Source organism: Blastococcus sp. TBT05-19 (assembly GCF_003319095.1).
Taxonomy (GTDB): domain Bacteria; phylum Actinomycetota; class Actinomycetes; order Mycobacteriales; family Geodermatophilaceae; genus Blastococcus.
On sequence record NZ_QOHI01000001.1, the window covers coordinates 622,399 to 737,167 of the forward strand.

Genomic DNA, 114,769 nt, shown 5'->3' on the forward strand with positions numbered 1-114,769 from the left:
GCTCCGGCGGGCGCGCCACGGACGGCCACCACAACACCCATGGAGGGGTACACGTGCTCACACTCACCCGCAGCGTCGGCGAGACCATCCGCATCGGTGACGACATCGAGGTCCACGTCGTCGAGGTCCGCGGCGGCACCGTGCGTCTGGGCTTCAAGGCCCCGCGCGAGATCGCGATCCACCGCGAGGAGGTCTACAAGCAGATCGCCGAGGCGAACCTGCTCGCGGCCCAGGTCACCGCCGACACCCTCGGCGCGCTGGCGGCGTTCGCGCCCACGGCTGCCGAGGCGACCGGCGCGGCCCCTGGCGAGCCGGCGGAGGCCGCCGTCGACACCGCGGGTCGCGCGGCACCCGCCGTGGACTGACAGAAGTGCACGGCGGCGAGGGGTGGACTCTCGTCAAGCCGTGCCAAGTTGACGGCGCCGGTCGCCGAAGTGCCTGCGACACGGGCAACTATTGCCGAAGCTTCGGCCTGACAACTGCGTTGGACACAGCGAGTTGTGTGCCGTGTTCGGACAGCGCATGCGGCAGATTCCTCCCTACGCAAGTGACAGGGGGCGAACAACATGGCACGCAACGCATTCACTACTCCGATGACCGGTGACCAGGCCGGTGAGCAGGAGTCCGTGGTGGTCCACGTGCAGCTGCGACCGCGGCGCGGCGCGACCCGCAAGTGCCTCGCGGCGCTCGCGGCTCTGGCTGCCGAGCACGAGGACGTCGTCGTCACCGTCACCGGCCTGAGCAAGGACGACCGCGTCGCCCGGGTGACCGTCGGCATCGACCTCGGCCCGCGCACCGCCATCGCGAAGTTCTCGCCCCAGGCGCAGGCGGCCTACGCCTTCGTCTCGGCCATGTTCACCTCGCTGTACGACCACATGCCGGTCTACACCGCCGAGCCCAGCGTCGCCGAGCGCGCCGCAGCCACCGCGCTGTTCGACCGCATCGCCGACGGCTCCGCCCGTGTCGACGACCTCGTCGCCGACCTCGGTGACTCCCGGCCCGCCACCTCGGCGCCCGCGTCGCCGATCCCCACGCCCCGGCTCCCCGGTCCCGGCGAGCGCATCTCGGCCTGACGGCCTCCTCCGCAGTACGGGTCCCCGGCCCACCGGTGACCCCTTCTTCCCCGTAGTGCCCAGGAGATCCCCATGCCCGACCGCATGTCGAACCCGACGACCGCCGACAACCGCGCCGCCCGCCAGCCCCTGGTGTTCGGCGGCATCCCCGAGGCCGAGGGCTGGGCGCTGGCGCCCATCACCCCGCGCGACCGGGTGCACTTCCGCGCCGACCAGGAGCTCCCGCTCGACGAGTTCCGCAGCGAGCTCCCCGACGGCGTCAGCGTCAGCTACGACCAGGGCGACGGCCTCTACCGGGTCGACGGCGCCTGCGGCACGGCCGCCGTGCTGGCCGACTGGGTCAAGGCCTGGTGCGCCGGGGCCGGTGTGACCACGATCGGCCTGCGCGCCGAGACCGACGTCCGCCGGCGCGCGCCGCGGGACCTGCCGCCGGCGTTCCTCGCCGACCTGTGCCGGCACTACGGGCCGGTCAGCCTCAAGCGGCTGCAGCGGAACATGAGCACCATCCGGCTGCACCTGCCCGACCCGGACGACCTGGGCCAGCAGGTGTACGAGTGGGTGCTCAAGGCCGTCGCGCAGTACGACGAGACGAAGTCGGTCCCGTTCGGCGCGTTCCTGGCCACCCAGCTCTCCAAGTGGGTGCACGACCTGGGCCGCAACGCCCACGGCCGCACCGCCGCCGACACCGAGCACAAGCAGCAGAAGGCGATCGCCGCCTTCATGGCCGAGCACCAGCGCCGGCCGTCGGAGAAGGAGCTGGCCGCGTACATGGGCCAGAGCGTCGCCACCCTGCGCCGCAACTCCCAGACCGTCGCGACCTTGAACGGCCTGCGCAACCTGCAGTCCCTGGACGGCGCGCCGGACGCGACCGAGATCCTGCTGCCGGACTCCTGCGAGGCGCCCGACGAGATCATGGGAGAGGCCGAGCAGACCCTGCTGTCGCACGCCCTCACCGCCGCCTGCGCCCCCGACCCGGGTGCGCGGCGCGACCAGCGCGCTGGTCAGCCCAACGTCCTGGGCTGGGCGACCTGGTACCTGACGACGTGGGGCGGCCAGACCAAGACCCAGCTCTCGGCGGACCTCAACACCTCGGTGCGGAACATGAACGTCTACGCCGACCGGGTGGAGAAGGCCCTCAAGGACCGCCTCGCCGAACTCGCCGACTGACCTCCCTGGGCCAAAATGGCCATTTTGGCCCTAGGGGGTGCGGGCGAGCTCCGAACGGATCCGCTGCACCACGCCGGCCACATCCCGCAGATCCGCCGCGCTGAGCCGGATGACGCGCCAGCCGGCGGCGACCAGGCGAGCAATGCGTTCGTCGTCCCGGACGATCTGCGTCTCCGCGAAGTGGTAGGCGCCCTCGTACTCGATGGCCAGCCGTGCTCCAGGGAAGGCGAGGTCGACGCGGCCGAGCAGCGCGCCGTCCGCGAGCACCTCGAACTGCGGGACCGGGGACAAGCCGGCGAGCACGCAAGCGACCCGCACGCGGGACTCCGGTGCCGACTCCGCTCGTGGATCGATCAGCGGGACGGCGCGGCGGACCCTGGTGACCCCCCAGCGGCCGAAGCCGGCCTCCGTCAGCCGCCGGAGTGCCCCCAGGTCGAGACTTCCCGCTCGCGCCATCGCATCGAGCGCAGCCACCGCGGTGCCCACCGGTTCCAGCGCGGCGACGTCCCACGCCGTCCGCAGGGCCGACGTCACAGGGACGCCGTCTCGGTCCTCGACCTCCGCGGGGCTCAGCGGTGTCCGGTGCACCTTCGTCCCCCGTGGCCCCTTCCACTCCACGTCGGGCGGTCGCAGCACCGTGACCGGGTCGTTGGGTGCGGCGAAGGCTGCGCCGTGCCATGCGGCTGCCGAGTGACCGCCGATCGCCGTCCCCTCGGGAAGCAGGAGGGCGACCCCACGACACCGCAGCCGGTGGTCGAACGGCGATCCCGGATCGGCGTAGACGCCTTGGACGACGCGGCGGAACCCGCGTTCCCGCAGCTGCTTGCGCGTGATCACGCCTTCGGAGATGGCGTGGCTACCGATGAAGACGCCGGTCAGATCGCGGATGGGCACCGGGCGAGGGTGCCTGGCCGCAACGCTCGCGAGTCCCGTTGTCCACAGGACTCAGGGGCCCAAATGGCCATTTTGGCCCGGGTCAGCGCCAGGTCGTGAGGACGTTCTCGGCGACGACGCCCTCGCGCACGCGCTGCGGGTGGTCGCCCACCGGGATGCGGGCGATCTCCTGCGCGGAGTCGTAGTCGATGACGACGACCTCGTCCTGCCCGCTCACCGACACCCAGCACTCGGAGCCGTTCACGCCGTTGGTCGACCAGTACGGCTTGTCGCCGACCTCCACGAGCGAGAACTCCTCGCTCTCCCGGTCGATCACCGCCGCGTAGCCGTCCATGGTCCCGGCGGCGCACAACGTCGTCCCCTCGGGGTTGATGGCCAGGCCGTGGTGGGCGGAGTCGAGGACGTACTGCTCGCGCTGCTCCGTCGTGCGCTTGGGCAGGTCGACGACGCGGGTGACGGCGCCGACCGCCGGCTCGCCCTCGTAGGTGACGTCGGGGTCCGGCGCCTGGGTGTCGAACTCGATCCAACCGTGGAAGAACGACACCTGCAGGTAGACGAACCGCTCGTCCGGGGCGACGGCCATCGGTCGGACCGCGGAGGCCATCCCCGGGTGGCCGGCCTCCTCGAGCTCCTTGCCCATGTCCCACCGCGACTCGATCGTCATGTCGTCGGTGCGCACGATCTGGAACACCCGCTCGCCCTTGAGTGTGTCGTAGGGCTGGCGCAGCACGGGCCGGTCGGTCGGGGTGTAGACGCGGCCGATGCTGGCGTGGAACACGCGCTCGCCGTCGGCGGTGTAGTTGTTCTCGTGCGGGGTGTCCCCGCTGGCGAACTCCCCGGTCTTCTCGCCGGTGCGGATGTCCAGCTCGTGCACCTTGTTCGCGGTGGAGTCGCTGACCAGCAGCCGCTCGCCGTCGGGGGAGACCCCCATGTGGTCGGAGCGGTAGCCCTCCATCGCGAACCGCCACCGGATCTGGCCGGTGCGCAGGTCGATGCCGACGACGTCGGCGAAGCTCGGGCGGCTGACCGCGAGCAGGCGGCCGTCGTGGGTGGTGAACATGTCGTCGGTGTACTGCGCGCGCCCCTCGCCGATCGCGGCCTGGATGGCGAGGTAGAAGACCAGCTTGTCCGGCCGCGCCACGATCTCGGCCATCCGCGCCGCGCGGTCCGGGATGGTGTCGATGGTCCGGATCGGCTCGTGGGTGCGGGCGTCGACGACCGTCGCCGTCCCGTCCCAGTTGTTGCCCACGAACATGACGTCGCGCAGCCCGCCGCCGTGCGACGAGCCCGGCGCGGCAGCCGAGGTGCCCCCGGTGACCAGCGCCGCGGTGAGGGCGAGGGCGACGGCGAGCGGAGCGGCGGTTCGGCGCACGGAGACCTCCGGGTCGTGGGGGTGTCGTGATGAGAACGCGCCGGTCCGCGGCGGGTTACGCCGACGGTGCGATCGGGGTCACGCCGCGGGGCCGGCGCGCCCGGCAGGGACCTCGTCCCGGAAAAGGACCGGCGAAGGGGTCCACAGGCGCCTGCGCCTGCCGATATCCACCTCGTGACACCGCGTCCCAGCACTCGCCACCTCGCCGCAGCGGCGGGGACGGCGACCGGACCGTGGTACCGGAGGGGTGGCCGATGAGCGCGCTCCCCACCGGCGATCCCGGCTCGCAGACGCTGGTGCCGCACTGGCTCGACGCGGTCGCCCGCCGCGAGCTGGCCGACACGGTGCAGGCCGCCCTGGCCGACCCCGAGGTGCACCCGGTCACCGCGATCCACCTGCAGGACGTGCTCACCGAGCTGCACGTCGCCGCCGCCCGCGAGGCGGTCTGGCCGACGTCCGCCGCACGGGTGCGGCTCGCGACCGGGTGGGACGACGACGTCCTGCCGGTGCGGCTCAGCCCCGTCGAGCTCGCCGGCGTGCTGGAGCTCGACGGGCTCCCCGAGGCGCTGCGCGACGTCCTCCGGTCCCGGGCGGGCCGCCCGTGACGGCATCCAGCATCTTCGGCACCTCGTCGAGCCTCCTGCAGCGCTTCCGGGCCGCCCCGGTCGACGTCCCCGACCTCCTCGACGTGGCGACCGAGCTGCTGCCCCGTCTCGCCACTCCCGGACTGCGCCTGACGCTGGTCCGCGGCTCCGGCACCGGCACGGTGCTGCGGGTGGAGGAGGACGAGCGGCGCGAGCAGATCCCCCTGGTCGAGCTGGCCGACGACATGAGCCGGGCCGGCGTCCCGGGGACGCCCGCCGGGATCGCCGCCGCGCTGCGCACCTACGTGGCCCGCCGCCCGGTCACCGACGCCGCGGCGGCCCGCACCGGGATCGCCGTCCTCGACTGGGCCGACGGCTCGGAGACGGCGGTCGGCTGGACGGTCGTCGTCGTGCGCGGTGATCTCGCCCTGCCCTGGGCGCCGTCACCGGCCGCCCGGTCCGTGGAGCTGCACCGCACACGGTCGGCAGCGACCGGCCGCGCCCACGACGTCGCGCTGGACGTCCGGGTCGAGGGCCCGCTGGCGCTGTGGTCCCACCGGACGGTGCCGGTGCTCGCCACGTCGGCGCTGGTCGCCCCGGAGCTGATGCTGCACCGGATCCTCACCGCCGGGCTGTCCGCGGCGGACATGCACGTCGTCGTGACCCCGCACCGGCCGGTCGTCTGCGCGGCGCCGGGAGTGGCGCGGCGCCTCGCCGGCCAGACCAGCGAGGCCAGCGTGACCTTGCCGTGGCGGCACGTCGTCGACCTGCCCTGGCTGTAGGCCTCAGCTGATCCGGCCGTACTCCCAGTGCCAGGGCTCGGGCTTCTCGCCGCCCGGGCGCGCCCAGTCCGGCTGCACGAACCCGAACCGCGCCGCGTGGGCCGTCATCCAGCTCCACTGGGGGGTCCCGGCCACGTTGATGCCGTCGCACAGGTCGACCGCCAGCGCCCACCCGTGGTTGGACGTGCCGGGGACCGCGGCCAGCGTCGGCTTGCGGTAGTACGCCCCGACCTGCGCGCCGAAGGACCGGTAGGAGTCGGTGATGCACATCGGCGTGCCGAACTCCGCCGTGTAGGCCTCGGCCAGCCGGCCGTAGGAGGCCGCGGCGTCGCAGCGCAGCGCGTGCCCGTCGACGCCGAGCCGGCACAGCGCCTCGACCGGGATCCGGCCGTTGGACCAGCCACCCCAGGCGGGGCTCACCGGACCCGCGACCGGCAGCGGTGCGCCGCAGTCACCGGTGCGGTCGGCGAGGACCGGCAGCGGCGCGTTCGGCTGCGCGGGGGCGGGCGCGGTCACCCGGACCGCCGACGCGCCGGGTTCCAGCGTCCGCACGCCGACCTGGTAGGTCGCGGCCGAGGCCCCGACGACGTCGCCGTCGCCCAGGTACATGCCGACGTCCGTGCCGCCGGGGGAGAAGACCAGGTCACCGACCTGCAGGTCGCGGACGGGGACGGCGGAACCGCCGGCCCACTGGTCCTGCGGGCTGCGCCCCAGCGCGTAGCCGCCCATCAGCCAGGAGGCGGCCGTGAAGCCACCGCAGTCGTAGGTCTCCGGACCGGTGCTGCCGGGCACGAAGGGCTTGCCGAGCTGGGAGAGGGCATTGCTGACGGCGGCCACGGTCTCGGCGGGCAGCACGGTCACCGGCTGGTTGCCGATGACCGCCCACGCCACGCCCGGCACCGGCCGGCCGTCGGCGTCGAGCGCGGGGGAGAAGCCGGTCGGGAGCGCCGCCGGGTCGGTGAGGGACGCCGCGGGCGGGGGCGCGATGCCGGCCGTGGCCAGCCGGGTCAGGTAGTCCTGCCAGCGGCGCATCACGGCGTCGTTGCGCGCCTGCTGCGGGCCGGCGACCGGGATGGAGCCGATGCCGGCGAGCACGCCGGACACCTCGGGCGGGAGGTCGTCGACCTCGGACCGCACGGTGACCAGCACCTCGGCCGCCCGCTCCTCGGCCAGGGCCAGGTCGGCACGGGCGGCGTCGACCCGGGCGCCGGCGGCGACCAGGTCGGCGGCCGCGCGCTCGGCGCGGACGACGGCGGTCTCGATGCCCGAGCCGATCCGGTCGGCCACGGCCTGCTGCCGGAGGACGGTCGGGGCGGCGTCGGCGTCGCGCACGTCCAGCGAGAAGACGGGCAGCCGGTCGGCCGGGCCCGAGCGGTACAGGACGGCCGCACCGCTGCCGACGGCCGACCGCTGCTCGTCGACCCGTTCCCGGGCCGCCTGCTCGGCGGTCTCCGCCTGCTGGAGCCGAGCCCGCCGCTGGTCGGCGGTCTGCTCCAGACGACGGTAGAGGTCGGCCTGCTCCAGCAGCGAGCTGCGGGCGGTGAGGGCCAGGGTGACGGTGTCGTCGCTCCCGGCGGGCAGGTCGGAGACCGGGAGGCCGAGGGCCAGGACGGCGGGGAGCAGCAGGGCGCTGGTGGCGACGACGCCGATCCGGGTGGACCAGCGCGAGCCGGTGCGCTCCGCGGGCGGTGCCGTGCGCTTCGTCCGGCCGCGCGCCGGGGCCCGGCGCGCGGGAGCCGGTCGACGGCCGGTGCCGCGGCCGCCGGTCGGCCGGCTCCCGGAGCGGCGGGCGGCGACGGCGGCGCGGGCCGCGGCGAGCTGCTCGGGCGTCACACCGGCACGGAGAGCCGCGGCCTGGCCGCGGGCCAGGGTCTCGCGGCGGGTGTGCGCATCCCGCGCTGCCAGCGCATCGCGCAGAGCGGCGGCCTCCGCCGGGGTCAGGGGCGGTCGGGCGTCGCGGCGAGGGGCGCCGGCAGCGCGGGTGCGGGTCTGGGAGGGGGTGCGGGCCGGAGTGGTGCGGGCGGTGGTGCGGCTCCGGGCCGGAGGGGCCGTACGGGGGGTGGATGCGCGCGCGGGCGTACGCGGAGCAGGCACTGCGGCGTCTCCCGGGCGTCGTCGGAGGGGCGGATGGGGCTCCTGGGGTCAGGAGCTCCCGCACATCCATCGACACGCCGGGCGAGGTGCTTGAAGAACCGGCCGGAGAGGGGGTCACCCGATCGGGGGAGGGTGATCTCCGGGGGAGGCCGGGCAGGGGCGCCGGGACGACCGGCTCAGGGCGCCCACCAGGCGCCGTGCCGGTGCACCAGGGGGACCCGGAGCTCCCCGCCGTCCTCCGTGGCGATCACGAGCTCCAGCGTGGTGATGCGGACCGGAGGCCCGTCGTCCTCGGGTTCGAGCAGCCGGCCGGTGGCCAGGGGCATGGGCGGCAGGACGAGGAAGTCCTCGTCGGCGAGCTCGGCCATGCGCGGTCCTCTCGAGTGCGGGCGGCGCATCCACCGTAGGGACACCCTGCGGGAACGCAACGGGCCGGGTGACCCCGAGGGTCACCCGGCCCGTTGCGCGGGTCGGGAGGTCAGCGTCCGCTGAGCGGCACGTAGTCCCGTTCGGTCTCGCCGGTGTAGATCTGGCGCGGGCGGCCGATCTTGGTGGTCGGGTCGGCGATCATCTCGCGCCACTGGGCGATCCAGCCCGGGAGCCGGCCGAGGGCGAAGAGCACGGTGAACATCCGCGTCGGGAAGCCCATCGCCTGGTAGATCAGCCCGGTGTAGAAGTCGACGTTCGGGTAGAGCTTCCGCTCGACGAAGTAGTCGTCCTCGAGCGCGATCTCCTCGAGCTGGCGGGCGAGGTCGAGCAGCTCGTTGCTGCCGCCGAGCTTGTCGAGCACGGTGTCGGCGGTCTTCTTCACGATCGCCGCGCGCGGGTCGTAGTTCTTGTAGACGCGGTGGCCGAAGCCCATGAGCTTGACCCCGGGCTCCTTGTTCTTGACCCGGTTCACGAACGACGGGATGTCGCCGCCCTCGCGCTTGATCGACTCCAGCATCTCCAGCACCGACTGGTTGGCGCCCCCGTGCAGCGGGCCGAAGAGCGCGTTGATGCCGGCGGAGACCGAGGCGAACATGTTGGCGTGCGACGAGCCGACCAGGCGCACCGTCGACGTCGAGCAGTTCTGCTCGTGGTCGGCGTGCAGGACGAAGAGCATGTCCAGGGCCTTCACCAGGTCCGGGTCCATGTCGTAGGGCTCGGCCGGGAAGCCGAAGGTCATCCGCAGGAAGTTCTCGACCAGGCCGTAGGAGTTGTCCGGGTACAGGAAGGGCTGCCCCACCGACTTCTTGTACGCGTAGGCCGCGATCGTCGGCACCTTCGCCAGCAGGCGCAGCGTGGAGATCTCCACCTGCTCCTCGTCGAAGGGGTCCAGCGAGTCCTGGTAGAAGGTCGACAGCGCGCTGACCGCCGAGGAGAGGACCGGCATCGGGTGCGCGTCGCGGGGGAAGCCGTTGAAGAACTGCTTCAGGTCCTCGTGCAGCAGCGTGTGCCGGCGGATCTTGCCGTCGAACTCCGCCAGCTGGTCGGCCGTCGGCAGCTCGCCGTGGATGAGGAGGTAGGTGACCTCCAGGAAGCTCGACTTCTCCGCCAGCTGGTCGATCGGGTAGCCGCGGTAGCGGAGGATGCCGGCGTCGCCGTCGATGTAGGTGATCGCCGACGTGCACGACGCCGTGTTGACGAAGCCGATGTCGAGGGCGACCTTGCCCGTGGTCGACAGCAGCTTGCTGGTGTCGAGCCCGTCCGCTCCCTCGGTCCCTGGCTTGATCGGCAGCGGGAGCACGCCGTCGGGGTGGTGCAGCGATACGTCGATGTCAGTCATCACGACGAACGCTAGCGCCTCGTCCGGCGGTTCGCGGCGCGAACGCGCGCCGCGTCCCCGCGTCGGCGCCGGGGGGCAGGACGGGGCTCCCCGGCGCCGGTTGCTACACCGGACGGGCGAACACGTTCACCTGGCCGGCGTAGCCGGCGGGCAGCGGGAAGGGCAGGACCTCGCCGTCGCTCTCGGCGAGCGCGGTGAACTCGAAGTCCCCGGCCTTGCTGAGCAGGGCGATCGAGTCCTCCTGCGTCCAGCCGTGGTCGGCGGCGGCCACGGGGGTGTACTCGTACACGACCGTCGGCCGGGTCGCGGCGATGAACTCCAGGGCGCCGCGCAGCACGCTCAGCTCGTGCCCCTCGACGTCGATCTTCACCAGCGAGACGCCGTCCAGCTCGCCGTCCCCGTGCAGGGTGTCCAGCCGCAGGGCGGGCACGGTGACCTCCTCCCACTCGTTCAGCAGGCCGAAGGCGTGGCGCCGGGCCGACGCGATGGCGCTGTTCCCCGGGGTCGCGTTGAAGACGAGGCTCCCGTCGGCGTCGCTCACCGCGGCGTTGTAGAGGGTCACGTTGCCGGCATCGTTGAGGGCGATGGTCGAGGCGGCCAGCCGCACCGTGTCCGGTGACGGTTCGAAGGCGACGACGCGCCCGGTCGGCCCGACGTGCGCGGCCAGGCTGGCCGCGACGACGCCGATGTTCGTGCCCACGTCCACGACGTTGCCCGGTCGCCGCGACAGCTCCTCCTCCAGCGCGGCGATGAGGACCCCGTTGCACTCCGGATCGACCGCGTGGAGGGCGGAGGGCCAGTCCCGGGCGTCCCCCATGTACCGGACGCCGTTGGCGAGCGCGCCGGTGAAGTACGGGCGGTCGGGCGGGATGGTGGCCCGGCGGCGGTCGAAGTCGCCGATGAACGTGCTGTCCACCCGGGACAGCAGGCCCGTCCGGCGCCCGGACCGCTGGAAGTCGGCCTCCGTGAGCGCGGCCCACATCTCGCTGAAGTCCCCGGTCCGCTGCTGCACGTCGGCGAGGATCTCGCGGCACTCGGGGAGCTCGAGCCGGTCGGGCCCGGCTCCGCCGCGGTCGACGTCGTCCCCGCCCGGGTCGATCGACCAGATGGCCAGTGCCCGCCCGTCGGGCCAGGTGCCGCCGCGGGGGACCACCGCCAGCCACGGTCCGGGGAAGAGCATCGACGGCTCGTCGGTGGGCACGAGCTCCAGGTCGATGTCGGGACCCTGCGCCAGCGCTTCCTCCAGCAGGGGCACCGCCTGCTCGAGCCGGTCGGCGGGGACGGCGACGACGGCGCGCTCGGCCACCTCCTGGGCGAGCACGTCCCGGAAGGCCTGCACCGTGGCGCCGATCTCGGCGGCGTCGATCGCCGGCGCCGCCAGCGCCACCGGGTAGGAACGGGTCCACACGTCGAGCTCCTGGGCGAGCCGCTCCCGGACGACGGCGCTGCGTGCCCGCTCGACCAGCCCCTCCGACCGCGTCGCCGGCGTGGGCCGGGTCAGCTCGACCAGCGCTGCCGTCGACAGCAGGGCCGCCTCCAGCGCTGCGCCGTAGTCCGGTGTGGAGGCCAGCTCCACGACCCGGGCGGCGGCCAGGAACAGGGCTCGGGCGTGCGCCCGCCGCTCCTGGTGCTCACCGGCCAGGAAGCCGTTGCGAGCGCCCCAGTCGACCAGCCTCGACCAGTCCCGCTCCGCCCGGCCGATGTACCGCGGGTTGACCGAGTTCTGGCCGCCGTGGCTCCGGAACCGGCTCAGCGTCCGGGGGGTGTAGTAGGCCGGGCCCCGGGCGAGCAGGAACAGCCAGAGCTGGACGTCGTTGAGGACGTCGACGGTGCGGTCGTCGACCATCCAGAGGTCGGCGGGGGAGACGTCGTCGCGGCGGAACAGCACCGTGGTGGGCTCGCCGATCACGTTGGTGCAGTTGACCAGCACCACGTCACCCAGCTCCCGGCCGCCGATCAGGCCCGGCTTGTCGCGCAGCTTGGGGTACTCGTGGCCGGGGACCGGCTTCCCGTCCTCGTTGACCAGCACCCGGTGCGAGAAGGCCATCGACGCCTCGGGGTGCCGCTGCATGCCGCGCACCAGCTCGCGCACGCAGTCGGTGCCGAGCACGTCGTCGTGCATGAGGTACTTGACGTACTCGCCGCGGGCCTCGGCCAGCAGCCGGCGGGGGTTCTCCAGCCCGCCGACGTTGCGGTCGAACCGGATGACCCGGACGCGGTCGTCGGCCGCCGCTGCCGCGGCCAGGATCTCGGGCGTGCGGTCGGTGGATCCGTCGTCACCGACGATCACCTCGATGTTGCGGTGGCTCTGCCCGAGCGCGGACTGCAGGGCCGCCTTGAGGAACCGCTCGCCGTTGTAGGCCGGGACCAGGATGCTGACGAGCGGATCGCCCGGGGGTGTCGCCTGCCGGGCGCGGGCGTCGGCCAGGGCCGCCTCGAGCACGCGTCGGCGGCTCGAGAGCTGGGCGTCCACGCCGTAGGTGCGCCGGGTCGTCCGCAGACCGGCCTGTGCCACGCGGCGCACGCCGTCGGGCTCGGCCACCATGGCGAGGATCCGCGCGACGACGTCGTCGGCGTCCGCGCGCGGCATGAGGATGTCGGTGCCGTCGGTGTAGAGACGGTTCTGGCCGAGCGGGTCGGTCGCGACCATCGCGACCCCGCTCAGCGACGCCTCGACGCAGGCCCCGGTGGGGAACCCGTCGAAGGCTCCGGGCGTGATCCGTCCCGCTGCCACCGGCGAGACGATGACGTCCATGCCCAGGTAGAACTCGTGCAGCTCGGGGGTGCTGAGCACCCCGGAGAAGCTCAGGTCCAGCTCCGCGTGCTCCGGGCCGACGTCGGCCGGACCGAAGCCGCCGACGACGTGGCCGCGGACCGGCAGGCCGGCGTCGGCGAGCGAGCGCAGGGACTCGAGGAAGACGGGCCACCCCTTGTCCGAGCCGTCGGGGGTGTACCGCGCCGCCACGAAGCAGACGTCGAGGAACTCCTTGCCGCTGCCGAAGTAGTCCGTGCGCAGCCCGGCGCCGGGGGCCAGGCAGCTGCGGCCGACGGGTCCTCCGATCACCTCGGTGACCGGCACCGACCCGCCGCCGACCTCCCTCACGAGGGCGGTGACCACCGGCTGGGTGGTGATCACGTGCCGGAGCAGGGGCGAGGCGAGGACCCGCCGCAGCTTCCGCTCCGACACCGGGTCGCCGAGGTAGAGGCCGCCCCCGGGGTACAGCTGCAGCACGAACGGGAGCGCGTGGCGCTCGAGGTCGGCGAGGAACATCGCGGCGTTGTTGAGGAACATGATCGACGCGCAGTCGAACTCCGCCAGCCGCCGGGCGTCGTACCGGGAGATCTGCCGCTGCGTCCCCGGGTAGAGGGCCGCGTGCTCGGCGGCGACGGGTGCGAACGGCTCGACGGTCGTCAGCACCTCCGCGACCACCCCGTGGCGCAGCAGCCAGTCGAACTCGGCGATCCGGAACCCCGTGCCCTTGGCCGGGAAGTAGTCGTCCAGGACGACCATCCCGCCGCGCCGCGGTGCGCCGGTACCCGCGGCCGGGTCCGACGGCTGCGGGAGACCCGGCGCGACGGGCTCCGGCAGGAGCGTGTGCGGGTCGTGGGGCGACGCGCCGGAGCCGGGACGGTCGCCGCCGGGGCGGGCCGCGTGGCGGGTCATCTCCTCCGTCAGCACGCCGACCGAGCCGTACCGGGCCATCGCGAGGTCGACCAGCCGCTCGTGGTCCGGGCTCTCGAAGATCCCCGGATCGAGCCGTTCGAGCAGCTCGGCCCGGTACACGGCGCAGCTCGGCGTCGGGAACCCGACGACGTCGCTCACCTCGACGTGGGACTCAGCGCCCGGTGCGTCGATCGCGGGAAGGGTCTCCGCCGAGCCCGTCGCGTCGTCGACGACCGACGTGCGGGTGGCGGCCATCGACAGGTGCGGGTGCTCGTCGAGGAGCTCCACCTGCCGCCGGAGCTTGTCGGCGGCGGTCCACTCGTCCCGGGCGTCGAGGACGGCGACGTACCGGCCGGAGCACGCGACGACGCCGCGGTGGAACTCCTGCGCCGCGGGTCGCGATCCGCCGGTCACGACGCGGGCCGCGACCTGCGTGCGCTCCGACCACGCGGTGACGAGCTGCCGCACCCGCTCGCCCGAGGCGTCGTCGGCGACGACGACCACCTCCAGGGCCTCGACGAGGTCCTGGCGCTCGATCGACGCGAGCGCGCGCTCGACGAGGTCCTCGCCGTCGCGGGTCGTCAGGAGCACGCTCAGTCGGGGAGCTGTCATGGGATCGCCTTTCGGGAAGTGCTGCGAGAAGTCAGGGTCGGACCAGCGGCCGGGCCGGCACCCCGACCGCGACGACGTCGGCGGGCAGGTCGCGGACGACGGCGGCACCGGCGCCGACCGTGGTGCGGGCGCCGATGCGCCTGCCCTCGATGACCGTCGCCCCGGTGCCCATGGTGACCTCGTCCTCGAGCACGGCGTTGCCCGAGACGGAGACGTTGGGGTTGGCCGTCACGTAGTCGCCGAGCACGGCGTCGTGGCCGACGGTGACCCCGAGGTTGAGGTGCACGTGGCGGCCCAGGCGCACGTTCGTCGTGACGACCGCGGACGCGCACACGATCGACCCGGGGCCGAGGACCACGCGGTGCCGGCCGAGCACGGCGCTCGGGTGGACGAGGGGGATCGCCTCGCGCCCCAGTTCCGTGGCCCAGCCGTCGATGCGCCGGCGGGCCGCGCCGTTGCCGATGGCGATCACGTACCGGACGTCGGCCGGCATGTCCGCCAGGCCGGCGACCGGGCCGAGGAAGGGGACGCCGCGGTCCTCGACCAGCTCGACGTCGGCACGGCCGTCGGCCAGGAAGCCGACGCACTCCAGCCGCGGCGCGGTGTCGTTGATCGCCTCGATCACGTCGTGCACCTCGCGCCCGAAGCCGCCCGCGCCGATGACGACCAGCGGGGTGGCGGTCACGGCACCGCGGGCAACTGTGCGGCGGTGGGGGCGAGGACGAGGCCGTCGGCCGTCCTGCGCCGTGGATGGGGGACCAGCTCGGGGGCCCGCGACACCGGCGCGGTCGTGGCTCGGTGCGGCGCGCGCCGTGGCGTCGTCGCGACGGCGCGGACGACCAGGTCCCGGATCCGCTGGAGCGAGTCCGCGCTGATGTCGTTGGCCATCGGCAGGCCGACGATCCGCCGCGACAGCGACTCCGTGACGCGCAGGTCGAACGCGCGTCGGGCGGAGGAGAGCGCCGGCAGCTGGTGCATCGGCGGGTCGAAGTACACGCGGACCTCGATGCGGGCGTCGTGGGCCTTCCGCAGCAGGAGGTCGCGCGCGGCGGCGCTCGGCAGCGCCACGGGGACGAACTGGAACGTCGAGCCGGCGGAGCCGGCCTGGAACGACACGCCGGCGGACTCCAGCTCGTCGCGGAGCCAGCCGGCCGCCGCGCGGCGGTGGGCCAGCGCGTCGTCGAAACGGTCCAGCACGGCGAGGCCCACGGCGGCGGTCAGCTCGGGCATCTTCGCGTTGATGCCCAGCGGCCCGGTGACCGAGCGGGTGTGGTCGAAGCCGAAGTTGATCAGCTCGGCGAGCGAGGCGAGGACCGTGGCCGAGCGGGACGTGACCAGCCCGCCCTCCCCGATGGCGAAGGGCTTGGTCGCGTGGAAGCTGAACACCTCGGCGTCGCCCTGGTCGCCGAGCTCGCGGCCGTCCTCGTCCACGGCGCCGAACCCCGCTGCGGAGTCGACCACGAGGGGAACCCCGAGGTCCCGGGCCAGGGCCGCGATCGAGTCCCGGCGCGCGCGGCTGGGGGCGGTGCCGAAGGTGGAGCAGTGCAGCACCCCGGCCAGTTCGTCGCGCAGGTCCCAGAGCTGGGCGAGCGAGGCCTCCGAGGGCTGCCAGTCGTGCGGGTCCACGTCGATGAACACCGGCTGGAAGCCGGCCCAGGCCACGGCGTTGACGCTCGCGACGAAGGTGAACGAGGGAACGGCGACCAGTCGCCGCTCGCCCCGGGGGACGCCGAGGCAGGCGCGCAGCGCCACCATCAGCCCGGAGGTCGCGTTGTTCACCGCCACACCGGGGTGCTCGAGCCCCAGCCGGTCGGCGCAGGCGCGCTCCAGCCGGGTCACGCACGGGCCGCCGTTGGAGAACCAGCGCAGCCGCTCGGCCTCGGCGAAGAAGGGCTCGACCTCGCGCAGGCTCGGCAGCGACGGCGCCTGGAAGCGGATCAGCTCGCGTGCGACCACCGGGTGCGCTCCTCTCGGGACGGTGTCCGCCCGGGCGGACACCTGTGGCGTCCCGCTGGGGTCCCGACACCGTTCCCGGCCGGGGTGCCGGGGGCGCGCACCGACCGCACGGGACGGCCGGGGGAGGAGAGGAGCCTTCCGGCCCGACTCCGGACGGAGGAATGGTCACCCGCCCGCCGAGGGCCGCGTCCCGCGACTCGCCGGGGCCCGGAGGAGGCCCAGGCTCCTGGGAACCAGTGCTCCCACCTGGCCCCAGACGTCCCAGCCGTCCCGGCCCGTGGTCACACCGGCCGGGACGACGAGGGGGTCAGGGGTGGGTCATCGAGAGGACGTCGAGGGCCTCGTCGAGCTGCTGCTCGGTGAGCTTGCCCTGCTCCACGTAGCCCCGCTCCACGACGACCTGGCGGATCGTCTTCTGCTCCTTGAGCGACTGCTTGGCCACGATCGCGGCCTCCTCGTAGCCGATGTACTTGTTCAGCGGCGTCACGATCGAGGGGGAGGACTCCGCGTACTCCCGGCACTGCTCGACGTTGGCCACGATGCCGTCGACGCAGCGGTCGGCCAGCAGCCGGCTGACGTTGGCCAGCAGCCGGATGGACTCCAGCACGTTGCGGGCCATCAGCGGCAGGGTCACGTTGAGCTCGAAGACGCCGGTGGTGCCGGCGTAGGTGACGGCGGCGTCGTTGCCGATGACCTGGGCGCCCACCTGGATGACCGCCTCGGGGATCACCGGGTTCACCTTGCCGGGCATGATCGAGCTGCCGGGCTGGAGGTCGGGGAGCTGGATCTCGCCGAGGCCCGTGCGCGGCCCCGAGCCCATCCAGCGCAGGTCGTTGGCGATCTTGATCAGCCCGACGGCGATGGTCTTCAGCTGGCCCGACCCCTCGACGAGCGCGTCCCGCGAGCTCTGCGCCTCGAAGTGGTCGCGGGCCTCGGTCAGGGGCAGGTCCAGGTCGCCCGCGAGCTTCTCGATGATCGCGGCGGCGAAGCCGGGCGGGGTGTTGATGCCGGTGCCGACGGCGGTGCCGCCCAGCGGCAGCTCGCCGATGCGGGGGAGGGAGGCCTCGAGCCGCTCCACGCCGTAGCGGACGGCGGCGGCGTACCCGCCGAACTCCTGGCCGAGGGTGACCGGGGTGGCGTCCATGAGGTGGGTGCGGCCGCTCTTCACGACCTCCGCGTACTCGGTGGCCTTGCGCTGCAGCGAGGCCTCCAGGTGGCGCAGCGCCGGGACCAGGTCGCGCACGATCGCCCGGGTGGCCGCCACGTGGATCGCCGAGGGGAAGACGTCGTTCGACGACTGCGAGGCGTTGACGTGGTCGTTCGGGTGCACCGGCGAGCCGAGGGCCTCGGTGGCCAGGGTCGCGATGACCTCGTTGGTGTTCATGTTGCTCGACGTCCCGGACCCGGTCTGGAAGACGTCGATGGGGAAGTGCTCGTCCCACTTCCCGTCGGTGACCTGCGCGGCGGCGGCGACGATCGCCTCGGCGATCTCCTGCGGCAGGACGCCGAGCGAGGCGTTCACGGTGGCGGCGGCGCCCTTGATGGAGGCCAGGGCGGCGATGAGCTCGCGCTCGATCGGCGTGCCGGAGATGGGGAAGTTCTCGACGGCGCGCTGGGTCTGCGCCCGCCACTTGGCCCAGCTGGGGACGCGGACCTCTCCCATGGAGTCGTGCTCGACGCGGTAGTCCGTCTCGGTGGCCACGGTGCGCTCCCGGTGGTGTGGATGGTGACAGTGCTCCGCACGGGACCCTAGACACCCGTGGGGACGGGGGCCGTTCCGCCCCGGTCGCGCCCCGCCGATCAGGGCGTCGAGCGGCGTTCGGCCGACGAGTCGGTGCCCGCACGGGCACGAGCCCCGAGGAGGGCACATGTCCCAGCCGCCGCAGTCCCCGGACCAGGACCCCGCACCCGAGGCCCCGACGGCGCCGGAGGGCCGGACGTCGCCGGGCTGGCCCGCGCCCGGTGCCTCCTGGCCCGCTCCGTCCGACTGGACCGTGACCACGCCGGCGAGCCACCCCGAGTGGACCGCCGCGCCGCAGTGGCAGCAGCCCGCCCCGGCCGTCGCGCCGCCGCCGGCCGCCGCCCCCTCGCCGCACGGACGCCGGGCGCTGGCCGGCGCCGCGCTGGCCGGCCTCGCCGCCGGCGCCGTCGGTGCCACCTTCCTGGTGACCGCGGTCTTCGCCGGCACCGCCGAGGACATCGGCCGCGGCATGGCGCAGGAGTTCGGCCCGGCCATCTCCGAGGGCGTCCGCGACGGCATGGTCGAGGCCGCCGAGGAGGAGATGTCGCTCTACGAGGACGAGTTCATGTCGGAGGACTACGGCTGGTACGCCGGCGGACCCGGCGGGGACGTCGAGCAGTTCCCGCCCGTGGAGCCCGAGGACCTCGGCCCGGACGAGGTGCTCGACGAGTACGCCCAGAGCTGCTTCGCCGGCGAGTACCAGGCCTGCGACGACCTGCTGTACGAGTCACCGCCGCTGTCGGCCTACGAGGAGTACGCCAGCACCTGCGGCGGCCGGGTCAAGGAGTACGCGGTCCCCGCCTGCACCGAGCTGGAGTGACCGTTCCCGGGGCGCCGGCGCACCCCACGCCGGCGCCCGGGATCGGTAGCGTCCGGAGCGTGACCGACGACGCCGCCGTCCCCGCCGTCCCGTCCGTCCGCGCCTCCGACGCCGATCGGGACGCCCTGGTGGCCCGGCTGCAGACGGCGGTCGGCGAGGGGCGCCTGGACCTCGACGAGTTCGCCGAGCGCGCCGAGGCCGCCTACGCCGCGGTCACCCTCGCCGAGCTGGACGTGCTCGTCGCCGACCTGCCGGCCGACCGCGCGATCGGCGCGGCCACGACCGGCGAGATCGTCGGCCGGCGGGCGCCGCAGGAGGTCACCACCGTCTTCGGCGACGTGCTGCTGTCCGCCGGGCAGGGCCTGCCCCGCCGGGCGAGCACCGTGTTCGGCGACGTCCGGATCGACCTGCGCGGGCTGCGCACCAGCGACGACCGGATCGACCTGCACCTGGGCACGATCTTCGGGGACGTCGACGTGGTCGTGCCCGAGGGCGTCGACGCCGAGCTGCTCGGCCGCACGGTCTTCGGTGACCGGAAGGTCGAGCTGGCACCCGTGCCCCGGCTGGCCGGCACGCCGCTGGTCGTCGTCCACGCCCGCACGGTGTTCGGCGACCTGCGGCTGCGCAGCCTCGCGCCGGGGGTGTCGGCGAGCCGCTGGCGCGCGCTGATGGACCGGCTCACGGCCCGCCAGCTGCCCTGAGCCCGAGCGCCGGGCGGGCGCCGCGGCGCGGAGCCGCGGCGCCGGCCGGTCAGTGGTCGAACGGCACGGCCGAGAAGGCGCGCAGCTTCTCCAGCGAGTGCAGGCTGTCGATCGACCGGATGGTGCCCGACCGCGAGCGCATGACCAGCGACTGCGTCGTGCAGCCGCCGGCGCTGTAGCGGACCCCGCGCAGCAGCTCGCCGTCGGTGATGCCGGTGGCCACGAAGAACACGTCGCCGCGGACCAGGTCGTCGATGTGCAGCACCCGGTCGAGGTCGTGGCCGGCGTCGATCGCCTTCTGCCGCTCCTCGTCGTCCTTCGGCCAGAGCTTGCCCTGGAGCGCACCGCCCATGCACTTGAGCGCGCAGGCGGCGATGATGCCCTCCGGGGTGCCGCCGATGCCGAGCAGCAGGTCGACGCCGGTGCCCTCCCGGGCGGCCGCGATGGCACCGGCGACGTCGCCGTCGGTGATGAACTTGATGCGGGCGCCGGCCTCCCGGACCTCCTGCACGAGCTGCTCGTGGCGGGGGCGGTCGAGGATGCAGACCGTGACGTCGCCGACCGAGCCCTTCTTGGCCTTGGCGATCCGCTTGATGTTCTCGGCGACCGGGGCGGTGATGTCCACGACGTCCGCGGCGGCCGGGCCGGTTGCCAGCTTCTCCATGTAGAAGACCGCCGACGGGTCGTACATGGCGCCCCGCTCGGCCACGGCCATGACCGCGATGGCGTTCGGCATGCCCTTGGCCATCAGCGTGGTGCCGTCGATCGGGTCGACCGCGACGTCGCAGTCGATGCCGTGGCCGTCACCGACCTGCTCGCCGTTGTAGAGCATGGGCGCCTCGTCCTTCTCGCCCTCCCCGATGACGACGACGCCGTTCATGCGCACCGTGCCGATGAGCGCGCGCATCGCGTCCACGGCCGCGCCGTCGCCACCGTTCTTGTCGCCCCGGCCCACCCAGCGGCCGGCCGCCATGGCTGCGGCCTCGGTGACCCGCACCAGCTCCAGGGCCAGGTTGCGGTCGGGGGCGGGGCGGTCGGCGCTGAAGCTGCCACCGGCGGTCGTCGTGGGGAGGGGGCCTTCGGGGACGGGCAGCGACACGGGACCTCCTGTAGGAGGACCCCGTCCCGGCGAACCCTCGCGAACTCGGGGGCGGGCCAGGACGGGGCCAGGGGCGGCAGAGCGCACGAGCGTTGCTGCGATCCTAGGGGCATGACCGGAATCGGCCCGACGAGCCAGCGTCCCCAGGGTCCCGACGGTGCGGACGGCGGAGAGCTGCCCCCGCCGCCGTCGTCCCCGGCGGAGCGGGCCAACCGGTTGAGTGCCGCGAACATGCTGCGCTCGCTGCTGCCGCTGGTGGTGATCTGCCTGCTGATCGTCGGGTGGGCGGCGTTCCGGCAGAACGACGTCGACCCGGTGCGGGAGGTCGACCCGACCAGCACGATCCAGCTGGCCGACGCCCGTGCCGGGTACGAGCTCCTGGTGCCGACCGGGCTGCCCGAGGAGTACCGGCCGACCAGCGCCCGGACCGACGCGGGGAACGTGTCCGAGGGCGACCCGGTGACCCTGGAGATCGGGTACGTGACGCCGGACGGGGCCTTCGCCGGTTTCGTGATCAGCGACGCCGCGCGGGCCGCGCCCGTCGACGAGGTGCTGGACGGGGCCACCGAGGACGGCAGCGTCGACATCGGCGGCGCCCCGTGGACCCGGTCGACGACCGAGCGCGGCGAGACCGCGCTGTCCCGCACGGACGGCGACGTCACTGTCGTGGTCAGCGGATCGGCCGCCGACGACGAGCTGCGCGAGGTCGCCGCAGCGGTCGCGCCCTACACCGCCGCTTGACTACTCGGGCTCAGGAAGGACCCTCCTGCCCCCCGCCGCTCGCAGGCTCGCGACGGGCCCCTGCAGGAGGGCCGAGGTCATCGGTCCGACGGGCTCTCCTCCGGGGCGGCGGCGGCCAGCCGCTCGCGGGCGCGGTCCAGCCAGTGCTGGCACAGCTTCGCCAGCTCCTCGCCCCGCTCCCACAGGCCGAGCGACTCCTCCAGCGTGAGGCCCCCGGCCTCCAGCCGGCGGACGACGTCGGCGAGCTCCTCCCGCGCCTGCTCGTAGGTGGTCGTCGGCTCGTCGGTGCTGCTCATGCGGTGTCCTCCTGGTCGGTGGTGGGGTCGCCGGCCCGGTCGACCCGGACGGGGAGCCGGCCCCCGGCGACGCGGACCCGCAGCGGCTCGTCGTCGCCCACCTCCGCGGGATCGCGGACCAGCGAGCCGTCGGTCCGCTGCACGACGGCGTAGCCGCGCTCCAGCGTCGCGGCGGGGGAGAGGGCGGCCACGCGGGCGCGGGCGTGCTCGAGGTCGCGCTCGGCGGACTCGAGCCGGTGGGTGAGCGTCCGCAGCGCGCGGGTGCGCAGACCGTGGACGTCGTCCTCGCGGCCGTGCAGCAACCGGTCGGGCGCCGCCAGCGAGGGCCGGCTGCGCACCGACTCCAGCCAGCGCTCCTGCTGCTCCAGCCGGGTGGTGACCAGGTGCCGGGCGCGGGCGCGCAGCCCGTCGACCAGCCGCCGCTGCTCGCCGATCTCCGGCACGATCCGGTGCGCGGCGTCGGTGGGGGTGGCCGCCCGGACGTCGGCGACGTGGTCGACCAGCGTGGTGTCGGTCTCGTGCCCGACCGCGGTGACCACCGGGGTGCGGCAGGCCGCGATGGCGCGCACCAGGCCCTCGTCGGAGAAGGGCAGCAGGTCCTCGACCGAGCCACCGCCACGGGCGATGACGATGACCTCGACGTCGGGGTCGGTGTCCAGGCGGCGGAGGCCCTCCATGACGTTGGCCGCGGCGTTGGGGCCCTGGACCACGCAGTGGTGGGTCGCGAACCGGACGGCGGGCCAGCGGCGGCGGGCCGTGACCAGCACGTCCCGCTCGGCGGCGCTGTCCCGTCCGGTGATCAGCCCGACGACGCCGGGCGCGAAGGGCAGCGGGCGCTTGCGGGAGGCGTCGAACAGCCCCTCCGCGGTGAGGAGCCGGCGGATCCGCTCGATGCGGGCCAACAGCTCGCCGAGACCGACGGCGCGGATCTCGGTCGCGCGCAGGGAGAACGAGCCGCGGGCGACGTAGTAGTCGGGGCGGGCCCGGACGACGACGCGGGCGCCCTCGGTGAGCTCCAGCCCCGGGCGCTCGGCGACGTCGCGGTGGCAGGTGACCGGCACGGAGAGGTCGGCCGCCGGGTCGCGCAGGGTGAGGAAGACGGTGGCCGCGCCGCTGCGGCGGGACAGCTGGGCCACCTGCCCCTCGACCCAGACCTCACCCAGCCGGCCGATCCAGTCGGCCACCTTGCGGGCCACGGTCCGCACCGGCCACGGCGACTCGGGGGACGACGGAGCTGTCACTCCGGAAGCGTGTCAGACAGCGCCGTCGTCCCCCCGGGACGGGGTCCGTCCTCAGAGGCCGCGCGGGGCGAGCGGGCTGCTCTCGACGGCCTGCTCCTCGAGCTTCTCCAGCCGGTTGCGCAGCATCCGCAGGTACGGCTCGCGGGCCCGGTTCGCCTCCTCGTAGGCGAGGAGATCGGCCACCGTGGTGAGGGCGTAGCCGCGCAGGCGGCCCCGCAGCTGGGCGATGGAGAAGTCGTCGTACCCGTCGATCGGCGCGGTGGCCGGTGCCTGGGTGGTCCCGCTGCCCTGCGCGTCGTCGGTGGCCTCGGCGACCGGGCTGCCGCTCTCGTCCACGGCGACCGCGGCGTCGGTGGCCGCGACGGTCTCGTCGGTGCCCGCCTCGTCCTGCGGCGCCTCGACGGCGGCGACGCCCTCGTCGGTGACGGTGGCCTCGACGGTGTCCACGTCGCCCTCGGGCGTGAGCACGTCCACGGTGGTGGCGACGTCGGGGGTCTCGACCTCGGCCGGCGCGCTCGCGTCGGTGGTGGTGTCGGACTCCAGCAGGGCCTGCTCGAGGGCGTCGGCGTCCTCGGTGACCGGTGCGTCCTCGCCGCCCGCGGCGAGCGGGTCGGTGTCGGCGACCTCGGGGACCGCCTCGTCGATGGCCAGCTCGTCGAGCACCTCCTCGGTGCTCGGGGCCTCCTCGGTGACCTCGATGGCGCGCTCCGCCGTCGCCACGCCCTCGGCGGAGTCGACGACCGCGTCGTCGACGGCCACGCCGGCGTCGTCGGCGTCGGCCAGGACCGGCTCGACGGCGTCGTCGGTCACCCGGTCGAAGGCGGAGTCCCGGAAGCCGTTGGACGGCTGGGTGGGGGTGACCGGCGCGAGGTCCTCGTCGAAGGTGGCCAGGCCGGGCTCGTCCGCGCCCCGCAGGCCGGTGAGCAGCTCGTCACCGCGGGCGATCAGGCCGGCATAGGTCTGCTGCACCTTCATGGCGTGCTGCATGGCCACGCCGATCACGCGCACGGGCAGCCCCGGCAGCGTCTCGGGCAGCTTGCGCGCCTCGTCGAGCACGGTGGCCGCCAGACCAGCGGCGGCGCGGACAACCTCGGGGATCTCTCGGGACATGCAGCACAGCGTGCCCCAGAAGTCCGCGAGCGACACACCGACCAGCAGCGATACCCCGGGTCGGACGACGTCCTGAGCGTGCGGCGTGGCCCGTACCACTCCACGACGGGCGGTTTCCGGACCTGGCCGCCTTACCATGGGGTCATGGCTGAACAGCGCGGACGCGTCCTGCTGGCCGATCCCCGGGGCTACTGCGCCGGCGTGGACCGGGCGGTGGTGGCGGTGGAGCGTGCCCTGGAGATCCACGGCGCCCCCGTCTACGTCCGCAAGCAGATCGTCCACAACAAGCACGTCGTCGCCACCCTGGAGCGGCGGGGCGCGATCTTCGTGGACGAGACCGACGAGGTGCCCGAGGGCTCGGTCGTCGTGTTCAGCGCGCACGGGGTCTCCCCGGCGGTGCACGAGCAGGCCGCGGCCCGTCAGCTGCGCACCATCGACGCGACCTGCCCCCTGGTCACCAAGGTGCACCAGGAGGCCAAGCGGTTCGCCCGCGACGACTACGACATCCTGCTGATCGGCCACCGCGGTCACGAGGAGGTCGAGGGCACCTTCGGCGAGGCGCCGGAGCACATGCAGCTGGTCGACGGCCCCGAGGACGTCGCCAACGTGCAGGTGCGCGACCCCGACAAGGTGGTCTGGCTGTCCCAGACGACGCTGTCGGTCGACGAGACGCTGGCGACGGTGGACCAGCTGAAGAACCGGTTCCCCGGTCTGCAATCACCGCCCAGCGACGACATCTGCTACGCCACCCAGAACCGCCAGCTGGCCGTGAAGCAGATGGCCGCCGAGTGCGACCTGGTGCTGGTGGTGGGCTCGACCAACTCGTCGAACTCGGTGCGGCTGGTCGAGGTCGCGCTCGAGGCCGGCGCCCGGGCGTCCTACCTGGTCGACTACGCGGCGGAGATCGACGAGGCCTGGCTCGAGGGCGTCTCCACGGTCGGCGTCACCAGCGGCGCCTCGGTGCCGGAGATCCTCGTCAGCGAGGTGCTCGACTGGCTGGCCGAGCGCGGCTACCCCGACGTCGGCACCGTGAAGGCCGCCGAGGAGCGCCTGGTCTTCGCCCTGCCGCACGAGCTGCGCCGGGCCGAGAAGGCGAAGCAGGCCAGCACCGACTGACCCCGCGCCCCAGAACGACAGAAGCCCCGGTCCGCGAGCTCGCGGACCGGCGCTTCGTCGTCGGGGGAGGTCAGCGGCGGCTGACCAGCCGGAACAGGGCCAGCAGGAGGGCGACGCCGGTGGCGGCGGCCATCGTCGGGAAGCCGCGCACCAGGAGCGTGGCCAGCGTGGCGGCGTTCAGAGTGGCCGACGGCGCGAGGGCGGCGTTGACGACGGCGACGAGCACGAAGACCAGGGGCGGCGCGACGACGACCGTGAGCAGGTCGCGACGGCGGACCAGCAGCGCGGCCATCGAGGTGCTGGCGGCCAGGGCGACCAGCGTGATGAGGCCGAGGCCGGTGCCGACGAAGGAGTCGATGCCGCACCCGGCGAGGGTCAGCAGGAAGATGCCGACGACGGCGAGGACGCCGCGCAGCCTGCTCTCCCGGCCTGCGGGGGCCGCGGTGCGGGGACGGGCGCCGGGGCGCTCGGCCACCCGCTCGCTCGCACGCGGGCGGTCGTCGTTCCGGCGCGGCGGGGGAGCGGACTCGAAGCGGTCGTGGGCGTACTCGCGCTCGGCGGCCCGGAGGCGGTCGCCGGAGCGCCCAGGCACCGGGGCGCTCGGGCGGGAGGGGCGCGACGGGCGACCGGATCGCTCGGCGCCGGCAGCGGGGCGGGGGGCGCGCGCCGGGTACGGCCGGTCCGGCCGTGCACCGCTCTGCCATGCGCCTGCAGTGCTGGTGGCCAAGGCGCACCTCCGTCCCGTCCGATGACCGACCCGACTGGTCGACCGTCGGAGCAACGGTAACGACAGAAGTCGCCAGTCCGCCGGAGGACGGCACCGCGTCGCCCGCAACCCGTGGTGTCGGAGCAACGCAGGGGGATGGCTGTGGCACGCGGTGCGAACGAGTTGCCAGCACCCGCGGCCGGCGGGCCCGGGCCCGTCAGCCAGATGTGCCGTCGCGCTCCCGTCCGGCGGCGTCGAACGGCGTCACCGCGCCGTACGTCCCGGGGCTGCCGGGGGCCTCCGCGGGCCGCAGCGTGCGCACCGTCGCCTCGATCTCCTGCGGCTCCGGGACCGGGGCCTCGGCCACGCCGAGGTCGTCGAACCTGCGGGCGGCGGTCAGCACCGAGCGCTCGTAGGAGCCGACGGTCTCGTTGTAGCGGGTGAGCGTGGTCGACAGCGCCGAGCCCAGGCGGGTGAGGTGCCCGGACAGCGTGCTCAGCCGGGCGTGCAGCTTGCGGCCCACCTCCAGCACCTGGTCGGCGTCGCGGGCCAGGCGCTCCTGCCGCCAGGAGTAGGCGACGGTGCGCAGCAGGGCGAGCAGGGTGCTCGGGGTCGCGAGCACCACGTCGCGGGCGAAGCCGTACTCGAGCAGCCCCGGCTCGGCCTCGAGCGCGGTGGTGAGGAAGCCGTCGGAGGGCACGAAGAGGACGGTGAACGGCGCCGCCGGGCGGAAGGCCGTCGGGTAGCGGCGGGCGGACAGCTGGTCGACGTGGGTGCGCAGCTGGCGGGCGTGCATCGCGATCCGCTGGGCCCGGACGTCGCGGTCGTCGGCCTGCACCGCCTCGATGTAGCCGGTGAACGGGACCTTGGCGTCGACCACCACCTGGCGGCCGTCGGCGAGGGTGACCACGAGGTCGGGGCGGACGCCGGCGCCCTCGTCGTTGGTGCCCGACGGCTGCTCCACGAAGTCGCAGTGCTCCAGCAGGCCGGCGACCTCGACCACGCGGCGCAGCTGCACCTCGCCCCAGCGCCCGCGCACGTGCGGCGTGCGCAGCGCGGTGACCAGCGCCGCGGTCTCGTTCTTGAGCTGCGCCGACGTGGAGCCCACCGTGCCCATCTGCTCCCGGAGCTCGCCGTGGGCGGTGGCGCGGGCGCGCTCCATCCCGGCGAGCAGCCGGTGCAGGTGGTCGAGGGACTCGTGCACCGGCTCCAGCCCGTCGTCGGCGGGGCGGCGGCGGCCGAGCAGCGCGACCACGCCGAGGGTGACGGCGGTGGCCAGCAGCGCACCGAGGAGGAGCCCGAGGAGCAGGGAAGCGGCGTCCATGCCCCGGAGGGTGCCGGAGGGGTCGGACAGTTCCGGGGACCTCAGGCGGTGTGGGCGGCCTCGTGGTCCAGCAGCCACCGCTTGACCGGGGTGCCCCAGCGGAAGCCGCCGAGGCCGCCGTCGGAGCCGAGCACCCGGTGGCAGGGGACGAACAGGGCGGCGGCGTTGCGGGCGCAGGCGTTGGCCGCGGCCCGCACCGCGGAGGGGCGACCGCACCGGGCGGCGAAGGCGGCGTAGGTGTCGGGGGTACCGGCCGGGACGCGGCGCAGGATCTGCCAGGCCTCCTCGAGGAACGGTCCGGAGCGCTGGGCCACGGGCACGTCGTCGATCGCCGCGACGTCGCCGTCGACGAACGCCTGGACGGCTCCCAGTACGGGGAGGTGCGGGTCCTCGTCGGCGCCGCTGGGCCGCAGGGTGCGGTGGATGACCGGCCAGAGGTCGCCGAGCTCCGCCGTCCAGCCGCTGGCGAGCACGACGTCGCGACCGTCGTCGTCGGAGCCGACCACGACGGTGAACGGGCCGGGGGGTGTCGGGACGGTGGCGTAGCGGACGCGTGCGGCGCTGGGGTCCAGCAGATCGGTCATCAGGCGCTCCGGGTCAGGTCGGGTGCACGGGTGAAGAGGGCCGGGACGGCGAGCGCCCACAGGTGGAGGACGGCGTAGGAGCTCCACGGCCGCCAGCGCGCGGCGGCGTCGGCGTCGCTGCTGCCCAGGGCGGCGAGCGACTTCCGCAGCGCCAGGTCGCCGGGCAGCCAGACGTCGGGGTCGGCGAGACCGCGCAGCCCCACGAGGGCCGCCGTCCACGGGCCGATGCCGGGGACGGCGAGCAGCGCGCGCTCCGCCTCGTCCCGCTCGGCACCCGGGCCCAGCGCGACCGTTCCGTCGGCGAGGGCGCCGGCGAGCGCGTGCACCGTCCGGCGGCGGGCGCCGGTGAGGCCCACGGCGGTCAGGTCGGCGTCGACCAGCGCGCCCGGCCGGGGGAAGGCGTGCGTCAGGGTGCCCACCGGCTCGGGCAGGGGCGTGCCGGCCGCCGTCACCAGCCGGGCGGTCAGCGTGCGCGCCCCGGCGACCGACACCTGCTGCCCGAGGACGGCGCGGACGGCGAGCTCGTCGGCGTCGGGGGAGGCCGGCACCCGGCGTCCGGGAGCGGCGGTCACCACCGGGGCGAGCGCCGGGTCGGCGCGGAGGACGTCGTCGACGGCGACGGGGTCGGCATCCAGGTCCAGCATCCGGCGGCAGCGGGTGACCGCCGCACCGAGGTCGCGGAGCTCGGTGAGCCGGAGGCGGGCGATGACCGCGGACGAGCCGTCCGGCGCGGGGGAGAGCCGGACGACAGCGGGTCCGTGCGGCAGGTCGAGGACGCGGGAGAACGTCGTCCCGTCCCACTCCTCGAGGCCGGGCACGGCGTGCGCCCCGAGGAAGAGGAGCACCTCGTCGCCGGCGTACGGGGGCCGGGCGGCCAGGCGCAGGGTCAGCCAGCCCGGGGTGCTCTCCCCGGTGCCCCGGCGGGTGCGGCGCAGCTCGGTGGGGGTGCTCGCGAAGACCTCGCGGACGGTGTCGTTGAACTGCCGGATGCTGGCGAACCCGGTCGCGAAGGCGACGTCGGCCATCGGCAGGTCGGTGGTCTCGATCAGGATCCGGGCGGTCTGCGCGCGCTGGGCCCGGGCGAGGGCCAGCGGGCCCACGCCCAGCTCACCGACGACCAGCCGGTGCAGCTGGCGCTCCGAGTACCCGAGGCGGGCGGCCAGACCGGGGACTCCGGAGCGCTCCACCTCGCCGTCGGCGATGAGCCGCATGGCGCGGGCGACGACGTCGGCCCGCACGTCCCACTCCGGCGAGCCGGGTGCGGCGTCCGGCCGGCAGCGGCGGCAGGCGCGGAACCCGGCGCCCTGGGCGGCGGCCGCGGTGGAGAAGAAGTCGACGTTGCGGGCCAGCGGGGTGCGCGCCGGGCAGGACGGCCGGCAGTAGATGCCGGTGGTGCGGACGGCGGTCACGAACCAGCCGTCGAACCGCGCGTCCCGGCCGGCGACGGCGCGGTAGCAGCGCTCGTGGTCCAGGGACTCGGTCACGACGCCGAGCATGCCAGCCCCGGACGACGTCCTCTGGCGGTTTTCGGACGCCGCCGTGACGGCTCAGCGAGCGGAGGACACCGACAGCGGGGGCTCGCCCAGCGGCGTCCCCCCGTGCACGACGCTGCCGTTTTCGCCCTGGTAGGTCAGCCAGGTCTGCGCCGCCTGGAAGCCCTTGCCCGGGTCGGCGTAGTCGCAGACGCCCGTGGGGAAGGCCCCCTTCAGGGCCGCCTGCTGGTCGGCGGTGAAGACCTCGGCGAACGGCTTGCCCGCGTACACGAACTCCTCGATCGGCATCAGCGCGCAGTCCAGACGGTCGTCGGTGAACCCGACGCTCGCCGGGCCGACCCCGTTGACGGGCGCCTGGTCCCCGCCGCCGGCCTCGATGCGGGGCGAGGAGAAGATCGTCGGGTCGACGGTGGCGTCGCACAGGGTCAGCGGCGCGTCGATCCCGTCCGCCGCCACGCAGCGCTCCTGGACCCCGGCCGTGGTGCGGGCTGCGATGACCTTGTCGGCGAGGGAGACCTGGCGGTGGTCGGCCTCGACCGCGGCGAGCCACTCGTCCATCGCGCGGATCGAGTCGTCGACGAAGCTGACGTCGCCCAGCAGCGGGGTCTGGCCCTCCCAGAACACCTGGTTGTCCGCCGTGCCGTGCTCGCGGATCAGCCGCTCCCGCATGGAGTGCTTGCGGTAGACGTCGTGGAAGGCGCCCGGCTCGGGTCCGCCCAGGTCGATGATGGCCACCTGGTCGAGGTGCGCGCCGGTGTTGACCGCGCCGCTGCGGTAGGCGCGCTCGTTGGCGACCGGGTCCGACGGCGTCCGCTCCGCCGTGCGGTTGAAGTCGAGGTCGTAGCCGCCCACGTTGACGTTCAGCGCGACGAACTGCTCCGGCGTCAGCGGCGGGCGGGTCGGGTCCGCTCCGGCCGGGTCCAGGAACGAGCGCAGACCCGACAACCCGTACTGGATCCCGACACCGCTGATCGGCCGGCGGGCGAAGCCCTGCTCGTCGACGCCGAACACGTTGCGCATGTAGTCCTGCAGCGTGCAGCGGACGCCGTCGGGGTTGGTGTTCTCGTCGTAGACGTCCTCCGGTGCGACGCCGGGGCACTCCCGGCTCGGGTCGCCGCTGTTGGGGATCGCCTCGGTGAAGGTGATCTGGTTCGCCGGGTTCGCGTGGCCGAAGATGCTCGGCCACTGCGCGGGGGTGATCCCGTGCTCCGCGGCGGTGGCGGGGTCCTCGAGGTAGTCGCGCAGCAGCACGTAGTCGACGTACTGCTGGGCGCTGCTCCACCCGTCGGTGAAGCTGCACTGCGGGGTGATGCCCTGGTAGACGCCGGGGTAGGCGTTGGCGACCTGCTGCTGCACGAGCGAGCCGCCCGAGCACCCGCTGCCGATCGTGAAGCGGAGCGGGCCGAAGCGCTCGACCACCATCTCCTTGGTCATCAGGAGCGACTCGGCCTGGGTGACGAGGTTGCAGTTGTGCCCGGCGTTGTCCAGCGCGTGCGACGCGACGGCGAACCCCTGCGACAGCGCGTCCTCGAAGAGGACGTCGGGCGCGCTGCCCGACTCGTAGCCGGTGTCGCAGCTCTGGCCGTGCGTGAGCACGAGCTTGTTCGCGAAGCCGGGGTTGGCGGCGGCCGGGTCAGGGGCTCCACCCTGCGCCGGGTCCCACAGCGCGGCGATCTTGTACTGGTCCCGCAGGCTGTAGCCGGTCTCCTCGCGGACGATGAAGGGCACGGTCTCGCCCTCGTCGGTGGTCGTGGTGGCGACGTCGGCGGGCGGGTTCGCCGGGTCGTAGGGCTGCAGACCCGAGGGGACGGCGCCGTTGAACAGCTGGATGCTCACGCCACCCTGGGTCGGGTCCGTGGACTTGTAGAAGTAGGCGACCGTCGGCGGCTGGCCGCAGTCCGGCTCCGCGGAGCCGTTGGTGCACGTCCACGGCTGGATCTGCGGCCCGGAGAACACCGGCCCGCTCTGCGGCGCGTTCGTCACGACCAGCTGGGCGCTCAGGTGCTTCGGTGCACGGGCCGTGATGGTGCTCTCGCCCAGCGGCAGGTCCGTGACCAGCCCGCGCAGGCCCGGGCCGCCCGGGCGGAAGGCCTTCGAGACGTCCCGGTCGCCGGCGGTCACCTTCACCTTGCGGGGGTCGGTACCGGCCGGCAGCGCGATCTCGACGAAGGTCTCGCCCCCGCTGACCAGGTCGGCGCGCGACGACAGCGTGCGGACCTGGATCGGCTCCCCGTTGTCCATCGGGTCGAACGACGAGTAGGCGGGCACCGCGAGCGGGCCGGCGGGCGCGGACGACCCGGTCGGGCCGGTGGCCTGCGCGGGTGCGGTCAGAGCACCGGCGGCCACGAGCAGTGGGACGGAGAGGAGCAGCGCCAGACGCCGGTGGTCGGAGGCGGGCTGAGCGGCGGTGCGTCGCATCGGTCATCTCCTGCGTCGGGGGCTCTGGGCCGTACAACGACGAGCTGTGCCGCAGGTCACGCCACGTTCCAGGCGGGTGTGCAACGGCGACGTCGAGCCTGCGCCGCTGCAGCCGGTGGGTGTCAACACCCGGCAGACGGTTGTGGACAGGGCGCTGACCTGGGGATTCGTGCTGCGGATGCCAGTTCGATCCGCTAATATTCGTACATGCGTTCGACTGGTTCAGCGGCTCTGGAGGCGGCTCTCGACGAGTTGTCGTCCGAGCGGCTGGACGGCATGTTCGGCCCGCAGCTGCTCGAACGGCTCGGCGACCTTCTGACGGCGCAGAACCGGCTGGCCGCCGAGGTGGCGCGCATGGTGCGGCAGTGCGAGCTGGCCGGAGCCGCGGAGGTCGACGGCAAGGCGTCGATGCCCGCCTGGCTGCGCGGGCACCGTCGGATGTCGCAGGCGGCGGCCTCGGCCGTGGTGCGGAACGGGCGAGCGCTGGAGCAGATGCCTGCACTCGCCGCGGCGTTCGCGTCCGGTGCGGTGTCTGCTGAAGCGGTCGGCGTGATCGCGCCGGTGGCGGCGCCGCAGAACGTGGCTGCCGCCGAGGCCTCGGGTGTGGACCTGGCCCAGATCGACGAGCTGCTCACCGAGGTCGCCGCCGGGGCCTTCCACGCCGACCTGCGCAAGGCGGTCGCGCACTACCTGGAGCGCCTCGACCCCGACGGTGAGGAGCCCGACCCCACCGAGCAGCGTTCCTTCACCCTGGTCAAGCATGCCGACGGCTCGGTCAGCGGCCGCTTCGAGCTCGACGCCGTCGGCGGCGAGAAGGCACAAGCCGCGATCGAGTCGATCGTGCAGGCCGACCGCCCCGCCGGTGACACCCGCACGAGAGCCCAGCAGCAGGGCGACGCCTTCGTGCAGCTGTGCGACAACCAGCTCGCCGCCGGTGGTCTCCCGACCCTGCGCACCGTCAAGCCGCACGTCGTGGTGACCATCCCCCTCGAGGACCTGGTCGGCTCCGACACCGGCCTCGCCACGGCCGACCTCGGCTTCGGAGCCACCATCTCCGCCGCCCGCGCCCGCTGGCTGGCCTGCGACGGCAACGTCACCCGCATCGTCATCGGCCCCGAAGGCCAGCCGCTGGACCTCGGACGCACCCACCGCGTCGTCCCGCACCCGCTGCGCCGCGTGATCGAGCACCGCGACCGGCACTGCGTCTTCGCCGGCTGCGACGCACCGACCCACTGGTGCGACGTCCACCACCTCATCCATTGGGCCCACGGCGGAGAGACCGAACCCGGCAACCTCGCACTGCTTTGCGAGCGCCACCACACCAAGGTCCACCACGGCTTCCGGATCGAACGACAACCCGACGGCCGATGGCGCACCTACCGGCCCGACGACACCGAGATCCTGGTCCTTCCCCGCATCGCGACCGAGCCGGCCAGCACCCGGGCGGGGTGACCCCGTCAGGTCGCACGGCGGGGCGGGTGAGTTCCGGCCCGTACTCTGAACTCCCGTGAGCCTCACCATCGGGATCGTCGGCCTGCCCAATGTCGGCAAGTCGACGCTGTTCAACGCCCTGACCAAGAACGACGTCCTCGCGGCGAACTACCCGTTCGCGACGATCGAGCCGAACGTCGGTGTGGTGGGCGTGCCCGACCCGCGGCTGGCCACGCTCGCCGAGCTCTTCGGCAGCCAGAAGATCATCCCGGCGACCGTGTCGTTCGTGGACATCGCCGGCATCGTTCGCGGCGCCAGCGAGGGCCAGGGCCTGGGCAACAAGTTCCTGGCCAACATCCGCGAGAGCGACGCCATCTGCCAGGTGATCCGGGCGTTCACCGACCCCGATGTCGTGCACGTCGACGGCAAGGTGAGCCCGGCCGACGACATCGAGACGATCAACACCGAGCTCCTCCTGGCCGACCTCCAGACCCTGGAGAAGGCGATCCCGCGGCTGGAGAAGGAGATGCGCAAGGACAAGGAGCGCGCCGAGCTGCACAAGGCCGCCGTCGAGGCGCAGACGATCCTGAACGAGGGCAAGACCCTGTTCGCCGCCGGCATCGACCCCGCGCCGCTGCGCGAGCTCGGGCTGATGACGACCAAGCCGTTCCTCTACGTCTTCAACGTCGACGCCGACGAGCTGGCCAACACCGAGGCGCTCGACGAGCTGCGCGCGCTCGTCGCCCCGGCCGAGGCCATCTTCCTGGACGCGCAGACCGAGTCCGAGCTCATCGAGCTGCCCGCCGACGAGGCCGCCGAGCTCCTCGAGTCGATCGGGCAGAGCGAGCCGGGCCTGGACCAGCTGGCGTCCGTCGGCTTCCGCACCCTGGGTCTGCAGACCTACCTGACCGCCGGGCCCAAGGAGGCCCGCGCCTGGACCATCCCGGTCGGCGCGACCGCTCCCCAGGCGGCCGGTGTCATCCACACCGACTTCCAGCGCGGCTTCATCAAGGCCGAGATCGTGAGCTTCGACCAGCTGGTCGAGGCCGGCTCCATGACCGAGGCCAAGTCCAAGGGCTGGGTGCGCATGGAGGGCAAGGAGTACGTCATGGCCGACGGCGACGTCGTGGAGTTCCGCTTCAACGTCTAGGGCGGCTGCCTTTTGTCTGGCGGATGGCCCTTTAGGCCCCGCCAGGGGGGAGCATTTGGACGATCTGCCCCCAAGATTCGATGGCCTCGGCGATCACCGGGCTTGACGTGAACGTGATCCATACGGCGCCGCCAACCGCAGCCACACGTTTCCACGCTTCCGTCTTCTTGGCGGGCTCAGGCGCGAAGACAATTGTGATGCGCAGCCTGTCCAGTGCTGCTTTGACAGCGTCCGGACCGCCCATCTGGAAGCTCGCCAGAGCGTTGGCGATTCGATGCAGGTGGTCTACCACCTCCCGTTTCAACTCTGTCGGCAACTCCGTGTCCTCGGAGATGTCGCGAATAAGGCCTCGAACATCGTCATGGAGCGAGATGATTGTGGCCTCGGCTGGTACAGGCCCTTCGCTCGCCGCGATTGACAGGAAGCCTGATATGGCGGCGAGGGTGCTCAGGACCCGCCTGTCTGGCAAGTAGTTGGAAGCGGCCATAGACCTGAAGTCGTTGCGCGGAAAGATCACCGCGCTGACCCAGTCGCCGGCAAGTTCGTAAAAGAGACTGAGCTGGTCAGAGTCGCCCACGCGGATCAGTGACTGTTCGATCTCGGGCACGAGTCCAGCAACCCTGCTGACACCAATCAGCGTTTGTTCGGCGTCATGCGTCTTGAGCGTCTGCTGCCATGTCTCGAGGATGTTCTTGTTCGCCGAGGCTTCCGTCATAAACGCCGTCAAGACGGTATGCAGCCGTCCGGCTGGGTTGTCCAGCTTGGCCACGCAGGGCTCCCTCACCTCGCCGCTGGTTTCGCAGCGGATGCCTTCGTCGGCTTTACCCTAGCCGTCTGTAACGGTCAGTTTCGGAGGCTCAGGCGGCGCGTTCGGCCGCCGCGACCAGACCAACGTCCGCAGGCCCGCCGCCAGAGGGCCACCGCCTGAGGTCTGGCGTCGACTGCTCGACCAGCTGAGCTCCCTCACACCTTTCCGCGGAGGATGCGGCGCCAGTAGACCTGCGGCAGGCCGTGGCGGTCGAACAGCCACTGCCAGCGCCGGGCCTTGAACGGGTCGATCAGCGGCACCGACGGGCTCGGCCGGCCCTCGCGGTCCACCTCGTTGAGCATCAGCTTCCGGCGGGTCACGGTGATCGGCATGACCGTGTAGCCGTCGTACCGCGTCAGCCGCTTCCCCTTCCGCACGGCCGCCAGGTTCTTCGCCAGCACGTCCACCTGCTTCCGCAGCGCGCCTCCTGACGGACGGGTGGCGAGGTCGGCGGCGTCACCGATCGCCCAGATCGACCCGTGCCGCCGCGACCGCAGCGTCTCCGGGTCGACGTCGACCAAGCCGGGAGCGGGGTCGGCTGCGAGGCCGGCGTCGGCGATCCACCGCGGTGCCCGGTAGTGGGGGACGGCGTGCGCGAAAGCGACGTCCTCCAGCACCCGGGTGCCTGCCGGCGTGCGGACGTGGAGCGCGTGGACGTCCCAGTCGACGTGCTCGATGCGGGCCTCGCGGAGCACCCGCACCCCGTAGCGGGTGAAGGTCTGCTCCAGGTGCTCGTCCGCCTCCGGCAGCCTCGTCGCGGTCGCCTCGGGGAGCACGAGCACCACATCGAGGTCGGCCAGCACCCCGGCCCGCCGCCAGGAGTCGCAGGCCATGAGCAGCGGCTTGAGCGCCGTCGGTGCGCACGAGGCCGGCTCCGGCGGCACGGTGAACACCACGGTGCCGCTGCGCAGGGCCGACAGCCGCGGCCAGACCTGCGGCGTGCTGCCGGGGACGTAGGTGGACGCCGCCCAGCCGTCGGCGTACGCCTGCTGCAACCCCGGGGTCGCCTCCCAGTCCTCCACCAGCCCGGGGCACAGGACGAGCGTCGAGGCGTGCAGCGTGCGGCCGCCCCGGGTGCGCACGGTCATCGCCGCCGGGTCGACGGCCACGACGGCGTCGCGGATCCACCGGCAGCCGTCCGGGACGACGTCGGCCATCGGCCGCTCCAGCTCCGACATCGAGGCCTCCCCGGCGCCGACGTAGTTCAGCAGCGGCTTGTACCGGTGCACCGGCTGCGGAGCGACGAGGGTGACCTCGTCGAACCCGTCGCGGAGCAGTCGCGCCGCCAGGGAGATGCCGGCGTTCCCGCCACCGACGACCAGGACCTCGGAACGCTCGACAGCCACGGTGCGGAGCCTGCCCAGTTCACCCGGCTCCCACACGGCGGTCGTCCGGCGGGCAGTTAGCCGGCGAGGCGGGCGCACTCGGCGCAGTGCGGGCCGCCGCCGGACGCCGGCCAGTCCGCCGCCGCACGAGCGACGACGAGCGCACCGCACACCGATGCCTCGAGCCCGTCGACCACGGGCTGGGCGACCGCGTGCGCGACGTCCCCGGCGCGCCCGATGGCGTGGCCCTGCGCTCGGAGGTCGCGGCCGGTGCTCCCGGCGCCGGAACCGCTCACGAAGAGGCTTCCCGTCATGACGTCAGGGTGGGGGCACCAGGTGTCCGGGGGGTGACGCCGTCCCGAACACCTGGTGCGTCCTTCTCTCAGCCCTCGCGGACGGGCCGGTAGACCAGGTGCAGGACGCCGGTCGGCAGCGCCTCCGATGACACCAGGTCCAGCGGCGTCCGGCCCAGCTCGTCGGTCCACCGGCGCTCGCCGGAGACCACGATCGGGTCGACGAGCAGCACGAGCTCGTCCAGCAGCCCGGCCTCGAGCAGGGCGCGCACGGTGCTCAGGCTGCCGGACATGCCGATCCAGCCGTCGGTGCTGTCCTTGAGCGCACGGACGTCGTCGAGGCTGCTCAGGACCGAGGTGTTCTCCCAGTCCGACTTCTCCAGCGTGGTGGAGAGGACGTACTTGCGGATCGGGTTGATGAAGTCGCCGAACTCGTCGGTGGTGTTGCCCGGCCAGTACTGCGACCACATGTCGTGCAGCACCCTGCCCATGAGGTAGGCCTCGCAGCGGTCGTTGTGCTGGTCGACCGCCTTGCCCATGGCGTCGTCGAAGTACGGGAAGTGCCAGTTCTGCGGATTCTCGGCCGAGCCGTCGACGGTGGTGAACAGGGCGGCGGCGATCTTTCCCACGGGCGTTCTCCTTGCGGTGTACGGGTGTCGAGAAGGTAGACGGAGGGCCGGCGCGGAAATCATCGGGCAGGGTGGTGCCGGGTGGCCGAAGGGCGGTCGCCGCGTCCGAGGAGGTCCCGTGTCCCGTCCGCCGTTCCCGCCGTTCACCCTGGAGACCGCCCGGCAGAAGGTCCGGGCGGCCGAGGACGCGTGGAACACCTGCGACCCGCACAGGGTGGCGCAGGCCTACACCGAGGACACCGTCTGGCGGAACCGCAGCGAGTTCCTGACCGGCCGCGACGAGGTCCGTGCGTTCCTGGCGCGGAAGTGGGACCGGGAGCGCGACTACGCGCTGCGCAAGGAGCTGTGGGCGTTCACCGACGACCGGATCGCGGTCCGCTTCCAGTACGAGTGGCAGGACGCCGACGGGCGGACCTGGCGCTCGTACGGCAACGAGAACTGGGAGTTCGCGTCCGACGGGCTCATGCGCCGGCGCGAGGCGAGCATCAACGACGTTCCCATCGCCCCGGAGGAGCGCTGGATCCTCGGCCCCCGGGACGACGACGACGCGACGCCGCTCCCGCTGCGCTGAGGGTCGCAACCAGGGGAAGACCAGGGTCGGATCCGGGCGTTCCCCGATTCCCGGCGCGGCTGCCGGCGGCCAGGCTCGGGGACATGACCACAGCAGAGACCCCCACCCAGCAGCAGCCCCCCGTCCGGCCCTTCCTGCGCAGCGGCACCGACCGGATGGCCGGCGGCGTGTGCGGAGGGATGGCCGAGTACACCGGCATCGACGCGACGCTCTGGCGGATCGCCGCCGTCCTGTTCACGCTGACCGGCGGCGCCGGCGTCCTCGTGTACCTGCTCCTCTGGGTCGCCGTGCCCTCGGCGCCGCTCCCGGAGGGCACCCGCCCCAGCCTGCTGGAGGAGTGGGCCCGGCGACTGCGCGCCGCCGTGGTCGACCGCCGGCGGTGAACCCGCAGGCCGACACGGCGCCGCGCTGCTGCGGGACGGCCCGCAGCCGGGTCGGTGCGGCAGGATGACCGCATGACCAGCCCCGCCGGACACCAGCAGCCGGCTCCCATGGTGGTGCCGCGGTTCTTCGTCAAGCAGCGGATCACGGTGATGGTGAACCGCTACGAGATCCGCACGGCGAACCTCGACGGAGAGCCAGGGCAGCTGATCGCCTTCGCCGAGCAGAAGCGGATGAAGCTCAGGGAGGAGGTCGTCTTCTTCTCCGACGAGTCGAAGAGCCGGCGGGTGTTCTCCTTCAAGGCCCGTCAGCGGCTCGACGTCAGCGCCGAGCACGACGTCTACGACGAGTACGGCACGGTCATCGGCTACTTCAGCAAGCAGTTCGGCGCGAGCCTGCTGCGCTCCACCTGGAACCTGTCGGCCCCCGGTGTCGACGCCGTCGGGCAGGAGCGCAACGTGGCCATCGCGATCCTGCGGCGCGTCTGGGGCTTCATCCCGTACCTCGGCAACGTCTGGGTGCCGTTCCTCTTCCACTTCGACTTCACGCGGCCGAGCACCGGCGAGATCGTGATGTCCAGCCACAAGAAGATCGGCTTCCGGGACGCCTACGACGTGACCGTGCCGGATCCGCGGCTGGACTTCCGGGTGGCGGCGTCGATGGCCGTCGCGCTGGACGCGCTGCAGAGCCGCTGACGGCGGGAAGCCTCCCGGGGTCGCGTCGGTTGTCCCTGGCAACCGACGCGAAAGGCCCCCGCACATGAGCATCACGCTGTCCGTCCTCGACCTCGCCCCGATCCCGCGGGGGGAGACCGCGAGCAGCGCCATCGCGGCCAGCGTGGCCCTGGCCCGGCGCGCGGAGGAGCACGGGTTCGCGCGGGTCTGGTACGCCGAGCACCACAACATGCCCTCGATCGCCTCGTCGGCCACCAGCGTGCTGATCTCCCACGTCGGCGCGCACACCGAGCGCATCCGGCTCGGGGCCGGCGGCGTGATGCTGCCCAACCACTCGCCGCTGACCATCGCCGAGCAGTTCGGCACCCTCGAGGCGATGTACCCGGGCCGCATCGACCTGGGTCTGGGGCGCGCGCCCGGCAGCGACCAGAACACGATGTACGCGCTGCGCCGCGACCCGCACTCGGCCGACACCTTCCCGCAGGACGTCGTCGAGCTGCAGGGCTACCTGACCGGTGAGACGCGGGTGCGCGGCGTCGACGCCATCCCGGGCAAGGGCTCGAACGTGCCTCTCTACGTGCTCGGCTCGTCGATGTTCGGCGCGCAGCTCGCCGCGGCCCTCGGCCTGCCCTACGCCTTCGCCTCGCACTTCGCGCCGGCCATGCTCGAGCCCGCCGTCGCCGCCTACCGCGACCAGTTCACGCCGTCGGCGCAGCTCGACCGGCCGCACGTGATCGCCGGGCTCAACGTCGTGGCCGCCGACACCGAGGACGACGCGCGGCAGCAGTTCGCGGCGGTCAAGCGGAACCTCGCGATCGGGCTCTTCGGCCGCGGCCAGGCGCTCACCGACGAGCAGGCCGACCAGCTGCTCGCCCAGGGCGCCGGGCACCACGTGGACACCATGCTGACCCACACCGCGCTGGGCACCCCCGGCCAGGTGGGCGACTTCCTCGAGGGCTTCGCCAAGACCGCCGACGCCGACGAGCTGATCGTCGCCTTCCAGTCACCCTCGCTCGAGGGCCGGCTGCGCGCGGTCGAGCTCACCGCCTCGGCGCTGCGCTGATTCAGTCGTCGTCGTCGCAGATCTGGATCTCCAGCCGCCCGTCGTCCCGCAGGTCGGCCTCGACGTCGACGTCCTCGTCCCCTCGCCGGAACTCGACGTCGACCTCGTCGTCGTCGCTGCTCGAGTTGATGCTCCACCCGTCGTCCGACCGCGCCTCGATCGAGAGTCCGCCGCCCTCGGCGTCCAGCCTGAGCGTCCCGATGCCGGGGAGGGAGTAGCGGCCGTCGGGTGACTCCGGCACCGCCGCGCAGGTCCCCGGAGCCGGGCGCTCGACCTGCCCGGGAGCGGACGCCGACGGCCCGGGAGAGGGCTCGTCGGACGGCTCGGGCGAGGGCTCCGCGGACGAGGAGCCCGTCGACCGGCTCGCCTCCGCCGGTGCGGGCGGGTCGTCGGTGCACCCTGCCAGGAGCGGCACGGCGAGCAGAACCAGGACGACGGCGGGCGAGCGACGCATGACCGCTGTCCTACTCCTTTCCGCTCCTCCGTGGGGGTGACGACGTGACCGACGACCGGGTTTGCCGCCCCGGGGAGGTGCGGGTACGCCCGCGAGGTGACCTACTCGATCGTGGCCCGTGATCCCGAGACGGGGGAGATGGGCGTCGCCACCCAGTCCCAGGCGTTCGCCGTCGGCAACAGCGTCCCGTTCGCCCTCCCCGGGCACGGGGTGATCGCGACCCAGTCGATGGCCGAGCCGATGTACGGCTCGGTCGGCCTGGACCTGCTGCAGGGCGGCTTCACCGCCCAGGAGGTGCTGACGGCGCTGAGCAGCGTCGACCCCCAGCCGGAGCGGCGGCAGCTGGCCATCCTCGGCGTGAACGGCGACCTGGCCGCCTACACCGGTGCCAGCTGCGTCGACGACGCCGGGCACCTGATGGGCGAGAACTGCGTGGCGTTGGCGAACATGGCCAGCTCACCGGCGGTGTGGGAGGCCATGGTCGAGCGGTTCGAGGGGTCCTCCGGGCCGCTCGCCCAGCGCCTGCTCTCCTCGCTGGTGGCGGGGGAGGAGGCGGGTGGCGACTTCCGGGGCCGGCGCTCGGCGGCCATCATGGTCATCCGCTCCACCACGACCGGTCGCCCGTGGCACGACATGGTCGTCGACCTCCGCGTGGACGACTCGGCCGATCCGCTCGGCGTGCTGGCCGACCTCACCGTCACCCGGGCGCGCTACCAGGACGTCGTCCGCGCGTTCCAGCAGGCCATCGACGGCGACCCGGTCACCGCCGACCGCGAGCTGGAGCTGCTGCGCCCGATGGACCCGGTCACCGAGCCCGACCAGCTCATGTGGCGCGCGGTGATCGCCGCCCTGGCCGGCCGCGAGGACGCGGCCCGCGAGATGCTCCAGGAGCTGGCCGCCCTCGCGCCGCAGTTCCTCGAGGCGGCCAGCCGCTTCGGCAAGGCCGGGCTCATGCCGGCCGACGTGGTCGAGCGGATCATCCCGCCGGTGCCGGCGACCTGAGCCGCCGGCTCAGCCCGGGTGCCGGCGCGCTCGCGGGCGCAGGGGCCGCTCACGCAGGAGGGTGCGGTCGCGCACGCGCCACTGGCGGTCCGCGCCGGTGAGCATCCCGGTGCGGCTGCGGTGCTCACCCGCACGAGGGGCCCACCGGGTGACGCACGTTTCAGTTCCGCCTGATTTCGGCCGATCGGGTTCTCATGAGGTTCCGACGTCGCGACACGACCGGCGAGGCCCGCCGGGGTGCCGATCCGTCGATGCGTGCCGTCCGCGTGCTCGGCGCCGTCTTCGGTGGCGGCTGGGTCGTGGCCTCGATCGCCAGCGCCGCGGGTGTCGGCACGGCCGCCTCGTTCCTGGCCGAGAAGGGCAAGCTGCTCTTCCTCGCCTCGCTCGTCGTCATGTTCGTGGTGCGCGGGCTGGCCGGCCCGGGCCGGGCCGCCTGGTGGTGCTTCGCCGGCGCCATGGCCTCCTACCTGGCCGGCGCCACCGCGTACGAGTTCCACGACCGGTACCTCCCCGACGCCGCGGCCCTGGCGTGGTCCGACGTCGCGTTCTTCGGCTTCTACCCCCTGGCCTTCGCCGGCCTCTGCCTGCTGATCCGGGTGCGGACGCGGACGATCACGCTCAGCACCTGGCTCGACTGCGCCGTCACCGGCCTGACCGCGGCCGCGGTGGCCGCTGCCCTGGCACTGGGCGCCCTGATGCGGCAGACCGACGGGGACCTGGCCCTCATCGCCAGCGTCGGCTACCCGGTCGCAGACCTCTTCCTCTTCGGCCTGATCGCCGGCGGGCTCGTGGTCACCGGCCGCGACGCCGGAGCCGGCTGGTGGTGGCTGATCGGCGGTTTCGCGGTCTTCCTGGTCGCCGACACCCTCTACGCCTTCCAGGTCGTGCACGGCACCTACGTCGCCGGCGGCCCGCTCGACACCCTTTGGGGCCTGGCCTTCATCGCGTTCGGCCTGGCCGCCTGCGTGGCGCCGCGCCCGGTGCGGCTGGACGGCGCCGGGGTGCCGCAGCGCCCGCTGGTCGTGCCGGCGGTCTGCGCGCTCATCGCCCTGGGCATCCTCTTCCGCGGGTACCTGGCCGGTGGCGACCCGGTCGCCGGCTGCCTCGCGCTCGGCGCGGTGCTGGCCGCGCTCGCCCGCACCGGTCTCACCTTCCGCGACGTGCGGGCGCTCGGCGTCAGCCTCCGGCAGGCCCGCACCGACGAGCTGACCGGCCTGCCCAACCGGCGCTCGGTCTTCGAGTCCCTCGACGCGGCCGACGAGCGGCTGGCCGACGGGGCCACGATCGCCGTGCTGGTCCTCGACCTGGACCGGTTCAAGGAGATCAACGACTCGCTCGGCCACTCCGTCGGGGACGCGCTCCTCCGCGAGGTCGGCGGCCGGCTGCGCGGCGAGCTGCGCGAGGCGGACATCCTGGCGCGGCTGGGCGGCGACGAGTTCGTGGTCCTCGCCGAGGACCTGGACCCCGGCTCCGCCCTCCTGCTGGCCCAGCGGCTGCGCGCGCAGTTCCAGCGCCCGTTCCTGCTCGCCGGTCTCGAGCTGACCGTCGACGCCAGCATCGGCGTCGCCGTGGGACCGGACCACTCGGCGAACTCCGCCGAGCTGCTGCAGCTGGCCGACCTGGCCATGTACTCCACCAAGGCCGGCCGCCTCGGCACCGGCCTCTACGACGAGGCCCGCGACGGTCACGGCCGGCACCGGCTCGAGGACGTCTCCCAGCTGCGGCACGCGCTCGACCGCGGCGAGCTGGTCCTGCACTACCAGCCGAAGCTGGCGCTGAGCACCGGTGTGATCGACGGCGTCGAGGCGCTGGTGCGCTGGCAGCACCCCACCCGCGGCCTGCTGTACCCCGACGCCTTCATCGACCTCGCCGAGTCCGCCGGCCTGATGAGCCGGCTGACCACCCAGGTCATCGACATGGCGCTGGCGCAGTGCCACGTGTGGGCCGGGCAGGGCCGGGCGCTCACGATGGCGGTCAACGTCAGCCCGTCGAACCTGGTCGACGAGCAGTTCCCCGACGTCGTCGCCGAGCTGCTCGCCGCGCACGAGCTGCCCGCCGGGTCCCTCGTGCTCGAGGTGACCGAGAGCCTGCTCATGGAGGACCGCGAGCGCGCCGTGCGCGTGCTCGGCCGGCTCCGCGACGACGGCGTCGGCGTGGCCATCGACGACTACGGCACCGGGCACTCCAGCCTCGCCTACCTGGCCGCGCTGCCGGTGACCGAGCTGAAGCTGGACCGCACGTTCGTCTCCGCCATGACGGGCAGCGCCCGCGCGGAGTCCATCGTCACCTCGACGCTCCAGCTGGCCCACGCCCTGGGCCTGGTGCTGGTCGCCGAGGGGGCGGAGGACCAGGCCACCGTCGACGCGCTCACCAACCTGGGCTGCGACGTCGTCCAGGGCTACCACCTCAGCCGCCCGCTGCCGCCGGACCAGCTCTGGACCTGGCTGCAGGACCGCTCGCCGGTCGCCGTCGCCCGCTGACCGCTCCGCGTCACCAGCCCGGCGTGGGCCCCTCGTCCAACCAGGTCGCGTACTCGTCGTCGGTCATCGGCCGGGCCGCGGCCAGCGCCTCCTCGAGGACGGTCAGCGGGACGCCGGGCGGGCCCATGACCCCGACCCGGACGTCGGCGTCGGAGCGGGCGAGCTCCTGCCAGCCCTCCGTCCTGCGCAGGTAGCGGTCGTCGCGCACGAGGGTGCACGAGAGGACCGGCTGGTCACCTCCGGGCGTCCAGGCGGAGGACGGCGCGCACGGGTCGGCCACGGCGGGATCCACCGCCTGGTCGCGGAACGGCCACAGCACGTCCTCCGGGCGGCCCGAGTCCGCCTCGAGCGCCGTCCAGACGAGCGGGCTGCCCGTGAGCTGCGGCAGCGATGCCCGGTAGCCGTCGAGCTCGGTGACCCACGGGTGCTCGGGGGTGCCGCCCGCGGTGGTGATCCGCTCGGTGAGGTCATCCTCCTGCGCCCGCTGCCCCGCGTGGGCTCAGGCGACCGGGACCGGGAAGACCAGCAGCGAGCTCGACGCCGTCGCCACCGTCTTCCCCGAGGCGTTCCAGGACCTCGCCCTCGGCGAAGGCCACCCGGCTGCCGGGCTTGACGACGCGGCCGATCGCGATGAGCGGCCCGCTGGTCGCGTGCACCGCCCGGAGGTAGCTCACCTTGAGCTCGATCGAGGTGTAGGCGACCCCGGCCGGGAGGGTGGTGTGGACGGCGCACCCGGCGACGGTGTCCAGCAGCGTGCAGACCAGACCGCCGTGGACGACGCCGATCGGGTTGTAGACCGACTCGTCCAGCTCGCAGGTGAACTCCACCCGGCCCTGCTCGAGCGCGGTGATGCCCATCTGCACCAGCCGGGCGATCGGGGGAGGGGGCAGCACGCCGTCGCGGATCGCCTGCATCGTCTCCAGCCCCGAGCGCTCGAGCGCACCGGCAGCGGTGATCATCGGGTCGTGCCACTCGACGGTGCGGGAGCGGGGGGCGCCCCAGGAGGCAGGAGCGGACGAGGACGTCGGTTCGGCGGTCACGACCTCAGGTTCACACATCGAACCCAGGTGTGACCAGGGGTGCCCGGAGAAGGTGCTCCCCGACCCGGGTCAGACCACCCGCAGGGAGCCGTGCCGACGGAGCCCGGCCAGCCAGGGCAGCAGGTCGTCGGTGGGCATCGCCCGGGCGAGGTGCCAGCCCTGCACCAGGTCGCAGCCCATCGCGGTGAGCACGTCGGCCGTTCCCTGGTCCTCGACGCCCTCGGCGACCACCTCGAGGCCCAGGTGCCGGCCGAGGTCGACGATCGCCCGCACGATGGCGGCGTTCTCGCCCTCCGTGCCCAGCCCCGTGACGAAGCTCCGGTCGATCTTCACCTCCTGCACGGGCAGGCGCTGGAGGTAGGACAGCGAGGAGTACCCGGTCCCGAAGTCGTCGAGGGACAACCGGACGCCCAGAGCCCGGACCTGGTGGAGGAGGGCCACCGCTCGTGCCGGATCGGCCATGACCGAGCTCTCGGTCACCTCCAGGGTCAGCCGGTCGGCCGGGACCCCGTGCCGGCGCAGCAGCCGCTCGACGTCGTCGAGCAGGTCGCTGTCCTGCAGGCTGCGGGTGGAGAGGTTCACCGCGACGCCGATGTCCTGCCCGGCCGCCCGCCAACGGGCGCAGGCGGCCAGCGACGCGTCGAGCACCCGGGTCGTGAGCGGGCGGATCAGGCCGCTGCGCTCGGCGACGGGCACGAACTCGTCCGGGGAGACCCAGCCCAGCTCGGGGTGCTCCCAGCGCACCAGCGCCTCCACCCGGACGACGTCCCCGGTCGCCAGCACCGCCTGCGGCTGCACGTGGACGACGACGTCGCCGTTGGCGAGCGCCGCGCGCAGCTCCGAGACCAGCGTCAGCCGGCGGGGGCTGTCGGCGTCCAGCTCCGGCTCGTACACCCGCAGCCCCCGAGTCGAGGTCTTGGCGTCGTACATCGCGAGATCGGCCTGCTTGAGCAGGACGGCGGGGTCGCAGGACTGCGGACCGGCGAGCGCGATCCCGATCGAGCCGCCCACCTCCACCTCGTGCCCCTCGAGGGCGATCGGCTCCTCGAGCGCGTGCAGCGCGCGCCGGGCCAGGCGCAGCGCGCGGCCCTCGTCCGACGAGCCGGGGACCAGGATCGCGAACTCGTCGCCCCCCAGCCGCGCGACGGTGCCGGCGTTCCCCACGGCAGTCGTGAGGCGGGCGGCCACCTCGACCAGCAGCCGGTCGCCCTCGTGGTGGCCGAGCGTGTCGTTGACCGCCTTGAACTCGTCCAGGTCCAGGATCATGACGGCCGCACCGGCCGCGCGGCCGGCCGTGATCTCCGCCAGCGCCTCGGTGAGCCGGCGCTGCAGGTCGGCCCGGTTGGGCAGGCCGGTCAGCGAGTCGTGCAGCGCATCGTGCCGCAGGCGGCCGATCAGCTCGCCGTTGCTCAGCGCGACGCTGCAGTGGTTGGCCATGGTCTCCAGCAGCAGGACGTCGTCCTGCGTGAAGGTCCGCAGCGCCCCCAGCCGGTTCCCGACGCTGAGGCTCCCCGCGATTCCGGTACCCCTGCTCAACGGCACGACGACGGCGTCCAGCAGGCCTCGGGAGGCCAGCCACTCGCGGGCATCCGCATCGCTGGAGTTGTACGGCAGCAGGACCGCCCGGCGCTGGTCGTAGACCTGCGTGGCGAGCCACCCGTCGGCGGGGTCGAACGGGTCGACCGACGTCGTCATCCGGCCGTCGGCGTCGATGCGGAAGCGCGTGACCGTGGAACCGTCCGGCGTCCGGAAGGCGGCGACCGCCCGTTCCGCGTGCAGGATGTCCCTCGCCTGGGCGAGGACCGTGTGCAGGACGTCGTGGGTCTCGGGCTCGCTCCCCACCGCCTGGCTGAAGCGGTAGAGCCGTTCGAGGTGGAGATGCCGCTCCGAGAGGGTGGCGTAGGCGCGGAAGCCGAGCAGCAGCATGGCCGCGAACACCACGAGCAGCGGTGCGCTGGCGGCGGACGCCGACAGGCAGGTCACCGTGATGAGGGCGGTGGTCGTCGCCAGCGCCGGCATGGGGTTCAGCACGGCCTCGCGGAGGGTCGCGGCCAGGTCGACGCGCCCTTCGTGGATGCCGATCGCGGTGCACACCGCGAGGGCGCCCAGCCAGTCGGCGGCGAGCGCGCCGGCGTAGGCGGCGACCCAGCTCACCGGGCCGACCTCGGAGCCGGAGGCGATGAGGTGGAAGAGGGCGAGGGAGACCCCGACCTCCATCGCCCCGAGGCAGAGGTTGAACGCGGCCTTGAGCGGCCGGGACCGCCGGGTCAGCGCCGACGAGACGATCGAGGAGACCAGTCGCGCCGCGAGGAGGGCCGCGGGTGCGGCGAAGAACAGCCCGAGGACAAGGGGCAGCTCCGACAGGGTGAGCGTGTGGGTCTCCCGGCGGACCCGGATGTTCAGGACGAACGCATCGGTCACCGCGAAGCCGAGGGCGAGCAGCCACCACGGCAGCGAGACGGTGGTGAGCAGGGGGGAGTCGCCGAGGACGGGCAGCCCGGTCGCGCCGGCGATCCCCACGACGACGACGAGCAGTGCCAGGATCCGGAGCGTCTGCGCATCCGGTCGACGCCATCCGGTCGGCCGGCGGACGGCGAGGGTCATCCGAGACCTCGTGACATGTCCTGCACGTCGGCAGGTCGGCGGTCCGGCTGTAACCGGTCTCCCTCTCCCAGGTGACATCCCCCCGGACGACGACGGCCCCGCCCCCGTGTCGGATGGGGGCGGGGCCGTCGGCGGACGCGGTCAGCTCTTGGGGCGCGCTCCGGCCCGGAGCGCACCGAGCAGGTCGTGGTTCAGCCGGGAGATGGTCTCCATCGAGATGCCCTTGGGGCAGGCGGCCGAGCACTCACCGATGTTCGTGCAGCCACCGAAGCCCTCGCGGTCCTGCTGCGCGACCATGTTGACCACGCGGTCGTCCCGCTCCGGCTGCCCCTGGGGGAGCAGGCCGAGGTGGGTGACCTTGGCGGCGGTGAACAGCATCGACGAGGCGTTCGGGCAGGCCGCCACGCAGGCGCCGCAGCCGATGCAGGTGGCGGCGTCGAACGCGGCGTCCGAGTCGGCCTTGGGCACCGGCGTCGCGTGCGCCTCGGGAGCCGTGCCGGTGGGCACCGAGATGTAGCCGCCGGCCTGGATGATCCGGTCGAACGCCCGCCGGTCGACGGCGAGGTCCTTGATCACCGGGAACGCGGTGGCGCGCCACGGCTCGATGTCGATCGAGTCGCCGTCCTTGAACGAGCGCATGTGCAGCTGGCAGGTGGTGGTCTGCTGCGGACCGTGCGCCTGCCCGTTGATCATCAGACCGCACATGCCGCAGATGCCCTCGCGGCAGTCGTGGTCGAAGGCGACCGGGTCGTCGCCCTGCATGATCAGCTGCTCGTTGAGCACGTCGAGCATCTCGAGGAAGGACATGTCGGGGGAGATGTCGGTGACCTTGTAGGTCACCATCTTGCCCTTGACCGACGGGTCCTTCTGGCGCCAGATGCGCAGGGTCAGGTTCATCCCGCGCTTCTCGGCCGCCGGGTTGCCGACGCTCGACTGCATGCTGGCTGTCACTTGTAGCTCCGCTGGGCGAGGTGGACGTACTCGTACACGAGGTCTTCCTTGTGGAGGACCGGGGGCTGACCCTCCGGCGTCCACTCCCAGGCGGCGACGTAGGCGAAGTTCTCGTCGTCGCGCAGCGCCTCGCCCTCCGGGGTCTGGCTCTCCGCGCGGAAGTGGCCGCCGCAGCTCTCGCGGCGGTGCAGGGCGTCGATGCACATGAGCTCGGCGAGCTCGATGAAGTCGGCGACCCGGCCGGCGTGCTCCAGCGTCTGGTTGAAGGAGTGCCAGTCGCCGGTGACCTTCAGGTTGGTCCAGAACTCCTTGCGGATCTCCTGGATCCGGTCGATGGCCTTGCGCAGGCCCTCGTCCGTGCGCTCCATGCCGCAGTAGTCCCACATCAGCTGGCCCACCTCGCGGTGGAAGGACGCCGGGGTGCGGGTGCCGTTGATGCTGAGGAGCTTCTGCACCTCCTCCTGCACGCCCTGCATGGCCTCGACCGCGGCCGGGTGCGACTCGTCGACCTTCTCGAACGGGCCGTCGGCCAGGTAGGAGCTGATCGTCGAGGGGAGGACGAAGTACCCGTCGGCCAGACCCTGCATCAGCGCCGAGGCGCCGAGGCGGTTCGCACCGTGGTCGGAGAAGTTGGCCTCACCGATCACGAACATGCCGGGGATCGTCGACTGCAGGTCGTAGTCGACCCACAGGCCGCCCATCGTGTAGTGCACGGCGGGGAAGATCCGCATCGGCGTCACGTAGGGGTCCTCGCCCGTGATCTGGGCGTACATGTCGAAGAGGTTCCCGTACTTGGCCTCGACCGCCGGGCGGCCCAGCCGCTGGATCGCCTCGGCGAAGTCCAGGTAGACACCCAGCCCGCCGGGGCCGACGCCGCGGCCCTCGTCGCAGACGTTCTTCGCCTGGCGCGAGGCGATGTCGCGGGGCACCAGGTTGCCGAACGAGGGGTAGAGCCGCTCGAGGTAGTAGTCGCGCTCGTCCTCGGGGATGTCGTTGGCGGGGCGGTCGTCGCCGCGCTCCTTGGGCACCCACACGCGGCCGTCGTTGCGCAGCGACTCCGACATCAGGGTCAGCTTCGACTGGTAGTCGCCCTTGACCGGGATGCAGGTCGGGTGGATCTGCGTGTAGCAGGGGTTGGCGAAGTACGCGCCCCGCTTGTGCGCCCGCCAGATCGCCGTGGTGTTGGAGCCCTTGGCGTTCGTGGAGAGGTAGAAGACGTTGCTGTAGCCACCGCTGGCGATGACGACGGCGTCGGCGAAGTGGGTGCTGATCTCGCCGCTGACGAGGTCGCGGGCGACGATGCCCCGGGCCCGGCCGTCGACGATGATCAGGTCCAGCATCTCGGTGCGGGCGTTCTGCTCGACGCTGCCGGCCGCGATCTGCCGCTCGAGCGCCTGGTAGGCGCCGTAGAGCAGCTGCTGGCCCGTCTGGCCGCGGGCGTAGAACGTGCGCGACACCTGGGTGCCGCCGAAGGAGCGGTTGTCGAGCAGGCCGCCGTACTCGCGGGCGAAGGGGACGCCCTGCGCGACGCACTGGTCGATGATGTTGACGCTGACCTCGGCGAGCCGGTGAACGTTGTTCTCCCGCGCCCGGAAGTCGCCGCCCTTGACCGTGTCGTAGAACAACCGGTGCACGCTGTCGCCGTCGTTGCGGTAGTTCTTCGCCGCGTTGATACCGCCCTGCGCCGCGACGCTGTGCGCGCGGCGGGGGCTGTCCTGGTACCAGAACGACTTGACCTTGTAGCCGGCCTCGCCGAGCGTGGCCGCGGCCGCGCCGCCGGCCAGACCGGTGCCGACGACGATGACGGTCAGCTTGCGGCGGTTGGCCGGGTTGACCAGACGACCGCGGAACCGGCGCTCGCTCCAGCGCTCGCCGATCGGGACGTCCATGGGGGCCTTGGTGTCGGCGATCGGGTCGCCGACGCTGAACAGGTCGAGAGGCATCGCGGGTGGAGCTCCTTAGTCGACGAGCCCGAAGAGGACGCTGAAGGGCACGATGAGGAAGCCGGCGGTCAGGACCACCGAGAAGACGAGCGCGAAGGCGTTGACCGTCCGCTCCCGCCGCCGGTTGCTCTGGCCCAGGGTCTGCGTGGCGCTCCAGATGCCGTGGCGGAGGTGCATGCCGAGCAGGAGGAGGGAGATCACGTAGAAGGCGGTGATGAAGGGGTTCGAGAAGCTCGCGACCAGGCGGTCGTAGGGCGAGCTGTCGCCGTCGGGGTTCACCGTGCCGGTCGTCAGGTCGAGGATGTGGTAGACGATGAAGAGCAGCACGATCACGCCGCCCCAGCGCATCGTCCGGGAGGCGTAGCTCTGGGCCACCGCCTTCTTCGTCACGTACCCCTGCGGCCGGGCCCGCTTCGCCTGGCGCCACAGCGAGACCGCGGCCCAGAAGTGGGCGACCACGGCGACGATCAGCGCGATGCGGATGATCGTCAGGGCGGTCTGCGGGGGCAGCGCGGGCGCACCGATGGTGCGGATCCACTCCGAGTAGCTGTTGAACGACTCCCGGCCGGTGAAGACCTTCAGGTTCCCGACCATGTGCGCGATCAGGTACAGCACCATCACGATGCCGCTGACGGCCATGACGGCCTTCTTCACGACCGAATTGGTCTTCGCGACCTTCGGCGTCCTACGACCAGCGTGCGTCACCGTCACCACAAGTCCCCACGCTAGGACTACACGGGGCTTGCCACCAACCAAACACGGGGTGACACACCTCTCGTAAGGGTGCCCTCACCGCAGGTCAGGGCCGTCTCCCGGCATCCGTGCAGGTGGCGATGACGGTCACGATTGGGCCACGGGCGCGCGTGGGGGAGGATCGCGCCGTGCCTCCACCCACCCGCGGTTTCCTCGGCCGGCGCCAGCGCGACCCCCGTCTGCCGCCCGGGCAGTACGACGTCGGCACCGACTGGCCGGTGCTCACCGCCGAGCCCACCCCGCGGATCGCGCCGGAGACGTGGAGCGTCACGGTCGACGGGCGGGTCGAGGCGCCGACCACGTGGACGTGGGACGAGGCGCACCGGCTGCCCCGCTCGGAGTACCGCGGCGACATCCACTGCGTGACGACGTGGTCGAAGTTCGGCACCTGGTTCGCCGGCGTCAGCGTCGACACCCTGCTCGAGGCGGCCCGGCCCACCGCCGAGGCGCAGTTCGTCATGGCGACGTCGAAGACCGGCTACACGACCAACCTGCCCCTGGCCGACGTCACCGGCGGCAAGGCGTGGCTGGTCTGGGAGTTCGACGGGAAGCCGCTGCCGATCGAGCACGGCGGTCCGGTGCGGCTGCTCGTCCCGCACCTGTACTTCTGGAAGAGCGCCAAGTGGATCAGCAAGCTCACGCTGATGGCCCGCGACCAGCCGGGCTTCTGGGAGCAGAACGGCTACCACGACCGCGGCGACCCGTGGCGGCAGCAGCGGTACCAGGGTGATTAAGGACCTCGCTGCCTCCCACGACTCGCAAGCTCGCCGTGGGGCCCTGCACCGAGGCCGGACGGTGTGGTGACGGCCGCGAACCGTGGATGGCGCACCGCGACCGTCTCCGGCGTGCGCCGGCCGATCGCGCGCGCGGTCCAGCTGCGGCTCGACGTGCACGACCGCGTCGACCACCTCCCCGGCCAGCACTACGTCGTCCGGCTGACCGCGCCCGACGGGTACACCGCCCAGCGGTCGTACTCGGTCGCCTCGGCTCCCGGCGACCCGCTGGTGGAGCTGTTCGTCGAGCGGCTCGACGACGGCGAGGTCTCCACCCACCTGGCCGACGTCGTCGAGCGCGGTGACGAGCTGGAGGTGCGCGGGCCGATCGGTGGCTGGTTCGTGTGGGACCAGGTCTCGCCGGCGCTGCTGGTGGCCGGTGGGTCGGGGGTCGTCCCGTTCGTGTCCATGCTGCGCACCGCGCGGGCGCTGGGCCGCACCGACCTGCTGCGGATCGCCGTCTCGGCACGCACCAGGGAGGAGCTTCCCTACGCCGACGAGCTGGAGGAGGCCGGGGCGCTGGTCGTCCTGACCCGGGAGGCGAACGGCATCCGCCCGGCCGGGCGGCTCACCGCCGCGGACCTGGTGCCGCTGTGGGAACCGGGGCAGACCGCGTACGTGTGCGGGTCGAGCGGCTTCGCCGAGGCGGCCGGCCAGTTCCTCGTCGAGCTCGGGGTCGACCCCGCCGCCATCCGGGTGGAGCGCTTCGGTCCCAGCGGCGGACCCGCCTGACCTGCGGCAAGGTGTCGTCATGACGACGACGACCGCACCGCATCCGTCCCCGGCGCTGGACCCGGCGCTGGTGTCCCGCCTGGCAGCCCTCGTCACCGCCGCCCCCGACCGGCCCCGGCAGGCGTCGCACGCGCCGTTCACCGGCGACGTGATCGGCGAGGTGCCCACCTGCACCGCCGAGGACGTGCGGGAGGCGCAGCGCCGGGCGCGCGCCGCCCAGGTGGAGTGGGCGCGCCGCCCCATCGCCGAGCGCTGCGCGGTGATGCTCCGGTACCACGACCTGGTCCTGGAGCGGCAGGAGCAGATCCTCGACGTCGCCCAGGCCGAGACCGGCAAGGCGCGGGTGAGCGCCTTCGAGGAGCTCGCCGACGTCGCCATGACCGCGCGGTACTACGCGAACACCGCGGCGAAGCACCTGCGGCCCACCCGCCGCCAGGGCGCGCTGCCGCTGCTCACGAAGACCACCGAGCACCACCACCCCAAGGGCCTGATCGGCGTCATCAGCCCGTGGAACTACCCGCTCACCCTGGCCGTCTCCGACGCGATCCCGGCGCTGCTGGCCGGCAACGGCGTGGTGCTCAAGCCCGACGCGCAGACGCCGTTCACCGCGCTGATCGCCGTCGAGCTGCTCTACGAGGCCGGCCTGCCGCGCGACCTGCTCCAGGTGGTCACCGGCGCCGGCCGGGTGCTGGGGACGCCGCTGATCGAGGGCGTCGAGTACCTGATGTTCACCGGCTCCACCGCCACCGGGCGCACCGTGGCCGAGCAGTGCGCCCGCCGGCTGATCGGCTTCTCCGCCGAGCTGGGCGGCAAGAACCCGATGGTCGTGCTGGCCGACGCCGACCTGGAGAAGACGGTCGAGGGCGCGGTGCGGGCCTGCTTCTCGAACTCCGGCCAGCTGTGCATCTCGGTGGAGCGCATGTACGTGGAGGACGCGGTCTACGACCGGTTCGTGCCGGCGTTCGTCGAGCGCGTGCAGCGGATGCGGCTGGCCGCCGGGCTCACCTGGGAGGCCGAGATGGGGTCGCTGGTGAGCCAGGACCAGCTCGACGTCGTCTCCCGGCACGTGGACGACGCCGTCGCCAAGGGGGCCCGCGTGCTCGCCGGCGGCAGGGCGCGGCCGGACCTCGGCCCGCTGTTCTACGAGCCGACCGTGCTCGAGGGCGTCACCGACGGCATGGAGCTGGCCCGCGACGAGACCTTCGGGCCGGTCGTGGCGATCAGCCGGGTGCGCGACGCCGAGGAGGCGGTCGAGCGGGCCAACGACACCGAGTACGGCCTGAACGCCAGCATCTGGACGACGCCGGCCCGCGGTGCCGAGCTCGCCACCCGCATCCGGTCGGGCACGGTGAACGTGAACGAGGCCTACGCCGCGGCCTGGGCGTCGCACGACGCGCCCATGGGCGGGATGAAGGACTCCGGCGTGGGCCGCCGGCACGGGGCCGAGGGGATCCTCAAGTACACCGAGTCGCAGACGGTCGCGGTGCAGCGCGGGCTGCCGGTCGGACCGCTGCCGGGCCTCCCGCTCGACCGCTACGCGAAGGTGATGACCGCCGGGCTCAAGGCGCTCAGGCGCGCCCCGTTCCTCCGCTGAGACGCACGAGAGCGCCGGTCCCGCACGCGGCGGGACCGGCGCTCTCGCGCGTGGTGGATCAGGCGGTGACGGTCGGCGGCACCATCGACGAGCGCACCAGCGGGGTGCGGTCCCAGGCCCGGTGCATGCCCAGGGCGGCGACCGTCTCGGCGGCCATCGCGGCGTTCGCCTTCTTGCCGGTGATCACGCCCGGGGCCTTTGGGTCGATGCCGGCCGCGCGCAGCACCTCGACGCCGTCGCCCCACGCCCCGATGCCCTTCAGGTGCCGGAACGCCTCCTGCAGCATCACCAGGGCGCGGAAGTCGCCGTCCTTGGGGGCGCCGTCGGCCACGACGATCGCGTCGAACTCGATCGACCGGCCGGTGGCGAAGGTCCGCTCGACGATCTCCACGTCCTTGCCGCTCACCAGCTGCCCGCCGTGCGGCGCGATGACCTTCACCTGCGCCCCCTCCGCCTCCAGCGCGGCGCGCAGCTTCGCGATGCCCTTGAGGTCGGCCTTCGGGCCGGCGACGACGCCGACGATCCGGCCGTCGATCGGGAACGGGGTGGGCAGGACCTGGCGCAGGGCGGGGGACTCCCGCCGCACCTTCTCCGCCTTGATCTTCTTCGGCACGGGCAGGCCGAGCCCGGCGGCCACCTGGGCGCACAGCTTCGCGTCGATGCGGGCCAGGACCGTGAGCGCCCGCTCCTTGATCGACTGCTCGAAGCACTTGCCGAGCTCGAAGGTGTAGGCGTCGATCACGTGCTGCTGCTCGATGGCGGTCAGGCTCTTGTAGAACAGCGCCGGCTGCGAGAAGTGGTCGTCGAAGGACGCCGGCGCGCTCCGCCCGACCGTGCCGCTGACCGGGCGCGGAACGTGCACGTAGCCGCCCTCGGACCAGTCGGCCGGGAACGGGCTGCCGCCGTCGACGGAGTTGGGCGTGTACGGCGCCTGCCCCTGGTGGACGGCGTGCTGGTGGAACCCGTCGCGGGTGTTGTCGTTCACCGGGGCGTGCGGGCGGTTGATCGGGATCTGGGTGAAGTTCGGCCCGCCGAGCCGGCTGAGCTGGGTGTCCAGGTAGGAGAAGTTGCGCCCCTGCAGCAGCGGGTCGTTGGTGACCTCGATGCCCGGCACCAGGTGGCCGGTGTGGAAGGCCACCTGCTCGGTCTCGGCGAAGAAGTTCGTCGGGTTGGCGTTCAGCACCAGCTTCCCGATGGGCTGCACCGGGGCGAGCTCCTCCGGCACGATCTTCGTCGGGTCGAGCAGGTCGATGCCCTCGAAGGTCTCCTCGGGGGTGTCGGGGAAGACCTGCACGCCCAGCTCCCACTCGGGGAAGGCGCCGGCCTCGATGGACTCGTACAGGTCGCGGCGGTGGAAGTCGGGGTCGACGCCGCCGGCGATCTGCGCCTCCTCCCAGGTGAGGGAGTGCACGCCGAGTTTCGGCTTCCAGTGGAACTTCACCAGCACGGTCTCGCGGTCGGCGTTCACCAGCCGGAAGGTGTGGACGCCGAAGCCCTCCATCGTCCGGTAGCTGCGCGGGATGCCCCGGTCGCTCATGTTCCAGAGCGTGTGGTGGGTGGCTTCGGTGTGCAGCGTGACGAAGTCCCAGAAGGTGTCGTGCGCCGACTGCGCCTGGGGGATCTCGTGGTCGGGGTGCGGCTTGGCCGCGTGCACGATGTCGGGGAACTTGATCGCGTCCTGGATGAAGAAGACCGGCATGTTGTTGCCGACCAGGTCCCAGGTGCCTTCCTTCGTGTAGAACTTCGTCGCGAACCCGCGGGTGTCGCGCACCGTGTCGGCCGAGCCGCGCGACCCCAGGACGGTCGAGAACCGGACGAAGACCGGCGTCTCCAGCCCCTTCTCGGCCAGGACGGCGGCCCGGGTCACCTTCGAGGCCGTGCCGTATGCGGTGAAGACGCCGTGGGCGCCGGCGCCGCGGGCGTGCACCACGCGCTCCGGGATGCGCTCGTGGTCGAAGTGCATGATCTTCTCGCGCAGGTGGAAGTCCTCCAGGAGGACCGGGCCGCGCGGGCCCGCCTTCAGCGAGTGGTCGGTGTCGGCGATGCGGACGCCGTTCGGGGTGGTCAGCGTGTCGCCGGCCTGCGCCCGTGGGTCGCGGCCGTCCTTCGGTCCTTCGTAGCCCACACCGGTCGGGCTCACGGTGCGGGGCGCGGACGTGTTCGGCTTGCGCGTGGGGGGCACGGGTCTCCTCGGGGGGATTCGACTGCTGCGATCCCCGGCGCGCTACCCGACCGGTTGCGTCGTGCAAACGGTCGCTTCCACGCAGCGGAACGCCTCAGGCGAACGCCCGGCGGGCCTCGGCGAGGACGGCCGGGCTGAGCACCGGCGCCCAGTCCTCGGTGAGCTGCCGGAAGTACGGGCCGTGCTGGCCCAGGAAGCCCGGGGCGTGCTCGGCGACGTCGATCTCGTTCACCAGGCTGAGGTCGGCGAACGCGCGGAGCCGGTCGCCGTCGAGGTCCTCGACGGCGCCGGTGTGCCGGTCGTGCACCCGGCGGGCGGTCGCCAGCTCCGCCCAGGTGGCGCCGCGATCGCACGCGCCGTACCGGTGCACCAGCTCCTCGGCGTCCGGGCCCACGATCCCGGCCAGCAGGGGCCGCTCGTCGTCGGCCAGGAGGCGGACGTCGAAGCCCTGCGTGCCGTAGACCGCGTGCGCCCGGCCGGCCAGCTGCACGTGCAGAGGGAGCCCCAGGCCGGCGAGCCGCTGCTGCACCCGCTCCAGGTGGCCGCCCAGGGTGCCGCCCGGGTGCTCGATGCCGTCGGCGCCGCGCTCGCGGAGCAGGGCCGCGAGCCGCTCGGTCGTCTCCACGGCGGGGACCCTACTGCGGTGTGCCCGCCCCGGTCGGGGGTAGGTCGGCACCCGTGGCCGAGGCGCGCGAGGAGCTGGGCAGCACGGACGCCCCGGAAGAGGACGAGCTGGTGCAGGCCTTCGACCGCATCGTCGGGCAGGGGGCGCAGCGGCTGCACCGCACCTGGCGCGAGGTGCTGACCACCGGCCTGGCCGGCGGTCTCGAGGTCGGGGTGGGGGTCGCGGCGCTGTTCGCCGTCTACGCCGAGACCGGGAGCCACCTGCTCGCGGGGCTGGCGTTCAGCATCGGCTTCATCGCCCTGCTGCTGGCGCGCAGCGAGCTGTTCACCGAGGGCTTCCTCGTGCCGGTGACGGCGGTCGTCGCCGGGCGGGCGGGCGTCGGGCAGCTGGCCAAGCTCTGGTCCGGGACGCTGGTGGCCAACCTGGTGGGCGGCTGGCTGGTCATGTGGGTGGTCGTGCACGCGCTGCCGGAGCTGGCGGCCACGGCCGTCGAGCAGGCGACCACCTTCGTCGACGCGCCGCTGGACCTGCGGGCGGTGTGCCTGTCCCTGCTCGCCGGCAGCGCGATCACGCTCATGACCCGGATGCAGCAGGGCGCGGAGAGCGAGGGCGGGAAGATCGTCGCCGCCGTCGCCGGGGCGTTCGTGCTGGCCGGGCTCGTGCTGTTCCACTCGGTCCTCGACTCGCTGATCATCTTCGCCGGCATCCACGCGGGCGGCCCGTTCGGCTACGGCGACTGGCTCGCCTGGTTCTGGTACGCCGCGTTGCTCAACATGGCCGGCGGGCTGCTGGTCGTCACGGCACTGCGGCTGGTGCGCAGCAAGGACCTCGTCGAGCGGGAGCGGGAGGCCGTCGCCGACGGCCGGTAGGCGCGCGCCTCCGGTGCCCGCAGGTCCGGGTTCGCCATGCTGGCGCCCGTGATCGAGCTGCGCGGGCTGACGAAGCGGTACCGGTCCCGCACCGCCGTCGACGCGCTCACCGTCACCGTCGAGCCGGGCCGGGTCACCGGCTTCCTGGGACCCAACGGCTCGGGCAAGACGACGACGATGCGCTGCGTCCTCGGCCTCACCCGCCCGACCGAGGGGACGGCGACGGTGCTCGGCCGGCCCTACCGCGAGCTGCCCCGGCCGATGCGCTCCGTCGGCGCGCTGATCGACCCCCGGGCCCGGCACCCCGGCCGCACGGCGTACGCGCACCTGCTCGCGCTGGCGCAGAGCAACGCGCTGCCGCGTTCCCGGGTCGACGAGGTCATCGAGCTGGTGGGCCTGGACGCCGTCGCGCACGACCGGGTGCGCGGCTTCTCCCTCGGTATGGGCCAGCGGCTCGGCATCGCCGGGGCCCTGCTCGGCGATCCCGACGTGCTGCTGCTCGACGAGCCGGTCAACGGGCTGGACCCCGAGGGCATCCGGTGGGTGCGCGAGCTGCTGCGGGCGCTGGCCGACGAGGGCCGCACGGTGCTGGTGTCCAGCCACCTGATGAGCGAGATGGAGGACACCGCCGACCACCTGGTCGTCCTCGGTTGCGGCCGGCTGCTCGCCGACGTGCCGATGGCCGACCTCCTGGGCGCGCACTCGGCGGTCCGGGTGCGCAGCCCGCAGGCTCCCGTGCTCGCCTCGGCGCTGCAGCGCGCGGGCGGGCGCGTGGAGCTCGAGATCGACGGCGCGCTGCGGGTCGAGGGCCTGGACTGCGACCAGGTGGGCGACGTCGCCTTCCTGGCCGGCGTGCGCGTGCACGAGCTGGGCCGGGTCACCGCGTCGCTGGAGGCCGCCTACCTGGAGCTGACCGGCGACGACGTCGAGTACCGGGCGGCCCCGCTGTGAGCCGCCGGGCGCCGTTCTCCGCCGTCGTGGCGAGCGAGTGGACCAAGCTGCGGTCGGTGCGGTCCACCTGGTGGTGCACCGCCCTCTACCTGGCCGTCGTCGGGACCGGGGGCTGGTTCGGGGCCGCGATCACCCAGTCCGCGCCGCGGGCCGACATCGCGGTCAGCTCGGCGCTCACCGGCTTCGGGTTCGGTCAGGTGCTCGTGGTGGTGCTGGGCGTCCTCGCCGTCACCGCCGAGTTCCGCACGGGCATGGTGCTGGCCTCGCTCACCGCGGTGCCGGGTCGGGGGCGGCTGCTGCTGGCGAAGACCGTCGTCGTCGCCACGTGGACCGTGGTGCTCACCGCCGTCCTCGCCGTCTTCTGCTGGTTCGCCGCCTCCCGGCTCACCGCGGTGGAGGGCGGCGTGCCCCTGACCGACCCGGGCGTGCTCCGCCAGCTCGGGCTGCAGGTGGCGGCGGCGACGCTGACCGCGGTGCTGGCGGTCGGGCTGGGTGCGCTGCTGCGCTCCTCGGCCGGGGCACTGGGCACCGCGCTCGGCGCCGTGCTCGTGCTGCCACCGGTGCTGGCCATCGTGGGCTCGGAGCTGAGCGTGCGGATCGCCCGCGCCCTGCCCGTGTTCCGGGTGGGCGACGAGGCGTTCTTCTCGGTGCAGACCTCGTGGCAGTCCGGGCTGGTCGTGCTCGGCGGCTGGGCGGCGGTCGCCTGGGTGCTCGGGGCCGTGCTGCTGTCGCGCCGCGACGTCTAGCCCGCGGTCGCCCGCTGGATCGCCGACACGTACCGGGCGGTCGACGCCCGCTGCAGCAGCAGGCTGGCGGGCCCGGCGAGCCGGGCGGCGGGGGAGGCCAGCCGGAAGAAGACCCGGATCCGGTAGACGACGTCGCCGTCCTCGGTGAGCCGCACGGTGAACCGCTCCTCGCCGCTCTCCGGGTGACCGGGCAGCGTCCCGTAGGAGAAGCCCCGCACGTCGCCCTCGGTGCTGGCCCAGACCACCCGGCACGGGATGTCGTAGCCGAACCGGGGGAGTCCCGCGGTGAGCACGACGACGGTGCCCGGGGTGCTCGCCGGTCCGGTCGCCCGGACGCGCAGCCCCACCCCGCGCTGCGCACGCCAGCCGAAGACCGCGGCAGCGGCCCGCTCGAGGGCAGCCGGACCGGAGCCGACGACGGCGGAGTGCTCGGCCAGGTGGTAGCCGGGCGGGAGCAGGTCCTCGCCGGTGCCGCCGACCTCGGGGTAGGTGAACGGGGCGTCGGCGAGCGCGGCGGGGTCCAGGGCGCGGAGGAGTCCCATCTACAGCTGCTGCGCGATGACCTCGTCCGCCGGCGCCGGGCCCGGGGGAGTGCCGTCGCCGAACGGGCGCCCGCCGAGGGCCTCGCGGCCGTGCGGGGTCGTCAGCCCGGACAGGTCGGGGCCGGACGGCACGATCTGGGTCGGGTTGATGTTGGCGTGCACCTCGTAGTAGTGCCGCTTGATGTGGTCGAGGTCCACGGTGTCGCCGAAGCCCGGCGTCTGGAACAGGTCGCGCAGGTAGGCCCACACCACCGGCATCTCGGTGATCTTGTTCCGGTTGCACTTGAAGTGGCCGTGGTAGACGGCGTCGAACCGGATCAGCGTGGTGAACAGCCGGATGTCGGCCTCCGTGATCGTGTCGCCGACCACGAACCGCTGGCCGGCCAGCCGCTCCTCCAGCCAGTCCAGGCAGGCGAACACGCGGGCGTAGGCGTCCTCGTACGCCTCCTGGGTCGTGGCGAACCCGGCCTCGTAGACGGCGGCGTTGAGATCGGCGTAGACCCGCGCGTTCACCTCGTCGATCTCGCCGCGCAGCGCCTCGGGGTAGAGGTCGGGCGCGCCCTCGCGGGCGAAGGCCCGCCACTCGGTCGCGAGGTCCAAGGTCACCTGGAAGACGTCGTTGGTGACGACGGCGCCGCTCGGCACGTCGACGATCGCCGGCACGCTGATCCCGCCGTCGTAGGTGGGGTCGGCCTTGTGGTACGCGTCGGCCAGGAACGCGATGCCCAGGACCGGGTCGACGTCGCCGGGGTCGAGCGTGAACCGCCAGCTGCGGTCGTCCTGGATCGGATCGGCGACCGCCACGCTGATGACGTCCTCCAGGCCCATCAGCCGGCGGGTGACCAGCGTGCGGCTGGCCCACGGGCAGGCGCGGCTCACGACGATCCGGTAGCGACCGGGCTCGGCCGGCCGGCCGTCGCGGCCGTCGGCGGTGATCCGCTCGGTGAAGTGGAAGGGCTGCCGCTCGTAGCGGCCGTCGTCGGTCGTCGGAGGTGCACTGTTCGCCACGCTCACAGTCTCCCCTCGCGGAGCCCGGACCGCCTGCTCGTCCGCCGGCCGTCAGCTCGTGCGCGAGACGGCCGGCCGCTCCCGGAGGGCCGCGACGCAGGGGGCGACGTCCTCGAACGGCTGCGGACGGGCCAGCCAGTAACCCTGCGCGTCGTCGCAGCCGAGACGACCCAGCTCGTCCCACGCCGCACGGGTCTCGACCCCCTCGGCGACGACGCGGAGCCCGAGGCCGTGGGCCAGGTCGATCGTGCTGCGCACGATCGTCCGGTCGCTGGCGTCCAGCTCCATCGTCTGCACGAACGACCGGTCGATCTTCAGCGTGCTGACGGGCAGCCGCGTGAGGTACGCCAGCGAGGCGTGGCCGGTGCCGTAGTCGTCGACCGACAGGGCGATGCCGGCGTCGCGCAGCCGGTGCAGCACCTCCAGGGCCCGGCCCGGGTCACGCATGGCGGCGCTCTCGGTGATCTCGAGCTCCAGGCAGGAGGCCGGGAGGTCCAGGTAGTGCAGCAGGGCGGCGATCCGGTCGGCGAGGCCGGCGTCGAACAGGCCGCGGACGGAGAGGTTGACCGCGACGGTCAGGTCCAGCCCCTCGTCCCGCCACCGGCGGCAGGCCGCGAGCGCCTGCCCGAGGACCGCGTCGGTGAGCGCACCGATCAGCCCGGTCTGCTCGGCCAGCGGGACGAACTCCGACGGCGGGACCAGCCCGCGCACCGGGTGCTGCCACCGGACCAGGGCCTCGACCCCGAGCACGCGGCCGTCGGACAACCGCACCCGGGGCTGGTAGTGGACCACCAGCTCGTCGTCGCGGACGGCGCGCCGCAGGTCGGCCACGAGGGTGAGCTGCGTGCCGCTGTCGGCGTCCATCGAGGGCCGGTAGACGGCCACGCCCGCGTGCTCCTCCTTGGCCGCGTGCACGGCCACGTCGGCGTGCCGGAGCAGGTCGGCGGCCGTGCCGGCCTCGGTCGCGATCCCGCAGCTGCCCTCGAGCTCCAGCACCGTGCCCTCGACGGTCACGGGCCGGCCGACGGCGGCCAGGGCGCTCTCCGCCACGCGCACGGCCTCGGCCTCCCCGCGCCCGGGCAGCAGGACCGCGAACTCGTCGCCGCCGAGGCGGCCGAGCACGGCGCCCGACGGGAGCTCGTCGCGCAACCGGTCGGCGATCTGGACGAGCATGGCGTCGCCGACCGCGTGCCCGAGGACGTCGTTCACGTCCTTGAAGCGGTCGAGGTCGATCAGCAGCACCGGGACGGGCCCGGCCTCCCGGCTGCGGGTCAGCTCCTCCAGGAGCGCGGAGCGGCTGAGCAGCCCGGTCAGGTCGTCGTGGCGGGCGCGGTGCAGCAGGTCCTGCTCGGCGGCGGCACGGGAGAGGTGCTCCGCCTTGAGGTCGTCGGACCGCCGCTTGCCGAACACCATCATCAGCAGGTGCGAGAAGGCGAGGAGGAGCACGACGTGCGCGACGGGACCGGTCAACCGCCCCGGCAGGTCCCAGACGACGGACGCGACACCGAAGAGCAGGGTCAGGGCCACGACGGCGAGCGCCTCGCGCAGGACGCGGCGGCGCAGCGGTGCCAGGCGGGACGGACCCACGGCCATGCGACCCCTTCCTCGTCGTCGGACTGGTATCGGCGTCCGTGCCGCCGGGGTTGAGCGGACCGGCGGAGCGGTCCCCCGGTCGGGTGGCGCCGCGCAGGTAGGTTGACCAGCACTGTGCTGCCCGCCGTCACCGCCACCCGCTACGTCACCCCGCTGCGCGAGGGTGGCTCGCTGCCTGGGCTCATGGAGGCCGACGACCTCGGCACCTACGTGGTGAAGTGGCGGGCCGCCGGCCAGGGCGTGCGGGTGCTCGTGGCCGAGGTGGTCTGCGGGGAGCTGGCCCGGGCGCTCGGTCTGCCGGTGCCGGCCCTGGTGACGGTGGACGTCGCGCCGGAGCTCGCGCTGGGCGAACCCGACCAGGAGGTGCAGGAGCTGCTGCAGCGCTCGGCCGGGCGCAACCTCGGGCTGGACTACCTGCCCGGCGCGCTGGACTTCGAGGCGGGGGCCGACGGCGTGGACCCCGAGCTGGCCGGTCGCGTGCTGTGGTTCGACGCCCTGGTCGGCAACGTGGACCGCTCCTGGCGCAACCCGAACATGCTCTTCTGGCACGGCGGGCTGCAGCTGATCGACCACGGCGCCGCCCTCACGTTCCACCACCACTGGCCCGGCGCCGAGGCCGCGATCACCCGGCCCTACGACGCCTCCGCGCACGCTCTCGTCGAGTGTGCGCCCGACGTCCCCGCCGCGGACGCGGCCCTGGCCCCCCGGGTCACCCGGCCCGTGCTCGAGGGAGTGCTGGCGCAGGTGCCCGACGAGTGGCTGGAGGGGGCGACCCCCGACGAGCCGCCGCACGCCGTCCGCAACCGCTACGTGGGGCAGCTGCTGGCCCGGCTGGCCGCCCGCGACGCCTGGCTGGCCGGCCTGGTGTCCGCCGCCGCGGCGGGCGGGTCCGGACGCCGCCGCACCCGGGTCGGGGAGAACCGTCCCGGCTGGCTGGGACCCCCGCCGCCCGAGGGGATGAGCCAGCGATGACGCGGGACACCTTCGAGTACGCGGTGCTGCGCGTCGTGCCCCGCATCGAGCGGGGCGAGTCGCTCAACGCCGGCGTCCTCGTCTACTGCCGCCAGCGCGACTACCTGGGCTCGCGGCTGCACCTGGACCCCGGACGGCTGCGGGCGCTGGACCCGACCGCGGACGCGACGGCGATCGGCCGCGCGCTGCAGGCCGCCGCCGACGTGTGCGCCGCCGACCCCGGCGCCGGCGCGGCCGGGCGGGAGGCGCTCGGTTCCCGGTTCCGCTGGCTGACCGCTCCGCGCAGCACCGTCATCCAGCCGGGTCCGGTGCACACCGGGCTCACCGACGACCCGGACGCCGAGGCCGACCGCCTGCTCCGGCTGCTGGTCCTGCCCGTCTCCGGCTGACCGCCGGTACCCGCCGCCCGTGAACAGCGGATGGCGTCCGGCTTCACCCGCTGTGCGCTCCGGAGCCACGCTCCGGTCACGGTTCCTCCCTAGCGTTCGGTCCGGCCCTCCGCCCGACCCCCAGGAGCACCCGTGACCCTGACGCCCCCGCGCTCCCTCGACGACCTCGGCCCGGACTTCGACGCGGACGACCTCCCGTCGAACGACACCGCCGCCACCTCCCTGTCCGAGATCGTCGCCTCCCGGCTCTCCCGCCGTCGCGTGCTGGCCGGCGGCATGGCGGTCGCGGCCGGGTTCCTCACCACGAGCCTGGTGGACCCGTCGCCGGCGGCGGCCGCCCCGGGCAGCGGCGGCGGAGGCCGTGGTGCGAAGGGAGGCCCGCTCCTCGGCTTCACAGCTGTCCCGCCGAGCACGGCCGACGACGTCACGGTGGCCCCGGGCTACCGGACCACGCCGCTCATCCCGTGGGGGACGGCGATCCTGGGCAGCTTCCCGGCCTTCGCCCCGGGCACGCCCGGTGAGCAGCGTCCGGACGGGTCGGTCGTCACCACCGGCAACACCGCCGCGCAGCAGGCCGAGCAGGTCGGCATGAACCACGACGGCATCACGTACTTCCCGCTCGCCGACGGTCGCCGGGGCAACGAGCACGGCCTGCTGGTGCTCAACCACGAGTACACCGAGGAGGGGTACCTCCACACCGGCGGGTTCATCAAGGACCACAAGCCGGCCACCGCCGAGGCGGTCCGCAAGTCGCAGAACGCCCACGGCGTCTCGGTGGTCGAGATCCGCAAGGGGGGCGACGGGCAGTGGGCGCCGGTGCGGTCCGGCAGGAACCGCCGCATCACCGCCAACACCCCGATGGCGCTGTCCGGTCCGGCCGCGGGTCACCCGCTGCTGAGGACCCAGGCCGACCCGTCGGGGCGCGCGTCGAAGGGCACGATCAACAACTGCGGCAACGGCGAGACCCTCTGGGGGACGTACCTGACCTGCGAGGAGAACTTCAACCAGTACTTCCGGGTCGAGGGCACTCACACGAAGGAGAACGCCGACCTGCAGAAGCGCTACGGCGTCGGCGGCGACAGCTTCGGCTGGGCGGCGCACGATCCGCGGTTCGTGGTCACGCCGCAGGACCCGAACGAGCCCAACCGCTTCGGCTGGATCGTGGAGATCGACCCGTTCGACCCGCGATCCACGCCGGTGAAGCGGACCGCCCTGGGCCGGCTGAAGCACGAGGACGCCTCGATGGTCATCAGCCGGGGCGGTCGCGTGGTGGTCTACATGGGTGACGACCAGGTGTTCGAGCACGCCTACAAGTTCGTCAGCGCGGACAACTGGAAGTCCATGCGGGCCCGTGGCAGGAGCCCGCTCGACGAGGGCACCCTGTTCGTGGCGAAGTTCGACGACGACGGCACCGGCCGGTGGATCGCGCTGGCCCACGGGCAGAACGGGCTGACCGCGGCCAACGGCTTCCCGGACCAGGCCACCGTGCTGATCAACGCGCGGCAGGCGGCAACGTTCGTGGGTGCCACCCCGATGGACCGGCCGGAGTGGACCGCCGTCGACGAGCGCACCGGCACCGTCTACCTGACGCTGACGAACAACAGCGGCCGGAAGCTCGTCGACGACCCGACCACGCCGTACGACGACCGGCCGAACGCCGCCAACCCGCGGGTCAACAACCGGAACGGCCAGGTGATCCGCTGGGACGAGCGAGGCGGTGACCACACCGCGACCGCCTTCGACTGGGATCTCTTCGTGCTCGCCGGCTCCGGCACCGGCGCCGACGGCTCCACCGTGGACCCCGCGAACGCGTTCGGCTCGCCCGACGGGCTGTGGGTGGACCCGGACGGTCGCGCCTGGATCCAGACCGACGGCAGCCAGCCCATCGCCTGCAACAACCAGATGCTGGCAGCCGACACCGCGACCGGCGGGGACCGCCCGGAGATCCGCCGGTTCCTGGTGGGGGTCAAGGAGTGCGAGGTCACCGGCGTGGCCACCACCCCGGACCGGCGCACGATGTTCATCAACCTGCAGCACCCCGGCGAGAACGGGGGCAGCACGTGGCCCCGCCTGGACGGCCTGACCGTCCCGCGCTCGGCCACCGTGGTCGTCACCAAGGACGACGGCGGCGTCATCGGCAGCTGATCGGCGCCGTCGTCGTCACGGCAGGAGGGCGTCGATCCGGCGGGCCAGCTCCAGGTCCAGCTCGCTCACGCCGCCGGCGGAGTGGCTGACCAGGGACAGGTGCAGCGTGCGGTAGCGGAGGTCGACGTCGGGGTGGTGGTCCATCTCCTCAGCGACGTCGGCGATCGCTCCGATCGCGGCGACGGCGTCCCGGAAGCTCGGCAGCTGCACCGAGCGGCGGATGCCGTCCCCGTTCCCCGACCAGAGCGGCAGGTCGGCGAGCGCGGCGGTGACGGAGTCGGGGGAGAGTCGGGGAGGTCGCGGCATGCGGCAATCCTCCCGTCGGTCGGCTCAGGTGTGGAGGCCGCACTCCGTCTTGCCGCGGCCGGCCCAGCGCCCGGCGCGCGGGTCCTCGCCGGGGGCGACCGGACGGGTGCACGGTGCGCAGCCGATGGACCCGTAGCCGATCTCGAACAACGGGTTCACCGGGATCTGGTGCTCGACGGTGTAGGCGTCGACGACGTCCTGCGTCCAGGCGGCCATGGGGTTGACCTTGACCATGCCGCGCTTGGCGTCCCAGTCGACCAGCCGGGTGCCGGCCCGGGTGGGCGACTCGTCGCGGCGCACCCCGGAGCCCCAGGCGGCGAAGCCGGAGAGCGCCTGGGCCAGCGGCTTGACCTTGCGCAGGTCGCAGCAGAGGTCGGGGTCGCGGTCGTGCAGCTTCGGGCCGAACTCGGCGTCCTGCTGCGCCACGGTCTGCGCCGCGGTGACGTTGTGCAGCGTGATCGGCAGGACGCTGCTGATCCAGTCGCGGGTGCCGATCGTCTCGGCGAAGTGGTAGCCGGTGTCGAGGAAGACGACGTTGACGCCGGGGATCACTCGGCTCGCCAGGTGCGAGAGCAGCCCGTCGGCCATGGACGACGTGATCGCGAACTGCGGACCGAACGTCTCCCCGGCCCACTGCAGGACGGCCAGCGCCTGCTCCACCGGGTCGGCGATGCCCTCGAACCGGGCGTCGGCCTCGGCCGCCAGCTCCGGCGTCGGCGAGATGGCTGTCGTCATTCCTGCACCCCCGTCGCGATCAGGCGGACCGAGAAGGCCCGCAGACATGCGCTGCAGCGCCACCCCTGGTCCTCGTGCGGGGTGAGGTCCTCGTCGCCGCAGTACGGGCAGTGGAACACCGGCAGCTGCCGGGTCCTTCCCGACGTCGGCTCCTCGCTCACAGCAGCCAGTCCTCCTCGGCGCGGGAGACGTAGTGCGCGAAGGACTCACCGGGGGTGCGGCGCTCCTGGAAACCGCGCAGCACCCGCTCGCAGTAGTCGGCGGTCTCGGCCTTGGTCACCTTGTGGCCGCGGAACTTGCGGCCGAAGGTGGCCTCGACGCCGAGGTGCCCGCCCAGGTGCACCTGGAAGCCCTCGACCATCTCGCCGCTGTCGTCGCGCACCATCGAGCCCTTGAAGCCGATGTCGGCCGTCTGGAACCGGGCGCAGCTGTTCGGGCAGCCGTTGACGTTGATGCCGATCGGGGTGTCGAAGTCCGGGAGCCGCTTCTCGAGCTCCGCGTAGAGGTCCTGGGCGTGCTGCTTGGTCTCGACGATCGCGAGCTTGCAGAACTCCAGGCCGGTGCAGGCCATGGTGCCGCGGCGGAAGGCGCTGGGGCGCACCTGCAGGTCGTGCTCGGCGAGGGCGGTGACCAGGGCCTCCACCTTCTCGTCCGGCACGTCGAGGATGACCAGCTTCTGCTGGGTCGTCGTGCGGATGCGCCCGGCGCCGTACTCGTCGGCCAGGTCGGCGATCGTGGTGAGCAGCGAGCCGCTGATGCGCCCGGTGCGCAGCGCGAAGCCGACGGCGTTGGTGCCGTCCTTCTGCCGGCTCACGCCGACGTGGTCGCGCTGGTCGTGCTTGGCCGGGGCGGGCGCCGGCCCGTCGGGGAGCGCCTCCTCCAGGTACTCGTCCTGCAGGACCTGGCGGAACTTCTCCGGGCCCCAGTCGGCCATGAGGAACTTGATGCGGGCGCGGTTGCGCTGCCGGCGGTAGCCGTAGTCGCGGAAGACCGAGGTGCATGCGGCCCAGACGTCGGTGACCTGGTCGGGCCGCACGAAGACCCCGACCCGCTGCGCGAACATCGGGTTGGTGGACAGCCCGCCGCCGACCCACAGGTCGTAGCCGGCCTCGCCGGCCTCGTTCACCACGCCGACGAAGGAGACGTCGTCGATCTCGGGCTCGGTGCAGTGGTCCACGCACCCGGACATCGACGTCTTCCACTTGCGCGGCAGGTTGCTGAACTCGGGGCTGCCGACGTACTTGGCCACCGTCTCGGCGATGACGTCGGTGGCGTCGAGGACCTCGTCCTCGAGGATGCCGGCCAGGGGGCAGCCGAGCATGACGCGCGGCACGTCGCCGCAGGCCTCCATGGTGGACAGGCCCACCGACTCGAGACGCCGCCAGATCTCGGGCACGTCCTCGATGCGGATCCAGTGGTACTGCACGTTCTGCCGGTCGGTCACGTCGGCAACGTCGCGACCGAACTCGGTGCTGATCCCGCCGAGGACGCGCAGCGCGTCGCTGGTCAGCTGCCCGCCGTCGATGCGGGCCCGCATCATGAAGTACGAGTCCTCGAGCTCCTCCGGCTCCAGGACGGCGGTCTTCCCGCCGGGGATGCCCTGGGCGCGCTGGGTGTAGAGACCCATCCAGCGCATGCGGCCGCGGAGGTCACCCGGGTCGATCGAGTCGAAGCCGGCCTTCGAGTAGATGTCGAGGATCCGCTGACGGACCTCGAGGCCGTCGCTGTCCTTCTTCATCCGCTCGTTGGGGTTGAGCGGCTCGCGGTAGCCCAGCGCCCACTGACCCTGCCCACGCTGGGGCCGGTTGCTGGTGCGGGTGGGGGTGCTCACGTGGCTTGCTTCTTCCTGCGCTCACCGCCCTCCGGCAGCGGGCCGGAGTGACGAGGCGCTGCTGGATCGGGACGCAGCCGGAGGAGCTGCGCTGGTGAACCTGGCTCAGCGCGCGGCGCGACAGGCGGCGCTGGAGACCCGCGCCAGATCGATGTGCAGACGCGCCACGAGGAGCGCGCCGCGATCGGTCATGGGTCAAGGGTGCCACAACGGGCGGGAGGGACCGCCGTGCACCGGCCCGGGCGGGTGAGCCCGGCCGGTCAGGCCCGGTCGATCTCGGCCCGGATGCGGGCGACCGACTCCGCCAGCGGGGTGACCGAGGTGTCGATCGTCAGCTCGGCGCGCGCCGGCGGCTCGTAGGGGTCGCTGACGCCGGTGAACACCGGGATCTCCCCGCTCCGGGCCTTGGCGTAGAGGCCCTTGACGTCGCGGTCCTCGCAGACCTCCAGCGGCGTGGAGAGGTGGACCAGCACGAACCGGCCGTTCTCCTCGACCAGCTTCCGGGCCTCCTCGCGGGCGGCCTCGTAGGGAGCGATCGCGGCCACGACCACGGTGCCGCCGTGCTTGACGACCTCGCCGGCGACCCAGCCGATGCGCCGGATGTTCAGGTCGCGGTGCTCCTTGGAGAAGCTCAGCTCGCTGGACAGGTGGGTGCGGACGACGTCGCCGTCGAGCACGGTCACCGGCCGGCCGTCGGCCTCCAGCCCGGCCACCAGCGCGTCCGCGATCGTGGACTTGCCCGCGCCGGAGAGGCCGGTCAGGAACACGGTGACGCCGGGGCGCGCAGCAGCGGTCATGGCTCCCAGTGTCGCCGGGCCGGGGAGGCGGGTGGGCGGCCGGGGGCCGCTCAGTCGCCGGAGGGCCCGCTGAACGAGCGCCAGGCGTTGTCCATGGCGACCAGCTCCGCGGCGTGCGGAGGCAGCGCCCCGGCGACGACGTCGGCGACGGTGACCCCCTCGAGCACGCGGCGGTAGGCCTCCCGCGCCGCCACCCACACCCCGGCGAGCTCGGTGGCGGGGCCGGGGTAGGTGACGTCCTCCGGGCGCTGGCCGTGCACCTCGGCCAGGAAGCCCTGCTCCACCCGCATGACGCGGGCGATGGAGATCTCCGAGGCGGGCAGCGCCAGCCGGTAGCCGCCGTCGCGGCCGCGCTGGCTGGTGACCAGCCGGGCGTGCTGCAGGTCGGCGAGGATGGCCTGCAGGAACCGGGACGGGATGTCCTGGGCGGCGGCGATCTTGTCGCACGTGAGCGCGCCGGGTGCGGCCGCGGCGAGCTCGACGACTGCTCGAACGGCGTAGTCGACCCTGGCGTTGATGCGCACGACAGCCATAGTGCCGTGGTCTGGGAGAGTGCCCGCGTGTTCCAGCTGCGTTTCACCACGTTGGTGGAGGCGCCGCTCACCGTGGCGTTCGACGTCGCCCGCGCCCTCGGGCGCCCCTGGTCGTTCCCGCTGACCGAGGTCGTCTCCGTGCGCCCGGAGCACGACGTGTTCACCGCCGGCCCGGTCGGGCGCCGGGGTTGGGTGACGCACTCGCGGCGCTTCTCGGCCACCGGTGCGGGCACCCTGGTCGACGAGCAGGTCGACGGGGGGTCCGGGCTGCCGGGCGTGCTGGGCCGCGTCGTCGACCGGGTCGTGCTGCGCCCGCGGATCGCGCGGGCGATGCAGGCGCACCTCGACGCGCTGGCGGCGGCCGCCGCCCGGCGCGCGCTGGACGTGGTGCAGGTGGTCGGCGCAGCGGTGGTAGACGGGGACCGGGTGCTCGTGGCACGGCGGTCGGGCGGCGTCTACGACGGCTGCTGGGAGTTCCCCGGCGGCAAGGTGGAGCGCGGCGAACCGGAGCTGGCGGCGCTGGTGCGCGAGTGCCGGGAGGAGCTCGGGATCACCGTCGTCCCGCAGTCCTTCGTGGGGGAGGTCCTGCTGGACGGCGTCGTCGCCGGAGGGGCGCCCGGCGCCTCGACGATGCGCGTGTGGTCGGCCCGCGTGGCCGACGGCGCACCGGTCGCGCACGAGCACTCCGAGCTGCGCTGGGTCGGTGCCGGCGAGCTGGACGGGCTCGACTGGATCCCGGCCGACCGGCCCCTGCTCCCCGCCGTCCGCAGCCTCGTCGAGCGGCGGTAGGAACGCCGACGGGCGCCGCCCCCGTGGGGAGCGGCGCCCGTCGCGCAGGGCGAGGTGCCTCAGGACTTGAAGGCGTCCTTGATGTTCTCGACACCCTGCTTGAGGTTGCCCTTCGTCTCTTCCTTCTGGCCCTCGGCCTGCAGGTCGCGGTTGCCGGTGGCGTCACCGACGGCCTGCTTGCCCTTGCCGGAGACCTCTTCGATCTTGTTCGTCAGCTTGTCCGTGCCGCTCATCGCGTTACCTCCGTGCCGTCGTCGATCGTGTCCGTCGGCCCCTACCCGGTCCGGCGGTCCGCGACACCCCGGCCTGCTGAGCTGCTGCAAGGCGTCCGGCACCCGTGCGGAAACGGCTGGAAGGACCTCCGTGGAGGGACCCGCGAGGTGTGGAAGTTACGGTTGTCGCGCGGATCGTGAGCCCAGGTCACAACTCGATGACGGCCGTGGACACCCCCTCCGGGGCGTGCCTAGGGTCCACCCGTCGCAGTCCGGATGCCTGGTCGTCCGGCTGTGTTCCGCTCGTGACCACTCAGTCGTCCACCCGGCCAGAAGGCTGTGGACCGACCTGTCCGTTCCCCCCGCTCTGCGGGACGAGGGAGGCATTGCACGTGAACCTGAGCAAGCGCAGAGGTGCGCTCGTCGCGGCCGGCATCGCCACCGCGCTGGTGCTGTCCGCCTGTGGCGGCAGCGACGAGGGCGGGAGCGAGGGTGGCGGCGCGACCGGCGGCACCTTCAGCATGTACATCAACGAGCCCGAGAACCCGCTCGTCCCCGGCAACACGACCGAGAGCGAGGGTTCGCAGGTCGTCAAGTCCCTGTGGACCGGCCTGATCCAGTACGGCCCCGAGGGCGAGGTCGAGTACAGCGGCGTCGCCGACTCGATCGAGTCCGAGGACAACATCACCTGGACGGTCAAGCTCAAGGACGGCTGGACGTTCCACGACGGCAGCCCGGTGACCGCGCAGTCCTTCGTCGACGCGTGGAACTACACCGCCTACAGCCCGAACACCCAGGGTGCGTCCTACTTCTTCGCGAACATCGAGGGCTACGACGCCCTCCAGGCGCCCACCGACGACGAGGGCAACGTGACCGGCGAGCCCGCCGCCACGGAGATGACCGGCCTCGTCGTCGAGGACGACACCACCTTCACCGTCACGCTGACCGACCCGTTCGCGCAGTTCCCGGTGACGGTCGGCTACAACGCCTTCTTCCCGCTCCCGGAGTCCTTCTTCGAGGACCCGGAGGCCGCCGGCACCAACCCGATCGGCAACGGCCCGTTCAAGGCCGACGGCGAGTTCGTCCCCGGCACCGGCATCACGCTGTCGAAGTACGAGGACTACGCCGGTGAGAACGCGGCCCAGGCCGACGGCGTCGAGTACAAGATCTTCGCCGACCTGAACACCGCCTACACCGAGGTGCAGGCCGGCAACCTGGACATCACCCGGGACGTGCCGCCGGACGCGATCACCACCGCCGCCGACGAGTTCGGTGACCGGTTCCTCGAGTCCCCGTCGTCGCAGTTCACCTACGTGGGCTTCCCGACCTACGACCCGCGCTACCAGGACAAGCGGGTCCGTCAGGCCTTCTCGCTCGCGATCAACCGCGAGGAGATCACCGAGGCGATCTTCAACGGCACCCGTGCCCCCGCCGACTCGGCCATCGCGCCGGTTGTCGACGGGTACCGCGAGGGCGCCTGCGAGTACTGCGAGGTCGACGTCGAGCGGGCCAACGAGCTCCTCGACGAGGCCGGCTTCGACCGCAGCCAGCCGGTCGAGCTGTGGTTCAACTCGGGCGCCGGTCACGACGCGTGGATGGAGGCCGTGGGCAACCAGCTGCGCGAGAACCTCGGTGTCGAGTACCAGCTCCGTGGCGACCTGGACTTCTCGCAGTACCTGCCCCTGGCCGACGAGAAGGGCTTCACCGGCCCGTTCCGCCTCGCGTGGGCCATGGACTACCCGAGCCCGCAGAACTACCTGGAGCCGCTGTACTCCACGGCGGCCCTGCCGCCGGCCGGCTCGAACACCGCGTTCTACTCGAACCCCGAGTTCGACGAGCTGGTGGACGAGGGCAACCGCGCGTCGAGCAACGACGAGGCGATCGACTTCTACAACCAGGCCGAGGACGTGCTCCTCGAGGACATGCCGATCATCCCGATGTTCTTCGGGCTCGAGCAGGCGGTCCACTCGGAGAACGTGTCCGGCGTCTTCGTCGACGTGTTCGGTCAGGTCGACACCTCCAAGGTGACCGTCAACAACTGACGCTCGCCTAGCACGACCCCTGCCGCCGCCGGGGGTGCTGTCCGGACGGACAGTCGCCCCCGGCGGCGCTCGTGCGGGGGACTTTGGCACGATGGTTCCGCGTCGCCGCTCGGTCGGTGACGCGCTCACCCGAGGGGGAACATGGGCCGCTACGTAGCGCGCCGCCTGCTGCTGACGATCCCCGTCCTGTTCGGCGCCTCCTTCCTCATCTTCGCGATGGTGTACGCCCTGCCCGGCGACCCCATCCGCGCCCTCGGCGGCGACCGCCCCCTCGCGCCGGCCGTCGTCGCGCAGCTGAGGCAGGAGTTCAACCTCAACGACCCGCTCGGCATCCAGTACCTCAAGTACCTGGGTGACCTCGCGCAGGGGGACCTGGGCACCGACTTCCGCGGTCGACCGGTCCTCGACACGATCTCCCAGCGCCTGCCGGTCACGATCAAGCTCACCGTGGTCGCCATCCTGATCGAGGCCGTCATCGGCATCATCGCGGGCGTCCTGGCCGGCATCCGGCGCAACAGCTTCTTCGACAACGTGGTCCTGGTCTCGACCACCCTGGTCGTGTCGATCCCGATCCTGGTGCTGGCCTTCATCGCCCAGTTCACCTTCGGCCTCAAGCTGGGGCTGTTCCCGATCTCCGGCGTGCAGGAGGGCTGGTACTCCTTCCTGCTCCCCGGCTTCGTGCTCGCCTCCGGATCGCTCGCCTACGTCGCCCGGCTCACGCGGACGAGCGTGGCCGAGAACATGCGCGCCGACTACGTGCGCACGGCGCGGGCCAAGGGCCTGCCGAACCGGACGGTCGTCGTGCGGCACACCCTGCGGAACAGCCTGATCCCGGTGGTCACGTTCGTGGGTGCCGACATCGGCACGCTGCTGGGCGGCGCCATCGTCACGGAGTCGGTGTTCAACCTGCCCGGCATCGGGCGGGCGATCTTCGACGCGGTGCGCGCCCAGGAGGGGGCGGTCGTGGTCGGCATCGTGACCCTGATGGTCTTCTTCTTCATCTTCTTCAACCTGGTCGTCGACGTGCTCTACGCCGTCCTCGACCCGAGGATCCGCTATGAGTGACCAGCAGCAGGCAGACCTGCGCAAGGACGAGGTCGAGGCCGGCACCACCACCGGTCTGGCCAGTCCGTCGGTCGACGTCACCAGCGACCGGCAGAACAGCCTCTGGAGCGACGCCTGGAAGCAGCTGCGCCGCAACGTCCTGTTCTGGATCGGCGCCGTCCTGGGGCTGCTGTTCCTGCTGATGGCCCTCTTCCCGCGGGTCTTCTCCCGCGGAGCTGACCCGCGCGACTGCAGCCTCTCCCGCTCCAGCCAGGCGCCGTCGTCGGAGCACTGGTTCGGTTTCGACCAGCAGGGCTGCGACTACATGGCCAACGTCGTGCACGGCGCGCGGAACTCGCTGATCATCGGCCTGCTCGCCGTGGCGGTCATCCTGGTCCTGGGCGTCGTCGTCGGCGCCGTCAGCGGCTTCTTCGGCGGCGTCGTCGACAGCCTGCTCTCCCGGGTCGCCGACATCTTCTACGCCCTCCCGCTCATCCTCGGCGCGCTGGTGGTGCTGCGCAGCGGCTTCCTGGGCCGGGGCGTCGTGGCGGTGGCGATCGCGCTGGCGGCCTTCGGGTGGATGACGGCGATGCGGCTCGTGCGGTCGCAGGTGATCGCCGTCAAGAGCTCGGACTACGTGGCCGCCGCGCGCGCCATGGGGGCGTCCAACGGCCGGATCCTGCTGCGGCACATCCTGCCCAACGCGGTCGCGCCGGTGCTCGTCTACGCGACCATCACCATCGGTGTGCTGATCGCCGCCGAGGCCACGCTGACCTTCCTCGGCGTCGGTCTCCAGCGGCCGGCGATCTCGTGGGGGCTGCAGATCGACGCCGGTCAGCGGCTGCTGCGCATCGCCCCGCACCTGGTCCTCTTCCCCAGCCTGATCCTGACCATGACGGTGATGGCGTTCGTCATGATGGGCGACGCGCTGCGCGACGCCCTCGACCCGAGGCAGCGTTCATGAGCACCGCGTCGACGTCCCTCCCGTCCGGCCCGGCCCGCGCCGGGACGGGCCCCCTGCTCGAGGTGCAGGACCTGCGCGTCCGGTTCCGCACCGGCTCCGGGCTGGTCAACGCCGTCAACGGGGTCAGCTACACCGTGTCGGAGGGGGAGACCCTCGCGATCCTCGGTGAGTCCGGCTCGGGCAAGTCGGTCTCCGCGCAGGCGATCATGGGCATCCTCGACATGCCGCCGGCGGAGATCACCAGCGGTCGGATCGTCTTCGAGGGCCGCGACCTGCTCACCGTCCCGGCGGAGGAGCAGCGCAAGGTCCGCGGCCCCGGCATCTCGATGATCTTCCAGGACGCGCTGTCCTCGCTGAACCCCGTGTACAGCGTGGGGTTCCAGATCGGTGAGATGTTCCGGGCGCACCGGGGCATGTCGCGCAAGGACGCGAAGAAGCGCGCCGTCGAGCTGATGGACCGGGTGCGCATCCCGGCCGCCGCCCAGCGGGTCAACGACTACCCGCACCAGTTCTCCGGCGGTATGCGGCAGCGCGTCATGATCGCCATGGCGATCGCGCTGGACCCCCGGGTCCTCATCGCCGACGAGCCGACGACGGCCCTCGACGTCACGGTGCAGGCGCAGGTCATGGACCTGCTCAAGGATCTGCAGCGCGACACCGGGATGGGCCTGGTGCTCATCACCCACGACCTCGGCGTGGTCAACGAGGTCGCCGACAACGTCGCCGTCATGTACGCCGGTCGCATCGTGGAGCGCGGCACGGTCGACGACGTCTTCAGCAACCCGGCCCACCCGTACACCGAGGGCCTGATGAGCTCCATCCCGCAGGTGGAGGCCAAGGGCGGTCGGCTGCTGCCGATCGGCGGTCAGCCGCCGAACCTGGCCCACATCCCGTCGGGGTGCCCGTTCCACCCGCGGTGCCCCAAGCGCCGGATCGGCGCCGACGCACTGCCCGGTCGCCACTGCGCCGAGGACGTCCCGCCGCTGCGGCTCGTCGTCCCCGGTCGCGAGGCGGCCTGCCACTACAGCGAGGAGGTGCTCGGTGTCTGAGCCCACCGAGGAGGCGGCGACGCCGCTGCCGGAGGTCGCCCCGGGGGAGGTCCTGCTCGAGGTCAACGACCTCAAGAAGCACTTCCCGCTCACCCAGGGCATCGTCTTCAAGCGCACCGTCGGTCACGTCCGCGCCGTCGACGGCGTGAACCTGAGCCTCCGTCGCGGCGAGACGCTCGGCCTGGTCGGCGAGTCCGGCTGCGGCAAGTCGACCGTCAGCAAGCTCTTGGTCGCGCTGGAGAAGCCGACCAGCGGCGAGATCCTCTACAAGGGCCGCGACGTCGCGAAGATGGGTGGACGCGCGCTCAAGCAGTACCGGCGCGAGGTCCAGATCATCTTCCAAGACCCGTACGCCTCGCTGAACCCGCGCATGACCGTCGGTGACATCGTCGCCGAGGGCTGGTCGGTGCACGCCGACATCGCGCCCCGCAAGGGCCGGCTGAAGCGCACCCAGGACCTCATGGAACGGGTCGGCCTCAACCCCGACTTCGTGAACCGCTACCCCCACCAGTTCTCCGGTGGCCAGCGGCAGCGCATCGGCATCGCCCGGGCCCTGGCCCTGCAGCCGGAGATCATCGTCTGCGACGAGCCGGTCAGCGCCCTGGACGTCTCGGTGCAGGCCCAGGTGGTGAACCTGCTCGAGGACCTGCAGGACGACTTCGGTCTGTCCTACCTGTTCATCGCGCACGACCTCTCGGTCGTCCGGCACATCTCCGACCGCGTCGCCGTGATGTACCTCGGCAGCGTGGTGGAGGAGGGGACCGACGCCCAGGTGTACACCGCGGCGTCGCACCCCTACACCCAGGCGCTGCTCTCCTCGGTGCCGGTGCACGAGCCGCACCTGCGCGGGCTCAAGGAGCGGATCCTGCTGCAGGGCGACGTGCCCAGCCCCGCGAACCCGCCCTCGGGCTGCCGGTTCCGCACGCGCTGCTGGAAGGCGCAGGACATCTGCGCCACCGAGGCCCCGGCGCTGATCGACCGCGGTCAGGGACACCCGTCGGCCTGCCACTTCGCCGAGGCCCGCCAGGTCGTCCCGGTGGAGAGCGAGGGATAGTTGCTCGGTCGCGCCGAGTGGGGCCCGGAGGGTTTCGCGCAGGCGCGACGCAGCGGCTCCGCGTGATGGGGGGACGGCACCTGGCCGCGGTGCGATCCGGCAGGATCGCAGTGTGATCGCTCTTTCTCGCCGCTTGCTCCTCGTCCACGCACATCCGGACGACGAGACGATCAACAACGGCGCCACCATGGCGCGCTACGTCGCGGAGGGCGCCCAGGTCACCCTCCTCACCTGCACGCTGGGTGAGGAGGGCGAGATCCTCGTCCCCGCGCTGGAGCAGCTGGCGGCCGACCAGGCCGACCAGCTCGGCGGTTACCGGATCTGGGAGCTGCGGACGGCGATGGACGCCCTCGGCGTCACCGACATCCGCTTCCTCGGCGGCGCGGGGCGGTACCGCGACTCCGGCATGATGGGCGTGCCGTCCAACGGCCACCCGCGCGCCTTCTGGAACGCCGACCTCGACGAGGCGATCGCGCACGCGGTCGCGGTCGTGCGCGAGGTCCGCCCGCAGGTCGTGGTCACCTACGACGAGAACGGCGGCTACGGCCACCCCGACCACATCCAGGCGCACCGGGTGGCGATGGGCGCGGTGGCGGCCGCCGCCGACCCCGCCTACCGGCCCGACCTCGGCGAGGCGTGGACCGTGGCCAAGGTCTACTGGTGCTGCATGCCGCGATCGGTCCTGCAGCGGGGCATCGACGCGATGGCCGCCGCCGGTGACCAGACGTTCTTCGAGGGCGTGACCAGCGCCGACGACGTCCCCTTCGGGGTGCCCGACGAGCAGGTGACGGCGGCGGTCGACGGGAGCCGGTACGCCCGGGAGAAGGACGCCGCCATGCGCTCGCACCCCACGCAGATCATGGTCGACGGGCCCTTCTTCGCCCTCTCGAACAACCTCGGCCTGGAGATGATGGCGGTCGAGTACTACCGGCTGGTGCAGGGCGAGCGCGGCCCGGCCGGAGCGGGTCCGGAGGGGTGGGAGGACGACCTCTTCGCCGGCGTCGCCGGATGACGTCGGTGCGTGCGGCCGCGGTGGGGCTGGGCGCCGTCGCCGTCGCCGGGTGGCTGGCGCTGGTGGAGGTCTTCTGGCTGCCGCTGCGCGTGGGCGGGGTCCCGGTGCCGGTGTCGGTCCTGGCTGCGGTCGCGGGCAACGTGCTGCTGGTGCGCGCGGCACTGCACCTGTCGGGGTCGCGGGTGGTCGCGGCGCTGCCCGCGGTCGTGTGGCTGGTCGTGGCGGTCGCCGGGATGGGCCGTCGGCCGGAGGGGGACCTGGTCATCACCAGCGGCGCGGTGAACCTGACGTTCCTCGCCGCCGGGGTCGTCGCCGCGGCGTTCTCCGTCGGCCTGGTGCTGGGCGGCCCGCGCGGACGGGTCAGGCCGGAGCCGGCGCCGTCCGGTAGTGGTACCGGTGGTGCTCGGTGAAGCCGAGCCGCTCGTAGAGGGCGAGGGCCGGCGCGTTCGACGCGGCGACCTGCAGGAGGCATCCCCGCCCGCCCCGGGAGCGGGCGTCGGCGCCCAGCGCCGCCATGACTGCGGTGGCCAGCCCCCGGCGGCGGTGGGCATCGGCGACGGTGACGGCGCTGATGACCAGCCAGCCGTCCTCCAGCACCCCGCGCGCGACGGCGGCGAGCGGCGCCGGCCGATCGTCGAGGCGCACCGAGGCGAACACCGGGCTGCTGCCGGTGCGGAGCACGGTCGCGGCGGCCGGGGGCAGGGCCGCTCCGCGGTACCGGTAGCCCTGCAGCCAGGCGTCGTCGGGCTCGGCCGCGAGGACGACCGGGACTGCCAGCGCCCGGTCGGTACAGCCGACCAGGGGCGCGGTGAGCACGAGGTTGTCCTCCTCCCGGGTCCAGCCGGCCGCGGCGAACGCCGCGTCCGCCTCCTCGCCGCCGGGCACGGGCACGGCGGCGCAGGGCCGCAGGCCGCGCGTGCGGTACCACCCGGTCACCTCGGTGACGGCCGACGGCAGGTCCACCGGGGCCGGGCCGACGACCAGCACCGAGTTGGCGCGGCCGGTGAAGCCGCCGCCGGCGCGCAGCAGCCAGTCGCCGTACGGCTCTTCCTCGGAGCCGCGCCAGGTGCGGGCCGCGAGCCGCTCGAGGTCGTCGACGGCGGGGAGCGGCAGCGCGGTCATGCCGCTGATCCTGCCGCCCGGCCCCGTCCGCTCCGAGGTCAGGGAGCCGTCGGCCCGCCGAGCGCGGGAACCGCCGGCGCGGGGTGGGCGGCGAGCCAGCCCGGCACCTGGTCGGCCGGCATCGGCCGCGCGATGTGGTAGCCCTGCGCGACGTCGCAGCCCCAGGAGCGCAGCGCGGCGAGCGCGGCGGCGTCCTCGACGCCCTCGACGACCATGCTCATGCCCAGGTCCCGGCTCAGCTGCAGGGTGCTGCGCACGATCGCGACCGCCCGCGGGTCGGTCGTGAGGTGGGTGACGAAGCTGCGGTCGAGCTTCAGCTCGTCCACCGGCAGCGCGCGCAGGTAGGACAACGAGGAGTAGCCCGTGCCGTAGTCGTCCACCGAGAGCCGGACGCCGAGGCGGCGCAGCCCGGCCATGACCTGCTGGCTGCGCGCTGCGTCGGCCATCAGGACGTCCTCGGTGATCTCCAGGATGAGCGCCTCGGCCGGCACGGCGAACGCGTCCAGCAGCATCGCCACCTGCTCGGGCAGGGCGACGTCCTGGAGGTTGGACACCGACAGGTTGACGGCCACGGACAGGTCGTGCCCCTGCGCCCGCCAGCCCCGGACGTCGTGCAGCGCACGCTCCAGCACCCGAAGGGCCAGCCGGCGCATCAGGCCGGCCTGCTCCGCGAGGGGCAGGAAGACGTCGGGGTAGAGCACCCCGCGGGTCGGGTGGTTCCAGCGGACCAGCGCCTCCAGGCCGGTGATCCGGCCGGTGCGCAGGTCGAGCTTGGGCTGGTAGTGGTTGTCCAGCTGCTCGCTGTCCAGCGCGGTGCGCAGCTGCTCGAGGGTCTCGAGCCGGTCGCGGGTGGCGGTCGTGCCGTCGGGCGCCCACACCTCGAAGCCGTGCCGGCCGCGCTTGGCCGCGTACATGGCGGTGTCGGCGCGGGCCAGGAGCAGCGAGCGGTCGCGCCCGTGGTCGGGGCACAGGGCGATGCCGACGCTGGCGTCCACGTGCAGCGGCATGCCGTCGAGGACGAAGGCCTCCCGGAGGGCGGCGCCGAGCTCCGCGCCCACCTCGCGGGCGCGGTCGGCGTCGGCGTCGGGGAGCAGGACGGCGAACTCGTCGCCGCCCATGCGGGCCAGCAGGTCGCCGGGGCGCAGCGCCTGCTGGAGACGGGGCCCCACCAGGCAGAGCAGGTCGTCGCCGACGCTGTGCCCGAAGCTGTCGTTGATCTCCTTGAACCGGTCGAGGTCGATCATGAGCAGCGCGCAGCTGCGGTCGCCGTCGCCGTAGACGGTGGCCTCGACCTCCTCGATGAACCGCCGGCGGTTGGCCAGCCCGGTGAGCGGGTCGTGGTGCGCCTCGGTGGCCAGCTGGGCCAGCCGGAGCTGGGCGGCGGCGCGCAGCTCGGCGTTCTCGACGACGAGGGAGCCCTCGAGGGTCACCTGCCGGACGGCGTCGCGGACCGACGGGGACCAGGTCCGGGCGGTGCCCACGACGCCGCTGACGACCAGGCCGCGCAGCCGGTCGCCGGAGATCAGCGGCACGCTGACGTACGAGGCGAGGTCCAGCGCCTCGCACAGCCGGGGGTCGAGCAGGTCGCTGGTGGTCGTGTCCTCGACGAACACCGGCGCCTTCTGCACGGCGGTCAGCCGCCACAGCGGGACCTCGGTCCCGGGCCGGCCCACCAGCTGCTGCTGGACGACCTCCTTGTGGTCCTCGGCCCAGTCCACGTGCCGGATCTCGTCGACGCGGTCGTCGGCGTCGACCAGGTAGGCCGCGCTGCGGGAGGTGCCGGCCAGCCGCTGGACCGCACGGGCGACCACCTCGGCCGCCTCGGCGACGCCGGTGGCGCTCGATCCGTCGACGAGCAGCTGGCGGACGACGCGGGCGGTGTTCAGCGAGGTCGCGCGGGCCTGGCTGGTGCGGGCCTGCTCGATGACGCCGCCGAGGTGCGCGCCGGCGGCCGCGGCCAGGCGGCGGACGTCCTCGGAGAAGGGCCGCACGTGGGTGCTGTCCAGCGTGAGGACGCCGGCGAGCTCGGGGCTGCGGCCGAGCGGGACGGCCAGCGCCGAGGCGACGTGGAAGGAGTCGACCCACCAGTCCGGCAGGAGGCCGGAGCCCCGGTCGGCGGTCAGCGGCTCACCGGTCCGCAGCACCGTCTCGGCCAGCTCCAGGGACACGGGGGCGTTGCGGAACTGCAGCCAGGTGGCCAGGTCGCGGCGGCCGTCGGCGTAGGCGGCCATGCTCGGGACGAGCCGGCCGTCCTCGAGCAGGAAGATGCAGGCGCGCTCGACCTCGCCGAGCTCGGCGAGCTGCCGGCAGGCGGAGGCGAGCAGGGAGTCCGTGGACTCGGCCTGCGCCGCCGACTCGATGAGGCCGAGCAGCACCGCGGCCTGGTCCAGGCGGCGCTGCTGCGAGCGGCGTGCCCAGGCCTCGCACAGGGCGGCGGCGAGCCGGGGGGCGATCTGCCGCAGCAGGTGCGGGGAGGCAGCGGCCGCGGGCTCGACGGTGAGGACGCCGATGACCTGGCCGTCGAGGACGAGCGGCTCGCCGTGGGCCGAGCGGATGCCGACCTCGGCCAGCTGCCGGTCGGTGGCCCGGCGACCGTCGGCGCGGCCGGTCACGGACTGGCGGGCGCGGACGACGGCGGCGAGGAACGGGGAGTCGGAGAGCAGGGCGGGGGTGATCAGCGCCGGGTGCGGCTCCTGCTGCTCGGCCCCCGGTCGGACGGCCTGGCGGAAGGGCACGACGAGCTCGGTGGTGGCCTCGTGGACCCACACCGACACGCGGGTGGCGCCGCACGACGAGCGCAGCCGCTCGAGCAGGCTCTCGAGGGCTGCAGAGGCGTCGTACGGGGACGCCGGCGACGACGATCGTCGCGGCGCGGCCTCGCGGTGCGTCGTCTGCTCGGGCACGTCGTTGTCTTCGGCGGATGCGCGCCGGTCTTGAGCAGGGACTTCGCAGCCACCTCGAAGGGGGCAGGGATCCCTCGGCGGGGATCCCGTCGAACGGGCTGCGGCGCCGGAGGTGATACTAGGTGCGCATCTGGCGCCCCCGGTCACCGGCCGAGGACGTCGCCGAACGTCCCCGGGAGGGAACCCCGTGACCTACGTCATCACCCAGGCCTGCGTCGACGTTCTCGACAAGGCGTGCATCGACGAGTGTCCGGTGGACTGCATCTACGAGGGCGACCGGATGCTCTACATCCACCCCGACGAGTGCGTGGACTGCGGCGCGTGCGAGCCGGTCTGCCCGGTCGAGGCCATCTACTACGAGGACGACGTCCCGGACAAGTGGAAGGACTTCTACAACGCCAACGTGGAGTTCTTCTCCGACCTGGGCAGCCCCGGTGGCGCCGCGAAGACCGGCAAGGTCGGCAAGGACCACCCGCTGGTCGCCGCGCTCCCGCCCCAGGGCGAAGGTCACTGACCGCTCCGGGTCCCGGCGCGCCCCGCGCGCTGCCGGACTTCCCCTGGGACTCCCTCGCCGGGGCGCGGGCGCGTGCCGCCCAGCACCCCGGCGGGGTCGTCGACCTCTCCATCGGGACCCCGGTCGACGAGACGCCGCCGGTGCTGCGGGACGCGCTCGCGGCGGCCGCTGACGCACCGGGCTACCCGACGGCTCTGGGCACGTCCGCGCTGCGCACCGCCGCGGCGGGCTGGCTGCGGCGTCGGCTGGGTGTCGACGTCGCCGATCCCGCCGGCGCCGACCCCTCGGTGATCCCGACGGTGGGCTCCAAGGAGCTCGTCGCCCTGCTGCCCACGCTCCTGGGCCTGCAGGGAACCGGCACGACCGTCGTGCTCCCCGAGATCGCCTACCCGACCTACGAGGTGGGCGCGGTCCTCGCCGGCCTCGCGGTGCGCCGGTGCGACAGCCCGCCCGCCGACGCGGCCGCCGTCTCCCTGGTCTGGCTGAACTCCCCGGGGAACCCGCACGGCCGGGTGCTCTCCGACGACGAGCTCCGGGCGTGGGTCGCCTGGGGCCGGGCGCACGGCGTCCCCGTCGTCGCCGACGAGTGCTACATCACCCTGGGCTGGGACGTCGAGCCCCGCTCGATCCTGCACCCGGCGATCGCCGGCCCGGACCACTCCGGCCTGCTCGCCGTGCACTCGCTGTCCAAGCAGTCCAACGCCGCCGGCTACCGGGGCGGGCTGCTCTCCGGCGACCCGGCTCTCGTGCGCCGGGTCTGGGAGGTGCGCCGGCACCTGGGTCTGCTGGTACCCGCACCGGTGCAGGCGGCCGTGGCCGCGGCCCTGGACGACGACGCGCACGTCGACAGCCAGCGCGAGCGGTACCGCGGCCGTCGCGAACGCCTGCTGGCCGCGGTGCGCGGGGCCGGGATGCGGGTCGACCACTCCGAGGCCGGGCTCTACCTGTGGGCGACCCGCGACGAGGACTGCTGGGTCACCATCGACCGGCTCGCCGGGCTCGGCATCGTCGCCGCCCCGGGGAGCTTCTACGGTCCCGCCGGAGCCCGGCACGTGCGGCTGGCGCTGACCGCCTCCGACGAGCGGATCGACGCGGCGGTCGAGCGCCTGCGCGCCTGAGCGGGTTCGGTCAGGCGACCGGCTCGCGGTAGCGGATCACCGTGCCGGCGCCGACGCGGCGGGCCGCGGTCAAGCTGAGCGTGGCGCGGCGGAACACCTCACCGGCGCTCAGGTCCGGCGTCAGCGGCGCGATCGCGGCCGAGGCGGAGAGGCCCGGGATGCCGAGGGCGTCGATGGCGGCCAGCAGGCGGGGGCCCACGACCTCCGCGGTCGACTCCGGTCCGGCGAAGACGATGCCGAACTCGGCGGCACCGGAGGCACCCAGCCAGTCGTCGCCCCGCACCGAGCGGGCCAGCAGCGAGGTGACCTGCGCCAGCGCCGTCCTCGAGGTCGGCCAGCCGTCGTCACGGCGGAGCAGGCCGATCACCAGGAGGGTGACCGGCTGCTCGGCGGAGCCGGGCAGCGCGTCGGCGAGCCGCTCGAGCAGCGCCTCACGAGTGGGCAGCAGCACCGGCATGTCGTCGACCGCGGGCGCGGTGACCGCCGGGGGAACGGCCGGGGGGAAGTCGTTGGACGCGATCGTCATGGCCGAGGTGTCGGAGCGCCCGGGCCGATGGTTGAGCGCCGGGACCCGCCAGTACCCCTCCCGGGGGAACTAGATCGTGCGCAATGTGATCAGCTGCACTCAAGAGTTCCAGTGGCGCGGCGAGCGGCGCGATCACCGAACCCCTGGTTCACGTCCAGGTCTCGAGGGCGACGCCTCGCTGCCCCTCGCCTCCCTCCACACGGGCGGCAACCAGCGTGGGGACGGCGGTTGAGCGCTTGGGGCGTCGTAACCCGTGGCCGGCGGCAGTACTGGCAGAGCCATCTGCAGCGGTCGGTGCTGTTCGGCTTGAGGTGGAACAGGCTCCTGTCCGGGTTCTCGAGATTCTCCACGAAGTACGGGATCAGCTCCGGGTGCCTGTCGGCGAAGCTCTGACCTGCATGTGGTCGGGCTGACCGGTCCGCCCCGCGGCGGTACGAGCACGGTGGACAGCCGGTCCGGGCCACCGTCCGATTCGCCACTCGGGCTTCCCACTCGTGCCCGCACACCGCACAACGCCACAGGGCCCGGTCATCCCCGGACGGTGCGAGGTCAGCGGCCGTGAGCCCGGGCCGATCGATCGCCTCGACGAACTGCGCCGCCACGTCCGGGTAGTCCGACGAGAGGCTGCGGAGGCGAAGTCCTGACCGGAGTCGTCGCCACTTGATGTCTGCTCGGGCCCTCGCTGCTGCACGTGCTTCGGCTGTGGGCTCGTCGACGAGCGTGTCGGGCTGGAAGGCGAGCAGCGCGCGGAGCACTGCCGAAGCCCATGTCCACGGATCGTCCTCGTCGCCGTCGTCGAGCACGACCTGCTGCTCGGGCGAGGATCGCCCGGCTGGCAGCGGTCCGAGGCCATTTGGACGCACGCGGACATACCTTTCGCCGGCGAGCCGGTCGAGCTTGCGTGCATCTCGGCCTACGGCCTCGGTCGGGGCGTGCCAGCGTGTGGGATCCAGGTCGACGAGCAGGTCGGCGCCGGTCACCAGGAGGTCGATGCGGTCCTCGCCAGCGCGGTCGCTACGTGCACGTCGCGGACCGAGGACGACCGGCAGACCGCTGCTGAGCTGGACGAGTTCGGCCACCTCGAACTCGAGCCGGCTCGTCCACAGACCGGCCAGGCAGGTCGGGCACTGGCTGCCGTTCTTCACCCGCTGCCGCGCCGACGTCTCCCAGGTGTGGCCACGCCGGCAGCGCCACAGCACGCGGTTGTGGGAGCCGCTCGGAGTGCTGGAGACGTCCCGATCCGGTCGGTCCAGGTTCCTCACGAAGTCTCTGACCAGTTCATCGGAGATCTCGGACAGAGGCCGGGACTTGGCGGGGCGGGCCCGGGCGATCTCCACCTGGCGGCGACGTGCGCAGCCTGGACAGCCCGAGCGTCGCTTGGTCCGGTTGGCCACGGACGTGATCCACTCCGTGTCGCACGAGGAGCACGTCCAGCGGCAGCGCGCCCCACTGCCCGTCATGAGGTCGTCGGGCCGGTAGTGAGAGGGGGCTCCGTCGACCACTCCGGCGAACTCGGCAGCGATCTCCGGATGCATCCGCGCCAGGCCATGGGTGCGGGCTCTGAGGGCCCGCGCGTCCAAGCCCCACCCGCGGGCAGCCAGGCGGACCATCGATCCGCTCCGCCCGTAGAGCCGGCCCACGTCGTCGGGTGTGAGGCCACTGGCGAACAACCTGCTGAGCGAGTCGCGGTCGACGGCCCGCCACGTCAGCGGCCTGCCACCGTCCGAAACTTCCACGTCCGGAGGATTCGCGACGGGTGTGACATTCCCGTCCCTCTCCAGGGCCGCTCAGACGTTCTCGGTGACCGTGTTCCTCACGCGCACGACCACGTCGCGGGCGCAGCCGGGCCGAGGGCGCTGGTGAGCTCTTCCGCGAACACGGACCACCTCCCGTAGGCGAGCGGGAAGGCGCTGCGCTGGACGGCGTCGGCGACGAGCGTGAGCTCGCCGGTCTCCCACCCGGGGATCTGCACGAGCCGGTCGTAGAACTGACCGGCCGCATAGACCGGGTCCTGCACCTGCTCCGGCGTGCCCCATCCCTGGGAGGGACGCTGCTGGAAGAGGCCGAGCGAGTCCCGGTCGCCGTAGTCGAGATTCCGTAGGGTCGACTCCTGCATGGCCGTCGCCAGCGCGATGACCACGGCTCGATCTGGCAGACCCCGTGAGCGGCCCACCTCGGCGATGGTGGCCGCGTTCTGGATCTGCTCGGCGGTGAGCGTGACCGATGAGTTCGGCAGGGTGCAGGTGCCCGCCGCGGGCATCTCCGGCCCGCGCTCGGTGCCCCAGGCCACGGCCGCGAACAGGACGGCCGCCACCACGAGCGCCGGCCACCAGCGGGCGATGCCGCTCCCCGCGCCGGAACCCCGGGCTGCCGGGCGCGACGACCTCCGGGACGGACGGCGGCGCGAGCCGCTCCCTCGACCACCGCTGCCGCGTGAGGATCCGCGACCGGCGGACGACCGCGGTCGCGAAGTGCTGCGCGCCCGCCCGGCGGCGGGATGCGTCGCGGTGCGGGGGCTGGTCATCGGACCCAGGGTAGGTGGCGAACCTGGCGGTTCCCTGGCACCGCCACCGTGGGGTGGCTCTCCTTCAGTTGGCGTGCAGGTCCGCGTTCAGCTGGCCCCAGGTGCCCTCGCGGGGCAGGGCCTCCAGCGCGCCGCTGACGCTGTTGCGCCGGAACAGCAGGCCGTTGCGGCCGGACAGCTCCTTGCCCTTCACCACCGAGCCGTCGGGCAGCGTGATCCGCGACCCCGCGGTGACGTAGCAGCCGGCCTCGACGACGCAGCCGTCGCCCAGCGAGATGCCGATGCCGGAGTTGGCGCCCAGCAGGCAGCCGCTGCCGATCGAGATGACCTCTGCGCCACCGCCGGACAGGGTGCCCATGATCGAGGCGCTGCCACCAATGTCGCTGTCGGCGCCCACGACGACGCCGGCGCTGATCCGGCCCTCGACCATGGAGGGGCCCAGCGTGCCGGCGTTGAAGTTGACGAAGCCCTCGTGCATCACCGTGGTGCCCTCGGCGAGGTGGGCGCCCAGCCGGACCCGGTCGGCGTCGGCGATGCGCACGCCGGAGGGGATGACGTAGTCGACCATCCGCGGGAACTTGTCGACGCCGAAGACGGTCACGTGCCCGACGGCGGCCCGCAGCCGGTGGGCGTTGAACGTCGCCGCCTCCACCGGGCCGGCGCTGGTCCAGGCCACGTTGGTGAGCAGGCCGAAGATGCCGGTCATGTTCGCCTGGTGCGGCCGGATCAGCCGCGAGGAGAGCAGGTGCAGCCGCAGCCAGACGTCGTGGGTGTCCGCGGCGGGCGCGGACAGGTCGGCGATGACCGTGCGCACGGCGATGACCTCGACGCCACGCGCCTCGTCCCGGCGCACCAGGCCGCCGTAGTCGGGGCCGAGCTCGCCCGACAGCTCCAGCGCACCCAGGCGGGTCGTCCCGGAGGCGGCACCGTCGGGCGCCCCGAGCCGGGGCTCGGGGTACCAGGTGTCGAGCACCGTCCCCGACGGGGTCACGGTGGCCAGGCCGGCGGCGGATGCGGAGACGGGCGCGGCAGTCACGGGGACGACGCTACCCAGGCGCATCCCGCGTCGGCGCGGCTGGTCGGCGCGGCGGCGCATAGGCTCGCCCGCGTGAGTGATCTCCCGCCGCTCGACCTCTCCGCCGACGTCCTGACCCTCACCCGCGCGCTCGTCGACGCGCCGTCGGTCTCCGGCAGCGAGACGGCCCTCGCCGACGCGGTCGAGGCGGCGCTGCGGGCCCTGGGCGGCCTCGAGGTGGAGCGCATCGGCGACGCCGTCCTGGCCCGCACGAACCTCGACCTGCCGACCCGGGTGGTCCTCGCCGGTCACCTCGACACCGTGCCCATCGCGGACAACGTGCCCAGCCGGCTCGAGGAGACCACCGGCCGGCTCTACGGCTGCGGCACCAGCGACATGAAGTCCGGCGACGCGGTGATGCTGGCCCTGGCGGCGCGGTTCGGCGTCCCCGGCGCGCAGCCCGCGCACGACCTCACCTTCGTCTTCTACGACAACGAGGAGGTCGAGGCGGTCAAGAACGGCCTCGGCCGGGTGGCCCGGGAGCGGCGCGGCTGGCTCTACGGCGACCTCGCGATCCTGCTGGAGCCCACCGACGGCGAGATCGAGGCCGGCTGCCAGGGCACGTTGCGCGCGCTGCTGCAGGCCAAGGGCCGCCGGGCGCACAGCGCGCGGAGCTGGCTGGGGGAGAACGCCATCCACGGGCTGACCGGGGCGATGGCGGCGCTGGCCGCCTACCGCGCGCGCGAGGTGGAGATCGACGGCTGCACCTACCGGGAGGGGCTCAACGCGGTCGCGATCTCCGGCGGGGTGGCGGGCAACGTCATCCCCGACGAGGCGTGCCTGACGGTCAACTTCCGCTACGCCCCGGACCGGGACGAGGACGCGGCCGAGGCGCACGTCCGCGAGGTGTTCGCCGACGCCATCGCGGCCGGCGCCACGCTGACCGTCGTCGACAACGCCGGGGGCGCCCTGCCCGGGCTGGCCGAGCCGGCCGCCGCCGCCTTCGTCGAGGCCGTGGGCCGGCCGGCGCGGGCCAAGCTGGGCTGGACCGACGTCGCCCGGTTCGCCGCGTTCGGCATCCCCGCGATCAACTACGGCCCCGGGGACCCGCAGCTCGCCCACACGCGCGAGGAGCACGTCCTCGTGGAGCGGCTGCAGCCGGCCGTGGACGCCCTGACCGCCTACCTCTCCCGGAGCAGCTCGTGACCACCTCGCCCGACGGCCGCCGACCCCGCTCGATCCGGCAGAAGGGGCCGGTCATGCTGCGCCGCGGCGAGCCCGACCCGCAGAACCAGGGCACGACGACCGACCAGCGGCTGCTCGACCGCCGCGGCGGCTCGGACTTCCTGCACACCGACCCCTGGCGGGTCATGCGGATCACGTCGGAGTTCGTGGAGGGCTTCGGGCTGCTGGCCGAGCTCCCGCGGGCGGTCAGCGTGTTCGGCAGCGCCCGCACCCCGCGCGACCACCCGCACTACGCGGCCGGCGTGGAGCTCGGGGCGGCGCTGGTCCGGGCCGGGTACGCCGTCATCACCGGCGGTGGCCCGGGCGCCATGGAGGCGGCCAACCGCGGGGCGTCCGAGGCCGGTGGCATGTCGGTGGGGCTGGGCATCGAGCTGCCGTTCGAGCAGGAGCTCAACGAGTGGGTCGACGTCGGCATCTCGTTCCGCTACTTCTTCGTGCGCAAGACGATGTTCGTGAAGTACGCGCAGGCCTTCGTCATCCTGCCCGGCGGCTTCGGCACCCTCGACGAGCTCTTCGAGGCGCTCACGCTGGTGCAGACGCGCAAGGTGACCCGGTTCCCGGTGATCCTGCTCGGCACCGGGTACTGGTCGGGCCTGGTCGACTGGATCAGGGACACGATGCTCGCCGAGGGCACGATCAGCGCCGGTGACCTCGACCTGTTCACCGTGACCGACGACGTCGCGGAGGCGGTGGCGGCCATCCGCGCGGCGGACGAGGCGCGGGCGTCGGGCGTCGACGGCGCCGCGGGGCGGATCCCGGCGGACACCGGCCCGTCCGACGCCTGACGTGCTCTCGTTCCTCGTCTTCGTCCTCGCCGTCCTGCTGGTCGGGGGTGTGCTGTTCCTCGTGGCGTCGCTGCTCCTCGGGCGCGGGGAGACGCAGCCCCCGGCCGAGCTCGACCGGTCACCGGTGGAGCTGCCCGACGACCGCGCCGTCACCGGCTCCGACGTCCGGGGGCTGGCCATCACGGTGACCGCCCGCGGCTACCGGATGGCCGAGGTGGACTGGCTGCTCGGCCAGCTGGCGCAGGCGCTGGACACCCGGGACGCCGAGATCGCCGGGCTGCGGGCCGAGCTCGCCGCTCGCTCGCAGCAGGAGACGCCGACCGATCCGGGCATCGAGCCCGCCGGAGGAGGAGGGGCCCGCAATGCCTGAGCTCGTGGAACGGATCGACGTCGACGCCCCGCCGGAGCAGGTGTGGGCGGCGCTCACCGCCTGGACCCGGCAGGGGGAGTGGATGGTGGCCACCGACGTCCGGACCGTCGGGGGCCCGGCGCAGGGCTTCGGCGGACGGCTGGCCGCGCGCACCGGCCTGCCGCTGCCCGGAGGCCGGCACGTCGGGCTGCTCGACACCATGGTGATCATGAAGTGGGAGCCGCCCCGGCTGGTGGAGGTGCAGCACACCGGCCGGCTGGTGCGCGGACCGGGCATTTTCGAGATCGAGCCGCGCGGCGAGCACTCGACGTTCGTGTGGACCGAGAAGCTCTACCTGCCCTACGGGTACCTCGGCGTCGTCGGCTTCGCCCTGGTCAAGCCGTTCGCGCTGCTGGGCATCCGCTGGTCGCTGCGCCGCTTCGCGAGGTTCGCCCGCACCTTCCCCGGCTGACCGGCGGAGGTGACCGCCGGTCGCCAGCAGCCGTGGGCGACGATGTCGCCGTGCGGAACGGGGCAGGGACGACGGAGGGACCGGCGTGAGCCGCAGGGGCTGGGCGCTGTTCCTGGCGATGTCGGTGATCTGGGGCGTGCCCTACCTGCTGATCAAGGTCGCGGTGGGCGAGGTGTCGCCGGTGGTGGTCGTCTTCGCCCGCTGCGTCATCGGAGCCGCGCTGCTGCTGCCCTGGACCATCGCCCGCGGTCAGCTGCGCCCGGCCCTGCGGCACTGGAAGGCGCTGCTGGCCTTCACGGTGCTGGAGATGACCGGCCCCTGGCTGCTGCTGTCCTGGGCCGAGCAGTCGCTGTCCAGCTCGCTCACCGGGCTCCTGGTCGCCGGGGTGCCGTTCGCCGCCGCGCTGGCCGCCCGGCTGGCCGGCGAGGAGGACCGCCTGACGCCCACGCGGCTGGTCGGCATGGCGGTCGGCGTCGTCGGCATCGCGGTGCTGCTCGGCCTCGACCTCGAGGGCGCCCAGCTGCTGCCGCTCCTGGCGGTCGGCCTGGTCGTCGTCGGCTACGCCACGGCGCCGATGATCGTGTCGCGGGCGCTGCCCGACGTCCCGGGAGTGGCGGCCAGCTCGATCGCGCTGTTCGTCACCGCGGTGGTCTACGCGCCGTTCGCCGTCCCGCGGCTGGGGCAGGTCGGCGACGCGTCGTCGGAGGCGCTGCTCTCCCTGGTGCTGCTCGGCGTGCTGTGCACGGCGGTGGCCCTGGCGCTGTTCTTCGCGCTCATCCGGGAGGTCGGCCCGCAGCGCGCGCTGGTCATCACCTTCGTCAACCCGGCGGTCGCGGTGCTGCTGGGGGTGTGGCTGCTCGACGAGCCGTTCACCCTCGGCATCGCCCTGGGCCTGCCGCTGGTGCTGGCCGGCTGCGTCCTGGCCACCGGTCGCGGAGCCCGCGGCGCGCGGCCCGCTGCCGAGGCGATCGACGCCGCCGCGCGCTGAGGGTCAGCCGAGCCGGCGGAGCTCCGGCCAGATCTGCGACCAGGGCACCTGCCGCCCGGTGGCCAGCCAGACGGGCTCGCCCTGCTCCTCGTTGTCGAGCCCCACGCCGTTGTCGATCCGCCCGGCCGTCATCACCGAGCCGAACCACCGCTCCAGGTCCGCCCGGGGCAGCCCCACCACGACGGCGGCGTCGGCGTCCTCGGGAGGTGGACCCCAGTCGCCGTAGGCGTTGTGCCCGCTGTAGGCCGGTCCGAGCCGGGGCGCGAAGCGGTCGACCGCGCCGGCCTGCCCGTAGTTGCCGGTGAGGACGACGACCCGCGCGCCGGCCGGCAGCTCGTCCCGCGCGCGCTCGACGGCGGCGGCGAACCGGGGCCAGCCGACGGTCTCCCCGGCGTCGTAGTTGATGTCGGGGACCGGTGTGCTCGCGAGGCGTTCCACCGGGACCAGCGGCAGCCCGAGCGTGGCGTCGATCGCCAGGCTCAGCGCCAGTGCGGCGACGAGCAGCCCCGCCCGCAGCCGGCCGGCTCCGCGCCGGACCCAGGCGAGGACCGGCGCCGCACCGGCAGCCAGCAGCACGGGGTAGAGCCCCGCGAGGTAGTACGGCTTGCCGCCGGTCGCGAGGAAGAGCACCGCGAGGACGGCGTAGGCGACGGCGAACGACCGCCAGGTGCGCAGGGCCGGGTCGCGGGCGAGACGCCACAGCCCGGCCGCCCACACGGGGACCAGCAGCGGGCTGACCAGGACCAGCTGGAACGGGAGGAACAGGTACCAGGGCTCGCTGGTGCCCGAGCTCCCCCCGGCGATCGCCTCGGCCAGCTCCAGCTGCGGCCAGCCGTTCGCGGCCTGCCATCCCAGGTTCGGCGCCCAGATCGCCAGCGCGAGCAGCCCGCCGAGCCACGGCCACGGGGAGCGCAGCGCGGGGCGGGGCCCGACGGCCAGCACCCCGAGGACGACGGCGCCGATCAGGAACGCCGGCTGGACCTTGTTCTGCAGCGCCAGGCCGGCCACCACGCCGGTCGCCAGCCAGATCCGGCCGCCGTCGCGCAGCGACCGGACGAGGAGCCACGACAGCGCGGTCCACGCGAGCAGGTCGAAGGACGTCGTGGACAGCAGGTGACCGGCGATCAGCAGGATCGAGGACACCGCCGTGCAGGCCGCGGCGAGCAGCTGACCGGCCCGCCCGGAACCGAACTCGCGCGCCAGGAGCCCGGTGAGCACGACGACCAGGCCGGAGGCGAGGGCCGAGGGCGCGCGCAGCGCCGTCAGCGACCCGGGGAACATGCTCTCCACCGCCCGGGCGACCAGCGGCGTGAGCGGCGGCTGGTCGACGTAGCCGAAGGCGAGCTCGCGGCCGGCGCGCAGGAAGTACAGCTCGTCGCGGGAGTACCCGTACCGGCCGGCGACGGCGAGCAGCAGCAGGGTGACGGCCGCACCGAGGGCGACCAGGGGCCCGGTCGCCACGGCCGGGCGCGCGTCGGTGCGGCGGTCGGCCTCCACCACCGCGGTCACCGCGCGGACGCTAGCCGATGGCGGGCGCCCGGAGGCCCGTCCGGCGCGCGGCACCCGTCCGGGTGTGCCGGGCTCAAGGGCGGCGTCCTGCCTGCCGAAAGGGATGCGGCAACGGATGTCCCGGGCACCCCGGAGAGGAGGGCCCGTGCAGCAGTCCGACGGATACGTCGGCGTCCAACGGCGGACGCTGCGCTGCCTCGCCGCCGCCCTGGTCGCCGCCGCCCTCGCCCTCCCCGGCGCCGGCTCGCCGCTGCCCGCCCCTCAGCTGCGCACCGCGAGCGCCACGGACCCGGTGCCGCCCACGAACGTGGTGGCCACCGGCGTGGACCGGGCGCTGTCCATCTCCTGGACCGCCGCCGCCGAGGCCACCGTCAGCGGCTACATCGTGCGGCTGGACGGTCAGGAGGTCGCCCGGCCGACGACGACCTCGGTGACCGTCCCCGGCCTGGTCAACGGCCGCGGCTACGTCGTCACCGTCGTCACCCGCTCCTCGGTCCTGGGCTTCCCCACGGAGGGCTCGACCGCCAGCGGCCCGGTGACCGGCACCCCCCGGGACGCCGTCCCGCCGGCCGCACCCACCGGGGTCACCGCGGCGCTCCGCGACGGGTCCGTCCCGCTGTCCTGGACGCCGAACACCGCCGAGTACGACACCGACGCCTACCAGGTGCTGCGCGACGGCGTGGCCGTCGGCCCGGTGCTCCTCGGCCGCACCACGGCGGGCTGGACCGACACCGCGGTCGTCAACGACACCACCTACTCCTACGCGGTCCGGACCCGGGACACGTCGGGCAACTGGTCGGCGCCCTCCGCCCCGGCGGTGAGCGCCCGGCCGACCGACCTCACCGCCCCGGCGACCCCCACCGGCCTGATCGCGGGCCGGGGGGACGCGCGGGCGGGGCTGTCCTGGACCGCGAACGCCGAGCCGGACCTCGCCGGCTACCGGCTCCTGCGGGACGGCGTCGAGGTGGCGGCCGTGACCGGCACCGAGCACCTCGACCTCGGGCTGGTGAACGACCGCACCTACGTCTACACGCTGGTCGCCGTCGACACCCACGGCAACCGGTCGGCCGCCTCCGCGCCGGTGTCGGTGACGCCGACCGACCTCACGCCGCCCGCCGCCCCGACCGGGCTGGTCGCGGTGCGGGGCGACGGCGAGGTCACCCTCTCCTGGACGGCGAACGCCGAGCCCGACCTGGCCGGCTACCGCCTCCTGCGCGACGGGACGGTGATCGCGACCCTCCCCGGTGCCACCACGTACCTCGACAGCGGCCTGACCAACGACACCACCTACCGCTACACGCTGGTGGCGGTCGACACCCACGGCAACACCTCCGTCTCGTCGTCCCCGGTGCAGGCCACCCCCACGGACCTGGGAGCGCCGGCCGTGCCCACCGGCCTCGCGGCGGTGCGCGGGGACGGGCAGGTCGCGCTGTCGTGGACGGCGAACACGGAGTCCGACCTCGCGGGCTACCGGGTGCTGCGCGACGGCGTGGAGATCGCCACCGTGACCGGCACCGCCTACACCGACACCGGACTGACCAACGACCGCACTTACGGGTACTCGCTGGTGGCCGTGGACACCCACGGCAACCGGTCGGTGGCCTCCGCGGTGGTGCAGGCGACCCCGACCGACCTCACCGCCCCGGCCGTGCCGACCGGTCTGACGGCGGTCCGCGGCGACGGGCGGGTCACCCTCACCTGGACGGCCAACGGCGAGTCCGACCTGGCGGGCTACCGGGTGCTGCGCGACGGCGTGCAGATCGCCACGGTCACCGGGACCGGCTACACCGTGACCGGGCTGGTCAACGACACCGGCTACGACTTCGCGCTGGTCGCGGTGGACGCGCGCGGCAACGCCTCGGCGCCGTCGGCGACGGTGCGGGCCACCCCCACCGACCTGACCCCGCCCGCCGTCCCGACCGGGATCGTCGTGGCCCGGACGGCCGGCCAGGTCAACATCTCCTGGACCGCGAACACCGAGCCCGACCTGGCGAGCTACCGGGTGCTGCGCGACGGGGTGGAGATCGCCACGGTCACGGGCACCAGCTACGTCGACAGCCAGAGCAACGGCGTCTCCCGCGTCTACGCGCTCGTCGCCGTCGACACGCACGGAAACCGGTCGGCCGCCTCGCCGCCCGTCACCTCCAACAGCGACACCACGCCGCCGGCGCCCCCCACCGGGCTGACCGCGGTGAGGGGCGACACCCGTGTCACCCTCAGCTGGACGGCCAACGCCGAGAACGACCTGGCGAGCTACCGCGTGCTGCGCAACGGCGTGGAGATCGCCACGGTCACCGGCACCACGTACACGGCCACCGGGCTGACCAACGACGTCGCCTACGGGTTCTCCCTGGTGGCCGTCGACACGTCCGGCAACCGGTCGGCGGCCACCCCGACGGTCTCGGCCACCCCCACCGACCTCACCCCGCCGGCCCGGCCGACCGGGCTGACGGCGGTCCGGGGGGACGGCCAGGTCGCGCTGTCCTGGGCGGCGAACACCGAGCCGGACCTCGCGAGCTACCGGGTGCTGCGCGACGGGGTGGAGATCGCCACCGTGACCGGCCGCACCTACACCGACACCGGGCTCCTCAACGACCGCAGCTACGGGTACTCGCTGGTGGCTGTGGACACCCACGGCAACCGGTCCCCGGTGACGGCGGTGGTGACGGCCACCCCGACCGACCTCACCGCCCCGGCCGTGCCCACCGGTCTGACGGCGGCCCGCGGCGACGGGCAGGTCACGCTCTCCTGGGCGGCGAACACCGAGCCGGACCTCGCGAGCTACCGGGTGCTGCGCGACGGGGTGGAGATCGCCACCGTGACCGGCACCGGCCATCTCGCCACCGGCCTCACCAACGACCGGACGTACTCCTTCGCCCTCGTCGCCGTCGACACGCACGGCAACCGGTCGGCGGCCACCCCGGCGGTGCAGGCGACCCCGACCGACCTCACGCCCCCGGCTCCGCCCACGGGGCTGACCGCCGTGCGCGGTGAGGAGGAGGTCACGCTGTCCTGGGCGGCGAACACCGAGCCGGACCTGGCGAGCTACCGGGTGCTGCGCGACGGCGTGGAGATCGCCACCGTGACCGGCACCGGCCATCTCGCCACCGGCCTCACCAACGACCGGACGTACTCCTTCGCCCTCGTCGCCGTCGACACGCACGGCAACCGGTCGGCGGCCTCGGCGGTGGTGACCGCGACCCCGACCGACCTGACGCCCCCCGCCGTGCCCACGGACCTCGCAGCCGTCGCCGGGGAGAACCGCGTGCTCCTGTCCTGGACGGCGAACGCCGAGCCGGACCTGGCGGGCTACGTCGTGCTGCAGGACGGCGTGGAGGTGACCACCGTGACCGGCACGAGCCACGTCGCCACCGGCCTCACCAACGACGTCGAGTACTCCTTCGCGCTGGTCGCGGTCGACACGCACGGCAACCGGTCGGGTGCCTCCGGCCCCGTCGCGGCGACGCCCCGCGACATGGCGCCGGCCGCACCCACGGGCCTGGCCGCGACCCCCGGGGACCGCCGCGCCGTGCTGGAGTGGACCCCGCCCGCGGATCCCGACGTCGTCGCGTACCGGGTGCTCGCCGAGGACGGCACCGTGCTGGCGACAGCGACCGCCCCGGCCACCTCGGTCGCCGTCCGGGACCTGGTCAACGGGACCACCTACCGGCTCACCGTGGTGGCGGTGGACGCGGCCGGCCACGTCAGCGGCCCGTCGGCCGCGGTCTCCGTCGTGCCGGCATCCCCGCCGGTGCCGGTCCTGGGCGCCGGGGAGAGCGGCGGCCTCGCGGTGAGCTCCGACGGGCGGTACGTCGTCGTCGGCACCCGCGCGAGCCTGGAGCCCTCCGACACCAACACCGCCTACGAGCTGTACCTGACCGACCGCACGGCCGGCACGTCCCGGCGGATCGCGCCCCTGGCCGCCGGCGCGAGCGGCGCCACGGACCCGACCAACGCCGGCGCTCCCGCGATCAGCGCCGACGGCCGGGCCGTCGCCCTGGCGACCACCGCCGCGCTGGTCCCCGCCGACACCAACGGGCTGAACGACGTCTACCGGTTCGACGTGACCAGCTCGACCTGGTCGCTGGTGAGCATCCCGGGTGGGGGCACCGGCCGGGTGAGCTCGTCCAGCGCGGGCGCGGTCCTGCAGAGCGGCGGGTCGGTGTACGCGACCAGCCCGCCGGTCGCCGTGTCCGCCGACGGCGACCTCGTGCTCTTCTACTCGGCGCGCTCGGACCTGGTCGCCGGCGACACCAACGGCTTCGTGGACCTGTTCGCCAAGCGCATCTCGACCGGCGTGGTCACCCGCGTCTCGACGACCACCGCGGGCGGGAGCCTGGGCGGGGCCGCGACCGGCCCGGCGGTGGACCTCACCCCGGACGGGCGCTTCGCGCTCTTCCCCGCGGCCACCTCGAGCGGCACCGTGCTGCTGTACCGCAAGACGCTGTCCGGTCCGGGCGCCGGTGAGCTGCTGGTCGTCTCGGCGGTCCCCACCCGCAGCGGGCCGGTCCAGTACAGCGTCTTCCGCGACGCCGGTGACATCGCGATCAGCGACGACGGTCGCTACGTGGCCCTGACCACGACGTCCCGGATCACGACGAGCAGCCCGGCGTCGGTCGGCACGGTCGGCCTGGCCTACCGGGTCGACCTGACCACCGGGATCCCGATCGCCCTCGGCAACGGCCAGCAGACCGAGTGGGAGCACCAGGTCGAGCTGGACGGGTCGGGCCGGTACGCCTTCTTCTCGACCGCCGGCGGGCAGCTGCCCGCCGACGCGAACGGGCACACCGACCACTACCGCCGCGACCTGGCCGGGGGAGCGGCCGGCCCGCTCGTGCTCGTCACCGCCGACGCGGACGGCCGCGCCACCACCGGTCCGGTGGGCTCCGTGACGTCCGCGGAGTACGGCCGCCTGACCGCGCTCACCGGCGACCGCGTCGTCGTCACCACCTCGCAGGCGCTGGTCTCGGCCGACACCAACCGCGTCCGCGACGTGTACGTGAAGGACCTCGTCAGCGGCATCGTCTCCTCGCCGCTGGGCTGAGCCGTCGGGGCGAGGCGCTAGCGTCGCGGCCGTGGATGCCGAGAGCACGCGTTGCGGCTGGGCGACCAGCGCGCCGGAGTACGTCCGGTACCACGACGAGGAGTGGGGGACGCCGCTGCGCGGGGACGACGCCCTCTTCGAGCGGCTCACCCTCGAGGCGTTCCAGTCGGGTCTGTCCTGGATCACCATCCTGCGGAAGCGGCCGGCCTTCCGGTCGGCGTTCGCCGGCTTCTCGATCGACGCGGTCGCGGAGTTCGGTGCCGAGGACGAGGAACGGCTGATGGCCGACGCCGGGATCGTCCGCAACGGGGCCAAGATCCGGGCGGCGATCGGCAACGCCCGCGCCGCCCAGCTCCTGCCGGAGGGGCTCTCGGAGCTCCTCTGGTCCTTCGCGCCCCCGGGGCCCCGGCCGCGGGCGGCCACGCTCGCCGACGTGCCCGCGACCAGCCCCGAGTCGGTGGCGATGGCCCGCGAGCTGAAGCGCCGAGGCTTCGTCTTCGTCGGCCCGACCACGGCCTACGCGCTCATGCAGGCCACCGGGATGGTGGACGACCACGTGGCCGGGTGCTTCCGCGCCGACACCTGAGCACAGCCCGAAAGCGTGGCACGCAGGGGCTCATGTTGGACGGATCGCAGTCATACGGGATCATTGGTGCGGAGCTCACAGCAACGGACACCGCGCGCCCGTCCACGAGGCAGGCGTGCGGCTGGCGAAGGAGGCACGCATGGCGGCCATGAAGCCGCGCACGGGTGAAGGTCCCCTCGAGGTCACCAAGGAAGGGCGCGGCCTTGTCATGCGGGTACCGCTGGAAGGTGGCGGTCGCCTGGTCGTCGAGCTGTCGCCCGACGAGGCGGCGGCGCTGTCGGAGGCCCTGAAGGGCGCCACCAGCTGACCGTGGCGGGACGCCCCCGGGCGCTCCCGCACGCAGGACACGCGGCCCCGGTCGCCGGCACCCGCCGGCGACCGGGGCCGTTCCCGTCCCGCCGTCCCTCCGGTCAGGCCGGACCGACCAGCCCGGCCACGATCTGGGCCGACAGCGTGACCAGCGGCAGCCCGCCGCCGGGGTGGGCCGAGCCCCCGACGAGGAACAGCCCGGGAACGGGTGACGCGTTCGCCGGGCGCAGGAACGCCGCGCGGCTGCCGTTGCTGGAGCTGCCGTAGATCGAGCCACCGACGCTCCCGGTGTCGCGCTCGAGGTCCGCGGGGGTGCGCACGACGCGCCACCGCACCCGGTCCCGCACGTCCAGCCCGCGACCGGCCAGCACGTCGAGCACCCGGTCGGCGTACCGGTCGGCCAGGCCCGGAGCGGTCCAGTCCACCCCGCGCCCCGGGTCGTGGCGGGGCGCGTTGACCAGCACGAACCAGGACTCGCTGTCCGCGTCGGGCACCAGCGCCGGGTCCTCGGGGGCGTTGACGTACACGGTGGGGTCCTCGACCGGCACGGGTCGCCCGGCGTGCCGGCCGACGCCGAAGACCGCGTCGAACTCGGCGTCGTAGTCGGCGGGGAACAGCACGGTGTGGTGGGCGAGCCCGGGCGTCCGGCCGCGCAGCGCCAGCAGCAGGACGACACCCGACAGCGACGGCGTCGCCCGGCGCAGGTCCCGGCGCACCCCGCGCGTGCGCCCGTCGGCGGGCAGCAACCCGTCGTGCAGCGCGGCGGCGTCGATGCCGGACACGACGACGTCGGCGGGCACCCGCTCCCCGTCGGCCAGCTCCACCCCGGCGGCCCGGCCGCCCTCGACGAGCACGCGGCGCACGGTGCAGCCGGTCCGCAGCACGGCGCCGTGCGCGACGGCCCGGTCCAGGACGGCGAGGGCCAGCCGGTGCAGCCCGCCGCGCACGTACCAGGAACCGAAGGCCTGCTCGGCGTAGGCCACGGTGGCCAGGACGGCCGGCGCGCGCCTCGGGTCGGACCCGGAGTAGGTGGCGTACCGGTCCAGCAGCGTGCGCAGGTGCGGGGACCGCAGGTAGCGGGAGCCGAGCCCCCGCAGCGACTGCCACGGTGCGATCGCGGCGACGTCGGAGGGGCGGCGGGCCAGCCGGGCCAGCGTCGCGGCCCCGGCCAGCGGTGAGCGCAGGAACGGGCCCTCGCTGATCCGCCACATGGTCGCGGCCCGCTCCATGAGGGCGCTCCACTGCCGGCCGGCGTCGTCGCCCAGGGCCTCGTCGAGCGCGGCGGGCACGTCCTCGAACCGGCCGGGCACGCTCAGCCGAGTGCCGTCGGCGAACCGGTAGCCGACGGCCGGATCGAGCCGCACCAGGTCGACGGCGTCCTCGAGCGGTCCGCCGGTGGCGGCGAACAGGTCGCGCAGCACCTGCGGGAGCGTGACCAGGCTCGGCCCGGTGTCGAAGGCGTGGCCGTCGCGGGCGAACCGGCCGAGCTTGCCGCCCGGTTCCGCGGCCTGCTCCAGCACGGTGACGGCGTGCCCCCCGGCGGCCAGCCGGGCGGCCGCGGCCAGCCCACCGAGCCCGGCGCCCACGACCACGACCCGCGCCACCGGCCCACCGTAGCGAGGCGGACCGAGCGGTCAGCGGGGGACGGTCACCGCCAGCACGGCGAGGTCGTCGTGCTCGTGCCGGGAGCCCGCCAGCTGCTGCTCGACCGCGGCGGCGACCGCGCCGACCGTCGCCTCGGCGTCCAGGGGTGCGCCGGCGACCACCCGCAGCAGGGCGTCCTCGCCGAACTGGCGGCCGGCGTCGTCGCGGGCCTCGGTCACGCCGTCGGTGTAGAGCACGAGCGTCGACCCCGGGGGGAGGTCCAGGCCGGTCTCGGACCAGCGCACGTCGACGTCGATGCCCAGCGGGCGCTCGGCGGTGCCGACCTCCGTGGCGGAGCCGTCGGCGCAGCGCAGCACCGGCAGCGGATGGCCGGCGATGCTCAGGGTGGCCCGGTGACCGGTGGCCACGGGCTCGAGGACCAGGCAGCAGGCGGTGACGAAGCGCAGCGGGGCGTCGCCCTGCTGGTGCAGGAGGGCGGCGTTCACCGCGGCGAGGATCTCCGCCGGGCCACCCGCGGCCGCGGCGGCGCGTGCGGTGTGCCGGGTGACGGCGGTGACCGCGGCGGCCTCGGGCCCCGTTCCGCAGACGTCGGCGATCAGCACCATCCACCGCCCGTCGGCCAGCGGCATCACGTCGTAGGTGTCGCCGCCCACCAGCGCCGCATCGGCACCGGGGCTGTAGCGGGCCGCGAGCTGGAGCCCCGGGATGATCGGGAGGTGCGAGGGCAGGAGGCTGCGCTGCAGGGTGTCGGCCAGCTCGCGGACGTGGGACTCCGCCCGCAGCCGGTCGAGGAACTGGCCGATCTGGCGGCCGGCGTGCGCGAGCACGTCGAGCAGCTCGGGGGGTACCGGGCGGGACTCGGTGGAGAACAGCTCGCAGACGGCCAGCACGGTGTCACCGCGCAGGACGGGGAACGCGACGCCGGTGCTGAGCCCGTCCGCCCGCACGGCGTCCTTGCGGACCACCGTCGGGTCGGAGGGGAGGTCGTCGACGACGACCGGGACGCGGAGCTTCCACGCCCGGCCGGGCAGCCCCTCGCCGCGCCGGAAGTGGCGGCGTGGCGCGTCCTCGGCCAGCGCCGAGACATCGGCGTCCGCCGCGCTCCAGGTCCCCGTGTGCACCAGCCGGCCGCGCTCGGTGTCGGCCTGCCACAGGAGGGCGGCGTCCCAGTCCAGCTCGGTGCAGAGGGTCGGCAGCAGCTGGTGGAAGGCGACGTCGGCGTCGGGCGCCTCGGTGAGCGCGGCGGTCACCCGCAGGGTGGCGGCCAGGTAGCGGCTGACCTGGAGCTGGCGCTCCAGCAGGATGGTGGTGCTGGCGTCGCGGAGCACGCCCACGACCGCGGCCTCCTCCGCCGGGGCGCCGGGGTAGGGCTCGACGCGGGCGAGGGTGACGTCGATGGACACCTCGTGGCCGTCGACGTGCATGGCGGGCAGCTGCGTCGTGTTCCCCACGAGCTCGCCCTCGCCGGTGGTGAGGAACCGGGTGATGTGGCCCCCGTGCCCGCTGCGGAACCGCGGCGGCATGATCTCGGTCAGGTCGCGGCCGAGGAGGTCGGCCGGCTCGTACCCCAGCAACCTGCTGACGGCGGGGTTCACGTAGGTGACCCGGCCCCGGGCGTCGGCGACCACCACCGTGTCGGGCAGGGCGCCAGCAACGTGCCCGCAGCGATGCCCGCGGTCTTCTCCGGCACTCGTCCCTCCGAGCAGTTCTCCCCCGACCGGGGACGGTGAGGCCCGCGGCGACCTCACCATCTCATACGCGCGGTGAGGGCATGAACACGAACCGTCGACATGTGACCGTGTCGACATGTCGGCACGAGGATGGTGTCAGAACGCGTAGCGGATCCGCAGCCAGGGCGTGGTCGCGGCGACCAGCTCCTGCAGCCGGCCGAGCGCGGCCCGCTTCACGCCCGCCCGGTACCGCACGTTGTCCTGCCCGTTCTGGCTGCGCTTGGGCTCCTGCAGCCCGGGCCGCCACAGCAGCTCCTCGGCCGTCGGGTGCCAGCCCAGGTTCACCTCGTGCAGCGCCTCGTTGTGCGTCAGCATGATCACCTCCGCGGCCGCCTGGGCCTTCGCGGCCGGCGACAGGACGTCGTCCAGCTCCCGCAGCAGGCCGGTCCACGCCTCCTCCCAGCCGTCGCGGAGCACGACGGGGGAGAGGTTCAGGTGCACCTCGTACCCGGCCTCGACGAAGTCGTCGATCGCGGCGATCCGCTCGGCCACCCGGCTGGTGCGCACGTCCAGCACCCGGGCGTCGTCGTCGGGCATGACCGAGAACCGGATGCGCGTGCGCCCGGCCGGGTCCAGGTCGAGCAGCTGCCGGTTGACGTACTTGGTCGCGAACGAGGCCTTGGCCGTCGGCAGGCCGCGGAACGTGCCGATCAGGTCGGCGACGTTGTCGCTCACCAGCGCGTCCACCGAGCAGTCGCTGTTCTCCCCGATGTCGTAGACCCAGCTGTCCCGGTCGCACTGGTTGGGCTCGCCCTTCGGTCCCTGGCGGGCGACGTGCCGGCGGAGGTGCGCGGTGATCTGCTCGATGTTGGTGAACACCGTGATCGGGTTGGCGAAGCCCTTGCGCCGCGGCACGTAGCAGTAGGCGCAGGCCATGGCGCAGCCGTTCGCCAGGCCCGGGGCGATGAAGTCGGCGGAGCGGCCGTTGGGCCGGGTGGTCAGACCCTTCCGGACGCCGAGCACCAGCGTCTCGGTCTTGATCCGGACCCAGCGGTCCACGTTGCCGGCGTTGCCGTGCAGCTCCGGGATCTGCCAGTGCGAGGGCACCTCGACCACCTCGGCGTCGGGGAACCGGCCGAGCACCTGGCGGCCGCGGGGCGATGCCAGCGCGGCGGGCTCGGCGTAGACGCGCCGCACCTGCAGCAGCCGGTTGGGCGGCATCGGGGTGGGCGGAGGAGCGACGTCGAAGAGCGCGAGCGGCTCGGCGGCGGCCATGCAGGGTGCAGCGCCGTCGTCCGGGGAGGCATTCCGGGCCGTCCGCGCGTCGGACCTGCGGTTGCGCGCCTCCCGGCGCGGGCACCCTCGCACGGAGCGGCACCCGGCACGGGGTGCCCGACGACGGGAGTCCCATGAAGGCAGTGACCTGGCACGGACAGCGCGACGTACGGGTCGAGGACGTCCCCGACCCCTTCGTCCAGGAGCCGACCGACGCCGTCATCCGGGTGACGACGTCGAACATCTGCGGCTCGGACCTGCACCTCTACGAGCCGCTGTCGCCCTTCATGGGCGTGGGGAACATCCTCGGCCACGAGAACATGGGCCAGGTCGTGGAGGTCGGGTCGGCCGTCACTACCCTGAAGGTCGGCGACCGGGTGTCCATCCCGTTCCAGATCTCCTGCGGGCACTGCTGGATGTGCCAGCAGCAGCTGTACACCCAGTGCGAGACCACCCAGGTGCGCGAGCACGGCACGGGTGCGGCGCTGTTCGGGTTCTCCAAGCTCTACGGCGAGGTCGCCGGCGGTCAGGCGGAGTACCTGCGGGTGCCGCAGGCCCAGTTCACGCACATCCCGCTGCCCGACGGCCCGCCGGACGACCGGTTCGCCTACCTGTCGGACATCCTGCCGACCGCCTGGCAGGGCGTGGAGTACGCCGCGGTGCCCGAGGGCGGCACCCTCGTCGTCCTGGGTCTCGGGCCGATCGGTGACTTCGCCTGCCGGATCGCCCAGCACAAGGGCTACCGGGTGATCGGCGTGGACCTGGTGCCCGAGCGCCTGGAGCGCGTGCGGGCCCGCGGTGTCGAGGTGGTGGACCTCAACGAGGTCGAGTCGATCGGCGACGCCATCCGCGACATGACCAGCGGTCGCGGCCCGGACTCCGTGCTCGACGCCGTCGGCATGGAGGCGCACGGGTCGCCGGCCACGAGCTTCGTGCAGAAGGCGGCCGGCCTGCTGCCGAAGGCGGTCTCCGCGCCGCTCATGGAGCACGCCGGCGTCGACCGGCTCAACGCGCTCTACTCCGCGATCGACATCGTCCGGCGCGGCGGCACCATCTCGCTGTCCGGCGTCTACGGCGGTGCCGCGGACCCGATGCCGCTGATGACGATGTTCGACAAGCAGATCCAGCTGCGCATGGGCCAGTGCAACATCAAGCGCTGGATCCCCGAGATCATGCCGCTGCTGACCGACGCCGACCCGCTCGGCGTGGACACCTTCGCCACCCACCGGGTGCCGCTGTCGCAGGCGCCGGAGATGTACGCGAAGTTCCAGAAGAAGCAGGACGGCGTGATCAAGGTGCAGCTCAAGCCGGAGCTCTGACCCCGGTTCACCGGCGCAGTGCGAGACTGCGCCGGTGAGCAGCACCGTCGACCTCAACGCCGACCTCGGCGAGGGCTTCGGCGTGTGGCGGCTCGGCGACGACGACGCCCTGCTCGAGGTCGTCAGCAGCGCCAACGTCGCCTGCGGCTTCCACGCCGGTGACCCCCTGACCATGCGCCGCGTCACCAGCGCCGCGGTGGCCGCCGGGGTCGCGGTCGGGGCGCAGGTCTCCTACCGGGACCTGGCCGGGTTCGGACGGCGGTTCGTCGACGTCGCGCCCGCGGAGCTGACCGCCGACGTCCTCTACCAGCTGGCGGCGCTCGACGGCATGGCCCGGGCCGCCGGCGGGCGGGTCACCTACGTCAAGCCGCACGGCGCGCTGTACAACGCCGTCGTGCACCACGAGGCCCAGGCGCGGGCGGTCCTCGAGGCGGTCGCCGGCTACGACCGGGAGCTCGCCGTGCTGGGTCTGCCCGGCTCGGCGTTCCTGCGGCTGGCCGAGGACGCCGGCCTGCGCACGGTGGGCGAGGGGTTCGCCGACCGCGGCTACACCGCCGAGGGCACGCTGGTCCCGCGCGGGGAGCCGGGCGCGCTGGTGCACGACCCGGCCGACGTCGCCGAGCGGGCCGTGCGGATGGCCGTCGAGGGCAGCGTGACCGCCGTCGACGGCAGCACCGTGCCGGTGGCGGTCGAGTCGGTCTGCGTGCACGGCGACACCCCGGGCGCCGTCGTCCTGGCCCGTTCGGTGCGGGCGGCGCTGGAGGCGGCCGGGCTGGTCGTGGCCCCCTTCGCGCCCTGAGGGGTCAGCGCGCCGGACGCAGGTCCGCCGTGCCCAGGCGCCCGGTGAGGAGGTCGGCGGCGACGTCGTCCACCGTCCGGCCGGCCGCGGCGGCGTCCGCGCGGAGCAGGGCGAGGGCCTCCTCGGAGGGCACGTCGAGGTCCATGCTGACCCGGCCCATCGCCTCCCAGACGCGGGACCGGTCGCGGGTGGCCGGGCCGTGGAGGAAGGCGGGGCCGCCCTCCGGGGGCCACGCCCCCCAGACGGTCGCGTCGCTCAGGGCGGCGCTGACAAGCTCGCCGACGGCCGTCGCGGCGAAGACGTCCAGCCCGGCGAGCGCGTCGCTGCGCCGCAGGTAGAGGTCCATGGCGCCGGTGCCCCAGGGCGCCGGGCCCAGCGGCAGCGCGACCACCGCGCGGAACGGCGTCCTCGACCGGAGCAGCTCGGTGAAGGCGGGCCACCGGCGGCCCAGCTCCTGCTCGTCGGCGATCACCGGCTGACCGTTGGCGCGGGCGGTGCGGCACGGTCCCTCACCGGCGGTGAACTGCATGCGTTCGGCGGTGCTCGCGTCGTCGCCCCCGGCTCCCAGCGGCAGCCAGTGCCCGAGCTGCGAGGCCAGCCCCAGCCCGGCGGCGTCGACACCGAGGACGGCGGCGGCGGCACGGCTCAGCCGGACCGGCAGCAGCTCGGGGCCGGCGATCGCGGGGTCGGACACCTCGCCCAGGGCGGCGGCGAAGCGGTCGGCGATGGTCACACCCGAGTGTCCCGCGCCGGATGGCGTGCCACACGTCGTGGCGTCCCGCCTCAGGAGGAGGAGCGCTCCGGCCGGTAGGTGTAGGCCGCCTCGCGCACCGTGTCGTCGTCCTCCAGCCCGGCGCCCAGCGCGCCCCCGACCGTGGCGAGGGAACAGGTGAGCCAGGCCAGCTCCAGGTAGTCGGAGAACGAGGCCGGGTGCCCGAGCCCCCCGCTGAACAACGGTTCCACCACGAGGAACAGCGCGCCGAGCAGCGCGAGCACGAAGAGCGCCAGGTACAGCGAGAGGACGCCGATGGCGACCGTCGCCGCCGTCGCGATGTTGAACAGCACCACCTGCTTGCGCACCCGGCGCGACCTCGGCCGCTCCCACATCTCGGCGCCCACGATCAGCGTGACGGCGATGGCGACCACCGAGCCCACGCCCACCAGCAGCAGCCGCAGCCAGCCGAAGGCGTCGGCCAGCTGCCAGATGTCGGGGGTGATCAACGCGAACACCCCGGCGGCGATCGCGGCGGTGAGCGCTCGGGACAGCCGCACCGCCAGCCGCCACGGTCGGTTGGCCCGCACCATGCCGCTGAGCAGCCGGAGGTTGCCCGAGATCACCCGCGCGGTGAACCGCACGCCCTCGACCGAGTCGGCGGGGTCTGTGGCCAGCTGCCGCAGCCGCCGGGCCAGGTCCGCACGGTCGCCGGGGTCCTCGGGGTCGTCGCCGCCGTCGCTCACCAGGGCCTGGACCAGCCCCACCGCCGTGTCCAGCGCCCGCTTGCGCCGGCCCACCGCCCCGAGGGCCGGGAGGGACAGCACCCCGACGCCGTGCAGCGGGCTGGCGTGGCCGGTGACCGGCCGGCGGTCGACCTCCAGGGGGACGTCGGTGAGGCACAGCGCCAGGTCCCAGTCGGCCGACAGCAGCCGCTCGCGGGTGGCGGCCACCAGCTCGGCGTCGTCGGCGGGTGGCTGGACCAGCCCGTCCTCGACCGTCGGCACCTGCCAGGTGACCTCCGGGTGCCGGGCGCCGAGCTCGGCGGCGAGGTCGGCGGCGAGCCCCTGCGCCAGCTGCGCGGGTGCGCCGGGCGCGGCCACCAGACCGACCACGACAACGGGTGCGACCGCCTGGGCCATCTCGTCGGCCTCCCTCTCGTCCAGGGGCACGTCGGGCAGGCTCACGGCAGCTGAGCATTCCAGGCGGGCGGCGGGTCGGTGGAGCCGGAGCCCCCGGGAGAGCCGCAGGTCACGCTCCCGGGTGAGCGATGCCCGATCATGGGCGGGTGCTGGGTGAGCGGGCCGTCCCCTACGGCGACCGGGCGGTCCTCGTCGACGCCGATCCGGGCGACGTCGCGGGTCTGCACGCGGCGCTGGTCGTCGATCCGCTGCCGGGGCAGGTCGACCTCGTCCCGGCCGCGCGCACGCTGCTCGTCGTCCTCGACCGGCCGCCCACCGAGCTCGACCTCGCCACCCTGCGCCGGCTCCGGCCCGCGCCGGCCGACGCGGACCGGCCGCGCCGGGATCCCGTGGAGGTCCCGGTGGTCTTCGACGGCCCCGACCTCGCCGACGTCGCCGGGCTGACCGGCACCGCGGTGCCCGACCTGGTGGCGCGGCTCACCGGCACGGAGCTCACCGTGGCCTTCGGCGGCTTCGCACCCGGGTTCGGCTACCTCACCGGGCTGCCGGCGGAGGTGCACGTGCCCCGCCGGGCCACGCCGCGCACCCGCGTCCCGGCCGGCGCCGTCGGGCTCGCCGGCCCCTACGCGGGCATCTACCCGCGGGCCTCACCGGGCGGCTGGCAGCTGGTCGGCCGCACGGAGCTGGTGCTCTTCGACGTCGACCGGGACCCGCCGGCGCTGCTGTCGCCGGGGACCCCCGTCCGGCTGCGGGCGGTGGGCTGAGTGCTGGAGGTGCTGGCCACGGGGCCGCTGGCCACGGTGCAGGACGGCGGCCGGCCCGGCTGGGCCGGCATCGGCGTGACCCGGTCCGGTGCCGCCGACCGCGCCTCCGCGGCGCTCGCCGGACGGCTGGTGGGCAACGACCCGGACGCCGCCGTCCTCGAGGTGACCGCGGGCGGCCTGCGGGTGCGCGCCGGGCGGACCCTGCTCGTGGCGCTCACCGGAGCGCCGGCGCAGCCGCGGGTGGACGGACGTCCCGCGCCCTGGAACTCACCGTTCCCGCTGGCCGCCGGCGCCGAGCTCGCGCTCGGCACGCCCGCCGCGGGGCTGCGCAGCTACCTCGCGGTGCGCGGTGGCATCGACGTGCCGCCGGTGCTCGGGTCGCGCAGCACCGACACGCTCTCCGGTCTGGGGCCGGCGCCGCTGCGCGCCGGGGACCTCCTGCCGATCGGCGGACCGGGGGAGGACCAGCCGGTCGTCGACGTGGCCCCCGTCCCGCCGCCCGGTCCAGACCCCGTGCTCCGGGTGCTGCCCGGTCCGCGGCGCGACTGGCTGGCACCGTCGGCCTGGCGGGCGCTGACGACGGCGGAGTGGACGGTCGGGACGGCGAGCGACCGCGTGGGGCTGCGGCTGGCGGGGCCGTTCCTGGATCGGGCGCGCGACGACGAGCTGCCGAGCGAGGGGCTGGTGCCCGGGGCGCTGCAGGTGCCGCCCGACGGTGCGCCGGTGCTCTTCCTGGCCGACCACCCGGTCACCGGCGGCTACCCGGTGCTCGCCGTCGTCGCGACGACCGACCTCCCTGCGGCGGCGCAGCTGCGGCCCGGCGACCCGCTGCGGTTCCGGCCGGTGCGCTGAGGTCAGCCGGCGGAGCGGACGGGGAGCACGGCCGGGCCCGAGCGGCCCTGGACGACCTCTGCCCGGGCGCCGTAGTGCGCGCTCAGCGCCTCGGGGGTGAGCACCTCGGCGGGCGTGCCCTCCGCGACGATCCGCCCCTCGGAGAGCAGCGCCAGCCGGTCGGCGTACTGACCGGCGAGGGTGAGGTCGTGCAGCGTGCTGACGACGGTGAGCCCGTCCTGGCGGCGGAGCCGGTCGACCAGGTCGAGCACCTGCTGGGCGTGCCCGAGGTCCAGGGACGCCGTGGGTTCGTCGAGCAGCAGGACCCGCGGCTGCTGCGCCAGCGCCCGGGCCAGGACGGCCCGCTGCTGCTCACCGCCGGAGAGGGTCGACAGCAGCCGGTCGGCCAACGGCGAGAGGCCCAGGCGCTCCATGACGTCGGCGACCACCTGCCGGTCGACCCCGCGCGGGGCGGCCAGCAGGGGCCGGTGGGGGGTCCGGCCGAGGGTGACGTAGTCGGCGGTCGTCACGCCCTCGGGCAGGACCGGGATCTGGGGGGCGTAGGCCAGCGAGCGGGCGCGCTCCCGGCGGGGCATGCCGGTCGTCGGGACGCCGTCCACGCGCACCTGGCCCTGGTGGCGGTGGAACCCGAGCACCGAGCGCAGCAGCGTCGACTTGCCCGAGCCGTTGGGGCCGATGACCGCCAGCCAGCCGCCCGGTTCGACGGTCAGCCGGATCGAGTCCAGGACCTGCCGGCGGCCGTAGCCGGTCGACAGCCCGACGACCTCGACCCGCGCGCCGCTGCCGGGCGTGCTCATCGCTGCCGCGCCCCGATCCACAGCAGGCCCGCGAAGAACGGTGCGCCGATGAAGGCGGTGACCACGCCGATCGGCAGCTCGCCGGGGGCGATCACCACGCGCGCCACGACGTCGGTCAGGACGAGGAACGCGCCGCCGATGAGCAGCGAGACCGGCAGCAACCGGGCGTTCGAGCCGCCGACGAAGCGGCGGGCGATGTGCGGCACGACCAGGCCGACGAAGCCGATCAGGCCGCTGACCGCGACCGCCGACGCGGTGGCCAGCGACGCGGCCACGATCACCAGCAGGCGGAGCCGGCCCGGGTGGACCCCGAGCGAGGAGGCCTCGTCGTCGCCCACCGCGAGCACGTCGAGCGCGCGGCCGCAGAGCAGCAGGACCAGGCAGGAGGCGCCGAGGTAGGGGAGCACCACCAGGACGTCGGACCACTGGGCCTTGCCGAGCTGCCCGAGCAGCCAGCCGTAGATCTCGCGCAGGTCGTCGGTGTTCTTCTGCTGCACCAGGGTCTGGCCCGCGGAGAGGAACGCGGCGACGGCGATGCCGGCCAGCAGCAGGGTGGGTCCGTGCGAGCCGCCGGTGACCGCGCCGAGGACCAGCGCGCACCCGACGCCCAGCAGCGCGCCGGCGAACGCGGCCAGCGGCACGATCCCCACGGGCCCGAGGGACTGCACGGGGGAGTAGGCGATCACCAGCGTGGCGCCCAGGCCGGCGCCGGCGGCGGCGCCCAGCAGGTAGGGGTCGGCCAGCGGGTTGCGGAAGACGCCCTGGTACGCGGCGCCCGCGACAGCCAGGCCGGCGCCGACCAGCGCGGCCAGCAGGACGCGGGGCAGCCGCAGCTGCAGCAGCACCGCCTCCTGGGTGCCGCTGAGGCCGCCGGGCACGTCGATGCCCAGCGGCCCCAGGAGGCGGTCGAGCAGGGTGGCGACGACGGCGCCGGGGGCCAGCGGCAGCGCGCCGACCCACACCCCGGCCAGCACGGCGAGCACGAGGGCCAGCCCGCTCCCGGCCAGGACCAGTCCCGGCCGGCGGCGCCCCCGGGGGGTCGCCGGCGCGGGGGCCCCGGGCCGGGAGCGGGTGCCGCTGCCCGCCGTCGCCGTCATCGCCGGTCGCTCAGCCCTGGAGGGACTCGGCGACGGCCTCGGCGAAGTCCGCGATCCGCGGGCCCCAGCGGGAGGCGATGTCGTCGTCGGCCTCCAGCACGCGGCCCTCGGCCACCGCGGGGATCGTGCCGAAGGCGGGGCGCTGCGCGACGGTCGCCGCGGACTGCTCGCAGCACTTCGTGTCGGCCAGCACGATCAGGTCCGGCGCCTCGCCGACGACGTACTCGGGGGAGAGCTGCGGGTACCCGCCGGCGGCCTCGCCGGGCCCGTCGGCGATGTTCTCCAGGCCGAACATCGCGTAGATGCTGCCGACGAACGTGCTGCTGTCCGCGGAGTACAGCTCCGGGCCCAGCTCGTGGTAGACGGTCATGCCCTGCACGTCCTCGGGCACGGACGCGACCGCGTCGGCGATCCGCTCCTGCACCTCGGACACGACCTCGTCGGCCTCCTCGGGGTGGCCGGTCGCCTCGCCGAGGGTCTCGATCTGGGCGTAGGTGTCGTCGACGCTCACCGCGGCCTCGAGCAGCAGGGTGGGCACCGACAGGGCGTCGAGCGCGTCGACGATGCCGTTCTGGTCGTTGCTCAGGACCACCAGGTCCGGCTCGTACCCGGCGATCGCCTCGGCGTTCGGGGTGAAGCCCGACAGGTCGGTGACCGGGGCGTCCTCGGGGAAGTTCGAGTAGTCGTCGACGGCCTCCACCTGGTCGCCGGCGCCGATGGCGAAGAGCATCTCGGTCGCCGACGGCGACAGCGAGACGATCGACCGCGGCTGCTCCTCGAGGGTGATCTCGCCGTTGGAGCCGGTCACCGTGACGGGGAAGGAGGCGGAGCCGGAGGTCTCGGCGGCGCTGTCGCCGCCGGAGTCGCCGCTCCCGCAGGCGGTGACCGACAGGAGGAGGGCGAGCAGGAGGGCCGGCAGCGCGGCGGGGTGGACCCGGCGCGGTTCCCGGGCCGTCGTCCGCGGCCGGGAGGGGAAACGGGGCAAGAAGAGCCTCCAGAGGAGGCGGCAGCGTCGCCCATGGTCTGCCGGCGGCAGGATGCGCGACCCTTACCGCGAGGGTCGGTGACATGCCGCAGGGCAGGCGATCTGGCTGAGCCCGGCGATCCGGGAGGATCGGTGGGCCTTCACAGTTGCGGGACAGCGCCGGGATTGCACCGGACTTCGCTGCCGCTACGGCACCGACCCGGAGGTCGGCCGGGGCGAATCTACCAGCGGCCGGTCAGGACCCGGCCGCGAGCACGGCGGAGTAGACCTCCGTCGTACGCTGCGCGATGGCTGCCCAGCCGAACTCCGACAGCACCCGCTCGCGCCCGGCCGCACCCATGGCGGTGGCGCGCTGCGGGTCGGCGAGCAGCTCGGTCATCCGGGCGGCCAGCCCCGAGGCGAACCCGGCCGGGTCCGCCTCGTCGTAGGGCACGAGCAGCCCGGTCCGGCCGTCGTCCACGACCTCCGGGATGCCGCCGACGGCGCTGGCGACCACGGCGGTGCCGCAGGCGGCCGCCTCCAGGTTCACGATGCCCAGCGGCTCGTAGACCGAGGGGCAGACGAAGACGGTGGCCCCGGTGATCAGCGGCACCAGCTGCTCGCGCGGCAGCATCGCCTCGATCCACACCACGCCCTCGCGGCGGGCCTGCAGGGCGGCGACGGCCTCGGCCACCTGCTGGCGCTCGGCTGGGGTGTCCGCCGCACCGGCGCACAGCACCAGCCCGACGTCGGGGGGCAGCTGCTCAGCGGCGGCCAGCAGGTGCGGCAGCCCCTTCTGCCGGGTGATCCGGCCGACGAACAGCGCGTAGGGCCGGTCGGGGTCGACGCCCAGCCCCCGCACGACCTCGGGAGCGTGCACCGGGCGGTAGGCCTCGGGGTCCACGCCGTTGTGGACGACGTGCACCCGGGCCGGGTCGAGCTCGGGGTAGACGGTGAGGACGTCGGCGCGCATGCCCTCGCTCACCGCGATGACGGCGTCGGCGGCGAGGTAGGCGGTGCGCTCGGTCCACGAGGACAGCCGGTAGCCGCCGCCGAGCTGCTCGGCCTTCCACGGCCGCCGGGGCTCCAGCGAGTGGGCGGTGATGACGTGCGGGACGCCGTGCACGAGCGAGGCCAGCAGGCCGGCGCCGTTGGCGTACCAGGTGTGGGAGTGCACCAGGTCCGCGCCGGCGAGCGCGGCCGCGATCCCGACGTCGGTGCCCCAGGCCTGCAGCGCGCCGTTGGCCTCGCGCAGCTCCGCGGGCACCGGGTGCCCCGTCGCGTCGCCGCGCGGCTCCCCGAAGCAGTGCACGTCCAGCTCCGGTCCCGCGGGCAGCGAGCGCAGCGCCGCCACGAGGTGCTCGACGTGCACCCCCGCGCCGCCGTAGACGGCTGGTGGCCACTCCCGCGTGACGATCCCGATGCGCACGCCGTCATCTAAGAGGACCGCCTCGGCCCCCGCCTCTCGCGGGCTCGCCAGCTCGCTACGGGCCGCTCCCACCCCTCACCAACCCCTGATGGGTGGCCTCCGCGGGCTCGGTGCTGTGGCGGCGGCGGGTAACGGTTACCTTGCGGACATGCGTGGCGGTCCTCGGGTTCTCGGCATCGTCCTCGCCGGTGGCGAGGGCAAGCGGCTTGCGCCGTTGACGGCCGACCGGGCCAAGCCCGCGGTGCCCTTCGGCGGCAACTACCGGCTGATCGACTTCGTGCTGTCCAACCTGGTGAACGCCGACATCCGGCAGATCGCCGTCCTGACGCAGTACAAGAGCCACAGCCTCGACCGGCACATCACCCAGACCTGGCGGATGTCGCAGCTGCTCGGGAACTACATCACCCCGGTGCCGGCCCAGCAGCGCCTCGGCCCGCGCTGGTACACCGGCAGCGCCGACGCGATCTTCCAGAGCCTCAACCTGATCTACGACGAGCGCCCCGAGGTCGTCGTCGTCTTCGGTGCCGACCACGTGTACCGGATGGACCCGGCGCAGATGATCGACCAGCACCTGCGGACCGGCGCCGGCGTCACCATCGCGGGGCTGCGGGTGCCGAGGCGGGAGGCCACCGAGTTCGGCGTCATCGACGCCACGGCCGAGGGCAAGGTCCGCGGGTTCCTGGAGAAGCCGGCGGACCCGCCCGGCCTGCCGGACTCGCCCGAGGAGAGCTTCGCCTCCATGGGCAACTACGTCTTCACCACCGACGCCCTGCTCGAGGCGCTGCGCCGCGACGCGGAGGACCAGGACTCCGTCCACGACATGGGCGGCTCGATCATGCCCATGCTCGCCGAGGCCGGGGAGGCGTGGGTCTACGACTTCTCGACCAACATCGTCCCGGGCGCCACGGAGCGGGACCACGGCTACTGGCGCGACGTCG

Annotated in this window: 107 protein-coding genes (1 of these 107 cut by a window edge); 49 read left to right on the forward strand and 58 right to left on the reverse strand. The window is 73.7% G+C overall.

The annotated features are described in order from the left end of the window. Positions 1-53: 53 nt before the first annotated feature. From csrA to DQ244_RS03040, 3 genes are all read left to right on the forward strand, one after another. The gene (gene csrA, locus DQ244_RS20045) at positions 54-365 is read left to right on the forward strand and encodes a carbon storage regulator CsrA (protein WP_255411580.1); all 312 of its coding nucleotides are present in this window, start codon (positions 54-56) and stop codon (positions 363-365) included. 228 nt (positions 366-593) lie between these two features. Then, complete coding sequence (locus tag DQ244_RS03035) at positions 594-1,073, forward strand: hypothetical protein (protein ID WP_233491135.1); 480 nt, start codon at positions 594-596, stop codon at positions 1,071-1,073. A 72-nt stretch (positions 1,074-1,145) separates the two neighbouring features. Continuing rightward, complete coding sequence (locus DQ244_RS03040; protein WP_113809966.1) at positions 1,146-2,240, forward strand: flagellar biosynthesis protein FliA; 1,095 nt, start codon at positions 1,146-1,148, stop codon at positions 2,238-2,240. A 30-nt stretch (positions 2,241-2,270) separates the two neighbouring features. On the opposite strand, the gene DQ244_RS03045 is transcribed toward DQ244_RS03040, so the two are convergent. Beyond that, positions 2,271-3,134: an endonuclease domain-containing protein gene (locus tag DQ244_RS03045; RefSeq protein ID WP_113809967.1), complete on the reverse strand. Its 864-nt coding sequence runs from the start codon at positions 3,132-3,134 to the stop codon at positions 2,271-2,273. Positions 3,135-3,216: 82 nt separating this feature from the next. Continuing rightward, the gene (locus DQ244_RS03050; protein WP_199580123.1) at positions 3,217-4,506 is read right to left on the reverse strand and encodes a YncE family protein; all 1,290 of its coding nucleotides are present in this window, start codon (positions 4,504-4,506) and stop codon (positions 3,217-3,219) included. 254 nt (positions 4,507-4,760) lie between these two features. On the opposite strand from DQ244_RS03050, the gene DQ244_RS03055 reads away from it, so the two are divergent. Together DQ244_RS03055 and DQ244_RS03060 are read left to right on the forward strand one after the other, a co-directional pair. Continuing rightward, positions 4,761-5,111, forward strand: a complete 351-nt coding sequence (locus DQ244_RS03055; protein WP_113809968.1) for a hypothetical protein — start codon at positions 4,761-4,763, stop codon at positions 5,109-5,111. Further along, positions 5,108-5,872 carry a hypothetical protein gene (locus tag DQ244_RS03060; protein WP_113809969.1) on the forward strand — a complete coding sequence of 255 codons (765 nt, stop codon included), beginning with the start codon at positions 5,108-5,110 and terminating at the stop codon, positions 5,870-5,872. The genes DQ244_RS03055 and DQ244_RS03060 overlap by 4 nt, the downstream gene beginning before the upstream one ends. A gap of 3 nt (positions 5,873-5,875) precedes the next feature. Here DQ244_RS03060 and DQ244_RS03065 read toward each other — a convergent pair whose 3' ends face one another. From DQ244_RS03065 to DQ244_RS03095, 7 genes are all read right to left on the reverse strand, one after another. Continuing rightward, positions 5,876-7,705 (reverse strand): NlpC/P60 family protein, encoded by a 1,830-nt coding sequence (locus DQ244_RS03065; RefSeq protein WP_233491136.1) that lies wholly within the window; start codon positions 7,703-7,705, stop codon positions 5,876-5,878. A 437-nt stretch (positions 7,706-8,142) separates the two neighbouring features. Beyond that, positions 8,143-8,334, reverse strand: coding sequence for a hypothetical protein (locus tag DQ244_RS03070; RefSeq protein ID WP_113809970.1), 192 nt, complete (start codon positions 8,332-8,334; stop codon positions 8,143-8,145). A 110-nt stretch (positions 8,335-8,444) separates the two neighbouring features. After that, entirely contained in the window at positions 8,445-9,734 is a 1,290-nt protein-coding gene (locus DQ244_RS03075; protein ID WP_113809971.1) for a citrate synthase, read from the reverse strand. 103 nt (positions 9,735-9,837) lie between these two features. Then, positions 9,838-14,010, reverse strand: coding sequence for an FkbM family methyltransferase (locus DQ244_RS03080; protein WP_147251455.1), 4,173 nt, complete (start codon positions 14,008-14,010; stop codon positions 9,838-9,840). Between the two features lie 31 nt (positions 14,011-14,041). Continuing rightward, positions 14,042-14,695, reverse strand: coding sequence for an acetyltransferase (locus tag DQ244_RS03085; protein WP_199580125.1), 654 nt, complete (start codon positions 14,693-14,695; stop codon positions 14,042-14,044). Beyond that, on the reverse strand, positions 14,692-15,966 hold the full coding sequence (locus DQ244_RS03090) for a DegT/DnrJ/EryC1/StrS aminotransferase family protein (protein ID WP_158544453.1): 1,275 nt from the start codon (positions 15,964-15,966) through the stop codon (positions 14,692-14,694). Before DQ244_RS03090 ends, DQ244_RS03085 begins: the two co-directional genes overlap by 4 nt. A gap of 307 nt (positions 15,967-16,273) precedes the next feature. Then, positions 16,274-17,668, reverse strand: coding sequence for an aspartate ammonia-lyase (locus DQ244_RS03095; protein ID WP_113809974.1), 1,395 nt, complete (start codon positions 17,666-17,668; stop codon positions 16,274-16,276). Positions 17,669-17,834: 166 nt separating this feature from the next. Between DQ244_RS03095 and DQ244_RS03100 the strand changes: the two genes are divergently transcribed. Together DQ244_RS03100 and DQ244_RS03105 are read left to right on the forward strand one after the other, a co-directional pair. After that, the gene (locus DQ244_RS03100; protein ID WP_113809975.1) at positions 17,835-18,527 is read left to right on the forward strand and encodes a hypothetical protein; all 693 of its coding nucleotides are present in this window, start codon (positions 17,835-17,837) and stop codon (positions 18,525-18,527) included. A 59-nt stretch (positions 18,528-18,586) separates the two neighbouring features. After that, a complete protein-coding gene (locus tag DQ244_RS03105) occupies positions 18,587-19,228 on the forward strand; it encodes a DUF1707 domain-containing protein (RefSeq protein ID WP_113810619.1) in 642 nt (213 codons plus the stop codon). 49 nt (positions 19,229-19,277) lie between these two features. On the opposite strand, the gene glpX is transcribed toward DQ244_RS03105, so the two are convergent. Next, positions 19,278-20,234 (reverse strand): class II fructose-bisphosphatase, encoded by a 957-nt coding sequence (glpX, locus tag DQ244_RS03110; protein ID WP_407060694.1) that lies wholly within the window; start codon positions 20,232-20,234, stop codon positions 19,278-19,280. A 204-nt stretch (positions 20,235-20,438) separates the two neighbouring features. Here glpX and DQ244_RS03115 point away from each other — a divergent pair, with 204 nt between their 5' ends. Further along, positions 20,439-21,068, forward strand: coding sequence for a DUF4245 domain-containing protein (locus DQ244_RS03115; protein ID WP_113809976.1), 630 nt, complete (start codon positions 20,439-20,441; stop codon positions 21,066-21,068). 77 nt (positions 21,069-21,145) lie between these two features. Here DQ244_RS03115 and DQ244_RS03120 read toward each other — a convergent pair whose 3' ends face one another. From DQ244_RS03120 to DQ244_RS03130, 3 genes are read right to left on the reverse strand one after another with little or no spacing between them, the layout of a single operon-like run. Next, positions 21,146-21,364, reverse strand: coding sequence for an exodeoxyribonuclease VII small subunit (locus tag DQ244_RS03120; protein WP_113809977.1), 219 nt, complete (start codon positions 21,362-21,364; stop codon positions 21,146-21,148). Continuing rightward, positions 21,361-22,605 carry an exodeoxyribonuclease VII large subunit gene (xseA, locus tag DQ244_RS03125; RefSeq protein WP_113809978.1) on the reverse strand — a complete coding sequence of 415 codons (1,245 nt, stop codon included), beginning with the start codon at positions 22,603-22,605 and terminating at the stop codon, positions 21,361-21,363. Before xseA ends, DQ244_RS03120 begins: the two co-directional genes overlap by 4 nt. Before the next feature lie 51 nt (positions 22,606-22,656). Beyond that, entirely contained in the window at positions 22,657-23,715 is a 1,059-nt protein-coding gene (locus tag DQ244_RS03130; protein WP_158544454.1) for a lipid droplet-associated protein, read from the reverse strand. A gap of 144 nt (positions 23,716-23,859) precedes the next feature. Here DQ244_RS03130 and DQ244_RS03135 point away from each other — a divergent pair, with 144 nt between their 5' ends. Then, positions 23,860-24,831 (forward strand): 4-hydroxy-3-methylbut-2-enyl diphosphate reductase, encoded by a 972-nt coding sequence (locus DQ244_RS03135; RefSeq protein ID WP_113809980.1) that lies wholly within the window; start codon positions 23,860-23,862, stop codon positions 24,829-24,831. 70 nt (positions 24,832-24,901) lie between these two features. On the opposite strand, the gene DQ244_RS03140 is transcribed toward DQ244_RS03135, so the two are convergent. The 5 genes from DQ244_RS03140 to DQ244_RS03160 form a co-directional block, all read right to left on the reverse strand. Beyond that, the gene (locus DQ244_RS03140) at positions 24,902-25,423 is read right to left on the reverse strand and encodes a DUF6542 domain-containing protein (protein ID WP_113809981.1); all 522 of its coding nucleotides are present in this window, start codon (positions 25,421-25,423) and stop codon (positions 24,902-24,904) included. 331 nt (positions 25,424-25,754) lie between these two features. Then, positions 25,755-26,861, reverse strand: a complete 1,107-nt coding sequence (locus tag DQ244_RS03145) for a DNA recombination protein RmuC (protein ID WP_113809982.1) — start codon at positions 26,859-26,861, stop codon at positions 25,755-25,757. 41 nt (positions 26,862-26,902) lie between these two features. Further along, entirely contained in the window at positions 26,903-27,445 is a 543-nt protein-coding gene (locus DQ244_RS03150) for a methylated-DNA--[protein]-cysteine S-methyltransferase (protein WP_113809983.1), read from the reverse strand. After that, positions 27,445-28,929 (reverse strand): AlkA N-terminal domain-containing protein, encoded by a 1,485-nt coding sequence (locus DQ244_RS03155; RefSeq protein ID WP_233491137.1) that lies wholly within the window; start codon positions 28,927-28,929, stop codon positions 27,445-27,447. Before DQ244_RS03155 ends, DQ244_RS03150 begins: the two co-directional genes overlap by 1 nt. A 63-nt stretch (positions 28,930-28,992) precedes the next feature. Continuing rightward, positions 28,993-31,356, reverse strand: coding sequence for a DUF6351 family protein (locus DQ244_RS03160; RefSeq protein WP_113809985.1), 2,364 nt, complete (start codon positions 31,354-31,356; stop codon positions 28,993-28,995). Positions 31,357-31,563: 207 nt separating this feature from the next. Here DQ244_RS03160 and DQ244_RS03165 point away from each other — a divergent pair, with 207 nt between their 5' ends. Next, positions 31,564-32,808: an HNH endonuclease signature motif containing protein gene (locus DQ244_RS03165; protein ID WP_113809986.1), complete on the forward strand. Its 1,245-nt coding sequence runs from the start codon at positions 31,564-31,566 to the stop codon at positions 32,806-32,808. 55 nt (positions 32,809-32,863) lie between these two features. Then, positions 32,864-33,937 (forward strand): redox-regulated ATPase YchF, encoded by a 1,074-nt coding sequence (gene ychF, locus DQ244_RS03170; protein ID WP_113809987.1) that lies wholly within the window; start codon positions 32,864-32,866, stop codon positions 33,935-33,937. Between the two features lie 31 nt (positions 33,938-33,968). On the opposite strand, the gene DQ244_RS03175 is transcribed toward ychF, so the two are convergent. From DQ244_RS03175 to DQ244_RS03190, 4 genes are all read right to left on the reverse strand, one after another. Further along, positions 33,969-34,706 (reverse strand): hypothetical protein, encoded by a 738-nt coding sequence (locus tag DQ244_RS03175; protein ID WP_147251456.1) that lies wholly within the window; start codon positions 34,704-34,706, stop codon positions 33,969-33,971. 194 nt (positions 34,707-34,900) lie between these two features. Continuing rightward, complete coding sequence (locus DQ244_RS03180; protein ID WP_113810620.1) at positions 34,901-36,091, reverse strand: NAD(P)/FAD-dependent oxidoreductase; 1,191 nt, start codon at positions 36,089-36,091, stop codon at positions 34,901-34,903. A gap of 56 nt (positions 36,092-36,147) precedes the next feature. Next, a complete protein-coding gene (locus tag DQ244_RS03185; protein ID WP_113809989.1) occupies positions 36,148-36,384 on the reverse strand; it encodes a hypothetical protein in 237 nt (78 codons plus the stop codon). Positions 36,385-36,452: 68 nt separating this feature from the next. Beyond that, positions 36,453-36,992 (reverse strand): dihydrofolate reductase family protein, encoded by a 540-nt coding sequence (locus DQ244_RS03190; protein WP_158544455.1) that lies wholly within the window; start codon positions 36,990-36,992, stop codon positions 36,453-36,455. A gap of 118 nt (positions 36,993-37,110) precedes the next feature. On the opposite strand from DQ244_RS03190, the gene DQ244_RS03195 reads away from it, so the two are divergent. The 4 genes from DQ244_RS03195 to DQ244_RS03210 all read left to right on the forward strand — a co-directional run bounded on the left by DQ244_RS03195 (position 37,111) and on the right by DQ244_RS03210 (position 39,681). After that, positions 37,111-37,563 (forward strand): nuclear transport factor 2 family protein, encoded by a 453-nt coding sequence (locus DQ244_RS03195; RefSeq protein ID WP_113809991.1) that lies wholly within the window; start codon positions 37,111-37,113, stop codon positions 37,561-37,563. An 83-nt stretch (positions 37,564-37,646) separates the two neighbouring features. After that, positions 37,647-37,946: a PspC domain-containing protein gene (locus DQ244_RS03200; RefSeq protein WP_113809992.1), complete on the forward strand. Its 300-nt coding sequence runs from the start codon at positions 37,647-37,649 to the stop codon at positions 37,944-37,946. Between the two features lie 72 nt (positions 37,947-38,018). Then, positions 38,019-38,639, forward strand: coding sequence for a hypothetical protein (locus tag DQ244_RS03205; RefSeq protein ID WP_113809993.1), 621 nt, complete (start codon positions 38,019-38,021; stop codon positions 38,637-38,639). 64 nt (positions 38,640-38,703) lie between these two features. Continuing rightward, positions 38,704-39,681 carry an LLM class flavin-dependent oxidoreductase gene (locus tag DQ244_RS03210; RefSeq protein WP_113809994.1) on the forward strand — a complete coding sequence of 326 codons (978 nt, stop codon included), beginning with the start codon at positions 38,704-38,706 and terminating at the stop codon, positions 39,679-39,681. Between the two features lies 1 nt (position 39,682). Here the strand turns inward: DQ244_RS03210 and DQ244_RS03215 are convergent, their stop codons facing one another. Further along, on the reverse strand, positions 39,683-40,135 hold the full coding sequence (locus DQ244_RS03215) for a hypothetical protein (RefSeq protein WP_113809995.1): 453 nt from the start codon (positions 40,133-40,135) through the stop codon (positions 39,683-39,685). Between the two features lie 96 nt (positions 40,136-40,231). Here DQ244_RS03215 and DQ244_RS03220 point away from each other — a divergent pair, with 96 nt between their 5' ends. Together DQ244_RS03220 and DQ244_RS03225 are read left to right on the forward strand one after the other, a co-directional pair. Beyond that, positions 40,232-41,137, forward strand: a complete 906-nt coding sequence (locus DQ244_RS03220; protein WP_113809996.1) for a DUF1028 domain-containing protein — start codon at positions 40,232-40,234, stop codon at positions 41,135-41,137. Between the two features lie 251 nt (positions 41,138-41,388). Then, positions 41,389-43,617: a bifunctional diguanylate cyclase/phosphodiesterase gene (locus tag DQ244_RS03225; protein ID WP_147251457.1), complete on the forward strand. Its 2,229-nt coding sequence runs from the start codon at positions 41,389-41,391 to the stop codon at positions 43,615-43,617. 10 nt (positions 43,618-43,627) lie between these two features. On the opposite strand, the gene DQ244_RS03230 is transcribed toward DQ244_RS03225, so the two are convergent. The 6 genes from DQ244_RS03230 to DQ244_RS03255 all read right to left on the reverse strand — a co-directional run bounded on the left by DQ244_RS03230 (position 43,628) and on the right by DQ244_RS03255 (position 50,809). Further along, positions 43,628-43,936 (reverse strand): hypothetical protein, encoded by a 309-nt coding sequence (locus DQ244_RS03230; RefSeq protein WP_113809998.1) that lies wholly within the window; start codon positions 43,934-43,936, stop codon positions 43,628-43,630. Positions 43,937-44,084: 148 nt separating this feature from the next. Next, positions 44,085-44,657 carry a PaaI family thioesterase gene (locus DQ244_RS03235; protein WP_199580129.1) on the reverse strand — a complete coding sequence of 191 codons (573 nt, stop codon included), beginning with the start codon at positions 44,655-44,657 and terminating at the stop codon, positions 44,085-44,087. Between the two features lie 69 nt (positions 44,658-44,726). After that, positions 44,727-47,261: a bifunctional diguanylate cyclase/phosphodiesterase gene (locus DQ244_RS03240; protein WP_158544456.1), complete on the reverse strand. Its 2,535-nt coding sequence runs from the start codon at positions 47,259-47,261 to the stop codon at positions 44,727-44,729. Positions 47,262-47,402: 141 nt separating this feature from the next. Beyond that, positions 47,403-48,212: a succinate dehydrogenase/fumarate reductase iron-sulfur subunit gene (locus DQ244_RS03245; protein ID WP_233491138.1), complete on the reverse strand. Its 810-nt coding sequence runs from the start codon at positions 48,210-48,212 to the stop codon at positions 47,403-47,405. After that, positions 48,209-50,155, reverse strand: coding sequence for a fumarate reductase/succinate dehydrogenase flavoprotein subunit (locus tag DQ244_RS03250; RefSeq protein ID WP_113810000.1), 1,947 nt, complete (start codon positions 50,153-50,155; stop codon positions 48,209-48,211). Before DQ244_RS03250 ends, DQ244_RS03245 begins: the two co-directional genes overlap by 4 nt. 15 nt (positions 50,156-50,170) lie before the next feature. After that, complete coding sequence (locus DQ244_RS03255) at positions 50,171-50,809, reverse strand: succinate dehydrogenase cytochrome b subunit (protein ID WP_233491139.1); 639 nt, start codon at positions 50,807-50,809, stop codon at positions 50,171-50,173. A 227-nt stretch (positions 50,810-51,036) separates the two neighbouring features. Here DQ244_RS03255 and DQ244_RS03260 point away from each other — a divergent pair, with 227 nt between their 5' ends. The 3 genes from DQ244_RS03260 (at position 51,037) to DQ244_RS03270 (ending at position 54,007) form a co-directional block, all read left to right on the forward strand. Next, positions 51,037-51,642 carry a sulfite oxidase-like oxidoreductase gene (locus tag DQ244_RS03260; protein ID WP_199580130.1) on the forward strand — a complete coding sequence of 202 codons (606 nt, stop codon included), beginning with the start codon at positions 51,037-51,039 and terminating at the stop codon, positions 51,640-51,642. 111 nt (positions 51,643-51,753) lie between these two features. Further along, positions 51,754-52,413 carry an FAD-binding oxidoreductase gene (locus DQ244_RS03265; protein ID WP_233491140.1) on the forward strand — a complete coding sequence of 220 codons (660 nt, stop codon included), beginning with the start codon at positions 51,754-51,756 and terminating at the stop codon, positions 52,411-52,413. A gap of 19 nt (positions 52,414-52,432) precedes the next feature. Next, the gene (locus DQ244_RS03270) at positions 52,433-54,007 is read left to right on the forward strand and encodes a succinic semialdehyde dehydrogenase (RefSeq protein ID WP_113810002.1); all 1,575 of its coding nucleotides are present in this window, start codon (positions 52,433-52,435) and stop codon (positions 54,005-54,007) included. Positions 54,008-54,065: 58 nt separating this feature from the next. Here DQ244_RS03270 and DQ244_RS03275 read toward each other — a convergent pair whose 3' ends face one another. Next, on the reverse strand, positions 54,066-56,189 hold the full coding sequence (locus DQ244_RS03275) for a catalase (protein ID WP_113810003.1): 2,124 nt from the start codon (positions 56,187-56,189) through the stop codon (positions 54,066-54,068). A gap of 94 nt (positions 56,190-56,283) precedes the next feature. Beyond that, positions 56,284-56,814 (reverse strand): DUF6817 domain-containing protein, encoded by a 531-nt coding sequence (locus tag DQ244_RS03280; RefSeq protein ID WP_113810004.1) that lies wholly within the window; start codon positions 56,812-56,814, stop codon positions 56,284-56,286. Positions 56,815-56,867: 53 nt separating this feature from the next. Between DQ244_RS03280 and DQ244_RS03285 the strand changes: the two genes are divergently transcribed. Genes DQ244_RS03285 through DQ244_RS03295 form a run of 3 tightly spaced genes read left to right on the forward strand, consistent with a single transcriptional unit; the run spans position 56,868 to position 59,380 of the window. Beyond that, positions 56,868-57,683: a formate/nitrite transporter family protein gene (locus tag DQ244_RS03285; protein ID WP_113810005.1), complete on the forward strand. Its 816-nt coding sequence runs from the start codon at positions 56,868-56,870 to the stop codon at positions 57,681-57,683. Positions 57,684-57,731: 48 nt separating this feature from the next. Then, a complete protein-coding gene (locus DQ244_RS03290; RefSeq protein WP_113810624.1) occupies positions 57,732-58,634 on the forward strand; it encodes an ABC transporter ATP-binding protein in 903 nt (300 codons plus the stop codon). Continuing rightward, a complete protein-coding gene (locus tag DQ244_RS03295) occupies positions 58,631-59,380 on the forward strand; it encodes an ABC transporter permease (RefSeq protein ID WP_113810006.1) in 750 nt (249 codons plus the stop codon). Before DQ244_RS03290 ends, DQ244_RS03295 begins: the two co-directional genes overlap by 4 nt. On the opposite strand, the gene DQ244_RS03300 is transcribed toward DQ244_RS03295, so the two are convergent. Genes DQ244_RS03300 through DQ244_RS03310 form a run of 3 tightly spaced genes read right to left on the reverse strand, consistent with a single transcriptional unit; the run spans position 59,377 to position 62,523 of the window. After that, a complete protein-coding gene (locus tag DQ244_RS03300; protein ID WP_113810007.1) occupies positions 59,377-59,922 on the reverse strand; it encodes a DUF1990 family protein in 546 nt (181 codons plus the stop codon). The genes DQ244_RS03295 and DQ244_RS03300 overlap by 4 nt on opposite strands. Next, on the reverse strand, positions 59,923-60,930 hold the full coding sequence (locus tag DQ244_RS03305) for a glutathione S-transferase family protein (protein WP_113810625.1): 1,008 nt from the start codon (positions 60,928-60,930) through the stop codon (positions 59,923-59,925). Between the two features lie 51 nt (positions 60,931-60,981). After that, on the reverse strand, positions 60,982-62,523 hold the full coding sequence (locus DQ244_RS03310) for a bifunctional diguanylate cyclase/phosphodiesterase (RefSeq protein ID WP_113810008.1): 1,542 nt from the start codon (positions 62,521-62,523) through the stop codon (positions 60,982-60,984). Between the two features lie 102 nt (positions 62,524-62,625). Here DQ244_RS03310 and DQ244_RS03315 point away from each other — a divergent pair, with 102 nt between their 5' ends. From DQ244_RS03315 to DQ244_RS03325, 3 genes are all read left to right on the forward strand, one after another. Further along, complete coding sequence (locus DQ244_RS03315) at positions 62,626-63,495, forward strand: HipA family kinase (protein ID WP_233491141.1); 870 nt, start codon at positions 62,626-62,628, stop codon at positions 63,493-63,495. Further along, positions 63,492-63,884 (forward strand): DUF3037 domain-containing protein, encoded by a 393-nt coding sequence (locus tag DQ244_RS03320; RefSeq protein WP_113810010.1) that lies wholly within the window; start codon positions 63,492-63,494, stop codon positions 63,882-63,884. Before DQ244_RS03315 ends, DQ244_RS03320 begins: the two co-directional genes overlap by 4 nt. 132 nt (positions 63,885-64,016) lie before the next feature. After that, positions 64,017-66,029 (forward strand): PhoX family phosphatase, encoded by a 2,013-nt coding sequence (locus DQ244_RS03325; protein WP_199580132.1) that lies wholly within the window; start codon positions 64,017-64,019, stop codon positions 66,027-66,029. 15 nt (positions 66,030-66,044) lie between these two features. Here the strand turns inward: DQ244_RS03325 and DQ244_RS03330 are convergent, their stop codons facing one another. The 7 genes from DQ244_RS03330 to DQ244_RS03355 all read right to left on the reverse strand — a co-directional run bounded on the left by DQ244_RS03330 (position 66,045) and on the right by DQ244_RS03355 (position 70,231). Continuing rightward, the gene (locus DQ244_RS03330) at positions 66,045-66,335 is read right to left on the reverse strand and encodes a 4a-hydroxytetrahydrobiopterin dehydratase (protein WP_113810011.1); all 291 of its coding nucleotides are present in this window, start codon (positions 66,333-66,335) and stop codon (positions 66,045-66,047) included. A 24-nt stretch (positions 66,336-66,359) separates the two neighbouring features. After that, entirely contained in the window at positions 66,360-67,070 is a 711-nt protein-coding gene (locus DQ244_RS03335; RefSeq protein ID WP_113810012.1) for a phosphoadenylyl-sulfate reductase, read from the reverse strand. Beyond that, on the reverse strand, positions 67,067-67,231 hold the full coding sequence (locus tag DQ244_RS03340; RefSeq protein WP_113810013.1) for an Insertion element protein: 165 nt from the start codon (positions 67,229-67,231) through the stop codon (positions 67,067-67,069). Before DQ244_RS03340 ends, DQ244_RS03335 begins: the two co-directional genes overlap by 4 nt. Continuing rightward, positions 67,228-68,901 carry a nitrite/sulfite reductase gene (locus DQ244_RS03345; protein WP_113810014.1) on the reverse strand — a complete coding sequence of 558 codons (1,674 nt, stop codon included), beginning with the start codon at positions 68,899-68,901 and terminating at the stop codon, positions 67,228-67,230. The genes DQ244_RS03340 and DQ244_RS03345 overlap by 4 nt, the downstream gene beginning before the upstream one ends. Before the next feature lie 105 nt (positions 68,902-69,006). After that, positions 69,007-69,093: a putative leader peptide gene (locus tag DQ244_RS20200; protein ID WP_369832093.1), complete on the reverse strand. Its 87-nt coding sequence runs from the start codon at positions 69,091-69,093 to the stop codon at positions 69,007-69,009. Positions 69,094-69,161: 68 nt separating this feature from the next. Beyond that, positions 69,162-69,698, reverse strand: coding sequence for an adenylyl-sulfate kinase (cysC, locus tag DQ244_RS03350; RefSeq protein WP_113810015.1), 537 nt, complete (start codon positions 69,696-69,698; stop codon positions 69,162-69,164). 50 nt (positions 69,699-69,748) lie between these two features. Beyond that, the gene (locus tag DQ244_RS03355) at positions 69,749-70,231 is read right to left on the reverse strand and encodes an Rrf2 family transcriptional regulator (RefSeq protein ID WP_233491142.1); all 483 of its coding nucleotides are present in this window, start codon (positions 70,229-70,231) and stop codon (positions 69,749-69,751) included. A 27-nt stretch (positions 70,232-70,258) separates the two neighbouring features. On the opposite strand from DQ244_RS03355, the gene DQ244_RS03360 reads away from it, so the two are divergent. Further along, positions 70,259-71,020, forward strand: coding sequence for a (deoxy)nucleoside triphosphate pyrophosphohydrolase (locus DQ244_RS03360; protein WP_113810016.1), 762 nt, complete (start codon positions 70,259-70,261; stop codon positions 71,018-71,020). 59 nt (positions 71,021-71,079) lie between these two features. Here the strand turns inward: DQ244_RS03360 and DQ244_RS03365 are convergent, their stop codons facing one another. Then, on the reverse strand, positions 71,080-71,253 hold the full coding sequence (locus tag DQ244_RS03365) for a CsbD family protein (RefSeq protein ID WP_113810017.1): 174 nt from the start codon (positions 71,251-71,253) through the stop codon (positions 71,080-71,082). Positions 71,254-71,624: 371 nt separating this feature from the next. Here DQ244_RS03365 and DQ244_RS03370 point away from each other — a divergent pair, with 371 nt between their 5' ends. The 7 genes from DQ244_RS03370 (at position 71,625) to DQ244_RS03400 (ending at position 78,807) form a co-directional block, all read left to right on the forward strand. After that, on the forward strand, positions 71,625-73,274 hold the full coding sequence (locus DQ244_RS03370; protein WP_199580134.1) for an ABC transporter substrate-binding protein: 1,650 nt from the start codon (positions 71,625-71,627) through the stop codon (positions 73,272-73,274). A gap of 141 nt (positions 73,275-73,415) precedes the next feature. Further along, on the forward strand, positions 73,416-74,339 hold the full coding sequence (locus tag DQ244_RS03375; RefSeq protein ID WP_113810019.1) for an ABC transporter permease: 924 nt from the start codon (positions 73,416-73,418) through the stop codon (positions 74,337-74,339). Continuing rightward, positions 74,332-75,282 (forward strand): ABC transporter permease, encoded by a 951-nt coding sequence (locus DQ244_RS03380; protein WP_113810020.1) that lies wholly within the window; start codon positions 74,332-74,334, stop codon positions 75,280-75,282. Before DQ244_RS03375 ends, DQ244_RS03380 begins: the two co-directional genes overlap by 8 nt. Continuing rightward, positions 75,279-76,331 carry an ABC transporter ATP-binding protein gene (locus DQ244_RS03385; RefSeq protein WP_113810021.1) on the forward strand — a complete coding sequence of 351 codons (1,053 nt, stop codon included), beginning with the start codon at positions 75,279-75,281 and terminating at the stop codon, positions 76,329-76,331. The genes DQ244_RS03380 and DQ244_RS03385 overlap by 4 nt, the downstream gene beginning before the upstream one ends. Continuing rightward, positions 76,324-77,385, forward strand: a complete 1,062-nt coding sequence (locus DQ244_RS03390) for an ABC transporter ATP-binding protein (protein WP_113810022.1) — start codon at positions 76,324-76,326, stop codon at positions 77,383-77,385. Before DQ244_RS03385 ends, DQ244_RS03390 begins: the two co-directional genes overlap by 8 nt. 133 nt (positions 77,386-77,518) lie before the next feature. Continuing rightward, positions 77,519-78,397 carry an N-acetyl-1-D-myo-inositol-2-amino-2-deoxy-alpha-D-glucopyranoside deacetylase gene (mshB, locus tag DQ244_RS03395; RefSeq protein WP_233491143.1) on the forward strand — a complete coding sequence of 293 codons (879 nt, stop codon included), beginning with the start codon at positions 77,519-77,521 and terminating at the stop codon, positions 78,395-78,397. Next, the gene (locus DQ244_RS03400) at positions 78,394-78,807 is read left to right on the forward strand and encodes a hypothetical protein (protein ID WP_113810023.1); all 414 of its coding nucleotides are present in this window, start codon (positions 78,394-78,396) and stop codon (positions 78,805-78,807) included. The genes mshB and DQ244_RS03400 overlap by 4 nt, the downstream gene beginning before the upstream one ends. Here DQ244_RS03400 and DQ244_RS03405 read toward each other — a convergent pair. Next, entirely contained in the window at positions 78,758-79,519 is a 762-nt protein-coding gene (locus tag DQ244_RS03405) for a GNAT family N-acetyltransferase (protein ID WP_113810024.1), read from the reverse strand. The two genes, DQ244_RS03400 and DQ244_RS03405, sit on opposite strands and share 50 nt — an antisense overlap. Before the next feature lie 38 nt (positions 79,520-79,557). Beyond that, positions 79,558-82,422, reverse strand: a complete 2,865-nt coding sequence (locus DQ244_RS03410; protein WP_158544457.1) for an EAL domain-containing protein — start codon at positions 82,420-82,422, stop codon at positions 79,558-79,560. A 187-nt stretch (positions 82,423-82,609) separates the two neighbouring features. Between DQ244_RS03410 and fdxA the strand changes: the two genes are divergently transcribed. Beyond that, positions 82,610-82,936, forward strand: a complete 327-nt coding sequence (gene fdxA, locus DQ244_RS03415) for a ferredoxin (protein WP_091448234.1) — start codon at positions 82,610-82,612, stop codon at positions 82,934-82,936. A 29-nt stretch (positions 82,937-82,965) separates the two neighbouring features. Next, entirely contained in the window at positions 82,966-84,054 is a 1,089-nt protein-coding gene (gene dapC / locus DQ244_RS03420; protein ID WP_304556779.1) for a succinyldiaminopimelate transaminase, read from the forward strand. A 10-nt stretch (positions 84,055-84,064) separates the two neighbouring features. Here the strand turns inward: dapC and DQ244_RS03425 are convergent, their stop codons facing one another. The 4 genes from DQ244_RS03425 to dapD all read right to left on the reverse strand — a co-directional run bounded on the left by DQ244_RS03425 (position 84,065) and on the right by dapD (position 88,140). Then, on the reverse strand, positions 84,065-84,580 hold the full coding sequence (locus DQ244_RS03425; RefSeq protein ID WP_113810027.1) for a GGDEF domain-containing protein: 516 nt from the start codon (positions 84,578-84,580) through the stop codon (positions 84,065-84,067). Positions 84,581-84,669: 89 nt separating this feature from the next. Beyond that, the gene (locus tag DQ244_RS03430; protein WP_113810028.1) at positions 84,670-86,316 is read right to left on the reverse strand and encodes a zinc-ribbon domain-containing protein; all 1,647 of its coding nucleotides are present in this window, start codon (positions 86,314-86,316) and stop codon (positions 84,670-84,672) included. A 77-nt stretch (positions 86,317-86,393) separates the two neighbouring features. Then, entirely contained in the window at positions 86,394-86,897 is a 504-nt protein-coding gene (locus DQ244_RS20050) for a hypothetical protein (RefSeq protein WP_199580136.1), read from the reverse strand. Positions 86,898-87,168: 271 nt separating this feature from the next. Next, positions 87,169-88,140 (reverse strand): 2,3,4,5-tetrahydropyridine-2,6-dicarboxylate N-succinyltransferase, encoded by a 972-nt coding sequence (gene dapD / locus DQ244_RS03440; protein ID WP_233491144.1) that lies wholly within the window; start codon positions 88,138-88,140, stop codon positions 87,169-87,171. Positions 88,141-88,212: 72 nt separating this feature from the next. On the opposite strand from dapD, the gene dapE reads away from it, so the two are divergent. The 5 genes from dapE (at position 88,213) to DQ244_RS03465 (ending at position 91,958) form a co-directional block, all read left to right on the forward strand. Continuing rightward, positions 88,213-89,325, forward strand: coding sequence for a succinyl-diaminopimelate desuccinylase (dapE, locus tag DQ244_RS03445; protein ID WP_113810029.1), 1,113 nt, complete (start codon positions 88,213-88,215; stop codon positions 89,323-89,325). A 53-nt stretch (positions 89,326-89,378) separates the two neighbouring features. Continuing rightward, entirely contained in the window at positions 89,379-90,149 is a 771-nt protein-coding gene (locus DQ244_RS03450) for a TIGR00730 family Rossman fold protein (protein ID WP_369832094.1), read from the forward strand. 1 nt (position 90,150) lies between these two features. Then, on the forward strand, positions 90,151-90,519 hold the full coding sequence (locus DQ244_RS03455; RefSeq protein WP_113810031.1) for a DivIVA domain-containing protein: 369 nt from the start codon (positions 90,151-90,153) through the stop codon (positions 90,517-90,519). After that, a complete protein-coding gene (locus DQ244_RS03460; RefSeq protein ID WP_113810032.1) occupies positions 90,512-90,970 on the forward strand; it encodes an SRPBCC family protein in 459 nt (152 codons plus the stop codon). Before DQ244_RS03455 ends, DQ244_RS03460 begins: the two co-directional genes overlap by 8 nt. 85 nt (positions 90,971-91,055) lie before the next feature. Further along, a complete protein-coding gene (locus DQ244_RS03465) occupies positions 91,056-91,958 on the forward strand; it encodes a DMT family transporter (RefSeq protein WP_113810033.1) in 903 nt (300 codons plus the stop codon). A 3-nt stretch (positions 91,959-91,961) separates the two neighbouring features. Here DQ244_RS03465 and DQ244_RS03470 read toward each other — a convergent pair whose 3' ends face one another. Continuing rightward, a complete protein-coding gene (locus DQ244_RS03470; RefSeq protein ID WP_113810034.1) occupies positions 91,962-93,467 on the reverse strand; it encodes a glycosyltransferase family 39 protein in 1,506 nt (501 codons plus the stop codon). Between the two features lie 145 nt (positions 93,468-93,612). On the opposite strand from DQ244_RS03470, the gene DQ244_RS03475 reads away from it, so the two are divergent. From DQ244_RS03475 to DQ244_RS03485, 3 genes are all read left to right on the forward strand, one after another. Then, entirely contained in the window at positions 93,613-98,511 is a 4,899-nt protein-coding gene (locus tag DQ244_RS03475) for a fibronectin type III domain-containing protein (RefSeq protein ID WP_113810035.1), read from the forward strand. Between the two features lie 31 nt (positions 98,512-98,542). Next, a complete protein-coding gene (locus tag DQ244_RS03480) occupies positions 98,543-99,097 on the forward strand; it encodes a DNA-3-methyladenine glycosylase I (RefSeq protein WP_113810036.1) in 555 nt (184 codons plus the stop codon). Positions 99,098-99,236: 139 nt separating this feature from the next. Continuing rightward, the gene (locus DQ244_RS03485; RefSeq protein WP_012947303.1) at positions 99,237-99,404 is read left to right on the forward strand and encodes a DUF3117 domain-containing protein; all 168 of its coding nucleotides are present in this window, start codon (positions 99,237-99,239) and stop codon (positions 99,402-99,404) included. 103 nt (positions 99,405-99,507) lie between these two features. Here the strand turns inward: DQ244_RS03485 and DQ244_RS03490 are convergent, their stop codons facing one another. From DQ244_RS03490 to DQ244_RS03500, 3 genes are all read right to left on the reverse strand, one after another. Continuing rightward, complete coding sequence (locus tag DQ244_RS03490; protein WP_113810037.1) at positions 99,508-101,010, reverse strand: NAD(P)/FAD-dependent oxidoreductase; 1,503 nt, start codon at positions 101,008-101,010, stop codon at positions 99,508-99,510. Positions 101,011-101,040: 30 nt separating this feature from the next. Further along, positions 101,041-102,642: a SpoIIE family protein phosphatase gene (locus DQ244_RS03495; protein WP_233491145.1), complete on the reverse strand. Its 1,602-nt coding sequence runs from the start codon at positions 102,640-102,642 to the stop codon at positions 101,041-101,043. Positions 102,643-102,837: 195 nt separating this feature from the next. Then, positions 102,838-103,956, reverse strand: coding sequence for a spore photoproduct lyase family protein (locus tag DQ244_RS03500; RefSeq protein WP_113810039.1), 1,119 nt, complete (start codon positions 103,954-103,956; stop codon positions 102,838-102,840). Between the two features lie 134 nt (positions 103,957-104,090). Between DQ244_RS03500 and DQ244_RS03505 the strand changes: the two genes are divergently transcribed. Together DQ244_RS03505 and DQ244_RS03510 are read left to right on the forward strand one after the other, a co-directional pair. Further along, positions 104,091-105,275, forward strand: coding sequence for a zinc-dependent alcohol dehydrogenase (locus DQ244_RS03505; RefSeq protein ID WP_113810040.1), 1,185 nt, complete (start codon positions 104,091-104,093; stop codon positions 105,273-105,275). 34 nt (positions 105,276-105,309) lie between these two features. After that, complete coding sequence (locus DQ244_RS03510; protein WP_113810041.1) at positions 105,310-106,074, forward strand: LamB/YcsF family protein; 765 nt, start codon at positions 105,310-105,312, stop codon at positions 106,072-106,074. A 4-nt stretch (positions 106,075-106,078) separates the two neighbouring features. Here the strand turns inward: DQ244_RS03510 and DQ244_RS03515 are convergent, their stop codons facing one another. After that, entirely contained in the window at positions 106,079-106,807 is a 729-nt protein-coding gene (locus tag DQ244_RS03515; RefSeq protein ID WP_233491146.1) for a GAF domain-containing protein, read from the reverse strand. Positions 106,808-106,857: 50 nt separating this feature from the next. Beyond that, a complete protein-coding gene (locus tag DQ244_RS03520) occupies positions 106,858-107,973 on the reverse strand; it encodes a hypothetical protein (protein ID WP_233491147.1) in 1,116 nt (371 codons plus the stop codon). Positions 107,974-108,074: 101 nt separating this feature from the next. Here DQ244_RS03520 and DQ244_RS03525 point away from each other — a divergent pair, with 101 nt between their 5' ends. Both DQ244_RS03525 and DQ244_RS03530 read left to right on the forward strand, forming a co-directional pair. Beyond that, entirely contained in the window at positions 108,075-108,692 is a 618-nt protein-coding gene (locus DQ244_RS03525) for an allophanate hydrolase subunit 1 (protein WP_233491148.1), read from the forward strand. After that, complete coding sequence (locus DQ244_RS03530; RefSeq protein ID WP_113810043.1) at positions 108,693-109,544, forward strand: biotin-dependent carboxyltransferase family protein; 852 nt, start codon at positions 108,693-108,695, stop codon at positions 109,542-109,544. It begins immediately after the preceding gene. A gap of 2 nt (positions 109,545-109,546) precedes the next feature. Here DQ244_RS03530 and DQ244_RS03535 read toward each other — a convergent pair whose 3' ends face one another. From DQ244_RS03535 to glgA, 4 genes are all read right to left on the reverse strand, one after another. Beyond that, positions 109,547-110,341: an ABC transporter ATP-binding protein gene (locus DQ244_RS03535; protein WP_113810044.1), complete on the reverse strand. Its 795-nt coding sequence runs from the start codon at positions 110,339-110,341 to the stop codon at positions 109,547-109,549. After that, positions 110,338-111,438 (reverse strand): iron ABC transporter permease, encoded by a 1,101-nt coding sequence (locus tag DQ244_RS03540; protein ID WP_113810045.1) that lies wholly within the window; start codon positions 111,436-111,438, stop codon positions 110,338-110,340. Before DQ244_RS03540 ends, DQ244_RS03535 begins: the two co-directional genes overlap by 4 nt. A 10-nt stretch (positions 111,439-111,448) precedes the next feature. After that, positions 111,449-112,423, reverse strand: a complete 975-nt coding sequence (locus DQ244_RS03545; RefSeq protein ID WP_199580137.1) for an ABC transporter substrate-binding protein — start codon at positions 112,421-112,423, stop codon at positions 111,449-111,451. Between the two features lie 235 nt (positions 112,424-112,658). After that, entirely contained in the window at positions 112,659-113,831 is a 1,173-nt protein-coding gene (gene glgA / locus DQ244_RS03550) for a glycogen synthase (protein WP_113810046.1), read from the reverse strand. Between the two features lie 148 nt (positions 113,832-113,979). Here glgA and glgC point away from each other — a divergent pair, with 148 nt between their 5' ends. Beyond that, positions 113,980-114,769: the 5' portion of a glucose-1-phosphate adenylyltransferase gene (gene glgC, locus DQ244_RS03555; protein WP_113810047.1), read on the forward strand. The gene runs 431 nt beyond the window's last position; 790 of the gene's 1,221 nt are visible here — the first part of the coding sequence; it begins with the start codon at positions 113,980-113,982; the stop codon falls past the right edge of the window.

Excerpts from the sequence above, each read along its gene's own strand:
- DQ244_RS03130 (WP_158544454.1), bottom strand. The coding sequence starts at position 23,715 with ATGTCCCGAGAGATCCCCGAGGTTGTCCGCGCCGCCGCTGGTCTGGCG.
- DQ244_RS03200 (WP_113809992.1), top strand. The coding sequence starts at position 37,647 with ATGACCACAGCAGAGACCCCCACCCAGCAGCAGCCCCCCGTCCGGCCC.
- DQ244_RS03150 (WP_113809983.1), bottom strand. The coding sequence starts at position 27,445 with ATGACCGATCTGCTGGACCCCAGCGCCGCACGCGTCCGCTACGCCACC.
- DQ244_RS03540 (WP_113810045.1), bottom strand. The coding sequence starts at position 111,438 with ATGACGGCGACGGCGGGCAGCGGCACCCGCTCCCGGCCCGGGGCCCCC.
- DQ244_RS03425 (WP_113810027.1), bottom strand. The coding sequence starts at position 84,580 with ATGACGATCGCGTCCAACGACTTCCCCCCGGCCGTTCCCCCGGCGGTC.
- DQ244_RS03055 (WP_113809968.1), top strand. The coding sequence starts at position 4,761 with ATGAGCGCGCTCCCCACCGGCGATCCCGGCTCGCAGACGCTGGTGCCG.
- DQ244_RS03400 (WP_113810023.1), top strand. The coding sequence starts at position 78,394 with ATGACGTCGGTGCGTGCGGCCGCGGTGGGGCTGGGCGCCGTCGCCGTC.
- DQ244_RS03145 (WP_113809982.1), bottom strand. The coding sequence starts at position 26,861 with ATGGACGCCGCTTCCCTGCTCCTCGGGCTCCTCCTCGGTGCGCTGCTG.
- DQ244_RS03250 (WP_113810000.1), bottom strand. The coding sequence starts at position 50,155 with ATGCCTCTCGACCTGTTCAGCGTCGGCGACCCGATCGCCGACACCAAG.
- DQ244_RS03205 (WP_113809993.1), top strand. The coding sequence starts at position 38,019 with ATGACCAGCCCCGCCGGACACCAGCAGCCGGCTCCCATGGTGGTGCCG.
- DQ244_RS03225 (WP_147251457.1), top strand. The coding sequence starts at position 41,389 with ATGCGTGCCGTCCGCGTGCTCGGCGCCGTCTTCGGTGGCGGCTGGGTC.
- DQ244_RS03100 (WP_113809975.1), top strand. The coding sequence starts at position 17,835 with ATGTCCCAGCCGCCGCAGTCCCCGGACCAGGACCCCGCACCCGAGGCC.
- DQ244_RS03365 (WP_113810017.1), bottom strand. The coding sequence starts at position 71,253 with ATGAGCGGCACGGACAAGCTGACGAACAAGATCGAAGAGGTCTCCGGC.
- DQ244_RS03500 (WP_113810039.1), bottom strand. The coding sequence starts at position 103,956 with ATGGCCGCCGCCGAGCCGCTCGCGCTCTTCGACGTCGCTCCTCCGCCC.
- DQ244_RS03035 (WP_233491135.1), top strand. The coding sequence starts at position 594 with ATGACCGGTGACCAGGCCGGTGAGCAGGAGTCCGTGGTGGTCCACGTG.
- DQ244_RS03115 (WP_113809976.1), top strand. The coding sequence starts at position 20,439 with ATGACCGGAATCGGCCCGACGAGCCAGCGTCCCCAGGGTCCCGACGGT.
- DQ244_RS03355 (WP_233491142.1), bottom strand. The coding sequence starts at position 70,231 with ATGGCTGTCGTGCGCATCAACGCCAGGGTCGACTACGCCGTTCGAGCA.
- DQ244_RS03135 (WP_113809980.1), top strand. The coding sequence starts at position 23,860 with ATGGCTGAACAGCGCGGACGCGTCCTGCTGGCCGATCCCCGGGGCTAC.
- DQ244_RS03210 (WP_113809994.1), top strand. The coding sequence starts at position 38,704 with ATGAGCATCACGCTGTCCGTCCTCGACCTCGCCCCGATCCCGCGGGGG.
- DQ244_RS03460 (WP_113810032.1), top strand. The coding sequence starts at position 90,512 with ATGCCTGAGCTCGTGGAACGGATCGACGTCGACGCCCCGCCGGAGCAG.
- DQ244_RS03080 (WP_147251455.1), bottom strand. The coding sequence starts at position 14,010 with ATGACAGCTCCCCGACTGAGCGTGCTCCTGACGACCCGCGACGGCGAG.
- DQ244_RS03300 (WP_113810007.1), bottom strand. The coding sequence starts at position 59,922 with ATGGGACTCCTCCGCGCCCTGGACCCCGCCGCGCTCGCCGACGCCCCG.
- DQ244_RS03160 (WP_113809985.1), bottom strand. The coding sequence starts at position 31,356 with ATGCGACGCACCGCCGCTCAGCCCGCCTCCGACCACCGGCGTCTGGCG.
- DQ244_RS03405 (WP_113810024.1), bottom strand. The coding sequence starts at position 79,519 with ATGACCGCGCTGCCGCTCCCCGCCGTCGACGACCTCGAGCGGCTCGCG.
- DQ244_RS03070 (WP_113809970.1), bottom strand. The coding sequence starts at position 8,334 with ATGGCCGAGCTCGCCGACGAGGACTTCCTCGTCCTGCCGCCCATGCCC.
- DQ244_RS03215 (WP_113809995.1), bottom strand. The coding sequence starts at position 40,135 with ATGCGTCGCTCGCCCGCCGTCGTCCTGGTTCTGCTCGCCGTGCCGCTC.
- DQ244_RS03505 (WP_113810040.1), top strand. The coding sequence starts at position 104,091 with ATGAAGGCAGTGACCTGGCACGGACAGCGCGACGTACGGGTCGAGGAC.
- DQ244_RS03450 (WP_369832094.1), top strand. The coding sequence starts at position 89,379 with ATGCTGCGCCGCGGCGAGCCCGACCCGCAGAACCAGGGCACGACGACC.
- DQ244_RS03485 (WP_012947303.1), top strand. The coding sequence starts at position 99,237 with ATGGCGGCCATGAAGCCGCGCACGGGTGAAGGTCCCCTCGAGGTCACC.
- DQ244_RS20200 (WP_369832093.1), bottom strand. The coding sequence starts at position 69,093 with ATGACCGATCGCGGCGCGCTCCTCGTGGCGCGTCTGCACATCGATCTG.
- DQ244_RS03320 (WP_113810010.1), top strand. The coding sequence starts at position 63,492 with ATGACGCGGGACACCTTCGAGTACGCGGTGCTGCGCGTCGTGCCCCGC.
- DQ244_RS03270 (WP_113810002.1), top strand. The coding sequence starts at position 52,433 with ATGACGACGACGACCGCACCGCATCCGTCCCCGGCGCTGGACCCGGCG.
- DQ244_RS03075 (WP_113809971.1), bottom strand. The coding sequence starts at position 9,734 with ATGACTGACATCGACGTATCGCTGCACCACCCCGACGGCGTGCTCCCG.
- DQ244_RS03040 (WP_113809966.1), top strand. The coding sequence starts at position 1,146 with ATGCCCGACCGCATGTCGAACCCGACGACCGCCGACAACCGCGCCGCC.
- DQ244_RS03535 (WP_113810044.1), bottom strand. The coding sequence starts at position 110,341 with ATGAGCACGCCCGGCAGCGGCGCGCGGGTCGAGGTCGTCGGGCTGTCG.
- DQ244_RS03310 (WP_113810008.1), bottom strand. The coding sequence starts at position 62,523 with ATGGCCGTGGGTCCGTCCCGCCTGGCACCGCTGCGCCGCCGCGTCCTG.
- DQ244_RS03165 (WP_113809986.1), top strand. The coding sequence starts at position 31,564 with ATGCGTTCGACTGGTTCAGCGGCTCTGGAGGCGGCTCTCGACGAGTTG.
- DQ244_RS03330 (WP_113810011.1), bottom strand. The coding sequence starts at position 66,335 with ATGCCGCGACCTCCCCGACTCTCCCCCGACTCCGTCACCGCCGCGCTC.
- cysC (WP_113810015.1), bottom strand. The coding sequence starts at position 69,698 with ATGACCGCTGCTGCGCGCCCCGGCGTCACCGTGTTCCTGACCGGCCTC.
- DQ244_RS03120 (WP_113809977.1), bottom strand. The coding sequence starts at position 21,364 with ATGAGCAGCACCGACGAGCCGACGACCACCTACGAGCAGGCGCGGGAG.
- DQ244_RS03185 (WP_113809989.1), bottom strand. The coding sequence starts at position 36,384 with ATGACGGGAAGCCTCTTCGTGAGCGGTTCCGGCGCCGGGAGCACCGGC.
- DQ244_RS03240 (WP_158544456.1), bottom strand. The coding sequence starts at position 47,261 with ATGACCCTCGCCGTCCGCCGGCCGACCGGATGGCGTCGACCGGATGCG.
- DQ244_RS03375 (WP_113810019.1), top strand. The coding sequence starts at position 73,416 with ATGGGCCGCTACGTAGCGCGCCGCCTGCTGCTGACGATCCCCGTCCTG.
- DQ244_RS03385 (WP_113810021.1), top strand. The coding sequence starts at position 75,279 with ATGAGCACCGCGTCGACGTCCCTCCCGTCCGGCCCGGCCCGCGCCGGG.
- DQ244_RS03335 (WP_113810012.1), bottom strand. The coding sequence starts at position 67,070 with ATGACGACAGCCATCTCGCCGACGCCGGAGCTGGCGGCCGAGGCCGAC.
- DQ244_RS03380 (WP_113810020.1), top strand. The coding sequence starts at position 74,332 with ATGAGTGACCAGCAGCAGGCAGACCTGCGCAAGGACGAGGTCGAGGCC.